Source organism: Streptococcus sp. Z554 (genome assembly GCF_053010305.1).
In genome coordinates, this window is the sequence record NZ_JBRKNV010000003.1 from 57,672 (window position 1) to 173,014 (window position 115,343).

Consider the following 115,343-nt stretch of genomic DNA (forward strand, 5'->3'; position numbering starts at 1 on the left):
TGAAAAAAGTCATCGAAGAAACTTCAGACGGCTTGGATCAACCAGTTTGGTAATAAACATAGGGAGGTGGGAGATATTTTTTCCACCTCTTGCTTTTGTATAAAGTCTTAATTATGAAGACGAGTTTGTAGTTGTCCCAAGGATACTAGTCCTCGGTAGAAAGGTAGAGAGAAAATGGTTTTTTCTAGCCCACAAGAACAAATTGATAAATTTGAAAAGGATCATGTAGCCCAGCATTACTTTGAAGTTTTGCGGACTCTGATTTCTAAGAAATCAGTTTTTGCTCAGCAAGTTGGTCTTAAAGAAGTTGCTCGTTATCTGGGAGAGATTTTCAAGCGTGTAGGGGCTGAAGTCGAGATTGATGAGAGCTACACGGCACCTTTTGTCATGGCGCATTTCAAGAGTTCACGACCAGATGCCAAGACTATCATTTTCTACAACCACTATGATACGGTGCCAGCAGATGGTGACCAAGTCTGGACAGAGGATCCTTTCACGCTTTCTGTTCGCGATGGTATTATGTACGGACGAGGGGTCGATGATGATAAGGGGCATATCACTGCACGACTCAGTGCGCTGAGAAAATATATGCAAGATCATGACGATCTCCCTGTTAACATCAGCTTCATCATGGAAGGGGCAGAGGAATCAGCCTCTGTTGATTTGGATAAATATCTAGAAAAGCACGCTGATAAGCTCCGAGGTGCAGATTTATTAGTCTGGGAACAAGGAACCAAAAATGCCTTAGAGCAGTTAGAAATCTCAGGTGGAAATAAAGGAATTGTAACCTTTGATGCCAAGATCAAGAGTGCCGATGTGGATATCCACTCTAGCTATGGAGGAGTCATCGAGTCGGCTCCATGGTATCTAATCCAAGCTTTGACTAGTCTTCGCGCTGCGGATGGCCGTATTTTGGTAGAAGGTTTGTACGATGATGTGCAGGAGCCGAACGAACGCGAGTTGGCCTTGGTTGAAACCTATGCTCAACGTAATCCAGAGGAAATCAGCCAGATTTATGGTTTGGAATTACCACTGTTACAAGAGGAACGTACCGCTTTTCTAAAACGATTTTTCTTTGAACCAGCTCTCAATATCGAAGGAATCCAATCAGGATATCAAGGACAAGGAGTCAAAACGATTTTGCCTGCAGAAGCTAGTGCCAAGCTAGAAGTTCGCTTGGTTCCTGGTCTAGAACCTCATGATGTTTTGGAGAAAATCCGAAAACAACTAGACAAAAACGGCTTTAATAAGGTAGAATTGTACTATACTTTGGGTGAGATGAGCTATCGAAGTGATATGAGCGCACCAGCCATTCTCAATGTCATTGAGCTGGCCAAGAAATTCTATCCACAGGGCGTATCTGTTTTGCCGACAACGGCTGGGACAGGTCCTATGCATACAGTATTCGATGCCTTGGAAGTACCTATGGTCGCTTTTGGTCTAGGAAATGCCAACAGCCGAGACCACGGTGGAGATGAAAACGTGCGAATCGCAGACTATTACACCCATATTGAATTAGTAGAGGAGCTGATTAGAAGCTATGAGTAGAGATATTATCAAGTTAGATCAAATCGATGTGACTTTTCATCAAAAGAAAAGAACCATCACAGCGGTCAAGGATGTGACCATTCACATCCAAGAAGGGGATATCTACGGAATCGTTGGATATTCTGGAGCAGGGAAATCAACCTTGGTTCGTGTTATCAACCTTTTGCAAAAACCATCTGCAGGTAGAATTACCATTGATGATGATGTGATTTTTGATGGAAAAGAAACTTTAACTGCTGAGCAATTACGTCGCAAACGTCAAGATATTGGGATGATTTTCCAGCATTTCAACCTGATGAGTCAAAAAACGGCCGAGGAAAATGTAGCCTTTGCTCTCAAACACTCTGGACTCAGCAAGGAAGAAAAGAAGGCTAAAGTAGCTAAACTACTTGACTTGGTTGGTCTTGCAGACCGTGCTGAAAGCTACCCTTCACAACTTTCTGGTGGGCAAAAACAACGTGTAGCTATTGCGCGTGCCTTGGCCAACGATCCGAAAATTTTGATTTCAGACGAGTCAACGTCGGCTCTTGATCCGAAGACAACCAAGCAGATTTTAGCTTTGCTTAAAGATTTAAATCAAAAATTAGGCTTGACCATTGTCTTAATCACGCACGAAATGCAAATTGTCAAAGACATTGCGAACCGTGTAGCGGTGATGCAGGATGGGCGTCTGATTGAAGAAGGTAGCGTGCTTGAGATCTTCTCAGACCCCAAACAACCGTTGACGCAAGACTTCATCTCGACAGCTACCGGAATTGATGAAGCCATGGGCAAAATCGAGCAGCAGGAAATTGTGGAACACCTATCTGAGAATAGCCTCTTGGTGCAACTCAAGTATGCCGGAGCTTCTACAGATGAGCCACTTTTGAATGAATTATACAAACATTATCAAGTCACAGCCAATATCCTTTATGGAAACATTGAAATTTTGGATGGTACTCCGGTAGGTGAGCTTGTGGTTGTCTTATCTGGAGAAAAAGAAGCCTTGGCAAGCGCTCAAGAGGCCATCCGTCAGGCTGGTGTGCAACTAAAAGTATTGAAGGGAGGACAGTAAGATGGCAGAATTAATTAAATCTTACTTACCAAACGTCTACAAGATGGGTTGGTCTGGTCAAGCTGGCTGGGGAACAGCAATCTACTTGACCCTTTATATGACGGTTCTTTCCTTTATCATCGGAGGTTTCCTAGGGCTGGTTGCAGGGCTTTTCCTTGTCTTGACAGCGCCAGGTGGTGTCTTGGAGAATAAGGTTGTCTTCTGGATTTTGGATAAGATTACCTCTATTTTCCGTGCGGTGCCATTTATCATTCTCTTGGCTGTCTTGTCACCCTTCTCTCATCTCATCGTAGGGACAAGTATCGGACCAAATGCGGCTATCGTACCGCTATCTTTTGCAGTCTTTGCCTTCTTTGCCCGTCAGGTGCAGGTGGTTTTGGCAGAGCTGGATAGCGGGGTGATTGAGGCTGCTCAAGCCAGTGGAGCTACATTCTGGGACATTGTAGGAGTTTACTTATCAGAAGGTCTACCAGACTTGATTCGTGTGACAACTGTGACCTTGATCTCACTAGTCGGTGAAACAGCTATGGCGGGAGCAGTCGGAGCAGGTGGTATCGGTAACGTGGCGATTGCCTATGGATTTAACCGCTACAATCACGATGTGACAGTCCTTGCGACGCTCATCATTATCCTGATTATCTTTTCTATCCAATTCTTGGGAGACTTCTTGACCAAGAAATTAAGTCATAAATAAAAAAGAGCCAAAGGCTCTTTTTATGATGCTTTATGAAGTAATTTTTTACTCAATGCTTGTCCAATCAGTGCGCCAAGCAAAGCACCGATAAGGACGCTTGCGATAAAGAGTAGGATATTACCAGGATTTGGTGCAACCATGATGCGATTGATATAGTCCTGAGATTTTCCACGAGCGACTAGAGTTGCGATATAGGCTTGAGGGGTCAACCACATGAGTAGGATAGGACCAGTAGTACCAAAAGCAAAAACTAGGAAAGAAAGAAGATTCTTGACCTTATCTTTATAGTGACCTAAGTGAGCGATACCATCTGCTGCAAGACCGCAGATAATTCCTGGGAGAAAGGCTCCAGCGCCATGCTTGCTCCCGAGGAAAAAGAGAGAAATAACGAGTCCAATCGTAGTAATCGCTCCAAAACGAGGAACCTTTGTTAAAAGGATCATATAGACGCTACCGCCCACAAGGGCAGCAAAGGCAGGGGCGTAAAACATATTTCCAGTGTGATCGACAAGGCTCCCTAGTAGAACACCCACTCCGATACAGAGAAAGTAGGCAAGAGCGGCTACAAGGGTTGTCAAGATATTCTTTTTCATAAGTTCTCCTTCGTATATCTGATGTTATTCATTGTATCATGCCTGACTCAGATTGTAAATGCTAGTTGAAATCAGCTATTTGGGAGAAAATGATGAAAATTGTGCATGGCTAAAGCTATTTCTTTACTCCTCTCACTGTCCCAATCCCTTCATTTATGGTAAAATAGGACTATTAAGTTAGAAAGAGGATTCCCTATGAAATTACAAAAACCAAAAGGAACGCAGGATATTTTACCTGCTGAGTCTGCCAAATGGCAGTACGTTGAAGGCTTTGCCCGTGAAATTTTCAAACGCTACAACTATGCAGAAGTGCGCACCCCTATTTTTGAACACTACGAAGTCATCAGTCGTTCTGTCGGGGATACAACGGATATCGTAACCAAGGAAATGTACGATTTTTACGACAAGGGAGACCGTCATATTACCCTTCGTCCAGAAGGAACTGCTCCAGTTGTTCGTTCTTATGTAGAAAACAAACTCTTTGCACCAGAAGTTCAAAAACCAAGCAAGTTCTACTACATGGGGCCAATGTTCCGTTATGAGCGTCCACAGGCAGGTCGATTACGTCAATTCCACCAGATTGGTGTGGAGTGCTTTGGCTCTAGCAATCCAGCTACCGATGTAGAAACAATCGCTATGGCAGCTCACTTCTTGAAAGCAATCGGGATTCAAGGTGTCAAACTACACCTCAACACACTCGGAAATCCTGAGAGTCGTGCGGCCTACCGTCAAGCCTTGATTGACTACTTAACTCCACTCAAAGATAGTTTGTCTAAGGATAGCCAACGTCGTTTGGAGGAAAATCCTCTTCGTGTCTTGGACTCGAAGGAAAAAGAAGACAAGGTAGCAGTAGAGAATGCACCATCTATTTTGGATTACCTAGATGAAGAAAGCCAAACTCACTTTGATGCTGTTCGTCAGATGTTGGAAAGCCTTGGAGTAGACTACATCATCGATACCAATATGGTGCGTGGTCTGGACTACTACAACCACACCATTTTTGAGTTTATCACAGAAATCGAGGGCAATGACTTGACAGTCTGTGCAGGTGGTCGCTACGATGGCTTAGTTGCTTACTTCGGTGGTCCTGAAACTGCTGGATTTGGTTTTGGACTTGGTGTAGAGCGTCTTCTTCTAGTCCTCGAAAAACAAGGTGTAGCACTTCCTATTGAAAACGCACTAGACGTCTATATTGCTGTTCTAGGTGAAGGTGCTAATCTCAAAGCCTTGGAGTTAGTACAAGCTCTTCGTCAGCAAGGTTTCAAGGCAGAGCGTGATTACCTCAACCGCAAGCTCAAAGCTCAGTTCAAGTCAGCAGATGTTTTTGGAGCTAAGACTCTTATCACTCTGGGAGAGAGTGAAGTCGAAAGCGGACAAGTCAAGGTTAAGAACAACCAAACTCGAGAAGAAGTAGAAGTTTCACTTGATGCTATCTGTCAAAATTTCTCAGAAATCTTTGAAAAACTAGGATATTAATAGTAGCATAATGAGCCGGGAGAAAATCCTGGCTTTTTGAAGTATTAGTTTCCCATGGGATTGGTATGTAATAGAGATATACAAGTAAAAAATGGTTGGCTTGCCTCTATAAAATCCGATGCTTTAAGCCAAATAAATGGTGTCAGAGGATAAATATTATACCAAAAACCGAATGTTCTCCTGAAATTAGTTAGAAATTCTTGAAATATATCCGAAAAAATGCTATGATATCCTTGATAAAACAAAGGAGCAAATATAAATATGAAAAGAAATGCAATGCGCCTGTTAGCATTTTTAGGTGTTCTTGTACTATCTTTGACTGTTCTTACAACAGTTTTTGCTACAGATGTAAAAGATTATACAAATAAATCGACAATCACTCTTAATGGGCAACCTTTAACAGCCGACACCCAAATTCTTACGGGTAAAGTCATGGAAGCGACCAATAACATTTCTTTCCCAGATACTCAACAAATTAACGAAGGCGATGTACTGGTGCTTGACCTTCCTAAAGAGTTGGGTTTGATTACTAAACTAGAGTTTCCAATTACACATAGTAGTGGTGAAGTTATTGGTAATGCAGTGACTGATCCAAGTACTCAAAAAGTAACGATTACATTTACAGATTATTTTTCTAAGAATTACAAAGATAAAGTTATGACTTTGAAATATTCTGTTCGCCCAAATACAACAAACTTAACGGATACAGGTAAATACACTTTTAAATACGGCACTGAAACCTTCACGCTTAACTATAAGAAGGATGATAGTGAGGTTGGTGATTACGAAATGAAATATGGATACCAAGACCAATCTAATCCTAACCGTATCAAGTGGCGTGTTGTTTTGAATGCTGTTCAGGATAAATTGAATAACATGGTTATTAAAGATGACTTTAGTGATAGCGGACAAGTTTTGGTAGAAGGCTCACTCCGTGCGGTTCGTTATGCAACTCAACCAGAGAAAATTCAAAATGAAGCGGCGCTTCTTAAATTGGAACCGACTGATAACTTTACTAAAAAAGCAGAGTTCACTAGAAATGCTGATGGTAAAATCACAGGATTTACCATCAACTTTGGAGATAACTGGAACTGGGCGATGTACATTGAGTATACAACTGAATTGACCTCACCACTTCCTAAAGGTGCTAAAGTTGCTAATGACATTGAATGGTCAGCAAGTAACTTTGAAAAACCCCGTTCAGTTAATGCTTTAACACGACTAGAAGCAGCTTCAGGTACAGGTAGTGGAGATCAGACAACAACTGAAGCTCCAACAACGACTTCAACGACAACTGAAGCTCCAACAACGACTTCAACGACAACTGAAGCTCCAACAACGACTTCAACAACAACTGAAGCCCCAACAACGACTTCAACGACAACTGAAGCTCCAACAACGACTTCAACGACAACTGAAGCCCCAACAACGACTTCAACAACAACTGAAGCTCCAACAACGACTTCAACGACAACCGAAACACCAACTACAGTTTCAACAACAGAAGGATCTCAGAAAACTACTGAAAATAATCCAAAACGAGGAAATGAACTTCCTAAAACGGGTGAAAATATAGGGACAGGTTTAGTCCTTGTGGGTATCCTTATTCTAGCAGGAACTCTTGTATTGAAACGGAAATATTCTAACAATTAATAAATGTTTTTAGAGAGGAGAGAGCACGGTTCTCTCCTTTTTTAAAAGTAAATAGTAATGGAGCATATAGATGAAACTATCAATTCTTATTACTCTTTTAAACGAAGAATTAGTTCTAGCTCAAACGCATAAAGCCATTTCTGAGCAGTTAGATAGTATGATTTTATCGGAAGAACTGTCTGATTATGAAATTCTTTATGTAGATGACGGGAGCAGCGATAGCACTCTAGAGCTAATTGATGCTATTGCGAATGAAAACCCACGGGTCAAATATATCAGCTTTAGTAGAAACTTTGGACGTGAGAGTGGAATTCTTGCTGGTTTTAAGTATGCTACTGGTGACGCAGTCATGGTGATGGATGGAGATTTGCAACATCCGCCTTACCTAATCCCTCTCTTTGTAGAAGCATATAAGGAAGGTTACGATATCGTCAGTGGTCAGAGAAGTCGAGAAGGGGAATTTTTCCTAGGAAGTTTCTTTGCTCGTAGTTTTTATAAATTCTCCAACCATTCTATGGATGTCAAATTGACCGACGGGAAGTCTGAGTTGCGTCTCCTCAGCAAGAGAGCTGTAGATGTATTTGTTTCACTTCCAGAGTACAATCGATTTAATAAAGGGCTCTATGAGTGGATTGGTTTTAAAGAGAAGGTCATCCCTTATAAAAATGAAGTTCGTAAAGCAGGAAAAAGTAAATTCGGCTTTAAGAAGTCTATGAACTATGCTTTCCAGGGGATTATTTCATTTAATGATCGCCCGCTCCGAATTTGTATCCAATTTGGTTTTGTCAGTATGGCTCTGTCTCTCCTCTATATTGTTTATGAGTTTTGCAAATTTATCTTTTCTTCCGACTATACGAGTGGCTATTTCACGACAATAGCGGCGATTATCTTGTTTAGCAGTGTGCAGCTGATTTTCATCGGTGTGCTTGGAGAGTATATCGGGAAGATTTACTACGAAGTGAAGCAACGTCCTCACTTTATTATTGCGAAAAGTAATATTGACCAAGCTGAAAAAGATAAGATTGGTTAAGATGACATAGGAGAAATCAATCATGAATAAGTGGTTAATGCAATTGCAAGAGTTGAAAGGAAAACATCCCAAAGCCTTGCTTTATACGATAAGTACCTTACTACCGATGACCATCATGTTGGTTGTTTGGTTCTTTATGGGCAGCTATCCCTTTGGGAACAAAAGTCTGATGGCAGTTGACTTTGGTCAGCAGTATATCAGCTTTTTTGGCTTGCTTAAAAATGCGGTCCTTACAGGTGATTTGAGTAGCCTGACTTATTCCTTTACCAAATCGATCGGCGGAGACATGATAGGGGTTTTAGGCTATTACTTGATGAGCCCTTTTAATATTTTTTATATTCTTATCCCTTTCAAACACTATGGTTTAGCAGTATTTCTAACTATTTGGCTCAGATATGGAGCCATTGGCCTTTCTTTCTCTCACTTCCTTATCAAGCGTTATAAGGGAGCGGAGTCACGTTTGTGGTTAGTGCCTTTATTTTCAACAGCCTATGCTCTTTCGGGGATGCTCGTTTCCTATCAGATGAACGTTATTTTCTATGATGCCATGATTATGCTACCGCTCGTCATCGTTTATCTGGAAGAACTCTTGGATGGTGGAAGACCCTATCGTTATGCTTTTATTCTAGGGCTAACAGTCTTTCTACAGTTCTATATGGGCTATATGATTTCGATTTTTATCGTTCTATACTCTTGCTATTATAGTTCACCACGTCTCTCTATCCAAGGAGATTTAAAGCAGAAACTGAAACACTTCCTAAGTCCTTTGGTAAAAACATTTGCCTTCTCTGTCATTGGAGTTGCGACGGCTTCGGTATTGATTGTGCCAGTCTTTTATAATCTCCTTGAGAGTAAGGGGCAGGTTGGAGATGCCATGAAGTTCTCCTTCGCCTTTCAGATCAATCCCGTAGATATCTTATCGAAGTTGGCTATCGGTGGCTTTGATACTGCTTCAGGCTGGTCGGCTGGGCCGAATCTTCCAAATATCTATATTGGTGCTTTAGGATTTTTAGGTTTTATCCTTTACTTCACATCGAAACAGGTAGCCAAGGAAAAACGTTGGGCTGCAGGTGCGGTCACCCTTGTCTTCCTCATTTCCTTTGTCAATGAATTTGTAAGTAAAATCTGGCATATGGGGCAAAATCCAGCTGGATTCTTCTTCCGCTTCTCATGGCTTTTCTCTTTCTTTATGCTCGTTTTAGCTTATCAAGTAGTTAAGGGACAAGTGGAAATTTCTCGCAAAGGGAAGCTACTTTCAGCTGTATTACTGGTTTTATCAGCAATTTATCTCTATACAAAGAAATTCACCTATCTTCCAAAAACACAGCCAGAAGCACTGACTCAGTTCCTATCAAAGAATGTTGTTGTGTTTTGGATTTTACTCATAGCTATCACTGTAGTCTTCTCTTATCTCTATTGGAGTCAATCTCGTAAAGCTCCAAAAGTGAAAAAAATCACGCTACTGATAGCTGGGTCTATCGTACTTCTTTTAGGAATTCTTCTTCAAACAGGATATTTCTTATCTCAGGTTGTATTAACCTTGCTGGTCTACTTGGCAGTTATATTCTTATTGCGCTCAAGAATGACCAGATTAGCCATTCTTGCCTTGTCTGCCCTAACAATCTTTGAGTTAGGCTACAATGCCTATCTATCTCAAGTGACCTTTGGGTATGCAGATGTAGACAAGTTTGTAGATGCGACGGTATCTGTAAAACAAGTGACAGATGATGTTCAGAAACAAGCAGATCAACCATTTTATAGAATCGCAACAACCTTTGCCTATTCAAAAACGGTGCCATCACTGGTTTCCTACCCAGGTTTAAGTACCTTTAGTTCAAGCTTAGAGCGTACTACCATGGATCAATTTGCCTATATGGGTGATATAGGGATTAATGCGGCAACTGAGTATGAAAATGGGACTCTGTTGACAGATGCCTTATACGGTATTCGTTACTATATGGATGTCAAAGACCTGGATCCTACTGAGAAAGAAGCTCATCCAGAGAGAATGTATTTCACTCGCTTTGCCAGTCGTTTTGATATGAACCGTTATTTCACGAAGAAGGTCTATGAGGATGAGCGTTATATCGTGTACGAAAATCCAAATTCTTTCCCATTAGCCTATGGAACAAATGATTTGGTAAGAAATATCAACTTCGGCAGAAACAACGCAATTCAAAATCAAAATATCATACTCAACTCGATGGAAGGCGTGAAAAAAGGCGAGGAAAACTACCTCGACTACTTCAAACCTTTAGCCTATGGAGATGTCGAAACAGAAAATCTTACAGAAGAAAATGTCGACAAAGAAAAAGGAACCGCAGTTTACAAGCGTGTAGATTCTTCTAAGGATGCAATCGTTCGCTACCGAATTACTCCGCGAACAGACTTGACTTACTATTTCTTTGTACCTGCAAGTCTAAATTCAGAGAAAGATTACTCCGTCCTTCTAAATGGCAAGTGGTTTACACATTCCAAGAGAAATACCCAACGTCAACTATGGCAAATCGCAGACAATGCGGAGAATCAAGAATCTGTGCTTGAGTTCCGCTTTAAAACCGATAAGGTTGACCTTTCAAACGCCGGGGTTTATCGTGCAGAAATCAGTCAAATTCAAAGTGCATTAGAAAAACGAAAAGCACAAGGACTACAAGTTGAGAAATTCACGAACACTCATATCGTAGGTTCCGTGAATATTACTGATGACAGCAAATATATGATGACTTCTATCCCTTATAGTGAGGGTTGGAAGGTAAAAGTGGACGGTAAGGCTGTCCCAGTGACAAAAGCATGGAATAGTTTTATTTCCTTCCCGATTACTTCTGGACAACACAAAGTAGAATTTACCTTCTCTCAAAAAGGGACGATTACAGGCGCTATTTTGACTCTAATCAGCCTATCAACGCTTTATATTGTCAGAAAAGATTACAAAAAGGATGATAAAAAGCAGTTGAAAGAAAGTCAAGACGCTGCGTCAGCCGAGTAAACAATCTTCTATCAAATATAAGAAAAAATACGGTCAGGATACCACTCCTGACTGTTTTCTTTTGCAAAATGACAAAAATCTTAAACTTTTTGACAAATATGCTTGTCAAAAATAAAAAGATGTGTTACAATGAAATCAAGTTAAGAACAAAGGAGTCAAGACATGCTAAAAAATCGTCTAAAAGAGCTTCGAGCTCGCGATGGCCTCAATCAAACTGAACTGGCCAAACTAGCAGGTGTGTCCAGGCAAACCATTAGTTTGCTAGAGCGGGATGAGTACACGCCATCCATCGTCATTGCCCTGAAGATTGCTCAGATATTCCATGAGCCAGTCGAGTCGGTTTTCCGCTTAGAGGAGGATGAGTGATGAACAAGTATAAAGTGATTTATTATCTATCTATAGTTGTGTTTATCGTTAATCTTTTGGCTATGATCGGAAGCCTATTTGGTTGGTTTACAATTGTTGAAAGTAAATACCTCTTCTGGATTAACATCGTTCTCCTATTAGTCTTTAGATGGGTAGAGAGAAAGATAAAGTTTAAAGAGATTGTAAAAGGAGAAAAATTATGAAAGAGTTTTTAGCAGGTTTTCAAGTAGATACTGAGCACAAAGAACTTGCAGGTGTTTGTGCGGGTATAGGAAATTATTTTAACATCCAAACCAATATCGTTCGTTTGGTGACAGTCTTGTTGTTCCTCTCTTCGACTGAGGTCGGGATTCTAACAATGACGCTCTATGCCTATCTAGCAGGTTGGCTTGGCAATGATCCCTTGGGGGATGGGGCGAAAAAAGCAAGAAATCAAGCTATTCTATTAGTTGTTGTTTGTTTGCTTTTGGTGTCACTTGGAGCAGAAGGCTTGACCGCTATCTTCGAATCAGGTAAGGTCTTTGGTCAATGGTTGTCTGGCTTGTTTTAGAAAGAGGTTAAAATATGGAAAAGAAACAAATCATTTTTGCACTGAAGCTTTTTCTTGCAGGAGTTTTATTAGGAATACTTGCTGGTTTCCTTGGTGTTAATCCTTTAGGAATCAGTCAAGAGCAAGTAATCTCTGCCTTGTACTTAATTTTTCTTGGGCTAGGTCTGATTACAGCAACCTTAACATTTTATTTCACTAGAAAAAGCCATCAGGCTTATCAAAACTATCAAAGAGAGGAAGTGGATGAAGGAAATGAGCAAGACTACCTTGACATGTATCGCTTCTTAGATTATGGTACAGTAGCTTGGAATGTTTGCCAAATTAGTATGCTATCCAGTCTGCTTATAAATATAGGAAGCTTCGGTCCATCACTGGGAACCTTATCGGTGATAGTTGTGGGTATCTGGGCGGGTGTTTACTGCCTAAAAATCACCAGTAAGATTCGTAACTACAAACTTTCTGTTATGGCGACTCCCAAGGAAATTTTGGACTACCTCGATACTTATGATGAGGGAGAAAAACAGGCTGAAATGGAAGAAGCTTACTTGATCTTGTTCAAGATCAATCAGCTCCTCATTCCAGGTATCTATGTCGTCTTAGTAGTTTTATCTATGGTATTAGGGCAAGTACAGTTGGTGGCTCTGCTTGTGGCAGTTGTCATCCATATGTACATGAATGTGGCACAATTGCGAAAAACAAAACGTTATTTTAAATAGGAGAAACTTATGAAAACACTTAAAAATATCGGCTGGTATAGCCTTGCCTTCTTATCATTTCTTATGGTCTATAGTTTTATTCAGGGCGTAGGTTTAGCCGCCATGAAAATGGGTGCGCCTGAATTTGTTGCTGTCCCAATTTATGTCTTATTAGCAGGAATTTTCACCTTCGTTACCTACAAGTGGTATAAGACAGGAACCGTTACGATTGAAAAAACAGCCCTTAACAAATACATCTGGTTGCCTGCCTTGGTATGGGCCCTTGCCATTGTTGCTCAATTCTTTTTGCCAAATGATCCATCAGTCAGTCAACAGATGGTAGAAGAATTGACTCATAATCAACCTCTTTTCTCTTTCTTTATGGTGGTGGTCTTTGCGCCTCTGACAGAAGAATTAACCTTTAGAGGTATGTTAGCACGCTATGTCTTCCCTCAACAGGATAACATCAAGCAGACAGCTCTCTTTATTCTTGTAAGTACTATTATTTTTGCGCTTGTTCATTTCCCTACTAGTCCTCAACAATTCCTAGTCTATAGTGCCCTTGGTTTAAGCATGGGATTGGCTTATATTAGCAAGGGTGGTCTGGCTTATAGCATGGGATTGCATGCCTTAAATAATTTAATTTCATTTGTGATGATAATGATGCTATAATAGACTCAGGAGGAAATTATGAAGCGAGTACTATTATTAGCAGTCATTCAGGCTGTATTTCTCTTCTTTGTCATCGGCCTACTTGTCTATTTCATTAAGGGAGATTTCTTTTATAACAATCTAGCGGTTATCTTTGCTCCTATCGCAGGACTGATACGATTTGCGACGGCTTATGTGACAGAAATTGTCCTACCTAAGAAGACAGAAGAGATTGCAGAAAAGCGTAAAAAATAAAGAAAACCCAAATCCAGCGAAAGACTTTGCTGGATTTTTTCATTTATCGCAGGAAACTCTCAACTTTTCTGATGATTTTCATGAAGAGCCTGCGCTTTTATGGTAAAATAGTAACAGAATACAAGAGGAGAGAAGAAATGAAACGCAGTATGTATGCTGGTCGTGTTCGTGAGGAACACATCGGACAAGAAATTACCTTGAAGGGTTGGGTTGCCCGTCGTCGTGACCTGGGTGGCTTGATTTTTATCGACCTTCGTGACCGTGAAGGGATTATGCAATTGGTTATCAACCCTGAAAAAGTATCGGCAGAGGTGATGGCAACGGCTGAAAGCCTTCGTAGTGAATACGTCATCGAGGTGACTGGTCAGGTTGCAGCACGTGAGCAGGCCAATGATAAATTGGCGACTGGAGCAGTTGAGCTAAATGTAACAGCTCTTACGGTGCTTAACACAGCCAAAACAACACCTTTTGAAATCAAGGATGGCATTGAGGCAAACGATGATACGCGTCTACGCTACCGTTATCTTGACCTTCGTCGTCCAGAGATGTTGGAAAACTTAAAATTGCGTGCCAAGGTAACGCATTCTATCCGCAACTACTTGGATGAGTTAGAATTTATCGATGTGGAAACACCATTCCTTTCTAAGTCAACACCAGAAGGGGCGCGTGACTATTTGGTGCCTTCTCGTGTCAATAAAGGGCATTTTTACGCACTTCCTCAAAGTCCACAAATCACTAAGCAATTGTTGATGAATGCTGGATTTGACCGTTACTATCAAATCGTCAAATGTTTCCGTGATGAAGACTTGCGCGGTGACCGCCAACCTGAATTTACCCAGGTCGACTTGGAAACTTCATTCCTGACTGAGCAAGAAATCCAAGATATCACAGAAGGATTGATTGCGCGCGTGATGAAGGAAACCAAAGGGATCGAAGTAACACTGCCATTTCCTCGTATGAAGTACGATGATGCTATGGCTCTTTATGGCTCTGACAAGCCTGATACTCGTTTTGAGATGTTGCTTCAAGACTTGACAGAAGTAGTCAAGGGTGTTGATTTCAAAGTCTTCTCAGAAGCTCCTGCAGTTAAAGCCATCGTCGTTAAAGGCGCAGCAGACAACTACTCACGTAAAGACATCGACAAGATGACAGAAGTAGCCAAACAGTACGGTGCCAAAGGTCTTGCTTGGGTCAAGGTTGTTGATGGCGAATTAAACGGACCAGTTGCTAAGTTCTTGACTGCCATTCAAGACGATTTAACAAGTGCGCTTGGTCTTGAAGACAAAGACTTGGTTCTCTTTGTGGCTGATACGCTTGAAGTAGCTAACGCAACACTGGGTGCCCTTCGTGGACGTATTGCAAAAGAACTTGGCTTGATTGATAACGACAAGTTTAACTTCCTTTGGGTTGTTGACTGGCCAATGTTTGAATGGTCTGAAGAAGAAGGCCGTTATATGAGCGCTCACCATCCATTTACCCTTCCTCAGGCAGATACTGCCCATGAACTCGAAGGGGATTTGGCTAAGGTTCGTGCTATCGCCTATGACATCGTCTTGAACGGTTATGAGCTTGGTGGTGGTAGCCTTCGTATCAACCAAAAAGAACTCCAAGAACGTATGTTCAAGGCTCTTGGATTCTCAGCTGAAGAAGCCAATGACCAATTTGGTTTCCTTTTGGAAGCTATGGACTATGGATTCCCACCACACGGGGGCTTGGCTATTGGACTTGACCGTTTTGTAATGCTCTTAGCAGGAGAAGAAAATATCCGTGAAGTCATTGCCTTTCCGAAGAACAACAAAGCGACTGATCCGATGACGCAGGCGCCATCAACAGTAGCTCTTAAACAACTAGAAGAACTCAATCTACAAGTAGAACAAGATGAAACAAACGAAACAAACTAAGAAGTGGCACTATTATTTGCGTCGCTTTGCTCATCGCGTAAAAATCTTACGTGTCTTACAAGGAATTTCTAAAGAAAAATACGATGAAAAAATCTCTGCTTCTCTGGTATATGGTTTTTTATCAGCTGTAGCCGTCAATTTCTTCTTCCAACCAGGACATGTTTATTCAAGTGGAGCAACAGGTTTGGCACAGATTATCTCAAGCCTTAGTAACTACTGGTTTCATTTCCACATCCCGATCTCTGTCGCTTTCTATTGTATCAATATTCCACTCATGATTTTAGCTTGGCGCCAGATTGGGCATAAGTTCACGATTTTTACCTTTATCACGGTATCCATGAGCTCGCTCTTTATCCAGTTTGTGCCAGTGGTGGTCTTAACAGAAGATCCCATCATCAATGCCCTGTTTGGGGGAGTCGTCATGGGTCTGGGGATCGGATTTGCGCTACGCCATAACATTTCCAGCGGTGGAACGGATATTGTCAGTCTGACCATTCGTAAGAAAACAGGTCGTAATGTCGGAAGCATCTCTTTCTTGGTGAACGGTACAATCATGCTGATTGCAGGATTGACCTTTGGTTGGAAATATGCTCTCTATTCTATGATTACGATTTTTGTTTCAAGTCGTGTAACAGATGCAGTTTTCACCAAACAAAAACGCATGCAGGCCATGATAGTCACTAGCAATCCAGATGCAGTCATTGAAAAAATTCATCACAAATTGCATCGTGGTGCGACTATGATTCATGATGCCGAAGGGACTTATAACCACGAGCGTAAGGCGGTTTTGATTACGGTTATCACTCGTGCAGAGTTCAATGATTTTAAACTGATCATGAAGCAAGTTGATCCAACAGCCTTTGTATCTGTCTCAGAGAATGTCCATATTCTAGGACGATTTGTGGAGGTTGAAAACTAATACTCTTCGAAAATCAAATTCAAACCACGTCAGTTTCACCTTGACGTATATGTGTTACTGACTTCGTCAGTTCTATCCACAACCTCAAAACGGTGTTTTGAGCAACCTGCAGCTAGCTTCCTAGTTTGCTCTTTGATTTTCATTGAGTATAATCATTTATAAAAATAGATTACAAAAAAACCAACTCAAAATAGAGAGTTGGTTTTTTATTTTTCAACGATTTCGTGTGCGATCACTTGACGATAGCAGATTTGACGATTTTCTTTGACATCATTGATGATTTGAAGAATGGTTTCAAATGACGTTCGCCCAAGAGCAAGACTATTGATATCAACATAGGCAGCTAGATTCAGCTTTGGATTTACTGAGTCAAAGCTGAGGACTGGAACATCAAGCTGGTGTTCGTTGAGGTAGTTACAGACACCTTCGGCTAAGAGACTATCCGTTGTGATAATAGCATCGGTCTGAGGGTCGTGTTTAAAGAGTTGCTTACTAAAGTTATAGCCCTTTTCTTCTAGAAACTCGTCTGCAAAGAAGGTACGTTGGCTATCAAGGGGTAGATTGTGTTCTTGAAGAGCTTGCTCGTAACCTGTCAGACGGTCCTGAGTAACGAAGAGCTTCTTGGTACCACCAATGAAAGCAATTCGACTACATCCTTTTTTGATGAAATATTCGGTCGCATCAAATCCAGCTTGAATATTATCATTATCAACAAGCGGAATAAAAGGGGAAAGTGATTTTCCAAGAATGAGGAAGGGAAATTGCTCATCGACAACTAGTTGTACCAAGGGGTCATTTTCTTGAGCATACAAGAAGATAAGCCCGTCCACACGTTTTCCGTAGACCATTTGTGAAATGGCGTTTAAACGCTCTTTTTCATCCTTACCGGTCGCAATCTGAATAGCATAGTGATTCTCTGAGGCAACCTGTGCAATCCCTCTAAGAACAGAAGGGAAGAAAGGATTTTGGTAGAAAACGTCTGAATCATCTGGAAGCACCAAGCCAATAACTTGCGTATAACTGCTAACGAGACTTCGAGCATTAAGATTAGGATGATAATTGAGTTCTTTCATTGCCTTTCGAACTCGTTTTTTGGTTTCGTCACTAATCGTTGATTTGTTTTGAATAACACGGGTTACGGTTGAAGGTGAAACTCCTGCAGCCTTGGCCACGTCTTTAATCGTAACAGGCATAATAATCTCCTACTTTTGGTAGTCTGGATCACGATAATGAGTCTTGTAAAAGATAGTGACCAGGTATAGAACAAATAAAATGTTTTGAACAGTAATCAAAGTCGCCATATTTTGACCCAAGAGACCTAGAACCAGGGTCAGTAAAGTTGGTAATCCTAAACAGTTTAAAATAAAATGATAACACTCTTTATAGGTCTTAAATGAGAAGAGACGAGATTTTTTCGTAAAGTAGAGCAAAAGGCTAGCGCCTAAAGCGACAATGAAAAAATTAAGTCCAAAAAGGAAACTAGCACCTAAGACCAGGAAGAGGCTGATATAGACGCGATTCTGTTGATACCAGTCTTTAGAAATAGCCTGAGTCAAGCTTTCCTTACTTTGGAAGCTATCAGTCGTAATGGCTTGATAATGGATATTTGTCAACTCTTTTCCTTGTTTACTGATGACGAGTTGCTCGGGTTCAAAGCTCAGAAGTAATTCTTCAGGGAAACTTGAAGGAGCAGTAGCCCCGATTTGTACAGAGGCTTGATGGGGAGTTGTCCCCGTATAGCTTAGTTTACCATCAACAATCTGGGCATTGGTAGCCAAATCCTGAACCACACTATCTGTCAAAGGTGTGTAGACATCATCGATAAAGGTTTCCAGAGGATAGGTTTCCTGAGAACTGTTTTGGATAGCAATAGGCACCATAGACAAGCTAATCAAGAAAATACTGGTAAAAATCAGTTGAAACCAATTTAGGCCGAAACGATGAGATAGGGGCTTACGGAATCCCCAAATACTATTAAAATAAGAAAATGGATATGGTAACATAAATCTCTTTCTATAGGCATTTTTCTATATGAGTATTATATAGAGAACTGTTTTTTATTTCAAGTGGGGATAGTAGAAACCTTGGTAAAAGTGAATGTTTCTTATGATTTGTTCACTAACTAACAAGGTAATCTTAGCCAGCTCTTCTTTCTCACCAGACAATCGATGTACAAGTTCAAAAATGAAAAAGGGTGGCGAGGGTATATTACCCCTTGTCGCCACCGCTTGTAAGTCCTGAAACGAAGTTCTTTTGCAAGAAGAAGAAAAGTGTACAGATTGGAAGAGCGATGAGGATAGCACCTGCTGAGAAGTAGGCGATCTTCAAGTTCTTCGCATTGCTGACGAAGGTTTGTAGACCAACGGCAACTGTAAAGTATTCTTTTTCACGAAGCAAGAAACTAGAGAGGATATAGTCTCCGAAAGGTCCCATGAAGGCCCAGAGTGCTTGTACAGCAACCATTGGGCGAACAAGAGGGAGAACGATTTGCCAGAAGCGGCGGAAGTGTCCTGCACCATCTAGTTTTGCAGACTCATCAAGAGACATTGGCACGGTGTCAAAGTAACCTTTCATCAACCAAGCATTCATAGGGATACCACCACCGACGTAGAGGAAGATGAGGAACCAGCTATGGTTAAGGGCGTTCAACATGAGGGCCATAACGAAGAAGGCAGTCAGAGCGGCCATTGTTGGCACCATTTGGATAATCAAGAAGAAGACCAAACTTTGTTTACGAGCCAAGAAGTTGTAACGGCTATAGGCATAACCAGCAAGTACGATAATACTTGTCTGAACAACCATAGTGATCAAAGCGATGATCAAAGTGTTGAGGTACCATGTGCCGTACAAGGTTTCTGTAAAGAGGCCTTTGAAGTTATCAAGACTGAAATTGACATTGCTGTCGAGCTTGAAGGCCACAACGTTACCGGCCTTAAAGGCTGACATAATCGTGATTAAAAGAGGATAGATAATAACGATTGAAAGTCCAATTAAGTAAAGATAAGTAAGGGTTTGAGTCAGTCTACGTTTGAGTTTAATTGAGTTATTCATCTTAGACATCCTCCATATCAAATGCGTGTAGTTTCTTGAATGCAATCATAGAAATAGAGATAACGATGATTGAAATAATCAAGGTAACGGCAGCTGCCATAGAGTATTGAGGAGCTGTACCAGTTGTCAAACGGTAGATCCATGAGATCAAGATATCGGTTGAACCAGCTCCACCACCGACACTACCAGGACCACCACCATTGAAGAGGTACATGATAGAGAAGTTGTTAAAGTTGAAGGTGTATTGGCTGATTAAAGTAGGCGCTGCAACAGCCAAAATCATTGGGAAAGTGATGTTGCGGAATTTTTGCCAAGCGTTTGCACCGTCGATATAAGCTGCTTCATATAAGTCATTTGGAATAGACTGTAGGATACCGAGAGTTAGGACATAGATATAAGGGAATCCAAGCCAACCTTGCATCATAATCAAGGCAACCTTAGTCCAAGTAGGATCTGTTTTCCAAGGAATGAGTGCTCCATCTAAGAAAGGAAGGAACTTAGCAAAGATTGGGATAACTTGGGTATTGATAGCACCAACACTATCGTTGAACATATTTGAGAAAGTCAAGATAGTGATAAAGGCTGGAACCGCCCAAGGTAGAAGGAAGATAACACCAAAGATACGTTTACCCTTGATAAATGGTTGGTTAGCGATAATAGCTGTAAAGATCCCGAGTACGATTTGCAAAGTAGATGCAGATAAAGCCCAGATAATAGTCCAAGAAAGGACAGAACCGAAGGCTGAACGGAAGGTACTCAAGCTCCAGATATTTGTAAAGTTAGTCAATCCAACCCAATCCAATAATTTATTTGGTGGTAAGTGTTGGAAATCGTAGTTAGTAAAGGCAATCATCAAGGTTACAATAACCGGGAAGATGATGGCAAATGTCATGGCAACGTAAGATGGAATGATAAGCAAGTAAGGGAATCCATTTTCATAGATACCTTTAATCATATCCTTAAGTGTCGATGGGACAGGGATGCCATTATTGATACGTTTTGCAATAGTGTGAGCGTCTTTAATATTGAGAATATAAAAGGCTAGATAAACAATTACAAAAATAGAGTGGAATGCACCACGAATCAACATGAAGAGAGAGTTGTCACGGCCAGGTTTTTCACCAAGCGTGATTAAGTTGCTCAATTCAGGTGCTGCAAGTACTATAAAATAGAGGACAAAAGCCACTGTTACAGCAAGGAAGATAAAACCTTTAGCTTTTTGTTTGTTGTAGATTTGTCCCAACCCAGGAATCAATGAAAGCAAGGCTGCTTTTTTTGGTTGTTGTTCCATGAGTGCTCCTTTCATAAGATACGAGCATTGAGCTCGATGCTAATCAGCAAAATTGCTGAAAACATTGTCAATATATCTAAAAATCAAGGGAGATGTTTAAATTATCTCCCTTGAATCAATCAATTAGTTACCAAATTTTTGTTGGATTGTTTCTTTGATCAATGTTACAGCATCATTAGCAGCTGTTTTAGCATCTTTCTTACCGCTTACAGCGTCAAAGAGCATTGTTTTAGCTGGGTCCCAAACTGTTGACATTTGAGAGATGTTTGGCATTGGTTGTGCGTTCTTGAACTGCTCGATAACAGCTGTAGTCAACTCATCTTTTTTACCTTCAGCGTAAGCACGAGCTTCAGTGTTAGCTGGGATTTCGTTCGTTGCATCGTAGAATGCTTTTTGTTGGTCAGTTGAAACAAGGAAGTCTACAAATTTTTGAGCGCCTTCAAGGTTCTTAGTGCTTGATGGGATGATCCAAGCTTTACCACCACCAAAGGCTGCGTAGTTTTTGCCGTTTGGAAGAGTTGGGATAGTTGCAACACCGTAGTTTACTTTAGCATCTTTGAATGCTTGAGCTTTCCAAGGACCATCGATGATAGCAGCTGTTTTACCTTCTTGGAATTGAGTTTGGATCAAGTTTCCAGCACCTTCAGTATCTTGCATACCTTTAGGCCATTTTTCGTACCAAGTTTTAGCGTATTCGATTCCTGCGATAGCACCATCGTTAGCAAGACCGATATCTTTAGGATCTTTACCATTTTGACCGAATACATAACCACCGTTACCAGCAAGGAGTCCGTATGCGTAGTAGAAGTTTGTCCAGTCAGCTAGGAAGGCAGTAGTTTTGCCGTCTTCACCAGCGAAAGCATATTTGCTATCTTTAGCAAGATTTTCTAAGTCAGCAAATGTTTTTGGAGCTTCTTTGAGCAAGTCTTTGTTATAGTACATAACAAGTGACTCGATAACGGCTGGAGCGCCGTAAACTTTACCGTCAGCAGCTGTTACAAGAGATTTAGTAGTATCATCTGTTTTAGCACCGTCGCTTAGTTTAACTTCTGAAAGTTGTCCATCAGTACCAAGGCTACCTACACGGTCGTATGGTGCCATCATAACGTCAGCAGCTTGACCTGATTGGTTGTCAAGTGAAAGTTTGTCAAGTCCGCCAAGTTGGTCACCAGATTTGATGTTAACTTTTGTTCCTGATTCTTTTTCATAAGCAGCAGCAACTTTCTCAGCGTAAGCTTTATATTGGTCTTCAACGTAGAAGGTGATTTCTTTTGCTTCAGATGAGCTAGTATCAGCAGCTTTATCAGCAGTTTTGCTTCCGCAAGCTACCAAAAGTAAGCTAGCAAGAGTAGCAGTTCCAAGCACAGCAGCGCTCTTCATGAATTTAGATGACATAGTGTATTCCTCCTAAAGAATAACAAATTTTATAGTCTAGGGAACGCAAACGTTTTCCCTTATGACCTTAGTATAGCACAAACAGAAAACGGTTGCAAGCGTTTTTTTGAAAAAAATTTAAAAAACTTATGACTGGCTAATTCGCAAAATTGTTTGTATAATAGAAGGGAAATAGGAAATCGTGTAAATTTCAATTCAAAAATAATTGAAGGAAAACGATTGCATAAATAGAAGACGAAACAAATGGAGGGGGAAAATTAAAATATAGGGAATTTCCGATTTCGGAAATAAAAAGTAGAGAAAAAGTTTTTTTTTTACAAACGCTTGCATTTATTTTAGAAATGGGGTATACTTAAAATAGCGCAAACGTTTGCGTATAAATTGAAGTAATTAACAATAAAAACACTTGAGGTGCTAATATGAAAAAACGTCAAAGTGGTGTGTTGATGCACATCTCATCACTTCCAGGAGCATACGGAATCGGATCATTTGGTCAAAGCGCCTATGATTTCGTTGACTTCTTGGTTCGTACAAAGCAACGTTACTGGCAAATCCTTCCTTTAGGAACAACCAGCTACGGAGATTCTCCATACCAATCATTCTCAGCCTTTGCTGGAAACACTCATTTTATCGACCTTGATATCTTGGTAGAGCAAGGTTTGTTGGAAGCAAGTGATCTTGAAGGTGTGGATTTCGGTAGTAACCCAACTGAAGTAGACTACGCTAAAATCTACTATGCACGTCGTCCGCTTTTAGAGAAAGCTGTTAAACGTTTTCTTGAAGTTGGAGATGTCAAAGATTTTGAAAAATTTGCTCAAGACAACCAATCATGGCTTGAACTTTTTGCTGAGTATATGGCTATCAAGGAGCATTTTGATAACCTCGCTTGGACAGAGTGGCCAGATGCAGATGCACGTGCTCGTAAAGCCTCAACTCTTGAAAGTTACCGTGAACAATTAGCAGACAAACTTGTATACCACCGCGTAACTCAATACCTTTTCTTCCAACAATGGTTGAAATTGAAAGCATATGCTAACGAAAACCACATTGAAATCGTCGGAGACATGCCTATCTACGTGGCTGAGGACTCAAGCGATATGTGGGCAAATCCACATCTCTTTAAAACAGAAGAAAACGGAAAAGCGACTCACATTGCAGGTTGTCCTCCAGATGAGTTCTCTGCGGATGGTCAACTTTGGGGGAACCCAATCTATGACTGGGAAGCAATGGACAAAGATGGTTACAAATGGTGGATTGAACGCTTGCGTGAAAGCTTTAAAATCTACGATATCGTTCGTATCGACCACTTCCGTGGATTTGAGTCTTACTGGGAAATCCCTGCTGGTTCTGAAACAGCGGCACCTGGTAAATGGGTAAAAGGACCTGACTACAAACTCTTTGCAGCGGTTAAAGAAGAACTTGGTGACTTGAACATCATCGCAGAAGACCTTGGATTTATGACTGACGAAGTCATCGAACTTCGTGAGCGTACTGGATTCCCAGGGATGAAAGTCCTTCAATTTGCCTTCAATCCTGACGATGAAAGTATCGATAGCCCTCACTTGGCACCAAACAACTCTGTCATGTACACAGGAACGCATGATAACAATACGGTTCTTGGTTGGTATCGCAATGAAATTGACGATCCAACTCGTGAGTACATGGCACGTTATACAAACCGCAAGGAATATGAAACAGTCGTGCATGCGATGCTTCGTACAGTCTTCTCATCAGTAAGCTTTATGGCTATCGCCACTATGCAAGACTTGCTAGAGTTGGATGGTTCAGCTCGTATGAACTTCCCATCTACCCTTGGTGGAAACTGGTCATGGCGAATGACAGCAGATCAATTGACACCAGCTGTCGAGGAAAACTTACTTGACTTGACAACCATTTATCGCCGAATCAATGAAAATTTGGTGGATTCAAACCAATAGAAAATTTCAGGAGACACAAAAATGTTACCATTAAAAGAATTTGTACAAAATCGTTACAATAAATCGATCGCAGAATGTAGTAACGAAGAGCTTTACCTTGCTCTTCTTAACTACAGCAAGCTTGCAAGTAGCCAAAAACCAGTCAACACTGGCAAGAAGAAAGTTTACTATATCTCAGCTGAGTTCTTGATTGGTAAACTCTTGTCTAACAACTTGATTAACCTAGGTCTTTATGACGAAGTTAAGAAAGAACTTGCTGATGCAGGTAAAGAGTTGATCGAAATCGAAGAAGTAGAATTGGAACCATCACTTGGTAATGGTGGTTTGGGACGTTTGGCAGCCTGCTTTATCGACTCAATCGCTACACTTGGTTTGAATGGTGACGGTGTTGGTTTGAACTACCACTTCGGTCTTTTCCAACAAGTTCTTAAAAACAACCAACAAGAAACCATTCCTAACGCTTGGTTGACTGACCAAAACTGGTTGGTTCGTTCAAGCCGTAGCTACCAAGTGCCATTTGCACACTTTACATTGACATCTACTCTTTACGATATCGATGTACCTGGTTACAAAACAGCTACGAAAAACCGCTTGCGTTTATTTGACTTGGATTCAGTTGACTCTTCTATCATCGAAGATGGTATCAACTTTGACAAGACAGATATCGCTCGCAACTTGACTCTTTTCCTTTACCCAGACGATAGCGACAAACAAGGTGAATTGCTCCGTATCTTCCAACAATACTTCATGGTTTCAAACGGTGCTCAATTGATCATCGATGAAGCAATCGAAAAAGGAAGCAACTTGCATGACCTTGCTGACTACGCAGTTGTACAAATCAACGATACTCACCCATCAATGGTGATCCCTGAATTGATCCGTCTTTTGACTGAACGTGGTATCGAACTTGACGAAGCAATCTCTATCGTTCGTAGCATGACTGCCTACACAAACCACACAATCCTTGCTGAAGCCCTTGAAAAATGGCCTCTTGAATTCTTGGAAGAAGTGGTTCCTCACTTGGTACCAATCATCAAAGAATTGGATAGCCGTGTTAAAGCAGAATACAAAGACCCAGCTGTTCAAATCATTGACGAAAACGACCGTGTACACATGGCTCACATGGATATCCACTACGGATACAGTGTTAACGGGGTAGCAGCACTCCACACTGAAATCTTGAAGAACTCTGAGTTGAAAGCCTTCTACGACATCTACCCAGAAAAATTCAACAACAAAACAAACGGTATCACATTCCGCCGTTGGCTCATGCATGCCAACCCAAGCTTGTCTCACTACTTGGATGAGATTCTTGGACGCGAATGGCACCACGATGCTTCTAAGTTGGAAGACCTTCTCTCATATGAAGACAAGGCTGCTGTCAAAGAAAAATTGGAAAGCATCAAGGCTCACAACAAGCGTAAGTTGGCTCGTCACTTGAAAGAACACCAAGGTGTGGAAATCAATACTAACTCTATCTTTGATATCCAAATCAAACGTCTTCACGAGTATAAACGTCAACAAATGAACGCTTTGTATGTGATTCACAAATACTTGGACATCAAGGCTGGTAATATCCCTGCTCGTCCAATCACAGTATTCTTTGGTGGTAAAGCAGCTCCTGCCTACACAATTGCTCAAGACATCATCCACTTGATCCTTTGCTTGTCAGAAGTGATTGCAAACGACCCAGCAGTAGCTCCACACTTGCAAGTGGTAATGGTTGAAAACTACAACGTGACTGCAGCAAGCTTCTTGATTCCAGCATGTGATATCTCAGAACAAATCTCATTGGCATCTAAAGAAGCTTCAGGTACTGGTAACATGAAATTCATGTTGAACGGAGCTTTGACTCTTGGTACTATGGACGGAGCAAACGTGGAAATCGCTGAGTTGGTTGGAGACGAAAACATCTACATCTTTGGTGAAGATTCAGAAACTGTTATCGACCTTTACGCAAAATCAGCTTACAAATCAAGCGAATTCTACGCTCGTAAAGCGATCAAACCATTGGTTGACTTTATCGTGAGCGACGCTGTTCTTGCAGTTGGTAAGAAAGAACGCTTGGAACGTCTTTACAATGAATTGATTAACAAAGACTGGTTCATGACTCTTCTTGACTTGGAAGACTACATCAAAGTGAAAGAGCAAATGCTTGCAGATTACGAAGACCGTGATGCATGGTTGGATAAAGTGATTGTTAACATTGCTAAAGCAGGATTCTTCTCATCTGACCGTACAATCGCTCAGTACAACGAAGATATCTGGCACTTGAACTAAGATTAAACAAAAAACGCATCCTAAGTAGATGCGTTTTTGTTTTATTACAGTGCTTTCCCAACCAGAATCTCTGCTTCGATGGTAATCTTCGTTAATTGACTCCAGTCAATCTTGCTTTGATCAACGTGAAAGAGTAGAGGGGTCATGCTGAGTAAAGCTTGGCGTTGCTCTGCGGTGATGAGCTTGGTCAGGGAAGTTATTTGACTAGCTTGGATGCTGAAATGTTCCTGGAAATGCTCCTTGATATCTTGGTTGGAATAGTCCTTCTTTGTCAGCTGGTCTTGTACCATTTGACGGATTTCTTTAAGGTGATTTTCGGTAGGAACGACCTTGATTAAGATGCCGTCTTTTGATAAAACACGACGAAATTCACCGTAGTTGGCAGGCGAGAAGATATCAAGCAGCATATCCATGCTGGCGTCTTTTATAGGTAGACGAGCCAGGTCGCCGACAAACCAGTTGACTGCCCAGTTGGCTTCGCTCTTGGCAGCGATTTGGACCGAATCTTTTGAAATATCAAAGGCGTAAAAGGTTTTATCAGAGTGACTTTCTTGGAGCTTGCGAGAGTAGAAGCCTTCGCCACAACCAATGTCCAAGACAGTTTTTGCAGATGATTTAGTCGCTAGTATGTCTGAGATGTCTTCTAAGATAGCCTGATAAAATCCAGCTTCTAGGATTTGCTGGCGATTTTGAAAGTTTTCCTTGTCGTAGTTAGCCGATTGTTTGATTTGCGGAGCTAGATTGACATAGCCGAATTTTGCTAGGTCAAAAGAATGGCGGTTCTCACACTTGAGACTGGACTCTACCAGGCTCAGATTTTCTTGGCAGATAGGGCAGGCAAAGGCACTGGCAGAAGCAAAGCGCTGGAGTTTGGGTTTGAGGTTTGTATTCATAGTTTTAGTCTAGCAAAAAAAGGACTGGATAGCAAATGCCTCCAGTCTGTTTTTTAATATGTAAGGACGAAGTATTTCTTCTTACCACGGCGGATAACAGTGAGTTCATTCTCTAATTTATCTGCGTCACTCAAGACATAGTCAAGGTCTTGGATACGGTCACCGTTGACGTAGATAGCACCGTTTTGTACGTCTTCACGGGCTTGGCGTTTTGAGTTAACCACGCCAGATGATACGAGCAGTTCTACGATGTTGTGGTTTTCGTCTGCTTGTACTTGGTAGTTTGGCACGCCACGAAGTCCTTGTTTGAGTTCTTTGACAGAAAGGTTTTTGATGTTTCCTGCAAAGAGTTGCTCAGTGATGTTAAGGGCTTCTTTGTAGGCTTCTTCTCCATGGACAAGTGTGACAACTTCACGAGCTAGGACTTTTTGAGCCAAGCGTTCGTGTGGTGCTGCTTCGAATTGTTTACGGATGTCTTCAATCTCATCCAGTGACAAGAAAGTAAAGATTTTCAAGAAACGAACAGCGTCAGCGTCCATAACGTTCATCCAGAATTGGTACATTTCGTATGGAGAAGTCTTTTCAGGGTTGAGCCAAACAGCATTCCCTTCAGATTTACCAAATTTCTTACCAGTTGCATCTGTAATGAGTGGGACAGTGATGACGTGACCAGTCTTATCAGCCTTACGACGAAGCAATTCGGTACCAGCTGTCATGTTTCCCCATTGGTCAGAACCACCGATTTGGAGGGTTACATTGTGCTCTTGGTTTAGGACAAAGAAGTCGTAACCTTGCATGATTTGGTAGGCAAACTCAGTGTAAGAAATCCCTGTTTCGATTCGTTTCTTCACAGATTCCTTGCTCATCATGTAGTTGACAGTGAAGTATTTTCCGATATCACGGAGGAAGTCAATGAAGCTGATGCTGCCAAACCAGTCGTAGTTGTTGACCATGACAGCTTTATTTTCCCCATTTTCAAAATCAAGAAAGCGAGAAAGTTGTCCTTGGATAGACTTGACCCAGCCATTTACTGTGTCTTTTGTTTGGAGACTACGCTCAGCATCTTTGAAGGACGGATCTCCGATGAGACCTGTAGCACCGCCAACGAGCGCATATGGTTTGTGACCTGCTAACTGCAAACGACGACTTGTCAAGATAGCGACGAGGTGACCTAGGTGAAGGCTGTCAGCAGTTGGATCGTAGCCAGTATAATAAGAAACTTGACCTTCTTCTAGGGCTTTGCGCAAAGCTTCTTCGTCAGTCGTTTGAAAAATCAAACCACGCTCTTTTAGCTCATCAAAAATGTGCATGTGTCTTTTCTCCTTTATAAAATATTGTTTCTACCTATTGTACCACAAACTGTGGAAATAACCTAGTAAAATCGGGAAGAAAGTTGCTGCTTGGACTTTTTTGGAAACGAGTGAAATATGGTATAATAGCACTAGCTTATTTTCAGAGAAATAGATAAAAACAGTTAAGAAAGGGGCTGAAAAATGTCTCATATTATTGAATTGCCAGAAGTTTTAGCCAATCAAATCGCGGCAGGAGAGGTTATCGAACGCCCTGCTAGTGTTGTGAAAGAGTTGGTTGAAAATGCTATCGATGCTGGCTCAAGCCAGATTATCGTTGAGATTGAAGAAGCTGGGCTTAAGAAAATCCAAATCACAGATAATGGATATGGGATCGCCCACGACGAGGTAGAATTAGCCCTCCGTCGTCATGCGACTAGCAAGATCAAAAATCAAGCGGATCTATTTCGGATTCGGACACTTGGTTTTCGTGGCGAGGCTCTGCCTTCTATCGCATCTGTCAGTGTTCTGACTCTTTTGACTGCGGTGGAAGGTGCCAGTCATGGGACCAAGTTAGTGGCTCGTGGGGGTCAAGTTGAAGAAATCTCCCCAGCGACCAGTCCTGTTGGGACCAAGGTTTGTGTGGAGGATCTCTTTTTCAACACACCTGCCCGCCTCAAGTATATGAAGAGCCAGCAAGCAGAGTTGTCTCATATCATTGATATTGTCAATCGTCTTGGGCTAGCTCATCCTGAGATTTCCTTTACTTTGATAAGTGATGGCAAGGAAATGACACGAACAGCAGGGACTGGGCAACTGCGCCAGGCCATTGCTGGAATTTATGGCTTAGCCAGTGCCAAAAAGATGGTTGAAATTGAGAACTCTGACCTTGACTTTGAAATTTCAGGCTATGTTTCCTTGCCTGAATTGACACGGGCTAATCGCAACTACATCAGTCTTTTTATCAATGGTCGTTACATTAAAAACTTCCTCCTCAATCGTGCTATTTTAGATGGTTACGGCAGCAAGCTCATGGTGGGGCGTTTTCCGCTGGCTGTCATTCACATCCATATCGATCCTTATCTAGCAGATGTCAATGTGCATCCAACCAAGCAAGAGGTGCGAATTTCCAAGGAAAGAGAACTGATGGCGCTGGTTTCAGAAGCTATTGCAAAGAGTCTCAAGGAACAGACCTTGATTCCAGATGCCTTGGAAAATCTGGCCAAATCTACTGTTCGCAGTCGTGAAAAGGTAGAGCAAACGACTTTGCCACTGAGAGAAAATACGCTCTATTATGAAAAAAATGAACCGACCAGACCGACACAAGCTGAGGTGGCAGACCATCAGGTGAACCTGACTGAAGAGAAACAGGATTTGAATCTGTTTGCTAAGGAAACCTTGGACCAGATGACCAAGCCAGCTAAACTGCATTTTGCAGAGAGAAAGCCAGCTAGCTATGACCAACTGGATCATCCTGAGTTAGACTTAGCTAGTTTGGATAAGGCTTATGACAAGCTAGAGCGAGAAGAATCATCCAGCTTCCCAGAGTTGGAATTTTTCGGACAAATGCACGGGACCTATCTCTTTGCCCAAGGTCGAGATGGACTTTACATCATAGATCAGCACGCGGCTCAGGAACGGGTTAAGTATGAGGAGTACCGTGAGAGCATTGGCAATGTTGACCAGAGCCAGCAGCAACTCCTAGTGCCTTATATCTTTGAATTTCCTGCGGATGATGCCCTTCGTCTCAAGGAAAGAATGCCTCTTTTAGAGGAAGTAGGCGTCTTTCTAGCAGAGTACGGGGAGAATCAATTTATCTTGCGCGAACATCCCATTTGGATGGCAGAGGAGGAAATCGAGTCTGGAATCTATGAGATGTGCGACATGCTCCTATTGACCAAGGAAGTTTCGATCAAGAAATACCGAGCAGAGCTCGCCATTATGATGTCCTGCAAGCGGTCCATCAAGGCCAACCATCGTATTGATGACCACTCGGCTAGGCAACTTCTATACCAACTCTCTCAATGTGACAACCCCTATAACTGTCCACACGGACGTCCTGTTTTGGTGCATTTTACCAAGTCGGACATGGAAAAGATGTTCCGTCGCATTCAGGAAAATCACACAAGCCTACGAGAGCTAGGAAAATACTAATACTCTTCGAAAATTTCTCTAAACTGCGACAGCCTTACCTTACCTAACTCAAGTTATGCCTACGGTTAGCTTCCTAGTTTAGATTTGATTTTCATTGAGTATATATTGAAGGGAAAATTATGTACGAATATCTAAAAGGTATCATTACCAAAATTACTGCTAAATACATTGTTCTGGAAGCTAACGGTATCGGCTACATTCTGCACGTAGCCAATCCTTATGCTTACTCAGGACAAGTCAATCAAGAAGCGCAAATCTATGTGCATCAAGTCGTTCGTGAAGATGCTCATCTGCTCTATGGCTTTCGATCAGAGGACGAGAAAAAGCTCTTTCTTAGCTTGATTTCGGTATCAGGCATTGGGCCTGTTTCAGCTCTTGCTATTATCGCGGCGGATGACAATGCAGGGCTTGTTCAAGCTATCGAGACCAAGAATATCACCTACTTGACTAAATTCCCTAAAATCGGGAAGAAAACAGCCCAGCAGATGGTGCTGGACTTAGAAGGGAAAGTGGTTGTGGCAGGAGATGATCTCCCTGCTAAAACTGCAGCTCCATCTAGCAGTGACAACCAAGAATTGGAAGAAGCTATGGAAGCCATGTTGGCACTGGGTTACAAGGCAACAGAGCTCAAGAAAATTAAGAAATTCTTTGAAGGAACTTCAGATACTGCTGAGAACTACATCAAATCTGCCCTTAAGATGTTGGTGAAATAGGAGATGTCTATGCTAAAACGCTGTGGTTGGGTTAAAATGAATAACCCACTATATGTAGCTTACCACGATGAGGAATGGGGGCAACCTCTCCATGATGACCAAGCTCTTTTTGAGTTGCTTTGCATGGAAACCTATCAGGCTGGTCTGTCTTGGGAAACAGTGCTCAATAAACGTCAAGCTTTTCGTCAAGCTTTTCATGGTTACCAAATTCAAGCGGTCGCAGAGATGACTGACTCTGAATTGGAAGCTTTAATGGACAATTCAGCTATCATTCGCAATCGTGCTAAGATTTTTGCCACACGAGCCAACGCCCAGGCCTTTCTACAAGTCCAGGCAGAGTTCGGCTCTTTTGATGCCTATCTCTGGTCTTTTGTGGAGGGGAAAACCATGGTCAATGATGTCCCTGACTACAGCCAGGCGCCTGCCAAAACAGTCTTGTCTGAACGTATTTCCAAGGAACTCAAAAAACGTGGTTTTAAGTTTACAGGTCCCGTTGCGGTCCTATCCTTTCTACAAGCAGCAGGTCTCGTCAATGACCACGAGAATGATTGTGAATGGAAGGGTCTTAAATGATGTCTACCAAATATAAGGGAGTTCTGATTTTTGGGCTCCTCTATACAATTCTTTTTGTGTTTGATGGTATACGAGTATTTGATTTTCCATTGCCTTCTTCTGCAGGGACTTATTTAGTCTATACCATCATGTTTGTGTATGGTTGCTTCTTATTTAAATCGGAATTCCTGCAATGCTGGAAGAAAGTCAGAAATTCCAAAAGAAAGTTCTTCTTGGGAGTTTTAAAAGGCTGGCTCCTTCTCTTTCTAATAACCATCCTTTTTGCTCTCCTTTCGGAAATATTGAAACAAGTTTTGGGTTTGAGTGGTCAAGGGCAAAATGAGGCTAGTATACAAAGTGCTTTTAAAGAACAACCCCTACTGATAGCAGTTTTTGCTTGTGTCATAGGTCCTGTGGTAGAAGAAGTCTTCTTCCGACAGATTTTATTGAAGTATCTGAGAAAGTACCTATCAAGCTGGTTGAGTATCTTTATAGTCGGACTTGCCTTTGCCCTAACCCATATGCACAGTTTGTCTTTATCAGAGTGGGTCGGTGCAGTCGGTTATCTAGGTGGTGGCCTTGCCTTTTCAATTATTTATGTGAAAGAAAAGGAGAATATTTACTATCCCCTATTTGTTCACATGTTAGGGAACAGCCTCTCCTTTATTATTTTAGCTCTGTCTTAATCTTATACATAAAAAAGCAACCGCTCGATGTGGTTGCTTTTGACTTTATCTTAATATCTAGCTGGTCCTGCACTTGCGCTCTTAATGTTGAAACGTTTCTTGAGGTAGAAACGTAGGGCAAGGAGAGCTCCTCCAATCACCAATAAAACAAGTGGAGGGAGGCTGATATTGATGGCTTGTGGAAGGAAGTTACTCAAGAAGAGAATGAGAACCCAGGCAAACATAGTTGCCAACATGACCAAAAGTGATTTCCAGAATGGAGGACGTTGGCTACGGTCAGTATCTGGTCCGTAGTAACGGTAGATAAAGTGGTAGAGAAGGTAGAAGGCAACTCCACCAAAGGCCCCTACACTGATAAGTGTTACCAATCCGTAAGCTACGGGTTGGTTTGAGAAGAAGCTCATCAAGGCACTAACTACTGCAAACAGTCCTGTGATGAAAAGGGCTGAATCCAACATCATCAATTTTGGATCGTCATTTTCTTTTGGATGTTCTTTTTCGTATTGCTCTTTTTCGCTAAAGCTGTGAGCCCAGTGAGTTGGTGCTCCGTAAATAGAGCGAGCAGTCACACCTTTTGGTTGTTCTTCAAGGATATGAGGAATCACTTCTTCAAGGATGGCCTTGATTTCAGCGTCGGTTTTTCCGTCCTTGAGAAATTGTTGGGTTGCAATATGGATAAATTCTTGGTTTTTCTTGGTTAATTCTTTTAAATCAATCTGTGACATAATAACTCCTGTTTAGAACCATTTTTTATGGATGAGGTAAAGAGTGAGAGAAACACTCATAGCAAAGGCGATAAAGACGATGAGCCAGAAAGCATGCGGTTCTCCGTTTAAAGGAATTTCATTATCCTTAAAGTTCATTCCGTAGGCCGAGAAAATCATGGTCGGGATGGACATAACGATAGTCACAAGTGCCAAGGTTTTCATGATATTGTTCTGGTTATTTGAAATGATAGAAGCAAAGGTCTCTGTCATAGAGTGAAGGACGTTTCCATAGATGTCCGCCATCTCGATGGCCTGTTGCGTTTCAATCAAGGTATCTTCGAGTAAGTCTTCATCTTCAAGGTATTTCTTGATATTGCTAGTTGCGCTGGTCAATTTTTTAATCACGCGCTCGTTTGTCTTGAGAGAGGCTTTGAAGTAGACGATGGTCTTTTCCAACTCCATGAGTTCAATCAATTCTTCGTTTCGAGTAGATTTGTGAAGTTGACTCTCAATCTGCTCACTCTTACGTTCGATTGAACGAAGGGCTGTCAGATAAATTTCAGCGTTGCGGTAGAGGATTTGAAAGATAAAGCGCGAACGCATAAAGGTATAGAAATTCCGAAGTCTACGATTGATAAAGACATCAAGAAGTGGTAGGGGCTCCAAGCAAGTAGTAATGATAGCCTCTTCTGTGATGATAATCCCCAAGGGGATAGTCACGTAATAGATCTGGTTGTTTCTTTCCTCTGTGATTGGGACGTCCACGATGATCAAGGTGTATTCATCTTCAATTGTGATACGGGACATTTCTTCCGCATCGAGTGGTGCACGGAGGTCTGCGATATCAATATCAAAGGCAGAGGCGATTTCCATCGATTCGCTTTGGGTAGGATTGACGAGATTGATCCAAGTGCCCGGCTGGAGGGTATCGATCTCTTTAAATTCAGTTGTCGTTGAGAGAAAGACTTGTTTCATATCTCCTATCCTTTCCTAATCTATTCTGTGTTAATACTCTTCGAAAATCTCTTCAAACCACGTCAACGTCGCCTTGCCGTATATGTGTTACTGACTTCGTCAGTTCTATCCACAACCTCAAAACGGTGTTTTGAGCAACCTGCAGCTAGTTTCCTAGTTTGCTCTTTGATTTTCATTGAGTATAAAGTGATTTTTAGCACCGTACTATTATACTATAAATTCGGCTTTTTTGGTAATAGAATTTCACTTTTTTTGGTATAATGGAAAGCAACAATGGACTAGAAAGAAGTAACATGCAAGATAAGATTGTCATCCATGGGGCACGCGCCCATAATTTAAAGAATATTGATGTGGAAATTCCACGTGACAAGCTAGTTGTGGTGACGGGGCTATCGGGTTCTGGCAAGTCCAGTCTTGCTTTTGATACCCTGTATGCAGAAGGGCAACGCCGCTACGTAGAGAGTTTGTCAGCCTATGCTCGTCAGTTTTTGGGCAATATGGAAAAACCAGATGTGGATTCTATCGATGGTCTCAGCCCTGCCATTTCCATTGACCAGAAAACGACTAGTAAAAACCCTCGCTCAACGGTTGGGACAACGACGGAAATCAACGACTACCTACGTCTCCTCTATGCACGTGTAGGGACACCATACTGTATCAATGGACATGGGGCTATCAAGGCTTCGTCTGTCGAACAGATTGTAGACAAGGTCTTGGAATTGCCAGAGCGCCAGCGTCTGCAGATTTTGGCTCCTGTTATTCGTAAGAAAAAAGGGCAACATAAGACGCTGATTGAAAAGATTCAAAAGGATGGTTATGTTCGTGTCCGTGTCGATGGGGTTGTCTATGATGTGACCGAAGTTCCTGAACTTGAAAAAAATAAGCAACATAATATCGATGTGGTGGTAGACCGTATTATCATCAAGGAAGGTATCCGTAGTCGTCTCTTTGATTCCATCGAAGCAGCCCTTCGTATAGCAGAAGGTTATGTGGTTATCGATACTATGGATGATTCGGAGTTACTCTTTTCAGAACACTATGCTTGTCCAGTTTGCGGCTTTACAGTTCCGGAACTAGAACCCCGTCTCTTCTCTTTCAATGCACCATTTGGTTCTTGTAGCGAGTGTGATGGTTTGGGAATCAAGCTAGAGGTTGATACGGACTTAGTCGTACCAGATGCTAGCAAGACCCTTCGTGAGGGAGCCTTAGCACCTTGGAACCCTATCTCTTCTAACTATTATCCAAATATGCTAGAACAAGCCATGACAGCCTTTGGAGTGGATATGGATACTCCTTTTGAGGACTTGTCTGAGGAGGAGAAACATCTCATTTTCTATGGTTCAGATGGTAAAGAATTCCATTTCCACTATGAAAATGAATTCGGTGGAGTTCGTGATATCGATATTCCCTTTGAAGGTGTTATAGGGAATATTAAGCGACGGTACCATGAAACCAATAGCGACTACACCCGCACTCAGATGCGTCTTTATATGAATGAGCTAACTTGTGGCACTTGTCACGGTTATCGCCTCAACGATCAGGCCTTATCGGTTCGTGTAGGAGGAGAGAAAGGCCCTCATATCGGAGAAATTTCTGACCTTTCCATCGCAGACCATTTGGAGGTTATTGATCAACTAAGCCTATCTGAAAATGAAGCTATCATCGCTCGTCCTATTCTTAAAGAAATCAAGGATCGCTTGACCTTCCTCAATAATGTCGGGCTTAACTATCTAACCCTTTCTCGTTCTGCAGGAACATTATCAGGTGGGGAGAGCCAACGTATTCGCTTGGCGACCCAGATTGGTTCCAACCTCTCAGGAGTTCTCTATATCCTTGATGAGCCGTCAATCGGTCTTCACCAGAGGGACAATGATCGCCTAATTGCCAGTCTGAAAAAGATGCGTGATTTGGGGAATACTCTTATTGTAGTAGAACATGACGAAGATACCATGCGTGAGGCGGATTATTTGATAGACGTCGGACCTGGTGCGGGGGTCTTTGGTGGAGAGATTGTTGCGGCAGGAACGCCTAAGCAGGTAGCTCGCAACAGTAAATCCATCACAGGACAGTATTTGGCAGGAAAACGTGCGATTCCAGTGCCATCGGAACGTCGCGTTGGGAATGGTCGCTTTATCGAGGTTACTGGGGCGCGTGAAAACAACCTACAAAATGTTACAGCTCGCTTCCCTCTGGGGAAATTTATCGCTGTGACTGGTGTATCCGGTTCAGGAAAGTCGACTCTCATTAATAGCATTCTCAAAAAAGCCATTGCTCAAAAGCTTAACCGCAATTCAGATAAGCCTGGGAAGTTTAAGACGATTACGGGAATCGAGCATATCGATCGTCTGATTGACATTGACCAGAGTCCTATTGGACGAACGCCAAGGTCCAATCCTGCAACCTATACTGGTGTCTTTGATGACATTCGGGACCTCTTCGCTCAGACAAATGAAGCCAAGATCCGTGGCTACAAAAAGGGTCGTTTCAGTTTCAATGTTAAGGGCGGTCGTTGTGAAGCCTGCTCAGGCGATGGGATTATCAAGATTGAAATGCACTTCTTGCCAGATGTTTACGTGGCTTGTGAAGTCTGTCATGGCACCCGCTACAACAGTGAAACGCTAGAAGTTCATTACAAGGAAAAGAATATCTCGCAAGTATTGGATATGACCGTCAATGATGCGGTAGAATTTTTCAAACACATTCCAAAAATTCAACGCAAACTCCAAACGATCAAGGATGTAGGTCTAGGTTATGTGACCTTGGGGCAACCAGCTACGACACTTTCTGGTGGAGAAGCTCAACGGATGAAGTTGGCCAGTGAACTCCATAAACGCTCGACAGGTAAGTCCTTCTACATTTTAGATGAACCAACAACGGGTCTTCATACCGAGGACATCGCTCGATTACTCACCGTTTTGTCTCGCTTTGTCGATGATGGCAATACAGTTCTCGTGATTGAGCACAATCTAGATGTCATCAAAACAGCAGACCATATCATCGATTTAGGTCCAGAAGGCGGTGTTGGTGGTGGTACCATCATTGCAACAGGAACTCCAGAAGAAGTAGCTGCCAATGAAGCAAGCTATACAGGACAGTATTTGAAAGGAAAGTTACATCATGAATAAACGTGTGCAAGCATTTCTCGATAAAATGCAAGAAAAAGAACTAGATGGAATCATTATCAACAACCTTAAAAATGTCTACTATTTGACAGGATTTTGGGGTTCAAATGGAACAGTCTTTATCAGTCGTGACCGTCAGGTCTTGGTGACAGATGCTCGCTATATCATTGCTGCCAAGCAAGAAGTAACTGGTTTTGAGATTTTTGCAGAACGTGATGAGTTGGCTGTTATTGCAAAAATTGCAAAAGAAATGGGCCTTTCTCGTATCGGGTTTGAAGATGAAATCTCGGTTTTTTATTATCACCGCATGCAAACCGCTTTTGAAGGTTTGGAACTAGTTCCACAAACTCAGTTTGTTGAAGCGCTTCGTATGATTAAGGATGAGACAGAGATTGCGACTATTCGTAAGGCTTGTTCCATTTCTGACCAAGCTTTCCACGACGCCCTTGACTTTATCAAGCCAGGGAAGACTGAAATTGAAATTGCCAACTTCCTTGATTTCCGTATGCGTGAGTTGGGAGCGGCAGGATTGTCTTTTGATACCATCCTAGCAAGTGGGATCAACTCTTCTAAACCCCATGCTCACCCCATGCACAAGCCAGTAGAACTAGGCGAAGCCATTACCATGGACTTCGGATGTCTGTACGATCATTATGTGAGTGATATGACACGGACCATCTATCTAGGTCATGTCAGTGACGAACAAGCAGAAATCTACAATACAGTTTTGAAGGCTAATCAAGCATTGATTGACCAGGCTAAGGCTGGTCTAGGTTTCCGTGACTTTGACAAAATCCCTCGTGATATCATTGTGGAAGCAGGCTATGGACAATACTTTACACACGGTATTGGACACGGTATCGGACTTGATATCCACGAAGAACCATACTTTAGCCAAACTTCTACAGAAGTTATTAAATCGGGTATGGTCTTGACTGATGAACCAGGTATTTATATCGAAGGTAAATATGGAGTTCGTATCGAAGATGATATCTTGATCACAGAGACAGGTTGCGAATTATTAACCCTTGCTCCAAAAGAATTGATTGTAATCTAAGAAAAATGAGATAAATCGTTGACTTTTACTAGTTAAAGGTTTATACTGAAAGGCGAAAACGGTAGGTGAGGCTACCATAGGGATACGGATGACTACCGCAAAGCAGTGGAGACACTACTCGTTGGTCAACAGTCCTGGTCGCGAAGGTCAAGACTAAGCTCATTACATCGCCCTATGGAGTTAAAGCTTGAACGAAAACAGATCATAAGTTTTTTAGTCCTGCCATTTTATGGCAGGATTTTCTGCTGTTTTAAAACAAAGAAAGGAGACAAACGATGCAAATTGACGATCATCCAGAACCGCACATACACACCCAATCGCTGATTTGTGTCGTTCTGTCCCTATAAAGTGATTGGTCTCTGTGTATGATACTCTTCGAAAATCAAATTCAAACCACGTCAACGTCGCCTTGCCGTATATGTGTTACTGACTTCGTCAGTTCTATCCACAACCTCAAAACGGTATTTTGAGCAACCTGTGGCTAGTTTCCTAGTTTGCTCTTTGATTTTCATTGAGTATGAAATCACCATTCATACAGATAGGAGAAACCAATGAAAACTACAAAAGAAAGACTAGCAGTAGCTATTCAAACTCCATTAAAAGATAGTCTAGCTTTTTACCATACAAGTCTAAAAGGCTTAGACCAAGAACAAGTCGAAGAAAACCGTGCCCTTTATGGTGAAAACACCATCACCAAGGGTCAAGAGGATTCAATCTTTAAAAAGATTTACGAATCAATCATCAATCCTTTTACAATTATTTTGCTTGTAATTGCCTTCATTTCTCTCGTTACAAACGTCTGGCTTGCCAAACCTGGTCAAGAGGATCCTACGACCTCTATTATTATCGTTGTCTTGGTTTTGATTTCAGGAGGCATCCGTTTTATCCAAGAGTTGCGGAGCGACAAGGCGACAACCAATCTTTCAAAAATGATTGTCAACACTGCAACTGTTATTCGCGATGGTCTTGAACAAGAGTTGCCAATCGATGAGTTGGTTGTGGGAGATCTCGTGAAATTGAGTGCGGGAGACATGATTCCAGCAGATGTTATCTTATTTGAATCCCGCGACTTTTTCGTGCAACAATCAGGCTTGACTGGAGAAAGTGATGCGGTTGAGAAGCTTGCTTTAAATAAAGCGCCCCATCAAAATGTAGAGAGTCTTTTAGAAGCAGAATCTTTGGCATTCATGGGGACAAATGTTATCTCAGGAAGTGCGACAGCTATGGTTCTAGCGGTTGGTGATGACACCATGATGGGAGCCATTGAGCAGACTCTCAACACCTATGATGAACCCACTTCTTTTGAGCGTGAAATGAACAGTATTTCTTGGCTCTTGATTCGCTTGATGCTTATCATGGTTCCAATCGTGTTTCTCGCAAACGGTTTGACCGATGGAGACTGGCTAGAGGCTGGAGTGTTTGCCTTGAGCGTTGGTGTCGGACTTACACCAGAAATGCTTCCCATGATTATTACAGCTAGCTTGGCAAAAGGTTCTATCATCATGGCCAAGGAAAAGGTGGTTATTAAAAAACTCAACGCCATCCAGGACCTAGGTGCCATTGATATTCTATGTACAGATAAAACAGGGACTTTAACTCAGGACGAAATTGTGTTGGAATATCCTTTGGATATTCATGGAGATTTGGATATGGCTGTCTTAAGAAGAGCTTATCTAAATTCATATTTCCAAACAGGTTTGAAAAACTTGATGGACCGTGCCATTATCAGTAGAACTGAAAAAGAAGCCAAAGAGTATCCTATTCTACAAAATCTAGATACCAGTTTCCAAAAAATCGACGAACTTCCTTTTGACTTTGAACGTAGACGGATGAGCGTCATTGTAAAAGATGATGAAGGTACCGTTAGTATGGTGACCAAGGGAGCCTTAGAAGAAATGCTCACGATTTCGTCTCGTGTAGAGTATCAGGGTGAAGTCACTCCTTTGACGGATGCCATTCGCGCAGAAATCTTAGCAGAAGTCGGACAATTAAATAAACAAGGATTACGTGTCTTAGGGATTGGTTATAAGACGGATATCCAAGAAGGCTATAGCTATACAGTCAAAGATGAAAAGGATATGATTTTGACCGGTTACCTTGCCTTCTTGGATCCACCAAAACCATCTGCAGCACCAGCTATTCAGGCTTTGCTTGAACATGGTGTCAGAACAAAAATTTTAACTGGGGATAACGAAAAAGTAACTCAAGCCATCTGTGAAAAGGTTGGTTTGGACGTTGATCATATGCTCTTGGGCTCTGATGTCGACAAAATGACAGATCAAGAATTGGCTGAAGCGGTTGAAAGAGTGACAGTATTTGCTAAATTGTCTCCTGATCAAAAAGCTCGTATCATTCTACAGTTAAAGAGAAATGGTCATGGTGTTGGTTATATGGGGGATGGTATTAACGATGCTCCATCTATGAAGGTGGCAGATGTAGGTATTTCTGTTGATACTGCAGTCGATATTGCCAAAGAAACAGCGGATGTTATTTTGCTAGATAAGGATCTCATGGTTCTTGAAACGGGTATCGTGGAAGGACGTAAGGTCTACGCTAACATGACCAAGTACATTAAGATGACAGTTAGTTCAAACTTTGGGAATATCTTCTCCCTTCTGGTTGCAAGTATCTTCTTGCCATTCCTACCAATGTCTCCTGTTCATCTAATTGTCCTAAACTTAGTTTACGATTTATCCTGTGTGGCTTTGCCGTTTGATAATGTGGATCAAGACTTCCTCAAACAACCCCATACATGGGAAGCAAAATCCATTACCCGATTTATGGTTTGGATGGGCCCAATCTCATCTGTCTTTGATATTTTGACCTTTATCTTCCTCTACTTTATCATTGTTCCTATGATTACAGGGCACCATTATGTTCACGGATCTGAATCTGCCCTTCAGTTTATTATCTTTTTCCAAACAGGGTGGTTCATCGAATCTATGTGGTCTCAAACAATGGTAATCCATATGCTTCGTACAGCAAAAGTTCCGTTTGTACAGAGTAGACCAGCTTGGCTCGTTATTTTGATGACTTTAGTTGCCGCCCTTTTTGTAACCAGTCTACCTTATGGACCACTAGTACATATCCTTCGTTTAGCTCCATTGGGACTGCCTTACTTCTTGTTCTTAATCTGTATTATTTTCTTGTATATGTTTAGTGTCACCCTTATTAAGAGTTTTTACATTAAGAAGTATAAAGAATGGTTATAGTTCGGTTTTTGTCAAGAAAAAAGATAGAAAACTGAGGAAAAAGTTAAATATTTTTAAAAATAGGTCGCAAGTCGGATGTTTTTTATGGTATAATAGAATAAACTGATAGTAACATGTAGCGAAAGGGGTAGGTACATGATCAAAATTTATACAGTCTCAAGTTGTACTAGCTGTAAAAAAGCTAAGACCTGGCTCAATGCCCACCAGTTAAGTTATAAAGAACAAAACCTCGGTAAAGAGGGGATTTCTAGAGAAGAATTATTAGATATTCTAACAAAAACAGACAATGGAATTGCGAGTATTGTATCATCAAAGAATCGCTACGCTAAAGCTCTTGGAGTTGATATCGAAGATTTGAGTGTCAATGAAGTGCTTGACTTAATCATGGAGACACCACGTATCCTAAAAAGTCCAATTCTTGTTGACGAGAAACGTTTGCAGGTTGGCTATAAAGAAGATGACATTCGTGCCTTCTTGCCACGCTCTGTCCGTAATGTAGAAAACGCTGAAGCACGTTTACGTGCTGCACTATAAAACATGAAGGCCGGGAGTGACTCCCGGCCTTATTTGATAGATAAATAAGGGAAATATGAAAATGAAGAAGATCATTATAGGTTCATTGGCGCTCCTATTTTTACTGGCTGGTTGTGGACAAAAAAAAGAATCTGCGGAACCTTCTAAAGATACGACAACGGAAGCTCTACAGTCAACTTTGCCGATTTTAGAGAATGCGAATAACAATACAGTTGTGACGAAAACACTTGTTCTACCCCTTGATGAAAACGGAGTTCAACAAACCCAAACCATCACTTATAAAGGTAAACAGTTTTTGACATTAACCATTCAGCAAAAAAGACAAGTTTCAGAAGACCTCAAAAACTTTATTGCAGAACATGGGTTAGAGGAAGCAAAGAAGGCCTTGAAAGAAGGGGAAGACAAGGATGAATCAGTCCAAGAAGCACGAAAAATTCCTGGATTTAGTCTTGAAACCAATCTTTTAAGTGAGACTGAGATTGAAACAAAAACAAGTTATGATTTTCAGGTTCTAGATGTTAAAAAGGCAAGCGAAAGCGAATATTTAAAAAATGTCGGATTAGAAAATCTACTAAAAAACGAACCAGAAGAATATATTGAAAGTCGAGTTGCAAGTGGCGCGACTGTCCAGTAGGGAAGTCACAGAAAATCAGCGAAATCAGACTGTGTCATTTGTAGAACGGCTGTGAATGTGCTATAATAGTACTATTCTAAGGAAAGAGGGTGTTAGAATGGGATTTACTGAAGAAACCGTACGTTTTAAATTGGACGATTCCAATAAAAAAGAAATTAGTGAAACATTGACTGAAGTCTATGCTTCCTTGAACGAGAAGGGGTATAACCCTATTAATCAAATTGTAGGCTATGTTCTCAGTGGAGACCCAGCTTACGTTCCTCGTTACAATAACGCAAGAAATCAAATCCGTAAATACGAACGCGATGAGATTGTTGAAGAATTGGTCCGCTACTACCTTAAGGGACAAGGAGTCGATCTATAACCAATGAGAATTATGGGATTGGACGTTGGTTCCAAAACAGTAGGAGTAGCGATTAGCGATCCGTTAGGGTTTACAGCACAAGGGCTCGAAATCATCCAAATCAATGAAGATCAAGGAGAGTTCGGCTTTGAACGACTCAAGGAATTGGTTGATACCTATAAGGTGGAGCGCTTTGTTGTTGGTTTACCTAAAAATATGAACAATACCAGTGGACCGCGGGTGGAAGCTAGTCAAGCCTATGGAGCAAAACTGGAAGAACTCTTTGGTTTGCCAGTAGAGTATCAGGATGAACGCCTGACCACAGTTGCTGCAGAGCGCATGTTGATTGAGCAGGCAGACATTAGTCGCAACAAGCGTAAAAAAGTTATTGATAAATTAGCAGCTCAGTTGATTTTGCAAAATTATTTAGATAGAAAATTTTAAGACAGAGGAGAAACTATGTCACACGATCACAACCACGATCACGAAGAACGTGAACTTATTACACTTGTAGATGAGCAAGGAAATGAAACTTTATTTGAAATCCTTTTGACTATTGACGGAAAAGAAGAATTTGGTAAAAACTATGTTCTTTTAGTACCAGTTAATGCTGAGGAAGACGAAGATGGACAAGTGGAAATCCAAGCTTACTCATACACTGAAAACGAAGACGGGACAGAAGGTGAATTGCAACCAATCCCTGAAGACTCTGACGACGAATGGAACATGATTGAAGAAGTCTTCAACAGCTTTATGGAGGAGTAAAAACGTCCAGTGGACGTTTTTACCCTTGCGATAGAAATGAAGACCGCAAGTCAGTTCGAGGGATGTTTTTAGCCCTGCTTCTAGAAATAAGAAAAAGCAGGAACATTCGGGGGACATTTTTAGCCTCCACTAAAATATAATTTAGCTAGTATCTAGCAAAATAGGTAAGAGGTTGGGATAAAAATCCCGGCCTCGCTTTTTATTAGCCACCAAATTTTGACGCGGTAGCTGATTGGACTTTTTGTTCATCTTTTAGACTACAAAAAGATTTTTGGTGAAAAATTTCATTTTTTCTATCCGCAACCTTCAACAATCAAATGAATTGTTGAAGCCTCGCGGGGCTGGGACTACGAAATCGAGACTTGGTCAATCGATTTCTGTCCCACCGCCTTTTTTATTAAGGAGATAAGCATGTTTGAAGTAGAAAAATGGCTCCATAGTCGGATTGGTTTGAATTTTAGATCAGGCTTGGGGCGTATGCAGAAAGCAGTAGATTTACTGGGGAACCCTGAGCAAAGCTATCCGATTATCCATGTAACAGGTACTAATGGCAAGGGGTCAACCATTGCCTTTATGAGAGAACTTTTTGTTAATCATGGCAAGAAGGTTGGGACCTTTACTTCGCCCCATATTGTCAGCATTCATGATCGCATCTGTATCAATGGTGAGCCCATATTGGATGCAGATTTTATTCGTTTAGCAGATCAAGTCAAAGCAATGGAGCAAAGACTTCTAGAAACTCACGATCAGCTATCTTTTTTTGAGTTGCTGACCTTAATTGCACTACTCTATTTTAAAGAGCAAGGAGTAGATTTGGTCTTGCTTGAAGTAGGGATTGGTGGACTTCTTGATACCACTAATGTGGTGACTGGAGAGATCGCAGTCATCACATCAATCGGCCTCGATCATCAGGAGACTTTAGGTAATAGCTTGGCAGAAATTGCTGAACAGAAAGCAGGGATTTTTAAGTCCGGCAAGTCAGCTGTCATTGCAAATCTAGCTACGGAAGCACAGACTGTTTGTCAAAAGGTTGCAGAAGATTTGGATGTGACTCTCTACCAAGCTGACCAAGATTTTTTTTTCCAAAATGGACATTTTTCTTCCTCTCTAGCGGACTTGAACCAACTAAAACTGGGATTGGAAGGAGCCTATCAGGAGGAAAATGCAGCTCTTGCCTTGCAGGCTTTTCTATTGTTTATGAATCAGAGAGGCGAAAAGGTTGATGAAAAAGTGGTTCAAAAAGCTTTGAAGCAGACTAGATGGGCTGGACGTCTCGAAGCGATCACTGCTCACACCTATTTGGATGGTGCTCACAACTTACCAGCTCTAGAGCGTTTAGTTGAATTTATTCAAGAAAAAATTCAGCAGGGTTATAAAGCTCAAATTCTTTTTGGTGCCCTGAAGAGAAAAGATTATGGTGGCATGTTAGCTTACTTAACTGAGCATTTGCCTGACGCAACTCTCTATGTTACGAGTTTTGATTACCAAGGTTCCTTGGAGGAGCAAGACTTGGGAGGTTATAGAAACATTGCTTCCTATCGAGATTTTATAGATAATTTTGAAGCTTCTGCACAAGAGAAAGACTTGCTGTTTGTGACAGGCTCTCTCTATTTTATATCTGAGGTTCGTGCCTATCTGATGAATCTAAAGTCATTTGATTGACTCTCCTATCTTTAATTGTTATAGTAGAGGTGTGGTGGCTCGGCAGGGTTGTTCTGATTTTAAACCACTAAAAGAAAGGAGACATGATGTCGCTAAAAAAATTCACACTTTCTCTTGCTTCTTTGGCAAGTCTTGGTCTCTTAGTTGCATGTTCGCCAAAAGAGCAAGCAACTCCTTCAACTCAAGCGAGCACCAGTACGGAAGTAACAACTAGTCAGCAAGCAGAAACGACTGTTTCTAGTTCGACGGCTAGTTCAGTAACGAATATTGATGGGACCTATAAAGGGCAAGATGAGGGAGATAGCATTACTCTCGTTGTTACTGGTAATACTGGAACATGGACGGAAGTAGAGCCTGATGGCGATCAGGAAATTAAAAAGGTAACCTTCGAACCAGAAAGTCAGAGAGTCTTTATTGGAGACGATATCAAGATTTATGTGGCAGAAGAGAACCAGATTATTATCGATGACATGGATCGTGAAGTCTCTGATCGTATCGTTCTCAAAAAATAGACAACTTTTGTAAGGATTTGAATCTTGTTAAAATAGATTCAAATCCTTTTTTATTGGTTTTTGGTATAAAAAAACTCCATACTGTTAAGGTAGCTATTTTCTACCAAACAGTATGGAGTGGATGGAATTAAAGGAATCGTTCTTGTAAAAAGCGAGCAACTCCATCTTCTTCGTTGGTTAGTGGCAACTGTTCATCAGCGAAAGAAAGGAGAGCGGGATTAGCATTCTTCATGGCATATCCTGTACCTGCAAAGGATAGCATTTCTTGGTCATTGTGTTCATCACCAAAGGCAATCAAGTTCTGTCTATCAATATTCATGACATTGAGAAGGTATTCAAGAGCAAAGGCCTTGTGAACTCCTTTGGTAGTACATTCGAGAATGTTCAAAGGGCCACCCCAAGTATTGATATTAAGCTGATGCTTGTAAAAGCTAGTCATCTCTTCTGCTAGTGCATATTTATCGTCTGCCCTAGTTTGTAATAAAATACAGTTAGGCCCCTTAGTCACTAAGTTAGACTTGAATTGATTTTCAGGGCCAAAGTTTTCAACACCAAACAATTTAGGATCTGCAATTTCCTTGTCTGGGGATGTAATGTAAAACTTTTTACGGTATTCACCTGCAATAAAGTCTGCCTCGATATCCTCTTTTCGTTTTACGATATCCAAGAGATATTTTTTGTCCACAGTAAGGCATTTTTCATGTTTCCAAGCCCTACCAGGTAGGTGAGTGAGGGAACCATTGAAATTGATCATAGGGGTCTCAAGCTCAAGTTGGTCATAAAAATCTTTGGCCATACGATATGGACGACCGGTTGCGATAACCACATGGTGGCCTTTCTTAGAAATTTTTTTAATGGTTTCTTTTGTAAAATCAGAGAGTTTGCTTTCTCCATTAAGTAAGGTACCGTCTAAGTCCACGGCAATCATTTTTTTAGTCATAAAATCCTCCCGAATTTAGTTTCAGATAAGATGTTTCCTATTATATCAAAAAGCTGAAAGAAAAGCTGACTATAAGCAAAAATAAGAAGAATCATATCCAATAAGAATTTTTAAAAACAGGAAAAACATCTTGAAAAGATGAATGATTGATGATATAATAGTAGTATTGTTCGTAAAATGACAAAGGAGATTAAACATGGACAAATTATTTAAACTAAAAGAGCACGGGACAGACGTCCGTACAGAGGTTCTTGCTGGTTTAACAACTTTCTTTGCAATGAGTTACATTCTCTTTGTAAACCCTCAAATGCTTTCGCAAACAGGAATGCCAGTTCAAGGTGTATTCTTGGCGACAATTATCGGTTCTGTTGTGGGAACCTTGATGATGGCTTTCTATGCTAACTTGCCATACGCCCAAGCACCAGGTATGGGACTGAATGCCTTCTTTACATTTACGGTTGTATTTGGAATGGGCTATACTTGGAAAGAAGCTCTAGGGATGGTCTTCATTTGTGGTATCATTTCTTTGATTATCACATTAACCAATGTTCGTAAAATGATTATTGAATCCATTCCAACAACACTTCGTTCAGCAATTTCAGCTGGTATTGGTGTTTTCCTCGCCTATGTTGGTATTAAGAATGCTGGTCTCTTGAAATTCTCGATTGACCCAGGGACTTATACAGTAGCAGGTGAAGGAGCAGATAAGGCTCAAGCAGCGATTACTGCAAATGCAGCAGCTGTTCCAGGATTGGTAGATTTCAATACTCCAGCAGTATTGGTAGCTATTGCAGGTCTTGCCATTACAATCTTCTTTGTTGTCAAAGGTATTAAAGGTGGGATCATCCTTTCTATCTTAACAACGACAGTCCTTGCGATTGCGGTTGGTCTGGTTAATTTGTCAGGAATCGATTTTGCTAGCAACAATCTTTCAGCAGCGGTTAACGACTTAGGAACTTTATTTGGTGCAGCCCTTGGTTCAGAAGGTTTGGGTTCTCTGATTTCAAATACTTCTCGTTTACCTGAAACCTTGATGGCCATTCTTGCTTTCTCATTGACGGATATTTTTGATACAATTGGTACTCTTATCGGTACAGGTGAAAAAGTTGGGATCATCGCATCAAGTGGTGAGAACAATGAATCAGCTAAATTGGATAAGGCTTTATATTCTGACTTGGTGGCGACATCAGTTGGTGCCATTGCAGGTACTTCAAACGTTACAACTTATATTGAGTCAGCAGCAGGGATCGGTGCTGGTGGACGTACTGGATTGACAGCCTTAGTTGTTGCTATCTGTTTTGCTCTATCAAGCTTCTTTAGCCCACTTCTTGCCATTGTGCCTTCAGCTGCGACAGCACCAATTTTGATTATCGTCGGAATTATGATGCTCTCTAACTTGAAAAACATTCCTTGGGATGATATGTCAGAAGCTATTCCAGCCTTCTTCACATCTATCTTTATGGGATTCAGTTACTCTATCACACAAGGAATTGCCGTTGGTTTCTTAACTTATACTTTGGCGAAGATTGTAAAAGGTCAAGTTAAGGAAGTGCATGTCATGATTTGGATTTTAGATGCTCTGTTCATCTTGAACTACATCAGCATGGCTCTAAACTAAAGACAAAAACTTTAAAAAAGAAGGAGGAAACTCCTCCTTTTTTATTACTAGAAATGTCGCAAAAGAAAACTTTTTGGTATAATGTTTACATGTACACAAAAAATGAAGATGAACTAATCGCTCTTGGACAAGAGTTGGGTAGTCTGCTTGAAAAAAATGATGTATTGATTTTAACTGGTGAATTAGGTGCTGGCAAAACCACATTAACAAAAGGTTTAGCTAAAGGACTGGGGATTCATCAAATGATCAAAAGTCCTACTTATACCATTGTTCGTGAATATGAAGGACGCCTACCCTTTTATCACTTGGATGTTTATCGCATCGAAGGAGATGCAGATTCAATTGACCTTGACGAATTTCTTTTCGGTTCAGGTGTAACGGTTATTGAGTGGGGGCACCTATTAGGCGAGGCTCTCCCATCAGACTATCTCGAATTAGAAATTTTAAAAAATGATGAGGGGCGCGAAATTGTCTTTCATGCTCATGGCCAACGAGCGACAGAACTGTTAAAGAGGCTGACGGATGGAGTATGAGCTTTTAATTCGTGAAGCAGAAGCCCAAGATGCTTTAGATCTTATTGCACTTTTGGATCAGATTGGTCACGAATCTAGTTTTACCAGTCTGGATGAAAATGGAATTGCAATGAGTGAATCCGAAATGCAGCGGTTTATTCATAAGCAGGCCCAGTCGGATAATCAGATTACTTTACTAGCTTTTTTGAATGAAGAATTGGCAGGAGTTATCAATATAACGGCTGATCAACGTCCGCGAGTTCGGCATATTGGCGACATTTTCTTGGGAATTAAGAAAGCCTATTGGGGAAATGGTCTCGGTAGTATCCTGATGGAAGAAGCTATTGAATGGGCCCAATCGAGTGGAAGCATTCGACGTTTACAATTGACAGTCCAAAAACGAAATCTGGCAGCTGTTCATCTATATAAAAAGATGGGCTTCATCATTGAAGGCCAGCAGGAACGTGGTGCTTGTATAGAAGGAGGAGAGTTTCTTGATGTTTACCTGATGGGTCGACTGATAGACGAATAAATATATGGCAAAAAAAATTATCGGAATGTTTTTAGGCTTTGTTCTTGTGACAGTGCTTGGTGTGGGAGCATATGCCTATACTATTTACCAACAAGGTACACAGACTTTAGCCAAAACCTATAAAAAAATTGGAGAAGAAACTAAGGTTATCGAGGCAACTGAACCATTGACAATCCTATTGATGGGTGTGGACACGGGGAACGTTGAGCGTACAGACCCATGGGCAGGTAACAGTGACTCGATGATCTTGGTAACTGTGAATCCTAAAACCAAGAAAGTAGTTATGATGAGTTTGGAACGTGATATTCTGACTCAAATCCAACAACCAGACGGTAGTGTGAGAGAGGCAAAACTCAATGCTGCTTATGCTGATGGTGGGGCAGAACTTGCCATTTCGACCATTCAAAAAATGATGAATATCCATATCGATCGCTATATTATGGTCAATATGCACGGTCTTCAAAGAATGGTGGATGCCGTTGGTGGTATTACAGTCAACAACACTCTAGGTTTCCCAATCTCTATCCAAGACCAGGAACCATTTAACACGATTTCTATCGGGGTTGGGGAACAAACCCTAAATGGTGACGAGGCGCTAGTATATTCACGCATGCGCTATCAGGATCCAGAGGGAGACTACGGTCGTCAGAAACGTCAGCGCGAAGTCATCCAAAAGATTGTTGAAAAAATTCTTAGTTTGAATAGTGTCAGCCACTATCAAGAAATTTTGAAGGCTCTTAGCGATAACATGCAGACAAATATCGAGATTACGACAACAACGATTCCTCAGTTGATGGGCTATCAGGATTCCTTTAAGAATATTGAGTCTCAGCAATTGCGTGGAGAGGATGCAATGATTGATGGGACATCTTACCAAATCGTGACATCTGAGCATATGTTAGAGATGCAAAATCTCTTGCGCCGTTCATTGGATAAGCCAGAAGTGACCGAATTGGAGACAAATGTCGTCTTGTATGAAAATATTTATGGGCGTTTACCACAAACAACTGGTTCTGTCGCAGATCAGGAACAACAAGGCCAACAAGAACAATAAGAAATGCATACTAAAATCGTAGGAATTTTCCTGCGATTTTTTCAAAGAAATCCGAATAGATAGGTAGGAGGAAAAAATGAAAGCGGAAATCATAGCTGTTGGAACAGAGATTCTAACAGGTCAAATTGTCAATACCAATGCACAGTTTTTATCTGAAAAGTTGGCTGAAATCGGTGTTGATGTCTACTTCCAAACGGCTGTAGGAGATAATGAGGCTCGTCTCTTATCCTTGTTGGAGATTGCTAAGAATCGTAGCAATCTGGTTATCCTAACAGGAGGATTGGGGCCGACAGAGGATGATTTGACCAAACAAACCTTGGCCCATTTTCTAGGGCGTGATTTAACTTTTGACGCTCAAGCGCAGGCTAAACTAGATGACTTTTTTGCTCATAGACCGGACTATGTTCGAACTCCAAATAATGAACGTCAAGCACAGATTGTTCAGGGTTCAACCCCACTACCGAATGAAACAGGGCTAGCAGTCGGCGGCATGATTGAGGTGGCTAGCGTGACTTATGTCGTCTTACCAGGTCCGCCGAGTGAATTGAAACCCATGGTTTTAAATGAACTGCTGCCAAGATTGACAACTGGAGCTAAATTGTACTCACGTGTGTTGCGTTTCTTTGGTATTGGAGAGAGTCAGCTTGTGACGATTTTATCAGATTTGATTGAAGAGCAGATAGACCCAACCTTAGCACCTTATGCAAAAACGGGAGAAGTGACTCTGCGCTTGTCTACAAAGGCTCGCAGTGAGGACCAGGCTAGAAAAGCTTTGGATCGTCTTGAGGTCCAAATTCTTGCACGACAGACTTTTGAAGGGATTGCTTTAAAGGATATCTGCTATGGATATGGCGAGGAGGCAAGCCTAGCCAGCGTAGTTGTTGAGGAGTTGAAAAATCAGAATAAAACCATCACAGCTGCAGAAAGCTTGACAGCGGGGCTTTTCCAATCAACTCTTGCAGACTTTTCGGGAGTGTCAGCTATCTTTAAAGGTGGCTTTGTCACTTATAGCTTGGAAGAAAAGGCTAAGATGTTAGACATTCCACAAGCAGAGTTGGAAGAACATGGAGTCGTGTCAGCATTTACAGCGGAAAAAATGGCAGAGCAAGCACGATTGAAAACCCAGTCGGACTTTGGAGTTAGCTTGACAGGTGTGGCTGGTCCGGATAGTCTAGAAGGGCATCCTGCAGGTACAGTTTTTATCGGTCTGGCTCAGGTATCAGGTACAGAAGTTGTTCAGATCAATATAGCTGGAAGAAGCCGAGCAGATGTTCGTAAAATTGCAGTCATGCATGCTTTTAACTTAGTTCGCAAAGCTTTATTAAGTGACTGACTTTTGATATAATAGAAGAAGGTTCTGAGAATTATAAAAATATAGGAGAACAAAATGGCGAAAAAACCAACAAAAAAATTAGATGAAATCGGGAAAAAATTTGGAGCTGATCGTGAAAAAGCTTTGAACGATGCCCTTAAATTGATTGAAAAAGACTTCGGTAAGGGTTCAATCATGCGCTTGGGTGAGCGTGCAGAACAAAAAGTGCAAGTGATGAGTTCAGGCTCTTTGGCACTTGATATTGCACTCGGTTCAGGTGGTTATCCAAAGGGACGTATCATTGAAATCTACGGTCCAGAGTCATCAGGTAAGACAACAGTTGCCCTTCACGCTGTAGCGCAAGCACAAAAAGAAGGTGGAATTGCAGCCTTTATCGATGCGGAACATGCTCTTGATCCAGCCTATGCAGCAGCTCTTGGAGTGAATATTGACGAACTACTCTTGTCACAACCAGACTCAGGTGAGCAAGGTCTTGAAATTGCAGGAAAATTGATTGATTCAGGTGCGGTTGACCTTGTCGTTATCGACTCGGTTGCAGCTCTTGTACCTCGTGCGGAAATCGATGGTGATATCGGAGATAGTCACGTTGGTCTTCAAGCTCGTATGATGAGTCAGGCTATGCGTAAACTTGGTGCCTCTATCAACAAGACAAAGACAATTGCTATCTTCATCAACCAGTTGCGTGAAAAAGTAGGGGTTATGTTCGGAAATCCAGAAACAACTCCTGGTGGACGTGCCCTTAAATTCTATGCTTCAGTCCGTTTGGATGTACGTGGAAGTACACAAATCAAGGGAACTGGTGACCAAAAAGATACTAACGTCGGTAAAGAAACTAAGATTAAAGTTGTGAAAAACAAGGTGGCTCCACCATTCAAAGAAGCTCTTGTTGAAATCATGTATGGTGAAGGGATTTCTAGAACTGGTGAACTCTTGAAGATTGCTAGTGATTTGGATATTATCCAAAAAGCAGGTGCTTGGTACTCATACAAGGGTGAAAAAATCGGACAAGGTTCTGAGAATGCGAAGAAATACTTGGCAGATCACCCAGAAATCTTTGATGAAATTGACCACCAAGTTCGTGTTCAATATGGTTTAATTGAAGAGGAAGAAGGTTCTAAAGCAAGTGCAGCAGCTGATGCAGATTCTAACCAAGAAGTAACACTTGATTTGGGCGACGTTCTCGAAATCGAAATTGAAGAATAAAAAGAAAAGTAGCAGTAAAACTGCTACTTTTTGTTTCATGATGACTAGTGGTCACTAAAGCGTCGGTATTCGATACGAAAGTCGAAGTAGTTCTCTTCTTGCAATTTTTGAAAGATGTTCCGATAGGCCTCTTCATCAAAGTGATCGCCACGGTAGAGGATTTCAAAACTCATTCCCTCGTATTCCAAGAAGGCGTTGGCAGTTTTAAAGCCATTTTGTAAGTAAAAGTCCATGCGAGCTTTTCGTTGTTCAAGGTTATCGCAGTCCTCGTCCAATCGCTCCACTTCAAGAATCATAGTACGCTGGTAAAAATCAATGAGTTTTTCAATGATTTCTCTCCCGTATCCATGGCTACGGAGATGGGGAATAATGGCAAAGAAGCTAATGTAGAAAGCCTTTTGATTGGAAATGGCAAAAGCGAAGCCGACAAATTCTTCTTCGTTATAAAAGGCGAAAAAGTGAGCGTCATCCCTATCTTGATACAGTAAAAATTCGTCTAAGGAGACGCGTTCCTCTTCAGGGAAGGCTTCCTTGTTTAATTGTTCAACTTTGTCAATGTCTGGGAATACATCTGTAATTAACTGGCTTGTTAAGCTCATACATACCCTCCTTTTCTGTCACGATTATACCAGATTGTTTGTATCTAGGCAACGCTTTCTTAACGAAACTCTCTTGTTCCTCTACTTGAAAGCTGATATAATACACTTATGAATAAAAAATCAACGGTGGACCTGATTCATGGTCCGATCCTTCCTGCGCTGATTAGTTTTGCATTACCGATTTTACTGTCCAATATCTTTCAGCAACTCTACAATACAGCTGATATTTTGATTGTTGGGCGTTTTTTAGGACAAAATTCCTTGGCGGCAGTCGGAGCTACGACAGCTATTTTTGATTTGATTATTGGTTTTGCTCTCGGAGTCGGAAATGGGATGGGTGTTGTTATTGCTCGTCTTTACGGTGCTCGTAATTTTGCAAAGATTAAAGAAGCTGTCGCAGCGACTTGGATTTTAGGTGCAATCCTGAGTGGTCTTGTGATGTTGATAGGTTTCTTCGGGCTCTACCCCCTCTTACAGTACCTAGAAACTCCTACAGAGGTTCTCCCCCAATCTTATGAATACATCTCTATGATTGTCAGCTGTGTGGGGGTTAGCTTTGCTTACAATCTCTTTGCAGGATTGCTACGCTCGATTGGTGATAGCCTTGCGGCGCTTGCTTTTCTTATCTTTTCAGCCATTGTTAATGTCATTTTAGATTTGTATTTTATTACGCAATTGCAGTTGGGAGTTCAGTCTGCAGGTCTTGCAACCATCATCTCGCAAGGTTTATCTGCTATTCTCTGTTATTTCTATATCCGCAAGAGTGTTCCGGAGCTTCTTCCAGGCTTGAAGCACTTCAAATGGAACAAGGCTCTCTATGTCGATCTCTTGGAGCAGGGGTTAGCCATGGGGCTGATGGGTTCAATCGTCTCTGTCGGAAGTGTCATCTTGCAATCCTCTGTTAATGGCTTTGGAGCAGTTATTATCAGTGCCCAAACGGCAGCACGTAGAATCATGGCTTTTGCCCTATTACCAATGACGGCTATTTCTGCTTCGATGACGACTTTTATCTCTCAAAACTTTGGGGCAAAACGTCCCGAACGTATTGTCCAGGGTCTTCGTTTAGGGAGTTACTTGAGCATGTCTTGGGCAACCTTTGCTTGTGTGTTCCTATTTTTTGCAAGCCCTAGCCTGGTTTCTTTCTTAGCGAGTTCAACAGATGGTTACTTGATTGAAAATGGATCCTTGTATCTACGTATTAGTTCTGTTTTCTATCCCTTTTTGAGTCTTTTGTTGATTTATAGAAATAGCTTGCAGGGACTCGGTCAAAAACTCTTGCCCCTCATATCGAGTTTTATCGAGTTTATCGGGAAAATTGTTTTTGTAGCTTGGATTATTCCTTGGGCGGGTTATACAGGCGTTATCCTATGCGAACCGCTACTTTGGCTTGTGATGACTGCACAGCTTTATATCTCACTTTCTCAGAACCCTTGGATAAAAGAAGGCAAGAAACTCTTGGCTGTCGACGGGCAATCCTAGTTTGATTTACAAAAGAAAAATCCATTTCCTCTAGTGAAAATCGACTAGACTTGTGTTATAATAAGAAAGATTAAAATGTGAAAAAAGGAGATTCCTAATGGGACGTAAATGGGCCAATATCGTAGCCAAGAAAACGGCTAAAGATGGAGCTAACTCTAAAGTATATGCAAAATTTGGTGTAGAAATCTATGTAGCAGCTAAAAAAGGTGAACCAGATCCAGAACTAAATACTGCTTTGAAATTCGTTATCGATCGTGCCAAACAAGCGCAAGTGCCAAAACACGTTATTGATAAGGCTATCGATAAGGCAAAAGGAAACACGGACGAAACCTTTACAGAAGGACGTTACGAAGGCTTTGGACCAAATGGTTCTATGCTCATCGTGGATACCTTGACTTCAAACGTTAACCGTACAGCTGCCAATGTTCGTGCTGCCTTTGGTAAAAACGGTGGAAATATGGGAGCTTCAGGTTCTGTATCATACCTCTTTGACAACAAGGGTGTTATCGTATTTGCAGGTGACGATGCTGATGCTATCTTTGAACTCTTGCTTGAAGCCGATGTTGATGTAGACGATGTAGAAGCAGAAGAAGGAACAATCACTGTTTACACAGCTCCAACTGACCTTCACAAGGCTATCGTTGCTTTGCGTGAGTCTGGTATCGAAGAATTCCAAGTGACTGAACTTGAGATGATTCCTCAGTCTGAAGTGGAATTGTCAGGTGAAGATTTGGAAACCTTTGAAAAACTCTACAGCGTTCTTGAAGACGACGAAGACGTACAAAAAATCTACACCAACGTTGATGGATTCTAAATAGAAAGAAATTCAAAATTTAATTACACTAGACCGCTGGCTTTTGCTGGCGGTTTTTTTGTTTGCAAAAATAAAAGCAGTGACCGAAATCACTGCTTATCAGCTATAGCAAATTCATAAAGTTTTTCTGCTGTGAGAAGTGCCATTTTGTCCATGCTTGTTTTTCCTTTTCTAAGGTCAGAAACAGTAGTCCAAGGAACTCCAGCGCCTTGCGAAATAGCAGATGTAGAAATCGAACTGTCTAATAATTCTTGAATAACTTTTCTCATATTATTTGTCCTTTTTATTTTTTAGATAAATATATACATTGATGGCAATTATAAAAATAGCTATTGCACTAACCATTGCTTTTTCTCTTTTCATTTGATAAAATAGACTTGATTATACCACGGTACACCGGGAAAGTCAGGCGTTTTGGTGAAATTTTTTTAAAAAAATAAGGGGCAAAAAAGGGGCAAAAATGTCGTAAACCTCTGTAAAATGATGTAAAAACAATTATTTTAAAGCTAAAAATATAGAGATTTCACAATACACGGGAACTCGTTGTAAATATATGTAATGGTATTTTTAAAAGCTGTTCGTTTTTTAGTTATTTTAGACTTTTACTCCATCGTCAGTTTGTTCTTTTCTATCCAAGCCTAGAGCAAATTTACGGATGAGAAGAAACTGGCCGTTTTCCTGCTTTGCGAAAGTGAGTACGACTGTCTTGGTATTTGACCCAAGGGAAAGATAGGTGATTTTTTTAATCTCGTAGTCAGCTGAGGTTGACTCGATTTCAGAATCCGGTAGTCCATGCTTGCTGATAATATCTTTGTAGTTGGAGCCACCTTTTCCTCTATTTGTGGTGTCACCTTCTATCAGAGCATCGAATTGCTCCTGGGTCCAAGAAAAGGTATCGGTATCTTCGCTATCTTCTTCGTTCTTATCTTCGTCTGATTTATAATCTGGTAAATTTCCAAATTCCTCATCTTCTGTTATAGAGGTTAGACTACTGTATGGGTGACGAAAGTTTTTAGCTAAATCAGTAAAGACACCAGAAGGTAATACTTGCGTCATTAAAACAAGAAAGATGGATAAAATACCTAGGCTCGTTCCGATGATAGCTAGTGTTTTACGGTTTTTGAGATTAAGGCCGATACCAAAAACTCCTAGAGCTATAGCAACAATAGCGAAGAAAAACGCTAGTATGCTAATGATTGGTAGCCAAGACCCAAGAAGGGCCAGGGTTCCAAAGATGATGGCCAATATTCCTAAGATTTTCTCTTCTTTTTGTTTCATTTGTGATGTTCTCATTTCTAATCAGGGTGTATTCTTATAGGTGTGAGATAGTGTTTATTATAGATAAAATAAGAGCTGATGTCAATTTTTATCAGAATAGTTCTCAAAGAAACTTTTTTTCTTGACATCTTTTCTAAAAATGATAAAATAGTTCTCATAGAAACTTAATAGTTCTCTAGAGAACTATTTTACATTAGAAGGGAGAAAATATGGATAAACCGATGTTGGTCTTTAAACGTTTTGGGCACCAGATACACCTCATGGTTCAAAAGGAAGCCAAGCGTTGTGGGATTGAATTTATGGGTGGCCCGCAAGGGCAGGTCCTCCGTTTTTTAGATCGTCGTGAACATGAACAAGAACTGACGCTGATCAAGGATATTGAACAAGAACTCAAGATTACCAAGTCAGTTGCTAGTAATTTAGTCAAGCGCATGGTGCAAAATGGTTTGGTGGAATTGGAGGCGAGTCCAAGTGATAAACGGGCGAAATTTGTTCATTTGACCGAAAAATCACGCTCTCAGATGAAGCAAGTTAAATCATTCTTTGATCGAATTGACCGTAGTTTACTGGAGGGTATTTCTGAAGAGAAGCTCGCTATTTTTGAAGAAGTTATGGGGCAACTACAGGCTAATGTAGAAAAAATAGGAGGTAATCATGAAGAAACTCGCTAAGCGTATCACAGGAAAAGAGTGGGGCATGATTCTCTTGACAATTCTTTTTACCTGTTTCTCGGTCTATCTCGAGTTAGAAGTACCGACTTATATTTCAGAAATTACTGCATTAATAGGAACACCAGGAACGCAGTTGGATGCACTTTGGTCACCAGCTATTAAGATGATGGGTTTGTCGCTTTTAGCTTTTCTATCATCCGTAACAGTTGGATTCTTCGCTTCTCGGGTTGCGGCATCTTACACAACTCACTTACGAAGTGATATTTTTAATCGTGTTTTGGATTACTCTCAGACAGAGATTAAACGTTTTTCAATCCCCAGCCTTTTAACTCGGACGACTAACGATATCACTCAGATTCAGATGCTCTTTACCATGGGACTTCAGGTGGTCACTCGTGGACCTATCATGGCTATCTGGGCTATTGGGAAAATTCTTGGTAAATCAGAATACTGGCTCTGGGCAGTAGTGGTAGCTGTTATCGTCAATGTCTTGATGACAACTGTTCTCATGACTCTGGCCTTTCCAAAACAATCTGTCATTCAAAAATTGACAGATAAACTCAATAGCATCACCCGTGAAAGCTTGACAGGGATTCGAGTGGTTCGTGCATACAATGCTGAGGATTACCAAGATAAGAAATTTGAAGAAGCTAACGATGAAGTAACTCGTCTTAATCTCTTTGTTAACCGCTTGATGGCCATTATGAATCCCATTATGATGGCAATTTCGAGTGGCTTGAGTTTAGCGATTTACTGGATTGGTGCCTATATTATCAACGATGCTAGCTTGACAGAACGTCTACCACTCTTTAGTGATATGGTGGTCTTCATGTCTTATGCCATGCAGGTCGTAATGGGCTTCTTGCTCATGGGAGCTCTCTTTATCGTCCTTCCTCGTACGATAGTTTCTGCAGGACGTATCAATCAAGTACTAGACCTTTATTCCTCTATTGAGAATCCTAGTGATCCACAGACGGCGAACTCTTCTGTGAACGGTCAAGTGGAATACCGCGATGTAACCTTCCGCTACTCTAAAAACTCAGAAGCAGTTGTGGAACATGTCAGCTTCAAGGCAGAAGCAGGACAAACCATTGCCTTTATCGGGTCAACTGGTTCTGGTAAATCGACGCTTGTGAATCTCTTACCACGTTTTTACGATGTTTCAGATGGAGAAATCCTAGTCGACGGTGTCAATGTGCAAGATTATGACTTGGAAGACTTGCGGAATAAAGTTGGCTATATCCCTCAAAAAGCGGTCCTCTTCTCTGGAGATGTCAAGGGCAATCTCGACTTTGGTAAGAGTCAAGAAACGCCACTAAGTGAGACGGCCATGTGGCAAGCTCTAGAGTTGGCTCAATCTAAAAACTTTATCGAGGATAAGGAAGCAGGTCTAGCTTCAGAAGTGGCTCAAGGTGGGACTAACTTCTCAGGAGGTCAAAGACAACGTTTGGCCATTGCACGCGCCTTGGCTCGTAAGCCTGAAATTCTCATTTTTGATGATTCATTCTCAGCCTTGGACTACAAGACAGACCGTATCTTGCGCCAAGAATTAGCTGAAAAAACAAAAACCATGACCAAGTTGATCGTTGCCCAACGCATCTCAACCATCATGGATGCAGACCTGATCTTAGTCTTGGATCAGGGTAAAGTCGTGGGACAAGGCACCCACAAGGAACTTCTTGCAAGCAATGAAGTTTACCAAGAAATTGCCTACTCACAACTATCGAAGGAGGAATTGGAACATGGAAAATAAGAAAATGTCCTTATGGAAACAGTGTAGACCTTTTCTAGCAGTTCTCCAACTTCCTCTACTAATCGCAGTTGTGGCGGCTGTATGCTCAAGCATCATTACGGTGTATGGACCAACCAAGATCAAAGAAATTACCAACTTAATCTCAGATGGGTTGATGACTGGAATTGACCTAGAGGCTGTGTCAAGTATTGCTAGCTTTTTGGTTATCCTCTATGTGATTGGTATTATCCTTAACTATACACAAGCCTACATTTTTTCAACTAGTATCCAACATTTCTCAAAACGTTTGCGGACAGCTATTGCTGAAAAAATCAATCGCTTGCCTCTTGCTTATTTTGACCGTCATTCTCAAGGGGACACCCTTTCTCGTGTAACCAATGACGTCGATACGGCAGCTCAGTCTCTCAACCAAAGTCTTGGGACAGTTCTTTCAGCTAGCTTTTTACTGATTGCTGTTTTGATTACCATGTTTGGGATGAACTGGATTTTGGCGCTGGTAACCGTTGTTTCAACCCTTGTTGGATTTGCGGCGGTTTCAGTGATTATGGCTAAATCTCAAGGCTATTTTAAAGCTCAACAAAATAACCTAGCAGCTGTAAATGGCTATGTGGAAGAAATGTACTCTGGCCACAATGTGGTGACCAGCTATAATGCTGTGGAACCAACAAAAGAAACATTTGCAGGCTTGAATCAGAATCTACATGATAGCATCTGGAAATCTCAGTTTATCTCTGGAATTATGATGCCTGCCATGATCTTTGTAGGCAACTTTAGTTATGTTCTAGTCATTATCGTCGGCGCTGCCTTGGCTCTTGAAGGGCATATCAGTATCGGGATTATCGTAGCCTTCATGGTTTACGTTCGGACTTTCTCTCAACCCTTATCACAGATTGCTCAAGGGATTACGAGCTTGCAACAAGCTAGTGCAGCTATGACTCGTGTCTTTGAGTTTCTAGGTGAAGCTGAAATGGAAGACGAATCTCATAAGGAAAGACAATTGACCAACATGAAGGGTGAGGTAATCTTTGATCGCGTTTCATTTGGCTACACACCTGAGCGGACCATCATCCACGACTTTTCTGCGACAGCACATGCAGGGCATAAGATCGCTATTGTTGGACCAACTGGAGCTGGAAAGACAACCATTGTTAACCTCTTGATGAAATTCTATGAGATTGATAAGGGAAGTATTCGGATTGATGGTGTGGATACCAAGACTATGAAACGTTCAGAAGTACACGATGCCTTTTCGATGGTCTTGCAGGATACCTGGCTCTTTGAAGGAACCATTCGTGACAATCTCATCTACAATCAAACGGGGATCAGTGATGAGCGCGTGATTGAAGCTGCCAAAGCAGTAGGAATCCATCACTTTATCACAACCTTACCTGACGGATACGATACAGTCTTGGATGATACTGTAACTCTTTCAGTAGGACAAAAACAGCTCTTGACCATTGCTCGTGCCCTGCTCAAGGATGCTCCGCTCTTGATTCTAGACGAGGCGACATCCTCAGTAGACACGCGTACAGAGGAGTTGATTCAAAAGGCTATGGACCGTTTGATGGAGGGGCGCACATCCTTTGTCATCGCCCATCGCTTGTCAACGATCCGTAATGCTGACTTAATCCTAGTCATGAAAGATGGAAATATCATCGAACAAGGAAATCATGAAGAACTCATGGCTCAAGGTGGTTTCTATGCAGACCTCTACAATAGTCAATTCACAGAAGGCGAAGTAGAAGAATAAACTAAAAGAAGGCTTGACGGCCTTCTTTTTCTGCACTATACTAGAGTAGGAGATGCTAGCAGACTCGTTCTGTCAGGCTTCTTGTGTAAAATCTAGAAACAACGAGAAAACAGATGAAAAACTATCAAGAGTGGTACGAGAAGAGGAAATCAAATCTTCTTCGACATCCACAATTATTGCAATTGATGCGAGTCTTTAATCGCATGATGACAGTTCTGATGCCCTTAGCTTACTTGACCTTGTTGGGAACAAACTTTGTAAGTAACGGGGTTGGGAAAGAACTTTCTGCCTATATCTTAGTTCCAGCTTTAGGCTTTGTCCTATTAACGCTAGTTCGTAAGTGGATCAATCAACCCCGTCCCTATGAAACTTGGGGAATTGTCCCACTATTAGACAAGGACAGTTCTGGGAATTCAATGCCTAGTCGCCATGTCTTTTCAGCGACCATTATCTCCATGGCCTGCTTACATGCGAATCTGCCTGTGGGATTGATTTTATTGGTCTTGTCAGCTTTTCTCGGTCTTGTGCGAGTCTTGGGTGGTGTTCATTATCCTAAGGATGTTCTAGTTGGCTACGCCTGTGGCCTCCTCTGGGGAATTCTTTTCTTTATGTTCTAAAAAGTTAAGCAAGTGGGCTTGGCCTCGTAACCACTTACGGGGCAAAAATGACCACTTGCTTTTTTGCCCTTGTAAAGTCTTTTAGGCTTTGGTATAGTAGATGCAGAAAGGAGATAGGATGAAGTTACGAATCGAGATTGATAGTGAATTAACTGAGACAGAGATTGTCATCAAGGCTGCAGCCCTGACAGATGAGATAGCTGACTTGCAACGACTCTTGCAAGAAACCAAGGCTCCTAGGCTAATTTTTTACAAGGGGACGGGTGAGTACTACTTAGACTTGGCAGAAATTCTCTTTTTTGAGACAGAAGGTAGCAAGATTTACGCCCACACCCAGAAAGAGGCCTACGAGGTGAGACTCAAGCTCTATGAACTAGAGTCCATCCTGCCACGTTATTTCAGTAGGGTTTCCAAGTCGACCATTGCCAATATCCGTCAGGTCTACTCGGTGGACAAGTCCTTCTCAGGGACAGGCACTATTTCCTTTTATCAAACCCACAAGGAGGTTCACGTGTCACGGCACTACCAATCCCTCCTAAAAGAAAATCTAAGAAACATGAGGTAAGAACATGAAAAAGAAAGCATTTGGTATTGTGTTGCTAGTATTGGCAGCTTTAGTATTATTACAGGGGAATTTTGGAATCCCTTCACTTGAAGGGAAAATTTGGCCTTTGATCGGTATTGGATTTTTTGCCTATCAATCAGTTGAGGCAATCCTTCGTCGTCATTTCACTTCAGCCTCCTTTACAGCCCTAGTGGCCCTCATGATTGCTAATCATTTTTATGACATTTTACCGCTTCCCAATCAATCATTGTTCTGGGCAAGTGTTCTCATCGTGCTTGGAGTAAGTATGCTGACTAATTCGAACAAAACATGGGACAGTAAAAAATGGTGGTATGACGCTGAAAAGACTATTCTGACAGAGAAGGAAGTTACCTTTGGTAGTGGAACCTTTTACAAACAGGACCAAGATTTGGTAGAAGACCAGTTTGAAGTTAGCTGTGGGAATGCCAAGATCTATTATGACAATGCAGAGATGTTAGGCGATAGTGCAACCTTGAAGGTAGAAGTCAACTTAGGAAATGCAGTTATCTATGTGCCCCAACACTGGCGAGTAGATCTGAAGGTGGAGACTTCTTGTGGAGTAGCCAAGGCAGATGCTCCGGTAGCTCCTACAAGTAAGACCCTGATTGTCCGTGGAGAGGTGGCTTTTGGTAAATTAGAAGTTGTCTACGTCAAATAAAAAAATCTTCCAATTCCCTTGCCAAAATGGAGAAAGTGTGATAACATAGTACGGTATGTGGTGCTAGCACATCCGCTATATTAGATCTAATAGGAGGAAAACACAATGGCTAAAGTATGTTACTTTACAGGTCGTAAGACTGTATCAGGAAACAACCGTTCACACGCGATGAACCAAACTAAACGTGCCGTAAAACCAAACCTTCAAAAAGTTACTGTTCTTATCGATGGTAAACCTAAAAAAGTTTGGGCTTCAGCTCGTGCTTTGAAATCAGGAAAAGTAGAACGCGTTTAATAAATATGAAAAGACCTAAGGGGTCTTTTTTCTTTTACTCGAAAGCTGAAATCATTTGAAAAATCAAGTAAATATCCGCCGATACATCATTCTGCTTTTACAGTTGGGCTGAAATATGATAAAATAGAGTATCAACTATTTGAGGTAAAAAAAATGACTGTAAAAATTAATACAAAAGATGGTCAAGTCGAACTGACAGATGATGTGATCGCTACTGTTGTAGGTGGTGCAGCAACTGAAATTTTTGGTGTAGTCGGTATGGCTAGTAAAAATGCCCTCAAAGATAATTTCCAAGCCCTTCTTGGTAAGGAAAATTATTCAAAAGGTGTAGTCGTTAAAGCAGCTGAAGACGGTAGTATTGCAGTTGATGTATATACTGTATTGAGCTACGGTACAAAAATCAGTGAAGTTTCAAAAAACATCCAAGAACGTGTTCGCTTTAGCTTAAAGAACCAACTTGGGATCACTGCTCAAACTGTGAATGTCTACATTCAAAATATCAAAGTTGTAGGAGAATAATCGTGTCAAACATTACTACAAGCTTATTTCAAGAAATGGTACAGGCTGCTTCAACTCGTTTGAACAAGCAAGCCGAATATGTCAATTCATTGAACGTCTTCCCAGTTCCAGACGGAGATACAGGAACAAATATGGGAATGACGATCGAAAATGGTGCTAAAGAAGTAGCAGACAAACCAGCTTCAACTGTTGGTGAGGCTGCAAGCATCTTGGCTAAAGGTCTTTTGATGGGTGCGCGTGGAAACTCTGGAGTTATCACTTCTCAGCTTTTCCGTGGATTTTCACAAGCGATCAAGACAAAAGAAGAGCTAACAGGGAAAGACCTAGCTCTTGCCTTCCAATCAGGTGTTGAGGTTGCCTACAAGGCTGTTATGAAGCCAGTTGAAGGAACAATCTTGACGGTATCACGTGGAGCTGCTATCGGTGCTAAGAAAAAAGCTGAGCAGACAGATGACGCAGTTGAAGTTATGCGTGCAGCCTTGGAAGGAGCTAAAGCAGCCCTTGCTAAAACTCCGGATATGCTTCCAGTTTTGAAGGAAGTTGGCGTTGTGGACTCAGGTGGTCAAGGTTTGGTCTTCATCTATGAAGGTTTCCTTTCAGCTCTTACTGGTGAATACAGCGCGTCTGAAGACTTTGTAGCAACTCCAGCTAATATGGGTGAGATGATCAATGCAGAACACCATAAATCTGTAGCTGGACATGTGGCAACAGAAGACATTACCTTTGGTTACTGTACTGAAATCATGGTTGCCCTCAAGCAAGGTCCAACTTATGCTAAAGAGTTTGACTACGAAGAATTCCGTAACTACTTGAACGAACTTGGAGATTCATTGCTTGTTGTCAATGATGATGAAATCGTTAAAGTTCACGTTCATACTGAAGATCCAGGACTTGTGATGCAAGAAGGTCTCAAATATGGTAGCTTGGTCAAGGTTAAAGTCGATAACATGCGTAACCAACACGAAGCGCAAGTAGAAAAAGAAGCTCAAGTCATCAAACCAGCTGAAGAAAAAGAGTACGCCCTTATCGCAGTAGTAGCTGGACAAGGCTTGGCAGATATCTTCCGTGCTCAAGGTGTGGACTATGTCATCGAGGGTGGACAAACCATGAACCCTTCTACAGAAGACTTTGTCAAGGCCGTTGAGAAAGTCAACGCTCGTAACATCATCTTCTTGCCAAACAACAAAAATATCTTCATGGCAGCTCAATCTGCAGCTGAAGTATTGGAACAACCAGCTGTTGTAGTAGAAGCTCGTACAATTCCTCAAGGATTGACTAGCCTTCTAGCATTTGACCCAAGCAAGTCTATCGGAGAAAACCAAGAACGCATGACTGCAGCCCTTGGAGACGTTGTCAGCGGTAGTGTAACAACAGCTGTTCGTGACACGACTATCGATGGTCTAGAAATTCATGAAAATGACAATCTTGGTATGGTGGATGGTAAGATTCTCGTATCAAATCCTGATATGCACCAAACCTTGACTGAAACCTTGAAACACATGTTGGACGAAGACAGTGAAATCGTGACTTTCTATATCGGTGAAGACGGAAGCGAAGAATTGGCTAACCAAATTGCCCAAGAAATCGCAGAAGAATTCGAAGATGTCGAAGTAGAAATCCACCAGGGTCAACAACCAGTTTACCCATATCTTTTCAGTGTGGAATAAAGATTAAATAATAGAAAAAAAGAAAGTTGAGAAATCAACTTTCTTTTTTTGTGACATTTGTCATATTTCCTCATGACAGAAGCTTCTAGTGACACACGCTTCAAAGAGATATACTAGATGTATCAAATGGAGGAAGAAAAAATGAAACATAAAGTAATTGTCGCAATGAGTTTAGTAGCAGCAGGAGTCATGACTTATCTCATGTTTTCTGGGTTGGATGAAGGCTTCTATCATTTTCCTTGGGAGTTATTTGCAGGTTTTGGAATGATGTCTTGGTTGATCCGAGAAGGTTTGAAATTGGTCTTAGATGTGAAAAAGGAGTTTGAAAAATGAAAAAAGTGATTCTCTATCTTTTTATTGGACTGTCACTAGTGGTATGGTTGGTAGAAATGTTTACAGGTTGGTTTGATCAAGCCTTCCTTCACCAATTCATCCGTGGTGCCTGGGGATTAGGATTTATGATTTTTATCGCCTTTCCGATGGGTAAGGAGTGGGTTAAAGGAGAATATCATGAACATGATTAAGGTTCAAGGCTTAGATAAAAACATCAAGGGAAAGGCTATTTTGAAGGATATTTCCTTTGAGGTAGCTGAAGGTGAATGCGTCGCCTTGATTGGGCCCAATGGTGCTGGAAAGACAACACTCTTGGACTGTTTGCTTGGAGATAAACTGGTCACAAGCGGTCAAGTATCCATCCAAGGCTTACCAGTGACGAGTTCTCAGTTAGACTATATTAGAGGCTACCTGCCTCAAGAAAATGTCATCGTTCAGAAATTAAAGGTAAAGGAGTTGATTGCTTTCTTTCAAAGCATTTATCCAAATCCCTTGAGCAACCAAGAAATCGATCAATTATTGCAGTTTGGCCAGCAACAAAAAGAGCAATTCGCAGAAAAATTGTCAGGCGGGCAAAAGCGTCTCTTCTCTTTTGTCTTGACCTTGATTGGCCGACCAAAGCTTGTCTTTTTAGATGAACCGACTGCTGCCATGGATACCTCAACTCGTCAACGTTTTTGGGAAATTGTCCAGGATCTAAAAGCGCAGGGTGTCACCATTCTCTATTCCTCCCATTATATCGAAGAGGTAGAGCATACGGCTGACCGGATTCTGGTCTTAAATAAGGGAGAGTTGATTCGTGATACGACGCCTCTAGCCATGCGCAGTGAGGAGATTGAAAAGCATTTTATTCTTCCTTTGGCTTACAAGGAAGTCGTTGAGCAGTCTAACTTGGTTGAAAACTGGTCACAAAAACAAGATGCTCTGCAAGTAGTCACACGAGAGGCAAATGCTTTCTGGCAACTGTTAGTCCAAGCAGGATGTAGTATACAAGAAATTGAAGTTAATAACCGTAGTTTGATGGATACAATCTTTGAAGAAACACAAAAGGGAGATGACTAAGATGAAACGATGGATCGCATTAAATAAGATAGAATTCCTATTAACCAAACGGCAACTAGTCTATTATCTATTATCCGTAGGGATGCCGACAGCCTTCTATTTATTCTTTTCAGGTATGTACCAGGACACACCTGGTGGACCAGCTAATTTTATGCGCGACTACCTCATCTCCATGACAGCCTTTTCCATGATGTCGACCGCTATCTTTTCATTTCCAGTTGTTTTACATACCGACAAGATCAACAACTGGCAGAAAATATTACGTCATAGCCCTGTAAATATGGTAGAATATTATCTATCAAAGATAACAAGTATGATGGTTGATTATTTGGTCTCAATTCTGGTTGTTTTCTCAGTTGGGCATTTTGTAAGAGGTGTGGATATGTCTCTTGGAAACTGGATTGGGGCTGCGTTCTTGCTGATAGTAGGAAGTGTTGCCTTTGTAGCACTTGGCTTAACCCTGACTCTCTTGCCGTCCAGTCAGCTGATGTCTGTCGTGGGCAATCTTCTTTACTTTGGCTTGGCTGTTTTAGGCGGACTCTGGATGCCCGTCTCTTTATTTCCAGACTGGATGCAAGCAATCGGGAAGCGACTACCAAGCTATCAGTTGATGGAATTGATCAAGACCTTCTTAAATGAGGGTGGCATCAATCTATCAGCCACAATTTATCTACTTGTTTTTTCAGCTGTTTTGTTTGGTTTGACCATTTACCTTCAAGGTCATAAGGAGAATGCTTAATGCTTGAAAGACTGAAAAGCATACACTATATGTTTTGGGCCAGTTTAATTTTTATGATTTTCCCCATCCTACCTGTAGTGACTGGGTGGCTTTCTGCCTGGCATTTATTGATTGATATTCTATTTGTAGTGGCGTATTTGGGTGTTTTAACAACTAAGAGCCAGCGCCTATCTTGGCTATATTGGGGCCTCATGCTGACTTATGTAGTTGGGAATACTGCCTTTGTTGCTGTTAATTATATCTGGTTTTTCTTTTACCTTTCTAATCTCTTAATTTATCATTTCAGGGTGCGGAGTCTACGTTCTCTTCATGTCTGGACTTTTCTCCTTGCTCAAGTTCTTGTTGTTGGACAACTCATGATGTTTCAGTCAGTCGAAACTGAGGCTGTAGCCTTTGAGCTTGGGATTCTTACTTTTGTCGATTTGATGACATTGGGTTTGGTTCGGATTCGCATTGTCGAGGATTTGAAAGAAGCTCAGGCCAAGCAAAATGCTCAGATAAATTTATTGCTTGCTGAAAATGAACGCAGTCGTATCGGTCAGGATTTGCATGATAGTCTGGGGCATACCTTTGCTATGCTGAGTGTCAAGACAGATCTGGCCTTGCAGTTATTTCAGATGCAGGCCTATCCACAGGTGGAGAAGGAATTAAAAGAAATTCACCAGATCAGCAAGGATTCCATGAATGAAGTACGAACCATTGTAGAAAATCTGAAATCACGGACCCTAGCATCAGAGCTTGAGACTGTCAAAAAGATGCTGGAGATTGCTGGAATTGAAGTTGAGGTTGATAATCAGTTGGACAAGGCTAGCCTGACTCAGGATATAGAGTCGACAGCCGCTATGATTTTGTTAGAACTGGCGACCAATATCATCAAGCATGCCAGCGCTGAAAAAGCCTATCTAAAACTGGAACGCACAGACCAGGAATTGCTATTGACAGTTAGAGATGATGGGAAAGGTTTTGCAACTGTAAAAGGGAATGAACTCCATACAGTCCGTGACCGTGCAGCAGCCTTCTCAGGTCAAGTAGAGCTGGTCAGTTTGAAAGATCCCACAGAAGTGCGCGTGCATCTGCCTTATAAGGAGAGAAAGTAGATGAAAGTATTAGTCGCAGAAGATCAAAGTATGCTTAGAGATGCCATGTGTCAACTCTTGAGCTTTCAACCAGATGTGGAGGCTGTCTTGCAGGCAAAAAATGGAGCCGAGGCTATCGAGGTTTTGGGGAAAGAAGCGGTAGATATTGCCATCCTTGACGTCGAAATGCCAGTCAAGACGGGACTAGAAGCACTCGAGTGGATTAAACAAGAAGTGCCTGAAACCAAGGTGGTTATCGTTACGACCTTTAAACGCCCAGGTTATTTTGAACGAGCGGTCAAAGCAGGAGTAGACGCCTATGTCTTGAAAGAACGGAGCATCGCCGAGCTCATGCAAACCCTGCATACGGTGCTAGAGGGGCGAAAGGAGTATTCTCCAGAACTCATGGAAGTCATGATGACCCATCCCAACCCCTTGACCGAGCAGGAAGTGGCCGTTCTACATGGAGTAGCCCAAGGCCTGTCTAACCAAGAAATTGCGGACCAGCTCTACCTCTCAAACGGCACGGTCCGTAATTACATGACCAATATCCTCTCCAAACTAGGTGCAAGCAACCGAACCGAAGCAGCCAAAACTGCCGAAGAAGAAGGCTGGTTGTGAGGGGAGAAGTAAGAAAAAATTATCGGAGATAACTTATGTCAAAAAAAATAATAAATGTTGTTGCAGCAGCCATAGAACGAGATGGTAAAATATTTTGTGCACAAAGACCCGAAGGAAAAAGTTTGGGAGGTTTTTGGGAATTTCCAGGTGGGAAATTAGAAATAGGAGAATCTCCTGAACAAGCTTTAGTCCGTGAAATTAAAGAAGAGCTAAATTCTGAAATTGAGATTGTTTCTTACATCAATGAAGCTTCATATGATTATGATTTTGGGACAGTTGTCATGAAGACCTATCATGCAAAGCTAATATCAGGGAATCTAGAGTTGCTTGAACATCAAAATTCAACTTGGTTAGCTCCTAATGAACTAGATACTCTCAATTGGGCTCCAGTTGACCGTCCAGCTGTAGAGCACTTAACAAAAAAATAAGAGATTATTCTCTTATTTTTTTGTTAAATAATCATAAAGTGTGGAAGAAACCTCATTGGCTAATTCAAAATTCATTGTAACTACAGGAGTTTTTCCATCCTGCATCCTAGTTTCAATAGCGCTATCTTCCAAATAACTAACTGGGCCTAGATAATAGAAATCACTTCCTTCACCGTCTTCTTTTTTTACAAAGAGATGAAGAGCCAAGCCAGTTTGATTAGATTGCATAATCTCAGCAACTTCTTTAGACTTAAAGCTTCTATTGCTACGAGAATACCAGTGAAAGACTTTGTTGGATAAGAATCCATCTTGATACTGAGTTGTTTCTGTAATATCACCATCTTTATGATAAGTGACAAAGATAGGACACGTTCCATGTTTAACCTTGTATCCATACACAGTAGAGCTCTCATCCTTGTCCCAATTGAGAAGTCGCACAGCGTCTTTTCGAGAGTATTTTTCACCTACTGTCAATGGTTCCTGCGGATATTTTTGAGAGCGCTCCAGACCCGTTTGAATGATGTCTAAAATAAATTTTTTGTATTCTTCTGTTAGAAATTGAGTAAAACCTCTTGATAGTTTATAAGTGTTATCTTCAATATTTAAGGCTGACAAACCATACTTTTCTTGATCTCTTTTAACGAAAAAGTTATAGTTCAAACAGTTTTCGATAGATTTAAATAACTGTTCAGAGGTTCCTAATTGCTTTATTATTAGGATTTGTTTAAATTCAGACCGGTGAATTTCCCCTTTTTCTAGTAATATTTTTAAAAGATGGAGTTCTTCTTTTCGTTTACCATTGGATAGTTCTTTGCAGAGGAAAGTCAGAAAACCATTTAATTCAGGAATTTTAATGAAGCGATTATCTTTTTCAAAGGAAGCAATAACCTCTCCATAATGATTAAAAGTATCAAAGAAAACGTAGGGATCTAGACTATCTAGTTTCCAAAAATCACTGAGATTTGGAGTACGTCCCAAGCGATTCTTCGTTTCCATATAGGCTTCTTTTAGGATAGCTCGATTGGAAAGATTTGTATTGGAAATAGACTTAAAGATTTGTTCTTTAGCAACTTCTTCAAAATTGATAGTTGTTAGGCCATTTAAGATATTGGGTTCTCTTAGCTCTCTTCGGTAATTATCTTTATTCATTGATTTATCACCAAATAAAGCGATTGGAATTAGATAGTTATTCTTATAATTACCAATAAAATCAATGATCGTGACATATTCTTTACTCTCATGTTTACGAAGACCACGTCCCAGTTGTTGAACAAAAACAATACTAGACTGAGTATTTCTTAACATGACTACCTGGTTGACAGAAGGAATATCAATCCCTTCGTTAAAAATATCCACTGTTAAAATGTAGTCTAGCTCCCCCTTTTCGAGTTGAGAAACTACCTTATTTCTTGTTTCAATATTATCATCGCCTGTCAATGCTCGACAAGCTTTCCCATGCTGATTCAATTTTAAAGATAGCTCATGTGCTTCCTGTTTTGAGGAACAAAATATCAAACCTTTTACTTTTTCTCCACTGACACCATAAAAATCAATCTTTTGCAGAATATGTTTAACTCGTTCGTTAGATGTTAAGTTTGATATATTTGTCTTTTCATCGATTAGATGTCCATCTATCTCTATATCTTTTACCCCAAAATAAATAAATGGACAAAGCATATTATTATCAAGAGCATCCTGCAGACGAATTTCATAGGCTATATTGTAGTCAAATAATTCATAAATATTTTGTCCATCCGTCCGTTCTGGAGTGGCCGTCATTCCTAAGAAGAATTCTGGATTGAAATGCGCCATCACTTTTTTGTATGAATCAGCTCCAGCTTTATGAACCTCATCAATTAAAATATAGTCAAAATAATCTTCTGAAAATAGATTTAAATGAGAATCACGGGATAATGTTTGAATCGTCGCAAAAATATACTTCTTATTTGTCAAATCTGCTCCAGAATGATAAATCAAACCTTCTGATTCTGGGAACTGTAAAACCTTTTGAAAATCCTTTAAAGACTTTTGGAGAATTTGCTCCCTATGAACGATAAATAGCATTCTTTTTGGTTCAAATTGTTGAACATCAAAAGCTGATAAATACGTTTTCCCTGTCCCTGTAGCACTGATAACTAAAGCTTTCTTTTTCCCTAAATCGCGAATAGCCTGCAGACCTTTCAATGCTTCTTTTTGCATCTTGTTGGGTTCAATGCTTGATACTTGATATTCTGCTATTTCCTCTTCTCGAATCTGGTCCACTCGAATTGTTTTCTTACGCTTTCTAGCGTAAGAATCAATCTTCTCTACTGTTAAAATATCGGATTTTTCCCAAATTTTTTCGAATTCTTTTTTAGTAGCTTGGATTAACTCCCCGTTGTGAGTTGAAGTTAATTTTATATTCCATTCGTAATTAATCTTCAATGCATTATGAGTTAAATTTGAACTTCCAGAAATAAGAACTTGTTTCCCCTCATGTTCAAAAAGATAAAATTTAGCATGCATCTGTAGATCCTCTGGAGTAAGCCGAACTTCAACATTTTTTAACTTGAGTAATTCTTGCATGGCAACTGGATCATTAAAATCAAGATAAGGAGATATAAGAATTTTACCTTTTATTCCTTTATCCATTAAATCGGATAATTGGGATTTTATCAGAGCAATCCCTGATTGGGTAATAAATGCTACAGAAATATAAAAGGCCTGGCATTTAGATAATTCTTCTTGAATATCCTTTAATACATAGCGCTTTGATTCTGGATCATTGATTAATATTTGAGGAGAGTATCCTCCTTCTTGAAATTTAACATTATCAATAAAACCAAACTTTAAAGATTTGATCAAGGTATCTTGAAATAATGCAACACCTTCTGGCATAGACCTTCTCTTTTCTACTGTTTTAATATTTCCATTATACCAAAAAAACACGGCAAGTCGCCGTGTTTCTGTGTTTATTTCACTAACTTCTTCATCTCATCAATGCGTGCTACGGTCGCGTCATACTTGGCTTGGTAGTCGGCTTGTTTGTCGCGTTCTTTTTGGACGACTTCTGGTTTGGCATTGGCTACAAAGCGTTCGTTAGAGAGCTTCTTACCAACCATATCCAGTTCTTTTTGCCATTTAGCCAGTTCCTTGTCGAGACGAGCTAGTTCTTCTTCGACATTAAGGAGGTCAGCGAGTGGCAAGTAGATTTCTGCTCCTGTGATGACGCTTGACATCGCGAGTTCAGGTGCAGGGATGTTTGATGCGATTTCCAAGTGTTCTGGATTTGTGAAGCGTTTGATGTAGTTGACATTGCTGTTAAAGAAGGCTTCCAAGTCGCTATCGCTTGTCTTAACAAGGATGGTGATTGGCTTGCTTGGAGCAACGTTTACTTCCGCACGCGCATTCCGCACGGCACGGATCAAGTCTTTGAGGCTTTCTACACCAGTGTGGGCCGCAAGGTCTTTAAAGGCTGGGTTGACAGTTGGGTATTCTGCTGTAACGATAGAACCTTCTGAGATTTGTCCAAAGATTTCCTCTGTCACGAATGGCATGATTGGGTGGAGGAGACGAAGGATCTTGTCCAAAGTGTAAAGGAGAACAGAACGTGTAACAACTTTCTCTTCTTCGTTATCGCTATAAAGGACTTCCTTGGTCAACTCTACGTACCAGTCCGCAAACTCGTCCCAGATGAAGTTGTAGAGGATGTGGCCAGCGACACCAAACTCAAATTTATCAAAGTTTTCAGTGACTTTTCCGATTGTTTCGTTGAGGTTGTGGAGGATCCAGCGGTCTGTGACATTTCCAGCTTCCTTGTTGACAACTTTTTCGACATTGGCCGTTGCTTGCTCAAGGGTCAAGCCTTCATTGTTCATGAGGATGTAGCGAGAGATGTTCCAAATCTTGTTAATGAAGTTCCATGAAGCATCCATTTTCTCGTAAGAGAAGCGCACATCTTGCCCTGGTGCAGAACCGTTTGAAAGGAACCAACGAAGGGCATCGGCACCGTATTTCTCGATGACATCCATTGGGTCAATCCCGTTACCTAGAGACTTAGACATCTTGCGTCCCTGCTCGTCACGAATAAGACCGTGGATCAGAACGTTTTGGAATGGTTGACGGCCAGTGAATTCCAAAGATTGGAAGATCATACGAGACACCCAGAAGAAGATGATATCGTAACCTGTTACCAAGGTTGAAGTTGGGAAGTAACGTTTGAAGTCTTCTGAGTCCACATCAGGCCAGCCCATAGTTGAGAATGGCCAGAGGGCAGAACTGAACCAAGTGTCTAAGACATCTTCGTCCTGAGTCCATCCGTCACCTTCTGGAGCTTCTTCTCCGACGTACATTTCACCCTCGGCATTGTACCAAGCAGGGATTTGGTGACCCCACCAGAGCTGACGAGAGATTACCCAGTCGTGGACATTTTCCATCCATTGGAGGAAGGTATCGTTGAAACGAGGTGGGTAGAATTCTACCTTGTCCTCTGTGTCTTGGTTGGCAATGGCATTCTTAGCCAACTGGTCCATTTTGACGAACCATTGCGTTGACAAGCGTGGCTCAACCATAACTCCAGTACGCTCTGAGTGACCAACACTGTGGACACGTTTTTCGATTTTAACAAGGGCACCGATTTCTTCCAACTTAGCAACGACTGCCTTACGAGCTTCAAAACGGTCCATGCCTGCAAATTCAAAGGCAAGCTCATTCATAGTTCCGTCGTCGTTCATGACGTTGACTTGTGGCAAGTTGTGGCGTTGACCAACCAAGAAGTCGTTTGGATCGTGGGCAGGTGTGATTTTCACGACACCAGTACCAAACTCAGGATCTGCATGCTCATCCCCAACGATTGGGATCAATTTATTAGCGATTGGAAGGATGACGTTTTTACCAATCAAGTCCTTGTAGCGTGGGTCTTCTGGATTAACTGCAACGGCTACGTCTCCGAACATAGTCTCAGGACGAGTGGTCGCAACTTCAAGGGCGCGTGAACCGTCTTCCAGCATATAGTTCATGTGGTAGAAGGCACCTTCGACATCCTTGTGAATCACCTCGATATCAGAAAGGGCTGTGCGAGCTGCTGGGTCCCAGTTGATGATAAACTCACCACGGTAAATCCAGCCTTTCTTGTAGAGGTCCACGAAGACCTTACGAACCGCTTTTGACAAGCCTTCGTCAAGAGTGAAACGCTCGCGAGAGTAGTCTACAGAGAGACCCATCTTGCCCCATTGTTCCTTGATAGTAGTGGCATATTCGTCTTTCCATTCCCAGACTTTCTCAAGGAATTTTTCACGACCAAGGTCATAACGCGTAATGCCCTCACCACGCAAGCGCTCCTCAACCTTAGCTTGAGTGGCAATCCCCGCGTGGTCCATACCAGGAAGCCAAAGGGTATCGAAACCTTGCATGCGTTTTTGACGGATGATGATATCTTGCAAAGTTGTATCCCAAGCGTGGCCAAGGTGAAGTTTCCCAGTCACGTTTGGTGGTGGAATCACGATTGAATAAGGCTTAGCCTTTTGATCGCCTGAAGGCTTGAAAACATCTTCGTCAAGCCATTTTTGGTAACGACCAGCCTCAACCTCGGCTGGATTGTATTTAGGTGAAAGTTCTTTAGACATGTGTGTTCTCCTTAATTTAAATTGTTTTTAATATAATCAATGAGGTTCATATAATTTTCTTCCTCACCATTAGTGTTTATAAAAATTTTGAATTCTATACTCATTATTAATACTGATATCAAAAGTGTGACAAGAAAACTATTTAAATCCATTTTTTCTTGAGGGATTACCCAATATAATAGCCCTTCTATACTATAATACATAGATAGAGAAAGTAGCATAATATAAATAGTATTACGTATAAGCTTTTTTTTAAAGTTCCTAGTAACTTTTTCAAGATAGAATATACCAGCCACCATAATATAAGAGGATATCGCAAGAACTATACTTTGACTTAAATCGTTTATTTTAAAGAGTAGTAAGAGAGAATTGGATAAAGAGCCGATAATAAGAATAAAGTATATAAAACTATTAAAAACATCGACTTTTATTTCACGTTTTGATCTTTCCCAATCATATTTTAAAAGTATTTCTAGATATTTAGTTAATAATTTTACACTTTGATTTGAATAATCAAAATTATCAACCAACTCCCAAATATGGCCATCGTTCATGTAAAAGTTATATCTATCTTCTTTAGAGATATATCTCCCATAAGGATTTAACTGTGTTTCAAGCCTTTTTATTGCAGAAGATCGATTATTTCCACCTAATAAATCAACTATAATTGACTTAATTTCTCTCCTCCACTCTGAACGCTCTTTAGTTATAAAATCAAGTTTATTCTTTTTGCTACTATTTATGAAGGTTAAAAATGCACTTAGGACAGCTCCTATACCAGCTCCACTGATCAGAGTAATAATCTGGCTTGTTTCCAATTTTTCACCTCGCTTTCGAAATTCTTTAATAAGTCCCAACTGTTCGAAATTATCGAACAGTTCAACTAACAGTTATTACCGTCCTCCCACTCACTCCTCAGCAAGCCATATTTCAAATCATCACAACGATTGCCTTGGGCATCTTTTCGATCCCTTATGCGAGCTTCAAGGGTAAAGCCAAGCTTCTCTGCAACTCGTTGACTTTGGTCATTGGAGCCAAAGCAAGATAATTCTATCTTGTGAAGACCCAATTCTTTAAATCCTAGGTCAATCAAGGCACTCGCTGCTTCTGGAACATATCCTCGACCCCAATAGTCAGGGTGCAAGGTATAGCCAATCTCCAGCACATCGTCTTCGTGACGATGATTGAAGTCAACAGAACCGATAACATTATTAGTCCCTTTGGGCACAATTCCATAACCTGCTGGGAGATTGTCCTTTTGATTGCGTTCAGGAAGGATATGCTCTAGATAATAAATCTCATCTTCCAAGGTCTTAACGGGTGGAAAGCCCGCTGGATAAGAGACCTCTGGGAGACTAGCATAGTCAAAGATATCCTCGGCATCCGCCACGGTACGGACGCGCAAGACGAGTCGCTCAGTCTCTATTCGTTCTGGCAGTTCAGCTCTTGTCATCCTTCTTCCTCGCTTTCTACAAAAAATCGCCCTGCCATCTACATGACAGGGACGAATGTGTTTAATCCGCGGTACCACCCAATTTCGGGCAGAGCCCGCAACTTTGTTTATTTCATTTTCATCCATTAGCAACTAGTTTTGACACATTTGTGGACTTCTCAGCTCCGCCACTTCCTGTAAAATGTGGGACTCAAAACACCTCTAATGGCTTTATTTTAACAAGTTTTTTACGGAAAAGCAAGGAACAAGAAAGATTACTTGAACTTGATGCCGTTTTCTTTTAATTTCTTGATTGTAGCTGGACCGATTCCTTTCAAGGAAAGGAGTTCTTTTTCTGTCCAGTTTTTGAAGTCAGCAGCAGACTTGATGCCTTCATCGTAGAAAGTTTTGGCACGGTCTACTGAAAGTCCGCCTAGATTCGCTGCGAAATCCTCTACAGAAGTCGTAACCTTTTGAGCTTGCTCTTTAGTTGCTTCTACAGCTTTTTCTACTTGCTTAGAGACTGCTTTTCCTGCATCATTTGCAGCTTTTTCAGCATGCTTCACAACTTTTTTTGTTTCTTCGACAACCTTGTTCACAGCATTTGAAAATGCACCTGAACGACGAAGGCTGTTTCTTAATTGTTTTTTACGTTGTAGTTTTTTTGACATGATAAGATCCTTTCAATAAAAAAAACCTGTGATTGAACAAGGATAAATCTTTATGTTTAATTGTATCAACTTTCTTTGGGAAATGCAAGGCTTGTTCGTTTGGAAAGATAGGAGTTCTATAGGGGATTCCGCCTTAGAATAAGAGAAGATGATAGAAGAAAAGCGAAAAATATGGTATAATGAAGCGATAGATTTTTGAATAGGAATACAATCATGTTTGGATTTTTAAAAAAAGATAAAGTAACAGAAACACCAGCAGTGGTGCCAGCGCATATCGGAGTTATCATGGATGGCAATGGTCGTTGGGCTAAAAAACGGATGCAGCCACGTGTCTTTGGTCATAAGGCTGGGATGGATGCTTTGAGAACGGTAGCGATTGCTGCTAGCGATATGGGTGTCAAGGCGATGACTGTTTATGCCTTCTCGACTGAAAACTGGACACGGCCAGACCAGGAAGTCAAGTTTATCATGAACCTGCCTGTTGAATTTTATGATAAATATGTCCCTGAATTGCACCAAAAGAATATGAAGATCCAAATGATTGGGGAAACTGATCGCTTGCCAAAACAAACGTTTGAAGCTTTGAAAAAGGCAGAGGAGTTGACCAAGTTAAATACAGGTTTGATTCTTAACTTTGCCCTCAATTATGGTGGACGAGCTGAGATTACACAAGCGGTCAAGTTGATTGCGCAAGATGTTTTGGATGCTAAGGTGAGTCCAGACGATATTACAGAAGAGTTGATCGGGGAGTACCTCTTTACAGGTCATTTGCCTAAGGTCTTGCGGGATCCGGACTTAATCATTCGGACAAGTGGGGAGCTTCGCTTGAGCAATTTCTTGCCTTGGCAAGCTGCTTATAGTGAACTTTATTTCACAGATGTTTTGTGGCCTGACTTTGATGAGGAAGCTTTGAAAGAGGCTATTGCAGAGTATAATCGCCGCAATCGTCGATTTGGAGGAGTTTAGGAAAAAGTTATGAAAAAGGATTTATTAAAGAGAACGATATTTGCCGTTTTGGCCTTGGCAATCTTTATCCCACTCTTGATGATTGGGGGGCTTTGGTTACAGATTGCCATGGGACTTCTAGCTATGCTAGGGGTGCATGAGTTGCTTCAGATGAAAGGGTTAAACACCATGACCCCTGAGGGGTTGCTGACCTTATTAGCGACTTTTGCACTGACAATCCCCCTAGAAAACTACTTGACATTTTTGCCTGTAGATGGGAATGTTGTCGCATATGGTGTTGTGATTTTTATCATGTTAGGTTGCACTGTTTTTAGCAAGAATTACACCATTGAAGATGCTGTATACCCGATTGCCATGAGTTTCTATGTTGGTTTTGGATTCAATGCTTTAGTGGATGCTCGAATCGCAGGTTTGGATAAAGCCCTCTTGGCCCTCTGTATCGTATGGGCCACTGATAGTGGTGCTTATCTCATAGGAATGAATTTCGGTAAGAGAAGATTGGCTCCGAGAGTCTCTCCGAACAAATCCATCGAGGGAGCCTTTGGTGGAATTTTAGCTGCCATGCTTGTCACTCTTATCTTTATGTTAGTGGATAGTACGGTTGCTCTTCCTTATGGCATTTACAAAATGATGCTCTTTGCTATTTTCTTTAGTATTGCAGGTCAATTGGGTGACTTGATTGAGAGTGCCATAAAACGCCATTTTGGAGTCAAGGACTCAGGGTTCTTTATCCCAGGACATGGTGGAGTGATGGATCGCTTTGACTCTATGTTAGCCGTTTTCCCTATTATGCACCTCTTTGGCTTATTTTAAGGAAAGGTGAACAGATATTAAATGTTAGGATTATTAACCTTTATCCTTGTCTTTGGAATTATCGTGGTGGTCCACGAGTTCGGCCATTTCTACTTTGCTAAGAAGTCTGGAATTCTGGTTCGTGAATTTGCCATTGGTATGGGACCAAAGATTTTTGCCCATATCGGAAAAGATGGTACTGCTTACACGATTCGCCTCCTACCGCTTGGTGGCTATGTCCGCATGGCAGGTTGGAGCGAGGATGCTACAGAGATTAAGACAGGAACTCCTGTAAGTTTGACGTTGGCTGAAGATGGCAAGGTTAAGCGCATCAATCTTTCTGGTAAGAAGGTCGACCAAACGGCTCTTCCTATGCAGGTAACCCAGTTTGATTTTGAGGATAAACTCTTTATCACAGGTCTGGTTTTGGAAGAGGAAAAAACTTTTTCGGTAGACCATGATGCGACTATTGTAGAAGCTGATGGGACGGAAGTTCGTATCGCTCCGCTAGATGTTCAGTATCAAAATGCGACTGTCTGGGGCAAGCTTATTACTAACTTTGCAGGCCCTATGAACAACTTCATCTTAGGCGTTATCGTCTTCTGGATTTTGATTTTCATGCAAGGTGGCGTTCGTGATACGCAAACGAATAACTTCAGTATTCTTCCCGACAGTGCACTAACCAAGGTCGGTATTGACAATACGGCCCAAATCACTAAAGTCGGTTCACACGAAATTAGTAACTGGCAAGATTTGATTCAGGCAGTTGAAGTAGAGACCAAGGACAAAACAGCACCTGTATTGGATGTAACAGTTTCTGAAAATGGAACTGAAAAACAAGTCAGTGTGTCACCTGTTGAGAACCAAGGAAGTTATATTCTAGGGGTTCAACCGAGACTCAAATCAGATATCTGGTCTATGTTTGTAGGTGGATTTACCAGTGCAGCTGACTCAGCCTTGCGCATTCTCAATGCCTTGAAAAGCTTGATCTTCCAACCTGATTTGAATAAATTAGGTGGTCCCGTTGCTATCTTTAAGGCAAGTAGTGATGCTGCTAAAAATGGTCTTGAGAATGTCTTGTTCTTCTTGGCTATGATTTCCATCAATATCGGGATTTTCAACTTGATTCCGATCCCGGCACTAGATGGTGGGAAAATTGTGCTCAACATTATTGAAGCCATTCGTCGTAAACCACTAAAACAAGAAATTGAAACCTATGTTACTCTAGTTGGAGTTGTCATTATGGTCGTTTTGATGCTCGCTGTAACATGGAACGACATCATGCGAACCTTCTTTTAGAATTTGAGGAAAAATATGAAACAAAGTAAAATGCTTATTCCAACGCTTCGCGAAATGCCAAGCGATGCTCAAGTTATCAGCCATGCCCTTATGTTGCGTGCTGGTTATGTTCGTCAAGTATCAGCAGGTGTTTATTCATATCTGCCACTTGCTAACCGTGTTATCGAAAAAGCCAAGAACATCATGCGTCAAGAATTTGACAAGATTGGTGCCGTTGAGATGCTAGCTCCAGCCCTTCTCAGTGCTGACCTTTGGCGTGAATCAGGACGTTATGAGACCTACGGTGAAGATTTGTACAAATTGAAGAATCGTGAAAAATCTGACTTTATCTTGGGTCCAACTCACGAAGAAACTTTCACAGCAATTGTCCGTGATTCTGTCAAGTCATACAAGCAGTTACCACTGAACTTGTATCAAATCCAACCTAAGTATCGTGATGAAAAACGCCCACGTAATGGACTTCTTCGGACCCGTGAGTTCATCATGAAAGACGGCTATAGCTTCCACGCTAACTACGATAGTTTGGATGTAACCTATGATGAGTACAAAGCAGCCTATGAGCGTATCTTCACTCGTAGTGGTTTGGACTTCAAAGCCATCATCGGTGACGGTGGAGCCATGGGTGGTAAGGATAGCCAAGAGTTTATGGCCATCACACCTGCTCGTACAGATCTTGATCGTTGGGTAGTGTTAGACAAGTCTGTCGCATCATTTGACGAGATTCCTACAGAAGTGCAAGAAGAAATTAAGGCTGAATTGCTCAAATGGATGGTTTCTGGTGAAGATACCATTGCCTACTCAAGTGAGTCAAGCTATGCAGCTAACTTGGAAATGGCAACTAATGCCTACAAACCAAGCAACCGTGTTGTGACTGAAGATCAAGTGGCTCGCGTGGAAACACCAGGTGTTAAATCGATTGATGAAGTCGCAGCCTTCCTAAATGTTTCAGAAGAAGCAACAATCAAGACCTTGGTTTATATCGCAGACGAGGAGCCAGTTGTTGCCCTACTCGTTGGCAATGACCAACTCAATGAAGTCAAGTTGAAAAACCACCTTGGAGCAGACTTCTTGGAACCTGCAACTGAGGCAGAAGTAAAAGAATTATTGGGAGCGGACTTTGGTTCACTTGGCCCAGTCAATCTTCCAGAAACTGTGAAAATTATCGCAGACCGCAAGGTGCAAGATAGCCGCAATGCTGTCGTTGGTGCTAACGAAGATGGTTACCACTTGACGGGTGTGAATCCAGGTCGTGATTTCACTGCCGAGTATGTCGATATCCGTGAAGTGCGTGAAGGCGAAATTTCACCAGATGGAAAAGGTGTTCTCAACTTTGCCCGTGGTATCGAGATTGGTCACATCTTCAAACTTGGAACTCGCTACTCAGCAAGTATGGGAGCAGATGTCTTGGATGAAAATGGTCGTGCTGTGCCAATCATCATGGGATGCTATGGTATCGGTGTAAGTCGTCTCCTTTCAGCCGTTATGGAGCAACACGCTCGCCTCTTTGTGAACAAAACTCCAAAAGGTGAATACCGTTACGCTTGGGGAATCAACTTTCCTAAAGAATTGGCGCCATTTGATGTGCACTTGATTCCAGTAAATGTCAAGGATGAAGCCAGTCTTGCATTGACCAATCGTATCGAAGAAGCCTTGGTCAATAAAGGCTACGAAGTCTTGACAGATGACCGTAACGAACGTGTCGGTGTTAAATTCAGTGATAGTGACTTGATTGGTCTTCCAATCCGTATCACTGTAGGGAAGAAAGCAGCTGATGGTATCGTAGAAGTTAAGATTAAGGCGACAGGAGATACCATCGAAGTTCACGCTGATAACTTGCTTGAAACCCTTGAAATCCTAACAACTAAATAAAATCTATAATCAGAAGAAAAACAAGACAAAAATGTAACTAGTTTTTGCCTTGTTTTTTCCTTATAATGAAATAAAATAAACATAAAAAGAGTAAATAAAGAGGTAGAGCTATGCTAAAATTTCCAAAGGATTTTGTCTGGGGTTCCTCAACTTCTGGGCCACAGACAGAAGGGCGAGTGCCTGGTGACGGAAAGGGAGATAATCTCTGGGATTATTGGTACCAAGTAGAGCCAAATCGCTACTACAATGGCATTGGACCAGACAAAACATCGACCTTTTATGAAAATTGGGAAAAAGATATCGAACTATTGTTAGAAACAGGTCATACAGCCTTTCGGACTTCAATCCAGTGGTCTCGTATTTTCCCACAGGGTCGTGGAGAAGTCAACCCTCAAGGTGTGGCTTTCTACCGTCAGGTCTTTGAAGCCATTAAGGCCAAGGGCATTCGTCTCTTAGTCAATCTCTACCATTTTGACCTGCCTTTTGCACTTCAAGAAGATGGGGATGGTTGGGAAAATAAAGCAACTATCAAGGCCTACGAAGACTATGCTCGTTTCTGTTTTGAGACCTATGGAGACTTGGTGGATCAGTGGATTACCTTCAATGAACCTATCGTTCCTGTAGAGTTTGGCTATTTTTATGATGCCCATTACCCTCATAAGGTGGATGCCAACGCTGCCGTTAAGGTTGCCTATCATACCCAGCTAGCAAGCACTCTTGCGGTGAAGGCCTGCCATGAGATTTTGCCTGATTCTAAGATTGGAATTGTCCTCAACTTGACACCAGCTTACCCACGTAGTCAACATCCTGCGGATGTAAGAGCTGCTCGCATAGCCGATCTCTTTCAGGCCCAATCTTTCCTAGACCCATCTGTTTTGGGAACTTATCCAGAAGAATTAGTAGAAATTTTAGCTGAGCATGATTTGCTGCCGGATTCTACAGCAGAAGAATTGGAACTCATTCGCCAACATACAGTAGACTTTCTTGGAGTCAACTACTATCAACCTTTGCGTGTGATGGCGCCGCGTTTTGCTAAGCACCCGGATAGTCCACTCTTGCCAGAGCATTTCTATGAGCCTTATGTCATGCCAGGTCGTAAGATCAATCCACACCGCGGTTGGGAAATCTATGAGCAAGGGATTTATCATATCGCTCAAAACATCAAAGAAAATTATGGCAATATTGAGTGGATGCTGACCGAGAATGGTATGGGCGTTGAAGGCGAGGATAAATTCCGTGAAAATGGTATGATTCAAGACGACTATCGTATCGATTTTGTCAAAGGGCACCTTCGTGAACTTCATCGTGCCATTGAAGATGGTGCCAACTGTAAAGGCTACTTGATCTGGACCTTTATCGACTGCTGGTCATGGCTCAATAGCTATAAAAACCGTTATGGTTTAGTTGAGCTTGACCTAGAAACGCAAGAACGCCGCCTGAAAAAATCAGGCCACTGGTTCAAAGAACTCAGTGACAATAATGGATTTTAAGCTACTTTTCAAATAGATTCAAAAAACCATTGGAAATAAAGCTCTCTGAGAGAGTTTCCAATGGTTTTTCTTGTTCTTAGAATAGTCCGATAAAAAGTAGTAGAGCTGATAAAGCAATAAAGGCTAGGGTTGCTAGACCACGTTGGCCTGGGCTGTAAATCTTTCGTTCTCCTCGAACTGGGAAGACGATAGCCAGTAATGCACCCCCGACAGCACCCCCGACATGCCCAGCAAGGCTAATACCAGGCATTAAAACACTACCCACTAGGTTGATGACTAAGAGGGAGAGGTAGGATTGACCAAGTTGTTGGAGATAGGGATTGCGTGAAGCATATCGGAGAACAACAATTGAGGCAAACATACCGTAGAGGGCAGTTGAAGCACCTGCAGTAATAGCATTGGGACTAAAGACCAAAACAAAGAGATTCCCCATCATCCCTGATAAAAGATAGATAAAGAAAAATTGTTTGGAACCAAAGATGTCCTCCATCTGACGACCCAAAAAGTAAAGGGACAGCATGTTGACTAAAAAGTGCTGTAAGCCAATGTGGACAAAGATTGCTGAAAACAAGCGCCAGACTTGCTCAGGCATGGCCTTGATGGCAGGAGGATATACAGCTCCGAATTGATACAAGGTGGCTGCACTTGTGTAGTTGAAACCACTGGTTAGAAACATGATGACAAAAACCAGGGTTGTCACGAGAAGAAAGAAGCTCGTGACGGGATAACGACGATCAAAAATCTCTTTCATAGATAATTACCTCCTTAACGGGAATATCGTGTGGATCAGGATGGAAGTTCTGAATCTGACAAGGATAAAGCGTACTGATGGTGTTACCAGAATAATGGCTCAAATATCTGTCATAGTAGCCACCACCATACCCAATCCGATAGCCAGAAGAATTGAAGGCTAAACCAGGAACATGAATCAGGTCAATCTGAGAGGGCTCAAGGATTGTGAACTCTCCCTGAGGTTCAAGGAGGCCAAAAGAATTTCTTTCGAGTTTCTCTGGTTCATATAGAACAAAGTCCATTTTCCCATGTGGATAGGTTTTGGGGATGAGGATCGTTTTCCCATCTTTTTGAGCCTGTTCAATGAGTCTAGCTGTCTGAAATTCATGGGGAAAAGACAGATAAGTGGCGATTGTCTTTGCTTCCTTATAGAAGGGATGCTGAAGGATCTGATTGGTGAGCCAATCGTTCATGTTTTGCTTTTCTTCTGCAGATAGGGATTTGAGTTCTTGCAAGACCTGCTTGCGTAGGATTTTTTTCATAGTTTACTCCGCAGCTTTCTTGGCTAAGAAGCTTGATACGGCATCGACACCGATAGCCAGAGCTTCTTCCTTAGGACTCATCTTTGGATGATGAAGGGCATAGGGACTATCAATACCTAGCCAGAACATGACGCCAGGAACCTTAGAGAGAAGATAACCAAAGTCCTCCCCTGTCATGGCGGGTTCGATATCGATGAGTTCAATTCCCTCTTTTTCATCAAAGAAGTCCATCAATTCACGGGCTAATTCAGGGTTGTTTTCGACTGGCAAATAACCTCCCTGCTTGAGTTCGATTTCTACATCCATATCAAAAGCAGCAGCCACGCCCTCAGCGATGGCTTTGACACGTTTTTGAACCAAGAGACTCATGCTATGTGTAAGAGCTCGGATGGTTCCATGCAAGAAGGCTGTATCAGCGATGACATTGTTGGTTGTTCCAGCTTGAAAGACACCGAAAGTGACGACAGCTCCCTCGATAGGATCGACATTGCGGCTGACGACCGACTGAACTTGTGTTACAAAATAGCTAGCTGCAACCAGAGCGTCGTTGGCTTGGTGTGGAAAGGCAGCATGGCCGCCTTTCCCCTTAAAGCGAATCTTAACTTCACATGTCCCAGCAAAGAGTGTATGGGTATTGGTAGCAATCTGTCCAACTTTTAAGTCCGGACGAACATGAAGTCCATAGAATTGGTCAGGCAACCAGTCGCCAAAAGCATCATCTTCATACATGAGCATACCCCCTGCTTCGTTTTCTTCCGCAGGTTGGAAGAGAAAGAGGAGATTGTTTTTGGGTTGTTTTTCTAGAGCACGTTCGAGACTTCCAAGGGCAATAGTCATATGAAAATCGTGCCCACAAGCATGCATGCGGTCTGGGTGCTGAGAGGCAAAGGGAAGGCCTGTTTGTTCAAGGATTGGGAGTCCATCGATATCTGTCCGCCAACCAATGGTACGTTCGGGTTGACTACCTTGCAAGTAAACTAAAATACCTGTTCGCCAAGTACGAATCTGAACAAAATCCTTACCAGCTGTTAATTTCTCAATGACATTGAGCAAATAAGCGTGAGTCTTGAATTCTTCTAAACCGATCTCAGGAATTTGGTGAAGGTCGCGTCGAGTTTGAATCAAATCTAACATATCTAATTTCCTTCTATTGATACGATAAAGAGGCTGGAAAGGTTTCCGCCTCTGTTACTCATTACAAGGTGCGAAGCGCATCTTCGAGTGCTGTTTTTTGTTGGGTTTGGCTATCGATTTCTTTGATAACACGAGCTGGAACACCAGCTACCACAACGTTTTCTGGGACATCTTGAGTGACGATGGCACCTGCCGCAACAACAGACCCGCTACCGATTTGAACACCCTCGATGACCACAGCATTAGCACCAATGAGTACATTGTCACCCACACGGACAGGCTCTGCACTAGCTGGCTCGATCACACCTGCAAGAACAGCACCGGCACCGACGTGACTGTTTTTACCGACGATAGCGCGTCCCCCAAGGATAGCTCCCATATCAATCATAGTTCCAGCACCGATTTCAGCACCGATGTTGATAACCGCTCCCATCATGATCACAGCATTGTCACCAATTTCAACTTGGTCACGGATGATAGCACCTGGTTCGATACGAGCATTGATATGGCGCTTATCAAGGAGAGGTACAGCAGAATTGCGAGCGTCTTGTTCAACAACATAGTCTTTGTTTTCTGTTAAATTTTCGAGGAGGGGAGCGATGTCTTTCCAGTCTCCGAAGAGGACATTTCCAAGCTTGGTAACAGAAGTAGGGATAGTTCCAGCAAGTTGTCCTTCAAAGGTTACTTTTACACTGGTCTTTTTCTCAGCATTGGCGATAAATTGGATAATTTCTTGAGCATTCATTTTTGTAGCAGTCATGGGTGTCTCCTCACTCTTTGTAATGCTTACTATTCTACCAAAAAAGGCTCCAAAATTGAAGCCTTAAGTATGAAAAGAAGTTTCTTTCATTTTATCCTTTGATTCTTCGATGGATAAGAAGACCATTGGAATAATAATCAAAATCATAGCTAATAGCAGATAGCCATCCAATACTAATCCTAGAAACAGAACGCTTAGAATAGCTGATGATAAAGGTTCGCTTGCACTGACCACAGACACCACCAATGGGGAAACGAGTGAGACAGCCTTCATGGATAGGAAGAAGGCAAAGGCTGTACCAAAAAAGGCAATGGTCAAACAAATCAAGATGCTCACCCAATCAAGCTGAAAGCTTATTCTATAAACAGGGTAGAGAAAATTACTAAAGAGTCCAGCTAGCATCATTCCCCAACCAACAGTAGGAACAAAACCATATTTTCGAGCAAATGGCTGGGGCAAGATGACATTAAACATGACGCCCAGCGCACTGAGAAGTCCAGTTAGTAAGGCAATAGGAGTGATGGATAACTTAGACAAATCGCCTTTGGTAGCCATCAAAAAGACCCCAAGCATAGCAGTTAAAACATAGAAAATCGCTTTTTTAGAAGCGTTTTTCTTGTAGATGATACGGTTGTATATGAGAATGAAGACAGGACTGATAAATTGTAGGATGGTTGCCGTTGTTGCATTAGAGTATTCTACACAGAGATAAAAGAAATACTGGACGGAGAAGATTCCTAAGATAGCATATGCCAGAAAAGGCAGATAGTTGTTACGATTTCTCCAAAGGTCGAATAACTGTGAGCGGAACTTAAAGCTAGAAAGGATAAGTACGAAAACACCTGCAATAGTTAATCGCATGGAAGTAATCCAACCAGAGGAGACTTGATAATGGGTAAAGAAGAATTCTCCTAAAATACCACAAATACCCCATATTAATCCAGATAGGAGGGAGTAGATGGTCCCCTTAAAAATGTTCTTTTGATAGTGATTCATGAAACTATTGTACCATGAATGAGAAAAAGAAAAAAGAGAGCGAGAATCATCATTTCTCGCTCTCCTATCGGTAAGAAACTTATCGTTATTGGTTAGTGCTATTATTATTACTGTTATTATTGTTACTATTACCGTTATTATTGTTGTTGCTACTATTTCGATTATTGTTTCGATTATTGTTGTTATTGCTATTGTTGTTTGAGTTATTATTGTTGGAATTAGATGATTTTGGTAGACTTCCCAAAATAGTATTCCAAGCATTTTGGTAGTCAGCATCGCTTCCACCAATAGCAAATCTGTAGGTAGTAGTCGGAGCACCAGTTTGGTTTGCCCAGTAGCTTGTTACCATTTCTCCAGTCACATTAATCTCTTTACCGTTGATAGTAACCTTACCTGGCTTCTGACCAGTCGATCTAAGAACTTGAGAAGAAGTAACGCTTGGGTCAAGGCGGAATCGTTCAGAACCCCAAGCAGAAGGGGAAGCTTGCTGGATAGCATTTGCCAGATAAGCCATATATTTAGCATTGCGGTAGTGACCAGCTCCCTTACCAAGAGATCGGTTGTCATCGTGACCAAGCCAACCCCCAAGTGTCAATCGTGGAGTTGAAAGCATCAGCCACATATCGCCATCATCATTGGTTGTACCAGTTTTACCAATCCAATCAGCACCTGCTAAACTTGGATTGATAGCAGCAAGGTCGCTCTGGAAGCTTGAGGTGATTCGTGACGAAATAACATCTCGCAATAAGCTCTGCATAATGGTTGCAGTCGCTTTAGAGTATACCTGAACAGGTTCATCTTTATGTTCATAGATAACCTCACCATTCGTTTTTTCGATTTTCGAAATCATGAATTTTTTATGATAAACACCGTTGTTGGCTAAGGTTTGGTATCCGTTTGTATGTTGAGCTACAGTAACCTCAATTCCTCCTCCCATAGGAAGACTTTCAATACCGTATTCTGGGATTTCATAGCCCATTTTTTCCATGTAAGAGCGAACATCGACTCCTTTTTCACGGAGGGTACGATAAGTCCAGTAGGCTGGGATATTCCATGAATAATTGAGAGCTTCTTTAAGACTCATCATGGCAGTACCAGAGCTATTGACATACATAATAGGATTTCCGTTTGAGAAGTTGGTTGGATAGTTGGATAGGACACTTGCACTTCCCATCAAACCTTGGTCAATGGCAACACTGTAGGCTAGGATAGGTTTTGTAGTAGAAGCAGGAGAGCGTTTAGTATCAAAAGCGTGGTTGTTTTGGTTGCTTTGGTAATCGCGACCACCCACAAATCCTAAGATAGCTCCCGTTTGATTATCCATCAAGACATTTCCCACTTCTGGCTGACCGGTATCATCATCAACTAGATAGCCATAGTTTGCCACCGCCTCTTGCATAGCAGTATGGATCGCTTTGTCGATTGTAGTTGTGATACGGTAACCACCATTTTGAATTTCTTTTTCGGCTAATTCACGATAGGATTTCTGGATAGATTCGTTCTTGAGTTCTTGAGCAGAAACGTTATCTTTTTTCACCAAGTAATCATACATGAGGTTAGTTGCTTCATCAAGTGCAGTAAAGTAGAGATAACCTCTAGAAGATACGTTTACACTTTCTGCTGGCAAGAAATCTTGTTTGATGTCGTATGCTTTATAGGTTTCGTAGTCTTCTTGACTAAGGACTCCAGTTCTGTACATATTGTAAAGAACATCTTGAGAGCGTTTGATACCAAGTGCCATATCTTCTTCACTCTTCATTTCTCCCGTAGATTCATAAGGTGAGTAAGAGATGGGACTTTGTGGCAAGCCTGCTATGAAGGCTGCTTGAGGTATCGTTAGCTGATAGGCGTCAACACCGAAAATACCCTTGGCTGCTTGTTGAGCTCCTGCGATATTTTGCCCTTTATTGTTACGACCAAATGGAGCGACGTTGAGATAGGTGGTCAAGATTTCGTCCTTACTCATTGCTCTCTCTAAGGCTAGGGCGTCCACGATTTCAGTTGCTTTACGAACTAGTGTAGGAGCATCACCAACCACTTGTTGCTTGATGAGCTGCTGTGTTAGTGTAGAACCTCCACTAGAAGAACCAAGTCCGATAAAGTTTCCAAGACTGGCACGAATAACCGCTTTAGGAACGACTCCATTATGTTCGGCGAAATGTTCATCCTCGGTCGCAACGATAGCTTGTTTGAGATTTTCTGAGATAGCATCTGATGCAACAGATGTCCGAAGGAGGTCACTTTCGATAGCACCAATCATGGAACCGTCAGCATAGTGAATCTCAGAGATGGATGAAATATCGTTCACTTGTTTGACTAAATCTTCTGTTTGAGGAACGGTCACTTTGTCAAATAGAGATACAGCATAACCGAAAACAACCCCAGTGCCTAAAAGTCCACCAAGGAAGGCAATGATGAATAGGGTGTTAAAGGTTGCCTTGATTCCTAGTAAGACATTAGCAAAGATAGTCCAAATATTCGTTTTGGTTTGCTTTTTCTTTTTAGACTTTTTAGGGCCACCTTTACCTAAATGTATATTTTTTAGTTTTGATGTTAGAGACTGCAGTAAGGCCAGTCCTTTTTCTTTCATGGATAATAATGTATTCTTCATTTCTTTCCTCACTCCTTATTATTATACCATAAAAGCAATGATTGCAAGAAATTAGTCTTAGAGTAGCTTTAGAGCTGTTTAGGAAACAAAAAAACCAGGTATATTCAACCTGGTTTTAAGGGTTTATTTTTCTCCTGAAAGTTCTTTTCCAAGATTAATCAGATAGTCTTTCAAGTCATCTTTGACTTGAGGATGTCTGAGAGCGTAGTCAATTGAAGTCTTCATAAATCCAAACTTGTCTCCCACATCGTAACGAGAACCTTTAAATTCGCGAGCAAATACTCGTTGAGTTTTGTTGAGTGTGTCGATAGCGTCTGTCAGCTGGATTTCATTTCCGGCACCAGGTTTTTGATTTTCAAGGATACCGAAAATCTCAGGTGTAAGTAGGTAACGGCCGATGATGGCTAAATCACTAGGTGCGTCCTCAGGTGCTGGTTTTTCAACGAAGGTTTCAACACTGTAAAGTCCGTCTTTTCCTTCTCCTTGAGGCGCGATGACACCATAGGCAGAAACTTCTTCGTGAGGTACAGGCATGACTGCGATGGTAGAAGCGTGAGTCTCTTCGTAATCATTCATGAGCTGTTTGGTCAATGGGACAGCATTGTCATCAGTGATATCCATGAGGTCATCTCCGAGCATCACCACAAAGGGTTCGTTCCCGACAAATGCTTTAGCTTGTAAAACGGCATCTCCGAGTCCACGTGGATGTGTTTGACGAATAAAGTGAAGACGCATGCCAGTCGTTTCATCCACTAATCGTAAGAGATCCGTTTTCCCCTTTTCCTTGAGGTTGTGTTCTAGTTCAAAGTTTGAGTCAAAGTGGTCTTCGATCGAACGTTTTGACTTTCCTGTTACGACAAGAATGTCCTCAATTCCAGACTTCAGAGCTTCTTCAACGATGAATTGAATAGTTGGTTTATCCACGATTGGCAACATTTCTTTGGCCAAGGCTTTGGTAGCAGGTAGGAAACGAGTTCCAAGCCCCGCGGCAGGGATAACAGCTTTTCTAACTTTTTGCTTCATGAGCTTCCTTTCTAACGGTGATTATGACCACTCGTTTTCTGCCTTGAACTCGTTACTCATGAGTTCAGAAACAGCATCTTTAATATTAACATTTTCATAAATAACTTGGTAGATAGCCTGGGTAATAGGCATATAGACTCCAAGCTCTTGCGCCAATTCGTAAGCTGCTTTGGTTGTTGAAATTCCTTCGATGACCATGCCCATATTGGCTTCGATATCAGCTAAGGCTTCGCCACGTCCAAGAGCATCACCTGCTCGCCAGTTACGTGAGTGGACAGAGGTTCCGGTAACGATTAAGTCTCCAACCCCTGAAAGTCCGCTATAAGTCAGTGGATTTGCTCCAAGCTTGACACCTAGGCGAGTGATTTCTGCAAGCCCACGCGTGATAATAGCAGCTTTGGCGTTATCTCCAAATCCAAGCCCATGAAGAGCACCTGCACCAACAGCAATGATATTTTTAAGAGCACCAGCTGTTTCTACTCCGATCACATCTGTATTGGTATAAAGACGGAAGTAGTGGTTGCTAAAGAGTGTCTGAACATACTGTGCAGTTTGTAAATCCTTGGATGCGGCAGTGATCAAGGTGATGTCGCGGACGATCGTTTCTTCCGCATGACTAGGACCAGATACAACCACAATTTCACTTCGGAACTCTTCAGGAATTTCTTCTTCAAGAATGGTTGAAAGACGTTTGTGACTATTTGGTTCAAGCCCTTTCGAAGCGTGCATGATAACGACTTTATGGTCAAGAACAGCAGCCACCTGTTGAGCTACCAATCTAGTCACCTTGGTTGGAACTACGAACAAAACAGCGTCAACACCCTTCAAGACTTCGGTCAAATCATGGTAGGCTATAATTTTTTCGTCTAATACAGTATCCTTAAAATAGCGTTTGTTGGTATGTTGTGTATTGATTTCGTCAATTTGGTCAGGAATATTTCCCCAGATACGAACTTCGTGTCCATTGTCATTTAAAACTTGTGACAGAGCAGTACCCCAAGAACCAGGCCCTAAAACAGCGATGGTTTGTTTGTTCATTTTCCCCTCCTTCTGAGAAAGCACTTTCCTATATTCTACCATAAAAAACCCTATCTTGCATCTATATTATTTATGAAGGATAAATTGAATGGTAAATGATAGATATTGGAGGATGTTTAGAAATTATTTTGTAGAATAGCCTAGTATTCAAAGTGCGAAACGATAAAAAACACGAAAAGGAGAACAATATTTCCCCTAAAAATGGTATAATAGGACCATCACGAAAATTGGAGAGACACTATGAGTTTTTACAATCATAAAGAAATCGAGCCTAAGTGGCAAAAATACTGGGCTGACCATCACACATTTAAGACAGGAACAGATGCTTCAAAACCGAAGTTTTATGCGCTTGACATGTTTCCTTACCCATCTGGAGCGGGTCTTCACGTAGGACACCCAGAAGGTTATACTGCGACAGATATCCTTAGCCGTTTCAAACGTGCCCAAGGCTACAACGTTCTTCACCCAATGGGTTGGGATGCTTTTGGTTTGCCTGCAGAGCAATACGCTATGGATACGGGGAATGATCCAGCAGAATTCACAGCAGAAAACATTGCCAACTTCAAACGCCAAATCAATGCGCTTGGATTCTCTTACGACTGGGACCGTGAAGTCAATACGACAGATCCGAACTACTACAAGTGGACGCAATGGATCTTCACTAAGCTTTACGAAAAAGGTTTGGCTTATGAAGCTGAAGTGCCAGTAAACTGGGTGGAAGAATTGGGAACAGCTATCGCCAACGAAGAAGTTCTTCCAGATGGAACCTCTGAGCGTGGTGGCTATCCGGTTGTCCGCAAACCAATGCGCCAATGGATGCTCAAAATCACGGCCTATGCGGAGCGCTTGCTCAATGACTTGGATGACCTTGACTGGCCAGAGTCTATCAAGGACATGCAACGCAACTGGATTGGGAAATCAACTGGTGCCAATGTCACTTTCAAAGTGAAAGGGACAGATAAGGAATTCACTGTCTTTACCACTCGTCCTGACACTCTTTTTGGGGCGACCTTCACTGTCTTGGCGCCTGAGCATGAGCTAGTAGATGCCATCACAAGTCCAGAACAAGCAGAGGCTGTTGCTGACTACAAACACCAAGCTAGCTTGAAATCGGACTTGGCTCGTACAGACCTTGCCAAGGAAAAAACAGGGGTTTGGACTGGTGCTTATGCCATCAACCCTGTCAATGGTAAAGAAATCCCAATCTGGATTGCCGACTACGTTTTGTCTAGCTATGGTACAGGTGCTGTTATGGCTGTACCTGCCCACGACCAACGTGACTGGGAATTTGCCAAACAGTTTGGTCTTCCAATCGTAGAAGTGCTTGAAGGTGGAAACGTTGAAGAGACTGCTTACACAGAAGATGGCCTTCACATCAACTCAGACTTCTTGAACGGTCTTAACAAAGAAGAAGCGATTGCCAAGATTGTAGCTTGGTTGGAAGAAAAAGGCTGTGGTCAAGAGAAAGTGACCTACCGTCTCCGCGACTGGCTCTTTAGCCGTCAACGTTACTGGGGTGAACCAATCCCAATCATTCATTGGGAAGATGGAACTTCAACAGCTGTTCCAGAAAGTGAATTGCCACTTGTCTTGCCAGTAACCAAGGACATCCGCCCTTCAGGGACTGGTGAGAGTCCACTAGCTAACTTGACAGACTGGCTGGAAGTGACTCGCGAAGATGGGGTCAAAGGTCGTCGTGAGACCAATACCATGCCACAATGGGCAGGTTCAAGCTGGTACTACCTCCGCTATATCGACCCACACAACACTGAGAAATTGGCCGATGAGGATCTCCTCAAACAATGGTTGCCAGTCGATATCTACGTGGGTGGTGCAGAACACGCCGTCCTTCACTTGCTCTACGCTCGCTTCTGGCATAAATTCCTTTATGATATCGGTGTTGTTCCAACTAAAGAACCATTCCAAAAACTCTTTAACCAAGGAATGATTTTGGGCACAAGTTACCGTGACCACCGTGGTGCTCTTGTGGCAACTGATAAGGTTGAAAAACGAGACGGTTCCTTCTTCCATGTGGAAACAGGAGAAGAATTGGAGCAAGCACCAGCCAAGATGTCTAAATCCCTCAAGAACGTGGTGAACCCAGACGATGTGGTGGAACAATACGGTGCTGATACCCTTCGTGTCTATGAAATGTTCATGGGACCACTCGATGCTTCAATCGCTTGGTCAGAAGAAGGTCTGGAAGGAAGCCGTAAATTCCTTGACCGTGTGTACCGTTTGATTACAAGTAAAGAAATCGTTGCGGAAAACAATGGTGCTCTAGACAAGGTTTACAACGAAACCGTTAAAGCTGTCACAGAGCAAATCGAGTCCATGAAATTCAACACAGCCATTGCCCAACTCATGGTCTTTGTCAACGCTGCTAACAAGGAAGACAAACTCTATGTGGACTACGCCAAAGGCTTTATCCAATTGATCGCTCCATTTGCGCCTCACTTGGCAGAAGAACTCTGGCAAACAGTGGCAGCAACAGGCGAGTCTATCTCTTATGTAGCTTGGCCAACATGGGACGAAAGCAAATTGGTTGAGGACGAAATCGAAATTGTCGTTCAAATCAAAGGAAAAGTCCGTGCTAAACTCATGGTCGCGAAAGACCTATCACGCGAAGAATTGCAAGAAGTGGCTCTGGCTGACGAAAAAGTCAAAGCAGAGATTGATGGCAAGGAAATCGTGAAAGTAATTAGTGTACCAAATAAATTGGTTAACATTGTTGTGAAATAACCAATTTATTTGCTCATTTGCAACCTCAAACAGTTTCCCAAACTGTTTGAGCCAACTAAACTCGTGAATATTGTTGTGAAATAAAGAAGAAGGCCATCAGTTGAAATCTCTTAGAGAATGTTAGAAAGGTTTGCTATGATTAACATTACAAAAGGAACATCTGTTTCAGTTGATGACGTTTTGCATCTCTATCAGGCAGTTGGTTGGACAAATTATACACATCAACCTCAGATGTTGGAGCAGGCCTTGTCTCATTCGCTAACGACTTATCTTGCGCGTGATGGTGAGGAAATCGTTGGTTTAGTGCGTCTGGTTGGAGACGGTTTTTCATCGGTTTTTGTCCAGGATTTGATTGTTTTGCCTAGCTATCAGCGCCAAGGAATTGGTAGTAACTTGATGAAAGAAGCCTTGGCTGACTATAAGGATGCCTACCAAATACAACTAGCGACTGAACAGACAGAAAAAACCTTGGTTTTTTACCGTTCACTGGGTTTTGAAACCTTATCTACTTATGATTGCACAGGAATGATTTGGGTGGATCGAAAAAAATTACAATAATTCTTTTATCTTAAGTTAATTTTAAGTATTCTCCTGTATCATATAGTCATTAAGTAAAGACCTCCTAACTTTATTTAATAAAAATCCTAAACTTTTCTTTTTCATAATAATCTCCCTAAAGAAGCCACCAAATCAGGTGGCTTTTTTTATGTTCAAATGCAGAAGTTTTAAGGTAGAATTGACCACATAATCATCCATTTCGACCACATAGCACCAAACTATATTTTTTCTTTTTTCTTTTTGTTAAACTGAAGGTGTAAAAAGGAGGAAGGAAATATGATTTTACAAGCAAAAGGCCTCACTAAGAACTATGGAGACCATACAGCAGTAAGAGATATAAATTTAGAGTTTAAAAAAGGAAGTTTTAACGCAATCTTAGGACCTAATGGGGCTGGAAAATCGACCACGATTTCAATGTTAATCGGACTTAAACGAGCAACTAATGGTCAAATCATCTATGCGCCCAATACTAGGATTGGAGTTGTTTTTCAAGCAAGTGTATTGGATGAAAAGTTGACGGTCAAAGAAAACCTAGCCATTCGAGCCAAACAATATAAGGGAATTACCTATAATCGTGTCGATGAGTTGATCCATCAACTGGGTTTGACAGCTTTTCAAAAACAACTTTATGGAACTTTATCCGGAGGACAGAAACGTCGAGTTGACATTGCTCGTGCTCTCCTTTCAAAACCGGATATTCTCTTTTTAGATGAACCGACGACAGGACTAGACATTCAGACTCGTAAATCCATTTGGGACTTATTGTACCGTCTACAAAGGGATGAAGAGATGACTATTATCTTAACGACTCATTATCTGGATGAAGCAGATGAGGCAGATCAACTTTATATTATAGATCATGGAAAGGTTATTGCCCAAGGTTCTGCTGCTGAAATTAAAAGTGAGTACGCTTCTAATCTTTTAAAAATTTGTTTTAAGGATAAGCAGGTGGAGAAATTCTTACCTAAAAATATGCCTGTGGAAAAGGAAAATGAGTTTGAGTATAGTCTTTATCCTAAGAGTCAATTGGAAGCTATTGATTATTTGACCCAAGTTCGTGAGAAGATTGCTGGCTTTGAATTTCGTCCAGGAACTATGGATGATGCCTTCATAGCCCTTACAGGAAGAGAGGTGCGCTAATGTTAGCCTTATTAAAACGTGATTTTTTATTGTATTTTCGTAATCGTTCAGGAGTCTTTTTCTCATTACTGGGAGCTTTGATTTCCTTTCTACTCTATATCATTTTTTTGCAGAAGAATTTGACAGATGCCTGGTCCCAACTTCCTGATAATAAGAGCCTTTTAAATAACTGGCTGATGGGTGGAACCTTGGCTGTGACTGGGATTACAACCAGTTTTACAGCTTTAACCCAGATGGTACAAGACCGTGAAAATCAAGTGGATCAGGATCTCTTTTTGACAGACTTAGGGAGCTGGGGCTTGCAACTGTCTTATCTTATTAGTAGCCTAATCATTTCCTTTGTTATGCAAGCCTTTATGCTTATTGTTATGAGCCTTTATTTTCAAGAAATTCCAGCTACGAGTAAGCTATTTGAAATAAGTTTAATCATGCTGCTAAGTAGTCTCCTTTCAACATTGGTAAATGTACTCTTGATTTATCATTTCCAGTCAGTAGATAGTCTGGGTAAACTGGCTACCATTATAGGTACAGCTTCAGGATTTTTAGTAGGAACTTATGTTCCGATGGGAATCCTACCTAATTTTGCTCAACTTCTCATGAAGTGCACACCGGCTACCTATCTTGCTTCTCTCTATAGACAGGTCTTAATGAGGGAGCAATTAGAAACTACATTTATGGGGAATAGTAGCTTATTAGAAGAGTTTCAAGAAAAATTGGGAGTCCAGATTCATTGGCAGGAGCTATTAACAAAGGAAGAAACATACTTAATAGTGGTGAGTATCTGCCTTCTAACTTTTCTGCTTTGGTTGGTGTTGGTTAAGATTTCTAGCAAGAAAAAATATAATCATTTTATCTTAAGCTAACTTTAAGTCTTTTCCTGTATCCTATAATCATTAAGTAAAGACCTCCTAATACTCTTCGAAAATCTTATCACCCTTCGTTAGAGTCGACTTAGCTAACTTTAGTTATGCTTGCGTCACTCTGCCTAACCTGATTTCGATTTTCATTGAGTAATCTTTATTTAATAAAAATCCTAAACTTTTCTTTTTCATAATAATCTCCCTAAAGAAGCCACCAAATCAGGTGGCTTTTTTGTTTGTAGGCTAGATTTTTGCTATAATAGAAGCATGAGTAGAATTTTAGATAATGAAATCATGGGTGATGAGGAGTTGGTAGAACGCACCCTCCGTCCCCAATATTTACGTGAATATATCGGTCAGGACAAGGTAAAGGATCAGCTACAAATCTTTATCGAGGCAGCCAAAATGCGCGATGAGGCGCTGGACCATGTTCTTTTGTTTGGCCCTCCAGGTCTTGGGAAAACAACCATGGCTTTTGTCATTGCCAATGAATTGGGAGTCAATCTCAAGCAAACGTCTGGCCCTGTCATTGAAAAAGCGGGTGATCTGGTAGCGATTTTGAATGACTTGGAGCCTGGAGATGTGCTCTTTATCGACGAGATTCATCGCTTGCCCATGTCGGTAGAAGAGGTGCTTTACAGCGCCATGGAAGACTTCTACATTGACATCATGATTGGTGCAGGAGAAGCTAGCCGTAGTGTTCATCTAGACTTGCCACCTTTTACCTTGATTGGGGCAACGACACGAGCAGGGATGCTGTCCAATCCTCTTCGTGCCCGTTTTGGGATTACAGGCCACATGGAGTATTATGAGCATGCTGACTTGACAGAAATTGTCGAGCGGACGGCAGATATCTTTGAGATGGAAATTACTCACGAGGCAGCTTCCGAGTTGGCTTTACGCAGTCGTGGAACTCCTCGTATTGCCAATCGTCTCCTCAAGCGCGTGCGTGACTTTGCGCAGATTATGGGCGATGGCTTGATTGATGATGTCATTACAGATAAGGCTCTTACCATGCTGGATGTAGATCATGAAGGATTGGACTATGTAGATCAGAAAATCCTTCGCACCATGATTGAGATGTATGGTGGCGGTCCTGTCGGTCTAGGTACTCTTTCGGTTAATATCGCTGAAGAGCGTGAGACGGTAGAAGATATGTATGAACCTTACCTAATCCAGAAAGGCTTTATCATGCGAACTCGTTCAGGACGAGTTGCGACAGCCAAGGCTTATGAGCATTTAGGATATGAATACATTGAAAAATAAGGATGAAATCTTGGACTCTTTCAGAGAAAATCCTGATATGATGGCCATTCTGACTATCATCCGAGACCTGGAGTTGAAAGATTCCTGGTTGGCAGCTGGTTCGGTTCGAAATTTTATCTGGAATCTCTTGTCCGATAAACCAGCCTTTGACCGCCAAACAGATGTGGATGTGATTTTCTTTGACCCAGATGTGAGTTATGAAGAAACGCTGGCTATAGAGAATAAGTTGAGAGAGGACTTTCCCCAGTATCAGTGGGAGCTGAAAAATTAAGTTTATATGCATCAGCATAGTCCCCATACGCCTCCCTATGTGAATTCCTGTGATGCCATGAGTAAATATCCTGAACGTTGTACGGCGATAGGACTTCGCTTGAAGACAGATGCAACTTTAGAGCTCTTTGCGCCTTATGGCTTGGAGGATATTTTGAACTTTCAGGTTCGCCCAACTCCTCATTTTTTAGAAAATCAAGACCGAATGAAGCTTTATCAACAGCGTCTATCCAAGAAAAACTGGCGAGAAAAATGGAAAAATCTCACATTTGAAATCACTTAAGGAAACTTTAAGATAGGAGCTGTATACTTATCTCATAAGTTAAGAAGACCTTAACTTATACTCCTAAAACTTTTTCATAATAATCTCCCTATAAAAAATCAAGTCGCCCAATCAGGCGGCTTTTTTGTTCTAAGGTCAAGAACTTTCATGATATAATAGCCCTATGAGATTAGATAAATTTTTAGTAGCCTGCGCTGTCGGAAGTCGGACTGAGGTCAAAAACTTTCTAAAGTCAGGGCGCGTGACGGTCAATGGTAAGAAAGAAAAATCTGCTAAGTTGCAAATTAATGAAGAGACAGATGAGATTTGCTTTGATGGGCAAATGCTAGAGTATGAGGAGTTTGTTTACTATATGATGAACAAGCCTAAAGGAGTTATCTCAGCAACTGAAGATCCCAAGCACAAGACTGTCTTGGATTTGATGGATGACTATGCACGTGCCAAGGAAGTTTTCCCAGTAGGGCGCTTGGATATCGATACGCATGGACTCTTGCTCTTGACTAATGATGGCAAGCTAGCTCATGCTCTTCTCTCACCTAAACGTCATGTGGATAAGACCTATTTGGCGCAGGTCAAGGGAGTGATGACAGACGCAGATGTTGAGACATTTGCGCAAGGAATTCCTATCAAGGACTTTACCTGTCAGCCTGCCAAGCTAGAGCTTGTGTCTATTGATAGGGAAAAGGATGAAAGCTTGGTCCGAGTAACTATTGCAGAAGGGAAATTCCACCAGGTCAAGCGTATGGTGGCTTACTGTGGCAAGGAAGTTGTGGACTTGCAACGTCTGACCATGGGAACGTTGACCTTGGATGAGGATTTGAAACGTGGAGAATGGCGTCGTTTAACTAAGGAAGAACTGGAAGGCTTGCTTGAAAGTGTCAGCTAGTGACAGCTGAATCATGAAATATTAGGAAAATGTGAGGAAAATATCCTTGCCTTTTTCAGTTTTCGGTTGCTTCCTTTGTGAAAAGCGTTATAATAGACTGTAGAATAAAAGGAGGATTTTATGAACGCGATTCAAGAATCATTTACAGATCAATTATTTGCCAACTATGAAGCAAATGTAAAATATCAAGCTATTGAAAATGCTGCCAGCCACAATGGAATTTTTGCGGCCCTAGAGCGTCGCCAAAGTCATGTAGACAATACACCTGTTTTCTCACTTGATTTGACTAAGGACAAGGTCACTAACCAGAAGGCTTCTGGTCGTTGCTGGATGTTTGCGGCCCTCAATACTTTCCGCCACAAACTCATCTCTCAATACAAACTTGAAAACTTTGAATTGTCACAAGCCCACACCTTCTTCTGGGACAAGTATGAAAAGTCTAACTGGTTCTTGGAGCAAGTGATTGCGACTGCAGACCAAGAATTAACAAGTCGTAAGGTTAGCTTCCTGCTCCAAACTCCTCAACAAGACGGTGGTCAGTGGGATATGGTTGTGGCTCTCTTTGAGAAATACGGTGTCGTGCCTAAGTCTGTTTATCCAGAGTCTGTTTCATCTAGCAATAGCCGTGAGCTCAATGCCATTCTTAATAAATTACTTCGTCAAGATGCACAAATCTTGCGCGACTTATTAGCTTCTGGTGCAGACCAAGCAAGTGTTCAAGCTAAGAAAGAAGACCTCTTGCAAGAAATCTTTAACTTCCTTGCCATGTCATTAGGGCTTCCACCACGTCAGTTTGACTTTGCTTATCGTGATAAAGATAATAACTACCAAAGCGAAAAAGGCATCACTCCACAAGAGTTTTACAAGAAATATGTAGATCTTCCACTAGAAGACTATGTTTCTGTTATCAATGCTCCAACTGCTGATAAACCTTACGGTAAATCATACACAGTTGAGATGTTGGGAAATGTCGTTGGTAGCCGTGAGGTTCGCTACATTAACGTACCTATGGAACGCTTGAAAGAATTGGCGATTGCTCAAATGCAAACAGGAGAAACTGTTTGGTTTGGTTCAGATGTCGGCCAACTCAGCAACCGTAAAGCAGGAATCCTTGCGACAGATGTTTATGACTTTGAATCAAGCATGGACATTAAACTGACTCAAGACAAGGCTGGACGTTTGGACTACAGCGAAAGTCTGATGACCCACGCCATGGTCTTGACAGGTGTTGATTTGGATGAAAATGGTAAATCAATCAAGTGGAAAGTCGAAAACTCATGGGGAGACAAGGTCGGTACAGATGGTTACTTTGTTGCCTCAGATGCTTGGATGGACGAATACACTTACCAAATCGTTGTTCGTAAGGAATTATTAACAGCAGAAGAACGAGCTGCTTATGAAGCAGAACCAATCGTCCTTGCACCATGGGATCCAATGGGTGCCTTGGCAGAATAAATGAGATATAAAAAAGAGAGTGGGACAGAAATCGGTAATTCGTTAGAATTCGATTTCGTCGTCCCACCTCCGCACAGTTGAGTAGGGTTATAAAAGCTGATGAAATCAGCGTAGTAGAGCCCACTCAACCACTGCGTCTTGCTCGACAATCCAAAGACAATTGAGAGGCTAGGACTTTTGTCCCAGCCTCTTTTTTGTTTATATATTCTCACCGAGATTACATGATACCGAAGAAACGAGCTGCGATACCAACTGCAAATAGAGCAAGGATGATTGTGATTGGAGATACTTTTTTCTTAAGCAACCACATGCAAAGGAAAGTAAGGAGAAGTCCCATCAATCCTGGAATCAATGAGTTCAACTGACCTTGAAGAGTTTGAGGTTGAACGCTATCTAGGCTCAATCCACCAAGTGCTTGACCAAGGATACCCTTCAATTCAGCACCTGTTACAGGACCTTCTGGGAAGTTGATGTAAGCACCTTCTGCCAATTGTTTACCTGGGAGATCAACAGTGAAGTTGATAGATACCCAACGTTGTACAAGTACGGCAAGGATGAACATACCAAGGATAGATGCTCCTTTAGTGATGTCTTTTAAGATACCACCAGACATGTCTTTAGTGATTTCAGATCCAGCCTTGTAACCAAACTCTTGTGTGTACCAAAGGAAAGACATACGGATAGCATTCCATCCAAAGAAGAAGAGAAGTGGGCCAACGATGTTACCAGTTGCAGCAAGTGATGCACCAAGGGCACCAAGGATAGGACGAACTGTAAACCAGAAGACTGGGTCACCGATACCAGCAAGAGGTCCCATCATACCGATCTTAACCCCTTGAACAGCAGCGTCTTCAATTTCAGCACCGTTAGCACGTTCTTCTTCAAGAGCAAGTGTAACCCCGATAATTGGAGCAGCTACGTATGGGTGAGTGTTGAAGAACTCAAGGTGACGCTCAAGAGCAGCAACTTGATCTTCTTTTTTAGTGTAAAGTTTCTTGATAGCTGGGATCAATGAGTAAGCCCAACCCAAGTTTTGCATACGTTCATAGTTCCAAGAACCTTGAAGGAATTGAGAACGGAACCAAACTTTTTGGCGATCTGATTTTGTTAATTGAATTTTTTCAGCCATGATTGTACCCCTTTCTAGTAGTCTTCTAGGATATCACCGATTGGATCGTTAGAAGTTGCAGCTCCTCCTCCACCGTTTCCACCTTGTTTAGAAAGATTGAGGTAGATGAAGGCAAGGGCAACACCGATTACACCAAGGGCAATCAAAGTCAATTGAGAGATTGCTGCAAGAGCAAAACCGATAGCAAAGAATGGCCAAACTTCACGAGTTGCCATCATGTTGATAACCAAAGCGTAACCAACGGCAACGACCATGGCACCACCAACAGCCATACCACCATTCAACCAGTCTGGCATAAGACCAAGAGCGTCTTGAACAGCAGAAGCTGGGATAGCAATCAAGAAAGCAGCTGGGATGGCGATACGAAGACCTTGAAGGACAAGGGCAAAGTAGTGAGCGCGCTCAACAGCAGCAAAGTTACCATCTTTAGCAGCAGCATCAGCAGTGTGAACCAAGGCAACAGAGATTGTACGAACAATCATTGTCAAGAAAAGTCCAGCTACGGCAAGCGGGATTGCTGTTGCTGTAGCAACTGCGATACCTTCTTGAGTGAAGTTACCACCTTTAATCATGATGATTGCTGCGGCAACAGAGGCAAGGGCAGCGTCAGGAGCAACGGCAGCACCGATGTTTGCCCAACCAAGGGCAATCATTTGAAGAGATCCACCAAGCATAACCCCTGCTTCGAGGTTACCAGTTACAAGACCGATGAGGGTACATGCTACGATTGGTTGGTGGAATTGGAATTGGTCGAGGATACCTTCAAGACCTGCGAAGAAGGCAACAACTACAACCAAGATAGCAGAAATGATTGAAATATCTGACATGGTTTTATTCCTTTTCTATTTAATGTTAATTATTGAACGTTAGCTTTGCTAATCAAGTCAAACAAATCTTTTTTAGTGTCGTTTGGAACTTTACGTACGTCAAATTCAACACCGAGATCACGCATTTTTTCAAATGTAGCAACGTCGTCTTTGTCCATTGACAATACGTTGTTGACCATTGTTTTACCAGTTGAGTGAGCCATTGATCCAACGTTAAGAGTCTTGATTGGCACACCGCCTTCGATAGCACGAAGGGCATCTTGAGGTGTTTCAAACAAGATAAGGGCATGTGTATCACCAAAACGAGGGTCTTTTGCAACCTCAATCAATTTTTGGATTGGAACAACGTTAGCCTTCACTCCGTTTGGAGCCGCTTGTTTGATCAATTCTTTACGAAGATCGTCCTTCGCTACGTTATCTGAAGCAACAATGATACGGTCTGCTTTTGAATCTGGTGTCCAAGCAGTAGCGACTTGTCCGTGAAGAAGACGTGTGTCAAGACGTGCAAGGTTGATTTTCAATTTACCGTCTCCGATAACAGTTCCTTCTGGGATAGCAGCTTGGGCTACAGGAGCAGCTGCAGTAGTTGCAACTTCCTCGGCTGGATTAAGCTCTTCTGGAAGAGCCTTGATGCCATCTTTGGCTTCTTTAATGATGTTTGCAGCGACTTTGGCCACTCCGGCATTAGCGTCCATTAGGCGCTCAGTGTAGGCTTGGATTAACATCGGCAAGTTAAGTCCAGTGATGATGGCAAATTTACGCTCAGGATTTTCTCCCATTACGCGGCTAGCTTGGTTAAATGGAGACCCACTCCAAAGGTCAGCCAAGACTAGAACCTCATCTTCTGCGTCAAATGCAGCCACAGCATTGTTGAACTTGGCGTATAAATCATCTGGACCTTCGTTTGGCATAAAGGTTACAACTTGAACCTTTTCTTGTTCACCAAAGATCATAGATCCTGACTGATGAATACCCGCGGCAAATTCACCGTGGCTCGCAATAATGATTCCGATACTCATTATTGTCATTCCTCCTTATAAAATGATTGACTTGTAGTTTAAGATAACTTTAAGACTCTTTAAGTATAAACCGTTTTCATCAAAAAATCAACTACTTATGATAAATCCTAAAAAGTAGAGGGAGAAGACTGTTTTTTGGAATATTGACATATCAACATTCTGTGGCTCTATCTGGAGAATCGTAAAAAAATTTAATATAAAAAAGTCCTAGTACAGAAATAGACGAACTAAATTTAGGTATCCTAGTTCCAGCCCCCTATATTTCAACCAACCATTGGATGCTTAAAGAATGTGGATAGAAAATGACGTTTTTCATCAATAGTGTTCTTGAGCGTTAAAAAAAGAACTTTAAGCTCAATAAATTGCTATGTCAAAATTTTATTGCACAAAAAAATCGAGGCGGGGTCTTTTGTCCCTACCTCGTTTTGCTATTTATGATCTATCTTAATGAGTAAAGTCTAGAACCATGCGACCTTGGATGGTACCAGCAGCCATTTCATCAAAGACAGCAATGGCATCTTCGACAGGCCGTTTTTGAACGACTGGAACAACGAGACCTTCAGCACCAAATTGGAAGGCTTCTTCCAAATCTTTACGTGTACCAACAAGGGAACCGATAACCTGAATACCGTCAAGAACTGTTTTAACGATGCTTAGATCCATCATTTCTGAAGGGAGTCCGACAGCTATTACACGACCGCCTGCACGAACAGAGTCAACTGCTTGGTTGAAGGCAACTTTTGATACAGCCGTTACGACAGCTGAGTGAGCACCACCGTTTGTTTTTTCTTTGATAAGGCCGGGAACATCTTCGACTTCAAGACCATTAATCACGATATCAGCACCAACTTCTTTAGCTAGAGCAAGTTTATCGTTGTTAATATCTACTGCGATAACGTGAGCGTTGAATACTTTTTTAGCGTATTGAACAGCTAAGTTACCAAGTCCTCCAGCACCATAGAGTACAACCCATTGGCCTGGCTCAACTTTTGCTTCTTTGATAGCCTTGTAGGTGGTAACACCGGCGCAAGTGATTGAAGAAGCTTGGGCTGGATCGAGACCTTCTGGAACCTTAACGGCATAATCTGCAGTTACGATACATTGTTCTGCCATACCACCATCAACTGAGTAGCCAGCATTTTTTACTGTACGGCAAAGGGTTTCGCGTCCGGTTGTACAATATTCACACATACCACAGCCTTCAAAGAACCAAGCAACACTGACACGGTCGCCAACTTTTAGGCTCTTAACATCAGGAGCGACTTCTTTTACGATACCGATCCCTTCGTGACCGAGAACACGTCCTGGAACTTTTCCAAAGTCACCATGGGCAACGTGGAGGTCAGTGTGGCAAACACCACAGTACTCAACTTCAACAAGTGCTTCCCCAGTTTCGAGCGGGCGGAGCACTTTTTCTTCAATAGCAACACCAGTGCTTTCTGGATTTACAACAACAGCTTTCATAGCTATCCTCCTTGGTTAGTAGTTGAGGTGCAGAGGAAAAGGGGCTTGCCTTAAATCGTGATTTAAGTGAAGTCGAATTTGAACTGCCCTCTTTTTTGTTTATATGTGAATTATATCACAATATTTAATATAGTGCAAGGAGATTTATGCAAAAATATATGAAATCGCTTAACTGGTTGATAAGTATGTGAAATTTGAACAATGATATCTAACGTAGTTAAATAAAATTTCATATAAATAGGAACTTGTTTGGTCTCAAATCTAGGGAGCGAGGTTGCAAACAGGTTTTCTAAGATTGATCTCTAGGAGTTTTTGGTATAATAGAGAGTAATTTATTTCTAGTATGAGAAGTTAGAGTGAGAGGTATGTATGTCCCCTTCAATTCAGTTATTAAAAGACCGCTATTTAAAAAATATCAAAGAAAATCCAGATCTCCACATCGGTATTGAGTTGGAGTTTCCTATCGTTCATACCAAAGGTCAGCCTACAGATATTGAAGTCAGTAAGGATCTGATGCGTTTTTTGGTTGATGCTCTCAGTCTGGAAATCGAAAAGGCAGACCAGGAGGGCAATCCGATTCAACTTGTAGAACCGACGAGTCAAGATCGAATTCTGTTTGAGGTTTCCTACACGACCTTGGAATTTGCCTTTGGTAGGGCTCAGAATATCCAAGAGGTCGAAGGACGCTTTGAGGCCTATATGAAGGTAATTCAAGAAAAATTAGGAGAAAAGGCTCATGCTATCCAGGGATGGGGGATCCATCCGCATTGGGATACTAATGACAATCGACCTGTGGCTTATCCACGCTACCAGATGCTAATGGATTACCTGCATATGGGAAGTCGTCAAGAAAGAGCTGATTTGCATGATTTTCCTGAATATGGTGCTTTTATCTGCGGGAGTCAAGTTCAGCTGGATGTTTCAAAATCTAACTACCTGCGTGTTATCAATGCTTTCACCCAGATAGAGGCAGCCAAAGCTTACCTGTTTGCCAATTCTGAGTTTTCTGGAGCAGGCTGGGACACCAAGATTTCACGAGATATTTTTTGGGAAGAATCCTTGCATGGGATTTATCCAGAAAATGTTGGTGTTAATGCCAAACTCTTTAAAGATGAGGATGATTTCTTTAATTATCTAGACCGCTCTGCGATTTTTACAGCAGAACGTGAGGGGGAAACCTACTATTTTTCTCCGATTCGGGCTAGAGATTATTTAGATACTGATGACATTTCTGCCTATACTCTGAATGGGAAAGAAACTCTTCTTGTTCCTCAAGAGAAGGATTTTCAAACACACCGTAGCTATCAATTTCAGGACTTAACAACACGAGGGACTGTTGAATTTCGTAGTGTTTGTACACAGCCACTAGACCGCACCTTTGCTTCGGCGGCCTTTCATCTAGGTTTGTTGGTCAATCTAGACAAGTTTGAAACTTACCTAGAAACAGCTCCTTTCTTTGAGAAATTTGGTCGTGACTACAAGTCTTTGAGAAGACTGTTTTCTAAGAAAAAACTTACAGATGAGGAAACAGCTGGGATTGTCCAGTTCTCCAAAGACTTACTCGCTATAGCAGAGCAAGGACTTGAGGTGAGAGGTCAGAGTGAAATGGCTTATTTAGAGCCTTTGAAAGAAGAATTGGACCTATATTTTTCTTATAGGGAAGAATTTTCTGAAAAATCATGTTATAATGAATAAGACTATAGATAAAGGATAGAGATTTATGACATTAGTTTATCAATCAACGCGTGATGCGAACAATACAGTAACAGCCAGCCAAGCGATTTTGCAAGGCTTGGCAACAGATGGAGGTTTGTTTACTCCAGTGAGCTATCCAAAGGTGGATTTGGATTTTGACACATTGAAAGACGCTTCTTATCAAGAAGTTGCGAAACTGGTCTTGTCAGCCTTCTTGGATGATTTTACAGCTGAAGAGTTGGACTACTGTATCACCAATGCCTATGACAGCAAGTTTGATACACCAGCTATTGCCCCTCTTGTCAAACTCGATGGCCAATACAACTTGGAATTGTTCCACGGTTCAACCATCGCCTTTAAAGACATGGCCTTGTCTATCTTGCCATACTTTATGACGACAGCTGCCAAGAAACACGGCTTGGAAAACAAGATCGTCATCTTAACAGCGACATCTGGAGATACTGGGAAAGCTGCTATGGCAGGTTTTGCAGATGTTCCAGGTACTGAAATTATCGTCTTTTATCCAAAAGACGGTGTCAGCAAGGTACAAGAGTTGCAAATGACGACTCAAACTGGGAACAATACCCATGTAATCGCTATTGATGGAAACTTTGACGATGCCCAGACTAATGTGAAACAGATGTTCAACGATGTGGCTCTTCGTGAAAAATTGGCAGCCAACAAGTTGCAATTTTCATCAGCTAACTCTATGAATATTGGTCGTTTAGTGCCACAGATTGTCTATTATGTTTATGCCTACGCTCAGCTTGTTAAAACTGGTGAGATTAAGGCTGGTGACAAGGTTAACTTCACAGTACCGACAGGAAACTTTGGGAATATCTTGGCCGCTTTTTACGCTAAACAAATCGGCCTACCAGTTGGTAAGTTGATCTGTGCTTCAAATGACAACAATGTCTTGACAGACTTCTTCAAGACACGTGTCTATGACAAGAAGCGTGAGTTTAAGGTAACTACTAGCCCATCTATGGATATCTTGGTCTCTTCAAACTTGGAGCGCTTGATTTTCCATCTTTTGGGAAATGATGCGGTTAAGACAGCTGAACTCATGAATGCTTTGAATACCCAAGGTCAGTACGAGTTGACTGATTTTGATGCAGAGATTCTTGACCTTTTTGCAGCTGAGTATGCGACGGAAGCAGAAACAGCAGCAGAAATCAAGCGTGTTTACGAGTCAGATTCTTATATTGAGGATCCTCATACAGCAGTTGCTTCGGCCGTATATAAAAAATACCAAGCAGCGACAGGCGATGCGACTAAGACCGTGATTGCTTCAACAGCTAGTCCATACAAGTTCCCAGTGGTTGCAGTAGAAGCTGTAACAGGAAAAGCAGGCTTGACAGACTTTGAAGCCTTGGCTCGGTTACATGAGATTTCAGGTGTTGCCTTGCCACCAGCAGTGGATGGCCTTGAAACAGCTCCAGTTCGTCACAAGACAACGGTTGCCGCAGCAGATATGCAGACTGCAGTAGAAACTTATCTAGGACTTTAAAAGAGAGGAAGTAAACTCGGTTGGGAAACTAACTGAGTTTCTTTTCATCAGGAGGAAGGATTGTTTAAGAAAAATAAGGATATTCTCAACATTGCTCTGCCAGCCATGGGTGAAAATTTCTTGCAGATGCTCATGGGAATGGTAGATAGCTACTTGGTGGCACACTTGGGTTTGATCGCCATTTCGGGTGTGTCTGTAGCTGGAAACATTATCACCATTTATCAGGCTATTTTTATTGCCTTGGGAGCAGCCATTTCCAGTGTCATTTCCAAAAGTTTGGGACAGAAGGACCAGTCTAGACTAGCCTACCATGTGACAGAAGCACTTAAGGTCACCCTACTACTGAGTTTATTTTTAGGGGGCTTATCCATCTTTGCAGGCCGAGAGATGATTGGTCTGTTGGGGACAGAAGCGTCTGTAGCTGAGAGCGGTGGACTTTACCTATCATTGGTGGGTGGCTCAATTGTTCTCTTGGGCTTGATGACTAGTTTGGGGGCTTTGATTCGTGCTACCCACAATCCTCGACTGCCGCTTTATGTTAGTTTGTTATCCAATGCTTTAAATATCCTTTTTTCAAGTGTCGCCATTTTTATCCTTGATATGGGGATAGCTGGTGTGGCTTGGGGGACTATTTTGTCTCGTTTGGTCGGGGTTGTGATTTTGTGGTCACAATTAAAACTTCCATATACGAGACCAAGTTTGGGACTGGATAAAGATCTGCTGACCTTGGCTTTACCTGCAGCGGGAGAACGTCTCATGATGAGGGCTGGTGATGTCGTCATTATTGCCTTGGTTGTTTCCTTCGGAACTGAGGCAGTCGCGGGAAATGCTATCGGTGAAGTTTTGACACAGTTCAACTACATGCCTGCTTTTGGTGTCGCTACGGCAACAGTGATGCAGGTGGCTCGAGCAGTTGGAGAGAATGATTGGGCAAGGGTGGACAAGCTAAGTAAGCAAACGTTTTGGTTGTCTTTCTTTCTCATGTTGCCCTTAACGCTTAGTATCTATGCTCTCGGAACACCACTAAGCTATCTCTACACCAGCGATCCTGTGGCTATCAAAGCCAGTGTTTTGGTGACTTTTTTCTCTCTATTAGGAACTCCTATGACGACGGGGACAGTCATTTATACAGCTATCTGGCAAGGTTTGGGAAATGCCCGGCTACCCTTTTATGCAACAAGTATCGGAATGTGGTGTATCCGTATCGGAACAGGCTATCTGATGGGAATTGTTCTTGGTTGGGGCTTGCCAGGTATTTGGGCTGGAACCTTATTGGACAATGGTTTTCGATGGTTTTTCCTACGCTATCGTTACAAATCTTATATGGCATTGAAAGGATAAGAAATGCAAGGAACAGCTTTTATTTGGGATTTAGACGGAACCTTATTGGACTCCTATGAAGCTATTTTGTCAGGGATCGAGGAGACCTATGCACAGTTTTCCATTCCTTTTGACAAAGAAAAAGTTCGAGCTTTTATCTTGAAATACTCTGTCCAGGATTTACTAGTGCAAGTGGCAGAAGAGCGAGGGCTAGATTTAGGGATTCTCAATCAAGTTCGTGCTCAGAGCTTGGCTGAAAAGAATGCCCAGGTCATTTTGATGCCAGGGGCGCGCGAGGTTTTAGCCTGGGCAAATCAGCAAGGAATTCAGCAATTTGTCTACACCCACAAAGGCGATAATGCCTTGACTATTTTACGAGATTTGGGATTGGATGTTTATTTCACAGAAATTTTGACAAGCCAGAGCGGTTTTGCTCGGAAACCAAATCCAGAAGCAGCTACCTATCTTATCAATAAGTATCATTTAAAACTAGATCGCACCTATTATATAGGGGACCGCACCTTGGATATCGAATTCGCTCAAAACAGTGGCATCCAGAGTATCAATTTTCTTGGAAGTCCGGTGGATTGCAATCATCAGATTGCTGCTTTAGAGGATATTCCTTCTCTCTCTTTTTGAAAACTTCGTGAAAGAGAATGTGTCAGCTTTATGACAAAAATCATACAAACTATTTCAATGAATGTGGATTGTTACAGAGTTTAAACAGTTTTATTAAATAGCCCCCAAAGGGCTTTTTTTCTTTTTTCTTTGTGTTATGATAGAAAGGTACTACATTTGAAAAGGAGTTTGAATAGTATGAAGAAACGAATTATTTTAGCATCAACAGTAGCTCTATCCCTTGCCCCTACCTTGGCAACTCAAGCAGAGGAAATTGTATGGTCACCACGTACAGTTGAGCAAATTCAAAACGATGTTGCTAAAAGCGAAAATAAAACAAGTTATACCATTAAGTATGGAGATACCCTAAGCACGATTGCAGAGGCTTTGGGAGTAGACATAAATGTCCTTGCAAACTTGAACAAAATCACGAATATTGACTTGATTTTCCCAGACACTGTATTGACTACAATTGTTAACGAAAATGAAGAAGTAACAGAGGTTGAGGTTTATACACCTCAAGAAGTTGGTTCTGATGTAGCAAGTGCAACAGCAGATTTAACAACAAATCAAGTAACAGTAGATGAGCAAACTGTTCAAGTCGAAGATTTGACACAACCAGTTGAAGAAACAGAAGTTGTAACGGAAACAACAGAAGCCATTACTGAAGCAACAACTGAAGCTGTAGCAGAAACTACAGTATCGTCAGAAGAAACAACGACAACAACTGCTGAAACAACAGAAGCCACTACAGAAGCAACAACTGAAGTTGTAACAGAGGCTCCTGTAGTTAAAGAAACAACGACAACAACTGCTGAAACAACAGAAGCCACTACAGAAGCTACAACTGAAGTTGTAACAGAGGCTCCTGTAGTTAAAAAAACAACGACTACAACTACTGAAACAACAGAAGCCACTACTGAAGCTACAACCGAGGCTGTAACAGCAGCGCCTGTAGTTGAAGAAACAACGACTACAACCACTGAAACAACAGAAGCCACTACAGAAGCAACAACTGAAGCTGTAACAGCAGCGCCTGTAGTTGAAGAAACAACGACTACAACTACTGAAACAACAGAAGCCACTACTGAAGCTACAACCGAGGCTGTAACAGCAGCTCAGTCAGCACCAGAAACTTACCAAGCTGAACCAAGCCAAGGCGCAGCAACTTATGCAGCACCAGCGGCTCCTGATTATGCAACGATTGCAGCTACAAAGTCTGAAAATGCAGGTCTACAACCACAAACAGCTGCATTTAAAGAAGAAGTAGCTAACTTGTTTGGTATCACATCATTTAGTGGATACCGTCCTGGAGATAGTGGCGATCACGGAAAAGGTCTTGCTATTGACTTCATGGTTCCAGTAAGTTCAGCTCTCGGTGATCAAATTGCAGATTATGCCATCCAAAATATGGCTAGCCGTGGCATCAACTACATTATCTGGAAACAACGTTTCTACGCACCATATGATAGCAAGTACGGACCAGCCTACACTTGGAATCCAATGCCAGATCGTGGTAGCGTCACAGAAAACCACTACGACCACGTTCACGTATCTATGAACTAATCATGAATGAGAAGTTGAGGCTGGGATAAAAGTCCTAGCCTCTCAATTGTCTTTGGATTGTCGAGCAAGACGCAGTGGTTGAGTGGGCTCTACTACGCTGATTTCATCAGCTTTTACAGCCCTACTCAACTGTGCGGAGGTGGGACGACGAAATCGAATTCTAACGAATTACCGATTTCTGTCCCACTCTCGCTTCTTTTTTTGTAATGATACGATTTATAAGTGAAATAAAATCTAAAACATGATAAAATGTAAGCGTCTACACATATAGGTTGCTGTTAAAATTATTGGGAGAAAGGATGAAGTGAATGACAAAACGATTAAAAACTCCATTTGAGAAAACAAGAGATGATTTTGAACAGGAATTTTGCGGAGAAATTGTTGAGCTCTTGATTTTTACCTTTCAAAATGTAAGTGGAGCAATCTCCTTAAAAGATGGATGCAAGGTACCGTCAGTAAATTTTAAAGCTAGTGTCAATGTCGAAACTCAGGAGTTCTCTGAACTTGAAGGACGTTTGGAATGGCTCCTGACTCCAGAAGAATTTGAAGAAAAGCGATGGGGCTTTAGTTTTGAACCCTACAAAATTCATCGTGTCAAATGCCAAAAACGCCCCTTCATGGAGCTAGAGCCATATATGTCAGAAGTAGCTAATAACTGCTACCATTTGCTGGAATATTTAGATGACCAATCCACGGATGCTAGATTAGAGACCTTGATTGAAGCCTACCAAAAACCAGTCATCATTCAAGACGATATTGGTGAATTCACCTTAAACAGAGCCTATTCCTGGTTTGAAGGCTTCATTACTTATGAGGGCGGTAAGATTCATGCTATCTTTGCTGCGGGTGCAGATGAAAGTCTTCCTCCAAGTTCTTTCGATGATTTAAAGAAATTTATAGGAAATTTCCAAGTCCAAGATGCTCGGATTAAAGACTATATTGTTAAAGAACTGTGGGAAACAGCCCAAGACTGGATAGATTCAGATGAAAATGATGTGGAGTTAACAGAAGAGTATTTTACCAACTCTCTTTCCTTGAGTGAACTCTCGATCAACGAAGACGGGGAATTGACCCTCTACTATGATGATAGAGAGGAAATTTTTGCAGGCCATGCCATCGAAGTTGTCATTGATAAAGAGGGGGAAATCCTTAGAGCAGACTTGGTAGGTTAATGGCTGGATTTTTATTTAGAATATAGAAGTAATAGTCTTTTGGAATTGAATCCAAGAGGCTATTTTTAAGGAGTGAGCAAAAGACTTGCATTATGAATTCACTTGTAGTATACTTGATAAGTCAATAGTTGACAAATCAAATATTAACAAAGGAATAGAAATGTCAGAAATCAATGAATTACTGTACCAGCTCCATTTAGTAGATCAGACCATGACACAACTTTTTGAGAAAAAATTGGGAATTAGTTTGACCCGCTATCAAATTCTGCAGTTTTTATTGCAAAAGTCACCGTGTAACCAAACTGCCGTTCAAGAGAAGTTACAGATTGACCAG

At 41.6% G+C, this 115,343-nt stretch carries 106 protein-coding genes, 1 pseudogene and 1 riboswitch (2 of these 108 cut by a window edge); of the genes and pseudogenes, 76 read left to right on the forward strand and 31 right to left on the reverse strand.

What is annotated here, in order from left to right; genetic code table 11:
• The 4 genes from ACVC7R_RS03995 to ACVC7R_RS04010 all read left to right on the forward strand — a co-directional run.
• On the forward strand, positions 1 to 53 hold the final stretch of the coding sequence (locus ACVC7R_RS03995; RefSeq protein ID WP_447263644.1) for a MetQ/NlpA family ABC transporter substrate-binding protein. The gene continues 802 nt to the left of window position 1, outside the view; 53 of the gene's 855 nt are visible here — the last part of the coding sequence; the start codon falls outside the window, past its left edge; its stop codon occupies positions 51 to 53.
• Between the two features lie 121 nt (positions 54 to 174).
• Complete coding sequence (locus tag ACVC7R_RS04000) at positions 175 to 1,548, forward strand: M20 family metallopeptidase (protein WP_447263645.1); 1,374 nt, start codon at positions 175 to 177, stop codon at positions 1,546 to 1,548.
• On the forward strand, positions 1,541 to 2,602 hold the full coding sequence (locus ACVC7R_RS04005) for a methionine ABC transporter ATP-binding protein (protein ID WP_447263646.1): 1,062 nt from the start codon (positions 1,541 to 1,543) through the stop codon (positions 2,600 to 2,602). The genes ACVC7R_RS04000 and ACVC7R_RS04005 overlap by 8 nt, the downstream gene beginning before the upstream one ends.
• A 1-nt stretch (position 2,603) precedes the next feature.
• Complete coding sequence (locus ACVC7R_RS04010) at positions 2,604 to 3,296, forward strand: methionine ABC transporter permease (RefSeq protein WP_447263647.1); 693 nt, start codon at positions 2,604 to 2,606, stop codon at positions 3,294 to 3,296.
• Between the two features lie 20 nt (positions 3,297 to 3,316).
• Here ACVC7R_RS04010 and ACVC7R_RS04015 read toward each other — a convergent pair whose 3' ends face one another.
• Positions 3,317 to 3,889, reverse strand: a complete 573-nt coding sequence (locus tag ACVC7R_RS04015) for an MptD family putative ECF transporter S component (protein ID WP_447263648.1) — start codon at positions 3,887 to 3,889, stop codon at positions 3,317 to 3,319.
• Positions 3,890 to 4,084: 195 nt separating this feature from the next.
• Between ACVC7R_RS04015 and hisS the strand changes: the two genes are divergently transcribed.
• The 12 genes from hisS to ACVC7R_RS04075 all read left to right on the forward strand — a co-directional run bounded on the left by hisS (position 4,085) and on the right by ACVC7R_RS04075 (position 16,371).
• On the forward strand, positions 4,085 to 5,365 hold the full coding sequence (gene hisS, locus ACVC7R_RS04020; RefSeq protein ID WP_447263649.1) for a histidine--tRNA ligase: 1,281 nt from the start codon (positions 4,085 to 4,087) through the stop codon (positions 5,363 to 5,365).
• Between the two features lie 261 nt (positions 5,366 to 5,626).
• Positions 5,627 to 7,018, forward strand: a complete 1,392-nt coding sequence (locus ACVC7R_RS04025) for an Ig-like domain-containing protein (protein ID WP_447263650.1) — start codon at positions 5,627 to 5,629, stop codon at positions 7,016 to 7,018.
• A 70-nt stretch (positions 7,019 to 7,088) separates the two neighbouring features.
• A complete protein-coding gene (gene pgfS, locus ACVC7R_RS04030) occupies positions 7,089 to 8,048 on the forward strand; it encodes a glycosyltransferase PgfS (protein WP_447263651.1) in 960 nt (319 codons plus the stop codon).
• Positions 8,049 to 8,070: 22 nt separating this feature from the next.
• Entirely contained in the window at positions 8,071 to 11,034 is a 2,964-nt protein-coding gene (pgfM1, locus tag ACVC7R_RS04035) for a glycosyltransferase PgfM1 (RefSeq protein WP_447263652.1), read from the forward strand.
• A gap of 162 nt (positions 11,035 to 11,196) precedes the next feature.
• The gene (locus tag ACVC7R_RS04040; protein ID WP_000916944.1) at positions 11,197 to 11,400 is read left to right on the forward strand and encodes a helix-turn-helix transcriptional regulator; all 204 of its coding nucleotides are present in this window, start codon (positions 11,197 to 11,199) and stop codon (positions 11,398 to 11,400) included.
• Entirely contained in the window at positions 11,400 to 11,603 is a 204-nt protein-coding gene (locus ACVC7R_RS04045) for a hypothetical protein (RefSeq protein WP_001046116.1), read from the forward strand. Before ACVC7R_RS04040 ends, ACVC7R_RS04045 begins: the two co-directional genes overlap by 1 nt.
• Positions 11,600 to 11,950, forward strand: coding sequence for a PspC domain-containing protein (locus tag ACVC7R_RS04050; protein WP_447263653.1), 351 nt, complete (start codon positions 11,600 to 11,602; stop codon positions 11,948 to 11,950). Before ACVC7R_RS04045 ends, ACVC7R_RS04050 begins: the two co-directional genes overlap by 4 nt.
• 14 nt (positions 11,951 to 11,964) lie before the next feature.
• Entirely contained in the window at positions 11,965 to 12,666 is a 702-nt protein-coding gene (locus tag ACVC7R_RS04055) for a DUF3169 family protein (protein WP_447263654.1), read from the forward strand.
• A gap of 9 nt (positions 12,667 to 12,675) precedes the next feature.
• A complete protein-coding gene (locus ACVC7R_RS04060) occupies positions 12,676 to 13,317 on the forward strand; it encodes a CPBP family intramembrane glutamic endopeptidase (RefSeq protein WP_447263655.1) in 642 nt (213 codons plus the stop codon).
• Between the two features lie 18 nt (positions 13,318 to 13,335).
• Positions 13,336 to 13,551 carry a hypothetical protein gene (locus tag ACVC7R_RS04065; RefSeq protein WP_447263656.1) on the forward strand — a complete coding sequence of 72 codons (216 nt, stop codon included), beginning with the start codon at positions 13,336 to 13,338 and terminating at the stop codon, positions 13,549 to 13,551.
• A 137-nt stretch (positions 13,552 to 13,688) separates the two neighbouring features.
• Positions 13,689 to 15,452, forward strand: coding sequence for an aspartate--tRNA ligase (gene aspS / locus ACVC7R_RS04070; RefSeq protein ID WP_447263657.1), 1,764 nt, complete (start codon positions 13,689 to 13,691; stop codon positions 15,450 to 15,452).
• A complete protein-coding gene (locus ACVC7R_RS04075; protein WP_447263658.1) occupies positions 15,430 to 16,371 on the forward strand; it encodes a YitT family protein in 942 nt (313 codons plus the stop codon). Before aspS ends, ACVC7R_RS04075 begins: the two co-directional genes overlap by 23 nt.
• A 206-nt stretch (positions 16,372 to 16,577) precedes the next feature.
• Here the strand turns inward: ACVC7R_RS04075 and ACVC7R_RS04080 are convergent, their stop codons facing one another.
• The 5 genes from ACVC7R_RS04080 to ACVC7R_RS04100 all read right to left on the reverse strand — a co-directional run bounded on the left by ACVC7R_RS04080 (position 16,578) and on the right by ACVC7R_RS04100 (position 22,108).
• The gene (locus ACVC7R_RS04080) at positions 16,578 to 17,564 is read right to left on the reverse strand and encodes a LacI family DNA-binding transcriptional regulator (RefSeq protein ID WP_447263659.1); all 987 of its coding nucleotides are present in this window, start codon (positions 17,562 to 17,564) and stop codon (positions 16,578 to 16,580) included.
• A gap of 9 nt (positions 17,565 to 17,573) precedes the next feature.
• On the reverse strand, positions 17,574 to 18,374 hold the full coding sequence (locus ACVC7R_RS04085; protein WP_447263660.1) for a DUF1189 domain-containing protein: 801 nt from the start codon (positions 18,372 to 18,374) through the stop codon (positions 17,574 to 17,576).
• A gap of 205 nt (positions 18,375 to 18,579) precedes the next feature.
• Positions 18,580 to 19,422, reverse strand: coding sequence for a sugar ABC transporter permease (locus tag ACVC7R_RS04090; protein ID WP_006149616.1), 843 nt, complete (start codon positions 19,420 to 19,422; stop codon positions 18,580 to 18,582).
• Position 19,423: 1 nt separating this feature from the next.
• A complete protein-coding gene (locus ACVC7R_RS04095; RefSeq protein WP_414288068.1) occupies positions 19,424 to 20,713 on the reverse strand; it encodes a carbohydrate ABC transporter permease in 1,290 nt (429 codons plus the stop codon).
• A gap of 123 nt (positions 20,714 to 20,836) precedes the next feature.
• Positions 20,837 to 22,108, reverse strand: a complete 1,272-nt coding sequence (locus ACVC7R_RS04100) for an extracellular solute-binding protein (protein WP_447263661.1) — start codon at positions 22,106 to 22,108, stop codon at positions 20,837 to 20,839.
• A gap of 419 nt (positions 22,109 to 22,527) precedes the next feature.
• Between ACVC7R_RS04100 and malQ the strand changes: the two genes are divergently transcribed.
• Together malQ and glgP are read left to right on the forward strand one after the other, a co-directional pair.
• Positions 22,528 to 24,045 carry a 4-alpha-glucanotransferase gene (malQ, locus tag ACVC7R_RS04105; protein ID WP_447263662.1) on the forward strand — a complete coding sequence of 506 codons (1,518 nt, stop codon included), beginning with the start codon at positions 22,528 to 22,530 and terminating at the stop codon, positions 24,043 to 24,045.
• A 21-nt stretch (positions 24,046 to 24,066) separates the two neighbouring features.
• On the forward strand, positions 24,067 to 26,325 hold the full coding sequence (gene glgP / locus ACVC7R_RS04110; protein ID WP_447263663.1) for a glycogen/starch/alpha-glucan family phosphorylase: 2,259 nt from the start codon (positions 24,067 to 24,069) through the stop codon (positions 26,323 to 26,325).
• Positions 26,326 to 26,369: 44 nt separating this feature from the next.
• On the opposite strand, the gene ACVC7R_RS04115 is transcribed toward glgP, so the two are convergent.
• Entirely contained in the window at positions 26,370 to 27,218 is an 849-nt protein-coding gene (locus tag ACVC7R_RS04115) for a putative RNA methyltransferase (protein WP_447263664.1), read from the reverse strand.
• A 53-nt stretch (positions 27,219 to 27,271) separates the two neighbouring features.
• Complete coding sequence (gene tyrS, locus ACVC7R_RS04120) at positions 27,272 to 28,528, reverse strand: tyrosine--tRNA ligase (RefSeq protein WP_447263665.1); 1,257 nt, start codon at positions 28,526 to 28,528, stop codon at positions 27,272 to 27,274.
• Between the two features lie 183 nt (positions 28,529 to 28,711).
• Between tyrS and mutL the strand changes: the two genes are divergently transcribed.
• The 4 genes from mutL to ACVC7R_RS04140 all read left to right on the forward strand — a co-directional run bounded on the left by mutL (position 28,712) and on the right by ACVC7R_RS04140 (position 32,612).
• Positions 28,712 to 30,661: a DNA mismatch repair endonuclease MutL gene (gene mutL / locus ACVC7R_RS04125; protein WP_447263666.1), complete on the forward strand. Its 1,950-nt coding sequence runs from the start codon at positions 28,712 to 28,714 to the stop codon at positions 30,659 to 30,661.
• Positions 30,662 to 30,780: 119 nt separating this feature from the next.
• Positions 30,781 to 31,374 carry a Holliday junction branch migration protein RuvA gene (gene ruvA / locus ACVC7R_RS04130; RefSeq protein WP_006149208.1) on the forward strand — a complete coding sequence of 198 codons (594 nt, stop codon included), beginning with the start codon at positions 30,781 to 30,783 and terminating at the stop codon, positions 31,372 to 31,374.
• Positions 31,375 to 31,383: 9 nt separating this feature from the next.
• Positions 31,384 to 31,947 carry a DNA-3-methyladenine glycosylase I gene (locus tag ACVC7R_RS04135; RefSeq protein WP_447263667.1) on the forward strand — a complete coding sequence of 188 codons (564 nt, stop codon included), beginning with the start codon at positions 31,384 to 31,386 and terminating at the stop codon, positions 31,945 to 31,947.
• Positions 31,944 to 32,612, forward strand: coding sequence for a CPBP family intramembrane glutamic endopeptidase (locus ACVC7R_RS04140; RefSeq protein WP_447263668.1), 669 nt, complete (start codon positions 31,944 to 31,946; stop codon positions 32,610 to 32,612). Before ACVC7R_RS04135 ends, ACVC7R_RS04140 begins: the two co-directional genes overlap by 4 nt.
• A gap of 50 nt (positions 32,613 to 32,662) precedes the next feature.
• On the opposite strand, the gene ACVC7R_RS04145 is transcribed toward ACVC7R_RS04140, so the two are convergent.
• Complete coding sequence (locus ACVC7R_RS04145) at positions 32,663 to 33,337, reverse strand: DUF1129 domain-containing protein (RefSeq protein ID WP_016466360.1); 675 nt, start codon at positions 33,335 to 33,337, stop codon at positions 32,663 to 32,665.
• Between the two features lie 12 nt (positions 33,338 to 33,349).
• Complete coding sequence (locus ACVC7R_RS04150) at positions 33,350 to 34,294, reverse strand: magnesium transporter CorA family protein (protein WP_447263669.1); 945 nt, start codon at positions 34,292 to 34,294, stop codon at positions 33,350 to 33,352.
• A 293-nt stretch (positions 34,295 to 34,587) separates the two neighbouring features.
• On the opposite strand from ACVC7R_RS04150, the gene uvrA reads away from it, so the two are divergent.
• From uvrA to ACVC7R_RS04200, 10 genes are all read left to right on the forward strand, one after another.
• Positions 34,588 to 37,419, forward strand: a complete 2,832-nt coding sequence (gene uvrA, locus ACVC7R_RS04155) for an excinuclease ABC subunit UvrA (protein WP_447263670.1) — start codon at positions 34,588 to 34,590, stop codon at positions 37,417 to 37,419.
• Positions 37,412 to 38,473 (forward strand): M24 family metallopeptidase, encoded by a 1,062-nt coding sequence (locus ACVC7R_RS04160; RefSeq protein WP_447263671.1) that lies wholly within the window; start codon positions 37,412 to 37,414, stop codon positions 38,471 to 38,473. Before uvrA ends, ACVC7R_RS04160 begins: the two co-directional genes overlap by 8 nt.
• Positions 38,474 to 38,526: 53 nt before the next feature.
• A riboswitch (M-box (ykoK) riboswitch) is annotated at positions 38,527 to 38,680 on the forward strand.
• Between the two features lie 344 nt (positions 38,681 to 39,024).
• Complete coding sequence (gene mgtA / locus ACVC7R_RS04165; RefSeq protein WP_447263672.1) at positions 39,025 to 41,685, forward strand: magnesium-translocating P-type ATPase; 2,661 nt, start codon at positions 39,025 to 39,027, stop codon at positions 41,683 to 41,685.
• 135 nt (positions 41,686 to 41,820) lie between these two features.
• Complete coding sequence (gene spx, locus ACVC7R_RS04170) at positions 41,821 to 42,219, forward strand: transcriptional regulator Spx (protein ID WP_251937533.1); 399 nt, start codon at positions 41,821 to 41,823, stop codon at positions 42,217 to 42,219.
• Between the two features lie 61 nt (positions 42,220 to 42,280).
• Complete coding sequence (locus ACVC7R_RS04175; RefSeq protein WP_447263673.1) at positions 42,281 to 42,853, forward strand: SP0191 family lipoprotein; 573 nt, start codon at positions 42,281 to 42,283, stop codon at positions 42,851 to 42,853.
• Positions 42,854 to 42,950: 97 nt separating this feature from the next.
• On the forward strand, positions 42,951 to 43,217 hold the full coding sequence (locus ACVC7R_RS04180; RefSeq protein ID WP_004250500.1) for an IreB family regulatory phosphoprotein: 267 nt from the start codon (positions 42,951 to 42,953) through the stop codon (positions 43,215 to 43,217).
• A 3-nt stretch (positions 43,218 to 43,220) separates the two neighbouring features.
• The gene (ruvX, locus tag ACVC7R_RS04185; RefSeq protein ID WP_006152930.1) at positions 43,221 to 43,640 is read left to right on the forward strand and encodes a Holliday junction resolvase RuvX; all 420 of its coding nucleotides are present in this window, start codon (positions 43,221 to 43,223) and stop codon (positions 43,638 to 43,640) included.
• Positions 43,641 to 43,655: 15 nt separating this feature from the next.
• Positions 43,656 to 43,961 carry a DUF1292 domain-containing protein gene (locus ACVC7R_RS04190; protein ID WP_251937529.1) on the forward strand — a complete coding sequence of 102 codons (306 nt, stop codon included), beginning with the start codon at positions 43,656 to 43,658 and terminating at the stop codon, positions 43,959 to 43,961.
• A 411-nt stretch (positions 43,962 to 44,372) separates the two neighbouring features.
• Positions 44,373 to 45,623, forward strand: a complete 1,251-nt coding sequence (locus ACVC7R_RS04195) for a bifunctional folylpolyglutamate synthase/dihydrofolate synthase (protein ID WP_447263674.1) — start codon at positions 44,373 to 44,375, stop codon at positions 45,621 to 45,623.
• 86 nt (positions 45,624 to 45,709) lie between these two features.
• A complete protein-coding gene (locus ACVC7R_RS04200) occupies positions 45,710 to 46,135 on the forward strand; it encodes an SP_0198 family lipoprotein (protein WP_447263675.1) in 426 nt (141 codons plus the stop codon).
• Between the two features lie 127 nt (positions 46,136 to 46,262).
• On the opposite strand, the gene ACVC7R_RS04205 is transcribed toward ACVC7R_RS04200, so the two are convergent.
• Positions 46,263 to 47,075, reverse strand: a complete 813-nt coding sequence (locus ACVC7R_RS04205; RefSeq protein ID WP_447263676.1) for a Cof-type HAD-IIB family hydrolase — start codon at positions 47,073 to 47,075, stop codon at positions 46,263 to 46,265.
• Between the two features lie 196 nt (positions 47,076 to 47,271).
• On the opposite strand from ACVC7R_RS04205, the gene ACVC7R_RS04210 reads away from it, so the two are divergent.
• The 6 genes from ACVC7R_RS04210 (at position 47,272) to recA (ending at position 53,327) form a co-directional block, all read left to right on the forward strand.
• Positions 47,272 to 48,693 carry an NCS2 family permease gene (locus ACVC7R_RS04210; RefSeq protein ID WP_006149223.1) on the forward strand — a complete coding sequence of 474 codons (1,422 nt, stop codon included), beginning with the start codon at positions 47,272 to 47,274 and terminating at the stop codon, positions 48,691 to 48,693.
• 89 nt (positions 48,694 to 48,782) lie between these two features.
• Entirely contained in the window at positions 48,783 to 49,226 is a 444-nt protein-coding gene (gene tsaE, locus ACVC7R_RS04215; RefSeq protein WP_447263677.1) for a tRNA (adenosine(37)-N6)-threonylcarbamoyltransferase complex ATPase subunit type 1 TsaE, read from the forward strand.
• Complete coding sequence (locus tag ACVC7R_RS04220; RefSeq protein WP_447263678.1) at positions 49,216 to 49,737, forward strand: N-acetyltransferase family protein; 522 nt, start codon at positions 49,216 to 49,218, stop codon at positions 49,735 to 49,737. Before tsaE ends, ACVC7R_RS04220 begins: the two co-directional genes overlap by 11 nt.
• Before the next feature lie 4 nt (positions 49,738 to 49,741).
• Positions 49,742 to 50,791 (forward strand): glycopolymer--peptidoglycan transferase LytR, encoded by a 1,050-nt coding sequence (gene lytR, locus ACVC7R_RS04225; protein ID WP_447263679.1) that lies wholly within the window; start codon positions 49,742 to 49,744, stop codon positions 50,789 to 50,791.
• A 76-nt stretch (positions 50,792 to 50,867) separates the two neighbouring features.
• Positions 50,868 to 52,124, forward strand: coding sequence for a competence/damage-inducible protein A (locus ACVC7R_RS04230; protein ID WP_447263680.1), 1,257 nt, complete (start codon positions 50,868 to 50,870; stop codon positions 52,122 to 52,124).
• Between the two features lie 54 nt (positions 52,125 to 52,178).
• Positions 52,179 to 53,327 (forward strand): recombinase RecA, encoded by a 1,149-nt coding sequence (gene recA / locus ACVC7R_RS04235; RefSeq protein ID WP_447263681.1) that lies wholly within the window; start codon positions 52,179 to 52,181, stop codon positions 53,325 to 53,327.
• Between the two features lie 44 nt (positions 53,328 to 53,371).
• Here recA and ACVC7R_RS04240 read toward each other — a convergent pair whose 3' ends face one another.
• Positions 53,372 to 53,926 carry a GNAT family N-acetyltransferase gene (locus tag ACVC7R_RS04240; protein WP_447263682.1) on the reverse strand — a complete coding sequence of 185 codons (555 nt, stop codon included), beginning with the start codon at positions 53,924 to 53,926 and terminating at the stop codon, positions 53,372 to 53,374.
• Between the two features lie 108 nt (positions 53,927 to 54,034).
• On the opposite strand from ACVC7R_RS04240, the gene ACVC7R_RS04245 reads away from it, so the two are divergent.
• Together ACVC7R_RS04245 and ACVC7R_RS04250 are read left to right on the forward strand one after the other, a co-directional pair.
• Positions 54,035 to 55,405, forward strand: coding sequence for an MATE family efflux transporter (locus ACVC7R_RS04245; protein ID WP_447263683.1), 1,371 nt, complete (start codon positions 54,035 to 54,037; stop codon positions 55,403 to 55,405).
• A 97-nt stretch (positions 55,406 to 55,502) separates the two neighbouring features.
• On the forward strand, positions 55,503 to 56,219 hold the full coding sequence (locus tag ACVC7R_RS04250) for a YebC/PmpR family DNA-binding transcriptional regulator (RefSeq protein WP_006146163.1): 717 nt from the start codon (positions 55,503 to 55,505) through the stop codon (positions 56,217 to 56,219).
• A gap of 89 nt (positions 56,220 to 56,308) precedes the next feature.
• On the opposite strand, the gene ACVC7R_RS04255 is transcribed toward ACVC7R_RS04250, so the two are convergent.
• Both ACVC7R_RS04255 and ACVC7R_RS04260 read right to left on the reverse strand, forming a co-directional pair.
• The gene (locus tag ACVC7R_RS04255) at positions 56,309 to 56,488 is read right to left on the reverse strand and encodes a hypothetical protein (protein WP_447263684.1); all 180 of its coding nucleotides are present in this window, start codon (positions 56,486 to 56,488) and stop codon (positions 56,309 to 56,311) included.
• A 325-nt stretch (positions 56,489 to 56,813) separates the two neighbouring features.
• A complete protein-coding gene (locus tag ACVC7R_RS04260) occupies positions 56,814 to 57,497 on the reverse strand; it encodes a hypothetical protein (protein WP_447263685.1) in 684 nt (227 codons plus the stop codon).
• 209 nt (positions 57,498 to 57,706) lie between these two features.
• On the opposite strand from ACVC7R_RS04260, the gene ACVC7R_RS04265 reads away from it, so the two are divergent.
• From ACVC7R_RS04265 to ACVC7R_RS04340, 16 genes are all read left to right on the forward strand, one after another.
• Positions 57,707 to 58,168 (forward strand): MarR family winged helix-turn-helix transcriptional regulator, encoded by a 462-nt coding sequence (locus tag ACVC7R_RS04265; RefSeq protein WP_447263686.1) that lies wholly within the window; start codon positions 57,707 to 57,709, stop codon positions 58,166 to 58,168.
• Positions 58,152 to 59,921 (forward strand): ABC transporter ATP-binding protein, encoded by a 1,770-nt coding sequence (locus ACVC7R_RS04270; protein WP_447263687.1) that lies wholly within the window; start codon positions 58,152 to 58,154, stop codon positions 59,919 to 59,921. The genes ACVC7R_RS04265 and ACVC7R_RS04270 overlap by 17 nt, the downstream gene beginning before the upstream one ends.
• Positions 59,911 to 61,671 carry an ABC transporter ATP-binding protein gene (locus tag ACVC7R_RS04275; RefSeq protein ID WP_447263688.1) on the forward strand — a complete coding sequence of 587 codons (1,761 nt, stop codon included), beginning with the start codon at positions 59,911 to 59,913 and terminating at the stop codon, positions 61,669 to 61,671. The genes ACVC7R_RS04270 and ACVC7R_RS04275 overlap by 11 nt, the downstream gene beginning before the upstream one ends.
• Positions 61,672 to 61,784: 113 nt before the next feature.
• Positions 61,785 to 62,288, forward strand: a complete 504-nt coding sequence (locus ACVC7R_RS04280) for a phosphatase PAP2 family protein (protein WP_447263689.1) — start codon at positions 61,785 to 61,787, stop codon at positions 62,286 to 62,288.
• Positions 62,289 to 62,406: 118 nt separating this feature from the next.
• A complete protein-coding gene (locus ACVC7R_RS04285) occupies positions 62,407 to 62,853 on the forward strand; it encodes a LytTR family DNA-binding domain-containing protein (RefSeq protein ID WP_004250544.1) in 447 nt (148 codons plus the stop codon).
• A 4-nt stretch (positions 62,854 to 62,857) separates the two neighbouring features.
• Entirely contained in the window at positions 62,858 to 63,532 is a 675-nt protein-coding gene (locus ACVC7R_RS04290) for a LiaF transmembrane domain-containing protein (RefSeq protein ID WP_447263690.1), read from the forward strand.
• Positions 63,533 to 63,637: 105 nt separating this feature from the next.
• Positions 63,638 to 63,826 carry a 50S ribosomal protein L28 gene (gene rpmB / locus ACVC7R_RS04295; RefSeq protein WP_001140948.1) on the forward strand — a complete coding sequence of 63 codons (189 nt, stop codon included), beginning with the start codon at positions 63,638 to 63,640 and terminating at the stop codon, positions 63,824 to 63,826.
• Positions 63,827 to 63,979: 153 nt separating this feature from the next.
• Positions 63,980 to 64,345, forward strand: a complete 366-nt coding sequence (locus tag ACVC7R_RS04300; RefSeq protein WP_447263691.1) for an Asp23/Gls24 family envelope stress response protein — start codon at positions 63,980 to 63,982, stop codon at positions 64,343 to 64,345.
• A 2-nt stretch (positions 64,346 to 64,347) separates the two neighbouring features.
• Positions 64,348 to 66,012: a DAK2 domain-containing protein gene (locus ACVC7R_RS04305; protein WP_447263692.1), complete on the forward strand. Its 1,665-nt coding sequence runs from the start codon at positions 64,348 to 64,350 to the stop codon at positions 66,010 to 66,012.
• A gap of 126 nt (positions 66,013 to 66,138) precedes the next feature.
• Entirely contained in the window at positions 66,139 to 66,345 is a 207-nt protein-coding gene (locus tag ACVC7R_RS04310; RefSeq protein WP_447263693.1) for a hypothetical protein, read from the forward strand.
• A complete protein-coding gene (locus ACVC7R_RS04315) occupies positions 66,342 to 66,536 on the forward strand; it encodes a hypothetical protein (protein WP_447263694.1) in 195 nt (64 codons plus the stop codon). Before ACVC7R_RS04310 ends, ACVC7R_RS04315 begins: the two co-directional genes overlap by 4 nt.
• On the forward strand, positions 66,523 to 67,407 hold the full coding sequence (locus ACVC7R_RS04320) for an ABC transporter ATP-binding protein (RefSeq protein ID WP_447263695.1): 885 nt from the start codon (positions 66,523 to 66,525) through the stop codon (positions 67,405 to 67,407). Before ACVC7R_RS04315 ends, ACVC7R_RS04320 begins: the two co-directional genes overlap by 14 nt.
• 1 nt (position 67,408) lies before the next feature.
• On the forward strand, positions 67,409 to 68,146 hold the full coding sequence (locus ACVC7R_RS04325; RefSeq protein ID WP_447263696.1) for an ABC transporter permease: 738 nt from the start codon (positions 67,409 to 67,411) through the stop codon (positions 68,144 to 68,146).
• Positions 68,146 to 69,243, forward strand: coding sequence for a sensor histidine kinase (locus ACVC7R_RS04330; protein ID WP_447263697.1), 1,098 nt, complete (start codon positions 68,146 to 68,148; stop codon positions 69,241 to 69,243). Before ACVC7R_RS04325 ends, ACVC7R_RS04330 begins: the two co-directional genes overlap by 1 nt.
• Positions 69,244 to 69,843 carry a response regulator gene (locus ACVC7R_RS04335; RefSeq protein WP_447263698.1) on the forward strand — a complete coding sequence of 200 codons (600 nt, stop codon included), beginning with the start codon at positions 69,244 to 69,246 and terminating at the stop codon, positions 69,841 to 69,843. It begins immediately after the preceding gene.
• Positions 69,844 to 69,878: 35 nt separating this feature from the next.
• Positions 69,879 to 70,271 carry a (deoxy)nucleoside triphosphate pyrophosphohydrolase gene (locus tag ACVC7R_RS04340; RefSeq protein WP_447263699.1) on the forward strand — a complete coding sequence of 131 codons (393 nt, stop codon included), beginning with the start codon at positions 69,879 to 69,881 and terminating at the stop codon, positions 70,269 to 70,271.
• 12 nt (positions 70,272 to 70,283) lie between these two features.
• On the opposite strand, the gene ACVC7R_RS04345 is transcribed toward ACVC7R_RS04340, so the two are convergent.
• The 5 genes from ACVC7R_RS04345 to ACVC7R_RS04365 form a co-directional block, all read right to left on the reverse strand.
• Positions 70,284 to 73,148 carry a DUF3427 domain-containing protein gene (locus ACVC7R_RS04345; protein WP_447263700.1) on the reverse strand — a complete coding sequence of 955 codons (2,865 nt, stop codon included), beginning with the start codon at positions 73,146 to 73,148 and terminating at the stop codon, positions 70,284 to 70,286.
• A 74-nt stretch (positions 73,149 to 73,222) separates the two neighbouring features.
• Complete coding sequence (locus tag ACVC7R_RS04350) at positions 73,223 to 75,874, reverse strand: valine--tRNA ligase (RefSeq protein WP_447263701.1); 2,652 nt, start codon at positions 75,872 to 75,874, stop codon at positions 73,223 to 73,225.
• An 11-nt stretch (positions 75,875 to 75,885) separates the two neighbouring features.
• Positions 75,886 to 76,731 carry a hypothetical protein gene (locus ACVC7R_RS04355; protein WP_447263702.1) on the reverse strand — a complete coding sequence of 282 codons (846 nt, stop codon included), beginning with the start codon at positions 76,729 to 76,731 and terminating at the stop codon, positions 75,886 to 75,888.
• A gap of 26 nt (positions 76,732 to 76,757) precedes the next feature.
• Positions 76,758 to 77,327 carry a GNAT family N-acetyltransferase gene (locus tag ACVC7R_RS04360; RefSeq protein ID WP_447263703.1) on the reverse strand — a complete coding sequence of 190 codons (570 nt, stop codon included), beginning with the start codon at positions 77,325 to 77,327 and terminating at the stop codon, positions 76,758 to 76,760.
• Between the two features lie 254 nt (positions 77,328 to 77,581).
• Complete coding sequence (locus ACVC7R_RS04365) at positions 77,582 to 77,977, reverse strand: helix-hairpin-helix domain-containing protein (RefSeq protein ID WP_447263704.1); 396 nt, start codon at positions 77,975 to 77,977, stop codon at positions 77,582 to 77,584.
• Positions 77,978 to 78,190: 213 nt separating this feature from the next.
• Between ACVC7R_RS04365 and ACVC7R_RS04370 the strand changes: the two genes are divergently transcribed.
• The 5 genes from ACVC7R_RS04370 (at position 78,191) to ACVC7R_RS04390 (ending at position 84,393) form a co-directional block, all read left to right on the forward strand.
• Entirely contained in the window at positions 78,191 to 78,943 is a 753-nt protein-coding gene (locus ACVC7R_RS04370; protein WP_447263705.1) for an isoprenyl transferase, read from the forward strand.
• Positions 78,944 to 78,952: 9 nt separating this feature from the next.
• On the forward strand, positions 78,953 to 79,756 hold the full coding sequence (locus ACVC7R_RS04375) for a phosphatidate cytidylyltransferase (RefSeq protein WP_447263706.1): 804 nt from the start codon (positions 78,953 to 78,955) through the stop codon (positions 79,754 to 79,756).
• Between the two features lie 21 nt (positions 79,757 to 79,777).
• The gene (gene rseP / locus ACVC7R_RS04380) at positions 79,778 to 81,034 is read left to right on the forward strand and encodes an RIP metalloprotease RseP (RefSeq protein ID WP_447263707.1); all 1,257 of its coding nucleotides are present in this window, start codon (positions 79,778 to 79,780) and stop codon (positions 81,032 to 81,034) included.
• A 15-nt stretch (positions 81,035 to 81,049) separates the two neighbouring features.
• Positions 81,050 to 82,903, forward strand: coding sequence for a proline--tRNA ligase (locus ACVC7R_RS04385; protein WP_447263708.1), 1,854 nt, complete (start codon positions 81,050 to 81,052; stop codon positions 82,901 to 82,903).
• A 110-nt stretch (positions 82,904 to 83,013) separates the two neighbouring features.
• A complete protein-coding gene (locus ACVC7R_RS04390) occupies positions 83,014 to 84,393 on the forward strand; it encodes a glycoside hydrolase family 1 protein (RefSeq protein ID WP_447263709.1) in 1,380 nt (459 codons plus the stop codon).
• A 76-nt stretch (positions 84,394 to 84,469) separates the two neighbouring features.
• On the opposite strand, the gene ACVC7R_RS04395 is transcribed toward ACVC7R_RS04390, so the two are convergent.
• The 8 genes from ACVC7R_RS04395 to ACVC7R_RS04430 form a co-directional block, all read right to left on the reverse strand.
• Positions 84,470 to 85,144: a rhomboid family intramembrane serine protease gene (locus ACVC7R_RS04395; protein ID WP_447263710.1), complete on the reverse strand. Its 675-nt coding sequence runs from the start codon at positions 85,142 to 85,144 to the stop codon at positions 84,470 to 84,472.
• Entirely contained in the window at positions 85,128 to 85,667 is a 540-nt protein-coding gene (locus tag ACVC7R_RS04400) for a 5-formyltetrahydrofolate cyclo-ligase (RefSeq protein WP_447263711.1), read from the reverse strand. The genes ACVC7R_RS04395 and ACVC7R_RS04400 overlap by 17 nt, the downstream gene beginning before the upstream one ends.
• 3 nt (positions 85,668 to 85,670) lie before the next feature.
• Entirely contained in the window at positions 85,671 to 86,801 is a 1,131-nt protein-coding gene (locus ACVC7R_RS04405; protein ID WP_447263712.1) for an N-acetyldiaminopimelate deacetylase, read from the reverse strand.
• A 61-nt stretch (positions 86,802 to 86,862) separates the two neighbouring features.
• The gene (gene dapD / locus ACVC7R_RS04410) at positions 86,863 to 87,561 is read right to left on the reverse strand and encodes a 2,3,4,5-tetrahydropyridine-2,6-dicarboxylate N-acetyltransferase (RefSeq protein WP_447263713.1); all 699 of its coding nucleotides are present in this window, start codon (positions 87,559 to 87,561) and stop codon (positions 86,863 to 86,865) included.
• A 63-nt stretch (positions 87,562 to 87,624) separates the two neighbouring features.
• A complete protein-coding gene (locus ACVC7R_RS04415) occupies positions 87,625 to 88,557 on the reverse strand; it encodes a DMT family transporter (RefSeq protein WP_447263714.1) in 933 nt (310 codons plus the stop codon).
• An 85-nt stretch (positions 88,558 to 88,642) separates the two neighbouring features.
• Positions 88,643 to 91,168, reverse strand: a complete 2,526-nt coding sequence (pbp1b, locus tag ACVC7R_RS04420; RefSeq protein ID WP_447263715.1) for a penicillin-binding protein PBP1B — start codon at positions 91,166 to 91,168, stop codon at positions 88,643 to 88,645.
• Between the two features lie 123 nt (positions 91,169 to 91,291).
• Positions 91,292 to 92,191, reverse strand: a complete 900-nt coding sequence (gene galU, locus ACVC7R_RS04425; protein WP_447263716.1) for a UTP--glucose-1-phosphate uridylyltransferase GalU — start codon at positions 92,189 to 92,191, stop codon at positions 91,292 to 91,294.
• A gap of 21 nt (positions 92,192 to 92,212) precedes the next feature.
• On the reverse strand, positions 92,213 to 93,229 hold the full coding sequence (locus ACVC7R_RS04430) for an NAD(P)H-dependent glycerol-3-phosphate dehydrogenase (protein ID WP_447263717.1): 1,017 nt from the start codon (positions 93,227 to 93,229) through the stop codon (positions 92,213 to 92,215).
• A 240-nt stretch (positions 93,230 to 93,469) separates the two neighbouring features.
• Here ACVC7R_RS04430 and leuS point away from each other — a divergent pair, with 240 nt between their 5' ends.
• From leuS to pepC, 8 genes and pseudogenes are all read left to right on the forward strand, one after another.
• A complete protein-coding gene (gene leuS, locus ACVC7R_RS04435; protein WP_447263718.1) occupies positions 93,470 to 95,971 on the forward strand; it encodes a leucine--tRNA ligase in 2,502 nt (833 codons plus the stop codon).
• Between the two features lie 135 nt (positions 95,972 to 96,106).
• Complete coding sequence (locus ACVC7R_RS04440) at positions 96,107 to 96,529, forward strand: GNAT family N-acetyltransferase (RefSeq protein WP_447263741.1); 423 nt, start codon at positions 96,107 to 96,109, stop codon at positions 96,527 to 96,529.
• Between the two features lie 276 nt (positions 96,530 to 96,805).
• Positions 96,806 to 97,669, forward strand: a complete 864-nt coding sequence (locus tag ACVC7R_RS04445; protein WP_447263719.1) for an ABC transporter ATP-binding protein — start codon at positions 96,806 to 96,808, stop codon at positions 97,667 to 97,669.
• Positions 97,669 to 98,532, forward strand: a complete 864-nt coding sequence (locus ACVC7R_RS04450; protein ID WP_447263720.1) for an ABC transporter permease — start codon at positions 97,669 to 97,671, stop codon at positions 98,530 to 98,532. Before ACVC7R_RS04445 ends, ACVC7R_RS04450 begins: the two co-directional genes overlap by 1 nt.
• A gap of 264 nt (positions 98,533 to 98,796) precedes the next feature.
• Positions 98,797 to 99,795 (forward strand): Holliday junction branch migration DNA helicase RuvB, encoded by a 999-nt coding sequence (ruvB, locus tag ACVC7R_RS04455; RefSeq protein ID WP_004250631.1) that lies wholly within the window; start codon positions 98,797 to 98,799, stop codon positions 99,793 to 99,795.
• A pseudogene (locus ACVC7R_RS04460) lies at positions 99,776 to 100,348 on the forward strand (nucleotidyltransferase family protein). The gene ruvB and the pseudogene ACVC7R_RS04460 overlap by 20 nt, the downstream one beginning before the upstream one ends.
• A 163-nt stretch (positions 100,349 to 100,511) precedes the next feature.
• Positions 100,512 to 101,234 (forward strand): pseudouridine synthase, encoded by a 723-nt coding sequence (locus tag ACVC7R_RS04465; protein ID WP_447263721.1) that lies wholly within the window; start codon positions 100,512 to 100,514, stop codon positions 101,232 to 101,234.
• Positions 101,235 to 101,354: 120 nt separating this feature from the next.
• Positions 101,355 to 102,689 carry an aminopeptidase C gene (gene pepC / locus ACVC7R_RS04470; RefSeq protein WP_447263722.1) on the forward strand — a complete coding sequence of 445 codons (1,335 nt, stop codon included), beginning with the start codon at positions 101,355 to 101,357 and terminating at the stop codon, positions 102,687 to 102,689.
• A gap of 217 nt (positions 102,690 to 102,906) precedes the next feature.
• Here pepC and ACVC7R_RS04475 read toward each other — a convergent pair whose 3' ends face one another.
• The 4 genes from ACVC7R_RS04475 to adhP form a co-directional block, all read right to left on the reverse strand.
• Positions 102,907 to 103,818 (reverse strand): PTS system mannose/fructose/sorbose family transporter subunit IID, encoded by a 912-nt coding sequence (locus tag ACVC7R_RS04475; protein WP_447263723.1) that lies wholly within the window; start codon positions 103,816 to 103,818, stop codon positions 102,907 to 102,909.
• 14 nt (positions 103,819 to 103,832) lie between these two features.
• Complete coding sequence (locus ACVC7R_RS04480) at positions 103,833 to 104,645, reverse strand: PTS mannose/fructose/sorbose transporter subunit IIC (protein WP_447263724.1); 813 nt, start codon at positions 104,643 to 104,645, stop codon at positions 103,833 to 103,835.
• A gap of 29 nt (positions 104,646 to 104,674) precedes the next feature.
• Positions 104,675 to 105,664, reverse strand: coding sequence for a PTS sugar transporter subunit IIB (locus tag ACVC7R_RS04485; protein ID WP_447263725.1), 990 nt, complete (start codon positions 105,662 to 105,664; stop codon positions 104,675 to 104,677).
• Positions 105,665 to 106,108: 444 nt separating this feature from the next.
• Positions 106,109 to 107,128, reverse strand: coding sequence for an alcohol dehydrogenase AdhP (gene adhP / locus ACVC7R_RS04490; RefSeq protein ID WP_414282418.1), 1,020 nt, complete (start codon positions 107,126 to 107,128; stop codon positions 106,109 to 106,111).
• Positions 107,129 to 107,497: 369 nt separating this feature from the next.
• Here adhP and ACVC7R_RS04495 point away from each other — a divergent pair, with 369 nt between their 5' ends.
• The 7 genes from ACVC7R_RS04495 to ACVC7R_RS04525 form a co-directional block, all read left to right on the forward strand.
• Positions 107,498 to 108,823 (forward strand): gamma-glutamylcysteine synthetase, encoded by a 1,326-nt coding sequence (locus ACVC7R_RS04495; RefSeq protein WP_447263726.1) that lies wholly within the window; start codon positions 107,498 to 107,500, stop codon positions 108,821 to 108,823.
• A 25-nt stretch (positions 108,824 to 108,848) separates the two neighbouring features.
• On the forward strand, positions 108,849 to 110,333 hold the full coding sequence (gene thrC / locus ACVC7R_RS04500) for a threonine synthase (RefSeq protein ID WP_447263727.1): 1,485 nt from the start codon (positions 108,849 to 108,851) through the stop codon (positions 110,331 to 110,333).
• Positions 110,334 to 110,393: 60 nt separating this feature from the next.
• Positions 110,394 to 111,674, forward strand: coding sequence for an MATE family efflux transporter (locus ACVC7R_RS04505; protein WP_447263728.1), 1,281 nt, complete (start codon positions 110,394 to 110,396; stop codon positions 111,672 to 111,674).
• Between the two features lie 3 nt (positions 111,675 to 111,677).
• The gene (locus ACVC7R_RS04510; RefSeq protein ID WP_447263729.1) at positions 111,678 to 112,292 is read left to right on the forward strand and encodes an HAD family hydrolase; all 615 of its coding nucleotides are present in this window, start codon (positions 111,678 to 111,680) and stop codon (positions 112,290 to 112,292) included.
• A gap of 177 nt (positions 112,293 to 112,469) precedes the next feature.
• Positions 112,470 to 113,837 (forward strand): LysM peptidoglycan-binding domain-containing protein, encoded by a 1,368-nt coding sequence (locus ACVC7R_RS04515; protein ID WP_447263730.1) that lies wholly within the window; start codon positions 112,470 to 112,472, stop codon positions 113,835 to 113,837.
• A gap of 308 nt (positions 113,838 to 114,145) precedes the next feature.
• Entirely contained in the window at positions 114,146 to 115,009 is an 864-nt protein-coding gene (locus ACVC7R_RS04520; protein ID WP_447263731.1) for a DUF2262 domain-containing protein, read from the forward strand.
• Between the two features lie 160 nt (positions 115,010 to 115,169).
• On the forward strand, positions 115,170 to 115,343 hold the 5' end (the start) of the coding sequence (locus ACVC7R_RS04525; RefSeq protein WP_447263732.1) for a MarR family winged helix-turn-helix transcriptional regulator. The gene runs 252 nt beyond the window's last position; only the first 174 of its 426 coding nucleotides appear in the window; the start codon lies at positions 115,170 to 115,172; its stop codon lies beyond the right edge, outside the window.

What these genes read in the sequence shown, in the direction of transcription:
- ACVC7R_RS04000 (WP_447263645.1), top strand. Translation starts at nt 175, where the DNA reads ATGGTTTTTTCTAGCCCACAAGAACAAATTGATAAATTTGAAAAGGAT.
- ACVC7R_RS04005 (WP_447263646.1), top strand. Translation starts at nt 1,541, where the DNA reads ATGAGTAGAGATATTATCAAGTTAGATCAAATCGATGTGACTTTTCAT.
- ACVC7R_RS04010 (WP_447263647.1), top strand. Translation starts at nt 2,604, where the DNA reads ATGGCAGAATTAATTAAATCTTACTTACCAAACGTCTACAAGATGGGT.
- ACVC7R_RS04015 (WP_447263648.1), bottom strand. Translation starts at nt 3,889, where the DNA reads ATGAAAAAGAATATCTTGACAACCCTTGTAGCCGCTCTTGCCTACTTT.
- hisS (WP_447263649.1), top strand. Translation starts at nt 4,085, where the DNA reads ATGAAATTACAAAAACCAAAAGGAACGCAGGATATTTTACCTGCTGAG.
- ACVC7R_RS04025 (WP_447263650.1), top strand. Translation starts at nt 5,627, where the DNA reads ATGAAAAGAAATGCAATGCGCCTGTTAGCATTTTTAGGTGTTCTTGTA.
- pgfS (WP_447263651.1), top strand. Translation starts at nt 7,089, where the DNA reads ATGAAACTATCAATTCTTATTACTCTTTTAAACGAAGAATTAGTTCTA.
- pgfM1 (WP_447263652.1), top strand. Translation starts at nt 8,071, where the DNA reads ATGAATAAGTGGTTAATGCAATTGCAAGAGTTGAAAGGAAAACATCCC.
- ACVC7R_RS04040 (WP_000916944.1), top strand. Translation starts at nt 11,197, where the DNA reads ATGCTAAAAAATCGTCTAAAAGAGCTTCGAGCTCGCGATGGCCTCAAT.
- ACVC7R_RS04045 (WP_001046116.1), top strand. Translation starts at nt 11,400, where the DNA reads ATGAACAAGTATAAAGTGATTTATTATCTATCTATAGTTGTGTTTATC.
- ACVC7R_RS04050 (WP_447263653.1), top strand. Translation starts at nt 11,600, where the DNA reads ATGAAAGAGTTTTTAGCAGGTTTTCAAGTAGATACTGAGCACAAAGAA.
- ACVC7R_RS04055 (WP_447263654.1), top strand. Translation starts at nt 11,965, where the DNA reads ATGGAAAAGAAACAAATCATTTTTGCACTGAAGCTTTTTCTTGCAGGA.
- ACVC7R_RS04060 (WP_447263655.1), top strand. Translation starts at nt 12,676, where the DNA reads ATGAAAACACTTAAAAATATCGGCTGGTATAGCCTTGCCTTCTTATCA.
- ACVC7R_RS04065 (WP_447263656.1), top strand. Translation starts at nt 13,336, where the DNA reads ATGAAGCGAGTACTATTATTAGCAGTCATTCAGGCTGTATTTCTCTTC.
- aspS (WP_447263657.1), top strand. Translation starts at nt 13,689, where the DNA reads ATGAAACGCAGTATGTATGCTGGTCGTGTTCGTGAGGAACACATCGGA.
- ACVC7R_RS04075 (WP_447263658.1), top strand. Translation starts at nt 15,430, where the DNA reads ATGAAACAAACGAAACAAACTAAGAAGTGGCACTATTATTTGCGTCGC.
- ACVC7R_RS04080 (WP_447263659.1), bottom strand. Translation starts at nt 17,564, where the DNA reads ATGCCTGTTACGATTAAAGACGTGGCCAAGGCTGCAGGAGTTTCACCT.
- ACVC7R_RS04085 (WP_447263660.1), bottom strand. Translation starts at nt 18,374, where the DNA reads ATGTTACCATATCCATTTTCTTATTTTAATAGTATTTGGGGATTCCGT.
- ACVC7R_RS04090 (WP_006149616.1), bottom strand. Translation starts at nt 19,422, where the DNA reads ATGAATAACTCAATTAAACTCAAACGTAGACTGACTCAAACCCTTACT.
- ACVC7R_RS04095 (WP_414288068.1), bottom strand. Translation starts at nt 20,713, where the DNA reads ATGGAACAACAACCAAAAAAAGCAGCCTTGCTTTCATTGATTCCTGGG.
- ACVC7R_RS04100 (WP_447263661.1), bottom strand. Translation starts at nt 22,108, where the DNA reads ATGTCATCTAAATTCATGAAGAGCGCTGCTGTGCTTGGAACTGCTACT.
- malQ (WP_447263662.1), top strand. Translation starts at nt 22,528, where the DNA reads ATGAAAAAACGTCAAAGTGGTGTGTTGATGCACATCTCATCACTTCCA.
- glgP (WP_447263663.1), top strand. Translation starts at nt 24,067, where the DNA reads ATGTTACCATTAAAAGAATTTGTACAAAATCGTTACAATAAATCGATC.
- ACVC7R_RS04115 (WP_447263664.1), bottom strand. Translation starts at nt 27,218, where the DNA reads ATGAATACAAACCTCAAACCCAAACTCCAGCGCTTTGCTTCTGCCAGT.
- tyrS (WP_447263665.1), bottom strand. Translation starts at nt 28,528, where the DNA reads ATGCACATTTTTGATGAGCTAAAAGAGCGTGGTTTGATTTTTCAAACG.
- mutL (WP_447263666.1), top strand. Translation starts at nt 28,712, where the DNA reads ATGTCTCATATTATTGAATTGCCAGAAGTTTTAGCCAATCAAATCGCG.
- ruvA (WP_006149208.1), top strand. Translation starts at nt 30,781, where the DNA reads ATGTACGAATATCTAAAAGGTATCATTACCAAAATTACTGCTAAATAC.
- ACVC7R_RS04135 (WP_447263667.1), top strand. Translation starts at nt 31,384, where the DNA reads ATGCTAAAACGCTGTGGTTGGGTTAAAATGAATAACCCACTATATGTA.
- ACVC7R_RS04140 (WP_447263668.1), top strand. Translation starts at nt 31,944, where the DNA reads ATGATGTCTACCAAATATAAGGGAGTTCTGATTTTTGGGCTCCTCTAT.
- ACVC7R_RS04145 (WP_016466360.1), bottom strand. Translation starts at nt 33,337, where the DNA reads ATGTCACAGATTGATTTAAAAGAATTAACCAAGAAAAACCAAGAATTT.
- ACVC7R_RS04150 (WP_447263669.1), bottom strand. Translation starts at nt 34,294, where the DNA reads ATGAAACAAGTCTTTCTCTCAACGACAACTGAATTTAAAGAGATCGAT.
- uvrA (WP_447263670.1), top strand. Translation starts at nt 34,588, where the DNA reads ATGCAAGATAAGATTGTCATCCATGGGGCACGCGCCCATAATTTAAAG.
- ACVC7R_RS04160 (WP_447263671.1), top strand. Translation starts at nt 37,412, where the DNA reads ATGAATAAACGTGTGCAAGCATTTCTCGATAAAATGCAAGAAAAAGAA.
- mgtA (WP_447263672.1), top strand. Translation starts at nt 39,025, where the DNA reads ATGAAAACTACAAAAGAAAGACTAGCAGTAGCTATTCAAACTCCATTA.
- spx (WP_251937533.1), top strand. Translation starts at nt 41,821, where the DNA reads ATGATCAAAATTTATACAGTCTCAAGTTGTACTAGCTGTAAAAAAGCT.
- ACVC7R_RS04175 (WP_447263673.1), top strand. Translation starts at nt 42,281, where the DNA reads ATGAAGAAGATCATTATAGGTTCATTGGCGCTCCTATTTTTACTGGCT.
- ACVC7R_RS04180 (WP_004250500.1), top strand. Translation starts at nt 42,951, where the DNA reads ATGGGATTTACTGAAGAAACCGTACGTTTTAAATTGGACGATTCCAAT.
- ruvX (WP_006152930.1), top strand. Translation starts at nt 43,221, where the DNA reads ATGAGAATTATGGGATTGGACGTTGGTTCCAAAACAGTAGGAGTAGCG.
- ACVC7R_RS04190 (WP_251937529.1), top strand. Translation starts at nt 43,656, where the DNA reads ATGTCACACGATCACAACCACGATCACGAAGAACGTGAACTTATTACA.
- ACVC7R_RS04195 (WP_447263674.1), top strand. Translation starts at nt 44,373, where the DNA reads ATGTTTGAAGTAGAAAAATGGCTCCATAGTCGGATTGGTTTGAATTTT.
- ACVC7R_RS04200 (WP_447263675.1), top strand. Translation starts at nt 45,710, where the DNA reads ATGTCGCTAAAAAAATTCACACTTTCTCTTGCTTCTTTGGCAAGTCTT.
- ACVC7R_RS04205 (WP_447263676.1), bottom strand. Translation starts at nt 47,075, where the DNA reads ATGACTAAAAAAATGATTGCCGTGGACTTAGACGGTACCTTACTTAAT.
- ACVC7R_RS04210 (WP_006149223.1), top strand. Translation starts at nt 47,272, where the DNA reads ATGGACAAATTATTTAAACTAAAAGAGCACGGGACAGACGTCCGTACA.
- tsaE (WP_447263677.1), top strand. Translation starts at nt 48,783, where the DNA reads ATGTACACAAAAAATGAAGATGAACTAATCGCTCTTGGACAAGAGTTG.
- ACVC7R_RS04220 (WP_447263678.1), top strand. Translation starts at nt 49,216, where the DNA reads ATGGAGTATGAGCTTTTAATTCGTGAAGCAGAAGCCCAAGATGCTTTA.
- lytR (WP_447263679.1), top strand. Translation starts at nt 49,742, where the DNA reads ATGGCAAAAAAAATTATCGGAATGTTTTTAGGCTTTGTTCTTGTGACA.
- ACVC7R_RS04230 (WP_447263680.1), top strand. Translation starts at nt 50,868, where the DNA reads ATGAAAGCGGAAATCATAGCTGTTGGAACAGAGATTCTAACAGGTCAA.
- recA (WP_447263681.1), top strand. Translation starts at nt 52,179, where the DNA reads ATGGCGAAAAAACCAACAAAAAAATTAGATGAAATCGGGAAAAAATTT.
- ACVC7R_RS04240 (WP_447263682.1), bottom strand. Translation starts at nt 53,926, where the DNA reads ATGAGCTTAACAAGCCAGTTAATTACAGATGTATTCCCAGACATTGAC.
- ACVC7R_RS04245 (WP_447263683.1), top strand. Translation starts at nt 54,035, where the DNA reads ATGAATAAAAAATCAACGGTGGACCTGATTCATGGTCCGATCCTTCCT.
- ACVC7R_RS04250 (WP_006146163.1), top strand. Translation starts at nt 55,503, where the DNA reads ATGGGACGTAAATGGGCCAATATCGTAGCCAAGAAAACGGCTAAAGAT.
- ACVC7R_RS04255 (WP_447263684.1), bottom strand. Translation starts at nt 56,488, where the DNA reads ATGAGAAAAGTTATTCAAGAATTATTAGACAGTTCGATTTCTACATCT.
- ACVC7R_RS04260 (WP_447263685.1), bottom strand. Translation starts at nt 57,497, where the DNA reads ATGAAACAAAAAGAAGAGAAAATCTTAGGAATATTGGCCATCATCTTT.
- ACVC7R_RS04265 (WP_447263686.1), top strand. Translation starts at nt 57,707, where the DNA reads ATGGATAAACCGATGTTGGTCTTTAAACGTTTTGGGCACCAGATACAC.
- ACVC7R_RS04270 (WP_447263687.1), top strand. Translation starts at nt 58,152, where the DNA reads ATGAAGAAACTCGCTAAGCGTATCACAGGAAAAGAGTGGGGCATGATT.
- ACVC7R_RS04275 (WP_447263688.1), top strand. Translation starts at nt 59,911, where the DNA reads ATGGAAAATAAGAAAATGTCCTTATGGAAACAGTGTAGACCTTTTCTA.
- ACVC7R_RS04280 (WP_447263689.1), top strand. Translation starts at nt 61,785, where the DNA reads ATGAAAAACTATCAAGAGTGGTACGAGAAGAGGAAATCAAATCTTCTT.
- ACVC7R_RS04285 (WP_004250544.1), top strand. Translation starts at nt 62,407, where the DNA reads ATGAAGTTACGAATCGAGATTGATAGTGAATTAACTGAGACAGAGATT.
- ACVC7R_RS04290 (WP_447263690.1), top strand. Translation starts at nt 62,858, where the DNA reads ATGAAAAAGAAAGCATTTGGTATTGTGTTGCTAGTATTGGCAGCTTTA.
- rpmB (WP_001140948.1), top strand. Translation starts at nt 63,638, where the DNA reads ATGGCTAAAGTATGTTACTTTACAGGTCGTAAGACTGTATCAGGAAAC.
- ACVC7R_RS04300 (WP_447263691.1), top strand. Translation starts at nt 63,980, where the DNA reads ATGACTGTAAAAATTAATACAAAAGATGGTCAAGTCGAACTGACAGAT.
- ACVC7R_RS04310 (WP_447263693.1), top strand. Translation starts at nt 66,139, where the DNA reads ATGGAGGAAGAAAAAATGAAACATAAAGTAATTGTCGCAATGAGTTTA.
- ACVC7R_RS04315 (WP_447263694.1), top strand. Translation starts at nt 66,342, where the DNA reads ATGAAAAAAGTGATTCTCTATCTTTTTATTGGACTGTCACTAGTGGTA.
- ACVC7R_RS04320 (WP_447263695.1), top strand. Translation starts at nt 66,523, where the DNA reads ATGAACATGATTAAGGTTCAAGGCTTAGATAAAAACATCAAGGGAAAG.
- ACVC7R_RS04325 (WP_447263696.1), top strand. Translation starts at nt 67,409, where the DNA reads ATGAAACGATGGATCGCATTAAATAAGATAGAATTCCTATTAACCAAA.
- ACVC7R_RS04330 (WP_447263697.1), top strand. Translation starts at nt 68,146, where the DNA reads ATGCTTGAAAGACTGAAAAGCATACACTATATGTTTTGGGCCAGTTTA.
- ACVC7R_RS04335 (WP_447263698.1), top strand. Translation starts at nt 69,244, where the DNA reads ATGAAAGTATTAGTCGCAGAAGATCAAAGTATGCTTAGAGATGCCATG.
- ACVC7R_RS04340 (WP_447263699.1), top strand. Translation starts at nt 69,879, where the DNA reads ATGTCAAAAAAAATAATAAATGTTGTTGCAGCAGCCATAGAACGAGAT.
- ACVC7R_RS04345 (WP_447263700.1), bottom strand. Translation starts at nt 73,148, where the DNA reads ATGCCAGAAGGTGTTGCATTATTTCAAGATACCTTGATCAAATCTTTA.
- ACVC7R_RS04350 (WP_447263701.1), bottom strand. Translation starts at nt 75,874, where the DNA reads ATGTCTAAAGAACTTTCACCTAAATACAATCCAGCCGAGGTTGAGGCT.
- ACVC7R_RS04360 (WP_447263703.1), bottom strand. Translation starts at nt 77,327, where the DNA reads ATGACAAGAGCTGAACTGCCAGAACGAATAGAGACTGAGCGACTCGTC.
- ACVC7R_RS04365 (WP_447263704.1), bottom strand. Translation starts at nt 77,977, where the DNA reads ATGTCAAAAAAACTACAACGTAAAAAACAATTAAGAAACAGCCTTCGT.
- ACVC7R_RS04370 (WP_447263705.1), top strand. Translation starts at nt 78,191, where the DNA reads ATGTTTGGATTTTTAAAAAAAGATAAAGTAACAGAAACACCAGCAGTG.
- ACVC7R_RS04375 (WP_447263706.1), top strand. Translation starts at nt 78,953, where the DNA reads ATGAAAAAGGATTTATTAAAGAGAACGATATTTGCCGTTTTGGCCTTG.
- rseP (WP_447263707.1), top strand. Translation starts at nt 79,778, where the DNA reads ATGTTAGGATTATTAACCTTTATCCTTGTCTTTGGAATTATCGTGGTG.
- ACVC7R_RS04385 (WP_447263708.1), top strand. Translation starts at nt 81,050, where the DNA reads ATGAAACAAAGTAAAATGCTTATTCCAACGCTTCGCGAAATGCCAAGC.
- ACVC7R_RS04390 (WP_447263709.1), top strand. Translation starts at nt 83,014, where the DNA reads ATGCTAAAATTTCCAAAGGATTTTGTCTGGGGTTCCTCAACTTCTGGG.
- ACVC7R_RS04395 (WP_447263710.1), bottom strand. Translation starts at nt 85,144, where the DNA reads ATGAAAGAGATTTTTGATCGTCGTTATCCCGTCACGAGCTTCTTTCTT.
- ACVC7R_RS04400 (WP_447263711.1), bottom strand. Translation starts at nt 85,667, where the DNA reads ATGAAAAAAATCCTACGCAAGCAGGTCTTGCAAGAACTCAAATCCCTA.
- ACVC7R_RS04405 (WP_447263712.1), bottom strand. Translation starts at nt 86,801, where the DNA reads ATGTTAGATTTGATTCAAACTCGACGCGACCTTCACCAAATTCCTGAG.
- dapD (WP_447263713.1), bottom strand. Translation starts at nt 87,561, where the DNA reads ATGACTGCTACAAAAATGAATGCTCAAGAAATTATCCAATTTATCGCC.
- ACVC7R_RS04415 (WP_447263714.1), bottom strand. Translation starts at nt 88,557, where the DNA reads ATGAATCACTATCAAAAGAACATTTTTAAGGGGACCATCTACTCCCTC.
- pbp1b (WP_447263715.1), bottom strand. Translation starts at nt 91,168, where the DNA reads ATGAAGAATACATTATTATCCATGAAAGAAAAAGGACTGGCCTTACTG.
- galU (WP_447263716.1), bottom strand. Translation starts at nt 92,191, where the DNA reads ATGAAGCAAAAAGTTAGAAAAGCTGTTATCCCTGCCGCGGGGCTTGGA.
- ACVC7R_RS04430 (WP_447263717.1), bottom strand. Translation starts at nt 93,229, where the DNA reads ATGAACAAACAAACCATCGCTGTTTTAGGGCCTGGTTCTTGGGGTACT.
- leuS (WP_447263718.1), top strand. Translation starts at nt 93,470, where the DNA reads ATGAGTTTTTACAATCATAAAGAAATCGAGCCTAAGTGGCAAAAATAC.
- ACVC7R_RS04440 (WP_447263741.1), top strand. Translation starts at nt 96,107, where the DNA reads ATGATTAACATTACAAAAGGAACATCTGTTTCAGTTGATGACGTTTTG.
- ACVC7R_RS04445 (WP_447263719.1), top strand. Translation starts at nt 96,806, where the DNA reads ATGATTTTACAAGCAAAAGGCCTCACTAAGAACTATGGAGACCATACA.
- ACVC7R_RS04450 (WP_447263720.1), top strand. Translation starts at nt 97,669, where the DNA reads ATGTTAGCCTTATTAAAACGTGATTTTTTATTGTATTTTCGTAATCGT.
- ruvB (WP_004250631.1), top strand. Translation starts at nt 98,797, where the DNA reads ATGAGTAGAATTTTAGATAATGAAATCATGGGTGATGAGGAGTTGGTA.
- ACVC7R_RS04465 (WP_447263721.1), top strand. Translation starts at nt 100,512, where the DNA reads ATGAGATTAGATAAATTTTTAGTAGCCTGCGCTGTCGGAAGTCGGACT.
- pepC (WP_447263722.1), top strand. Translation starts at nt 101,355, where the DNA reads ATGAACGCGATTCAAGAATCATTTACAGATCAATTATTTGCCAACTAT.
- ACVC7R_RS04475 (WP_447263723.1), bottom strand. Translation starts at nt 103,818, where the DNA reads ATGGCTGAAAAAATTCAATTAACAAAATCAGATCGCCAAAAAGTTTGG.
- ACVC7R_RS04480 (WP_447263724.1), bottom strand. Translation starts at nt 104,645, where the DNA reads ATGTCAGATATTTCAATCATTTCTGCTATCTTGGTTGTAGTTGTTGCC.
- ACVC7R_RS04485 (WP_447263725.1), bottom strand. Translation starts at nt 105,664, where the DNA reads ATGAGTATCGGAATCATTATTGCGAGCCACGGTGAATTTGCCGCGGGT.
- adhP (WP_414282418.1), bottom strand. Translation starts at nt 107,128, where the DNA reads ATGAAAGCTGTTGTTGTAAATCCAGAAAGCACTGGTGTTGCTATTGAA.
- ACVC7R_RS04495 (WP_447263726.1), top strand. Translation starts at nt 107,498, where the DNA reads ATGTCCCCTTCAATTCAGTTATTAAAAGACCGCTATTTAAAAAATATC.
- thrC (WP_447263727.1), top strand. Translation starts at nt 108,849, where the DNA reads ATGACATTAGTTTATCAATCAACGCGTGATGCGAACAATACAGTAACA.
- ACVC7R_RS04510 (WP_447263729.1), top strand. Translation starts at nt 111,678, where the DNA reads ATGCAAGGAACAGCTTTTATTTGGGATTTAGACGGAACCTTATTGGAC.
- ACVC7R_RS04515 (WP_447263730.1), top strand. Translation starts at nt 112,470, where the DNA reads ATGAAGAAACGAATTATTTTAGCATCAACAGTAGCTCTATCCCTTGCC.
- ACVC7R_RS04520 (WP_447263731.1), top strand. Translation starts at nt 114,146, where the DNA reads ATGACAAAACGATTAAAAACTCCATTTGAGAAAACAAGAGATGATTTT.